This window comes from Streptomyces sp. SCSIO ZS0520 (assembly GCF_025643355.1).
Lineage (GTDB): Bacteria > Actinomycetota > Actinomycetes > Streptomycetales > Streptomycetaceae > Streptomyces > Streptomyces physcomitrii.
In genome coordinates this window covers 3,267,682-3,381,077 of the sequence record NZ_CP092644.1, presented here as the reverse complement: position 1 = coordinate 3,381,077, position 113,396 = coordinate 3,267,682, and the positions used below count along the sequence as shown (strand labels likewise).

At 72.8% G+C, this 113,396-nt stretch carries 100 protein-coding genes, 1 tRNA gene and 2 pseudogenes (2 of these 103 only partly in view); 69 read left to right on the top strand and 34 right to left on the bottom strand.

The features are described 5' to 3' along the window. Both acs and MID12_RS12890 read right to left on the bottom strand, forming a co-directional pair. Positions 1 to 719 carry the 5' portion of an acetate--CoA ligase gene (gene acs, locus MID12_RS12895; RefSeq protein ID WP_040250155.1) on the bottom strand. It extends 1,240 nt beyond the left edge of the window, so the window shows 719 of its 1,959 coding nt (coding positions 1–719); it begins with the start codon at positions 717 to 719; the stop codon falls past the left edge of the window. 282 nt (positions 720 to 1,001) lie between these two features. Further along, positions 1,002 to 3,380 (bottom strand): bifunctional SulP family inorganic anion transporter/carbonic anhydrase, encoded by a 2,379-nt coding sequence (locus MID12_RS12890; RefSeq protein WP_263167109.1) that lies wholly within the window; start codon positions 3,378 to 3,380, stop codon positions 1,002 to 1,004. Between the two features lie 387 nt (positions 3,381 to 3,767). On the opposite strand from MID12_RS12890, the gene MID12_RS12885 reads away from it, so the two are divergent. Next, entirely contained in the window at positions 3,768 to 5,012 is a 1,245-nt protein-coding gene (locus MID12_RS12885; RefSeq protein ID WP_263167105.1) for a hypothetical protein, read from the top strand. Positions 5,013 to 5,091: 79 nt separating this feature from the next. Here the strand turns inward: MID12_RS12885 and MID12_RS12880 are convergent, their stop codons facing one another. Further along, positions 5,092 to 6,084 (bottom strand): ATP-binding protein, encoded by a 993-nt coding sequence (locus tag MID12_RS12880; RefSeq protein ID WP_263167102.1) that lies wholly within the window; start codon positions 6,082 to 6,084, stop codon positions 5,092 to 5,094. 93 nt (positions 6,085 to 6,177) lie between these two features. Between MID12_RS12880 and MID12_RS12875 the strand changes: the two genes are divergently transcribed. Next, positions 6,178 to 7,002, top strand: a complete 825-nt coding sequence (locus tag MID12_RS12875) for an oxidoreductase (protein ID WP_263167100.1) — start codon at positions 6,178 to 6,180, stop codon at positions 7,000 to 7,002. 396 nt (positions 7,003 to 7,398) lie between these two features. Here MID12_RS12875 and MID12_RS12870 read toward each other — a convergent pair whose 3' ends face one another. Beyond that, positions 7,399 to 8,232: an HAD family hydrolase gene (locus MID12_RS12870; protein ID WP_263167098.1), complete on the bottom strand. Its 834-nt coding sequence runs from the start codon at positions 8,230 to 8,232 to the stop codon at positions 7,399 to 7,401. Between the two features lie 564 nt (positions 8,233 to 8,796). Between MID12_RS12870 and ssd the strand changes: the two genes are divergently transcribed. The 7 genes and pseudogenes from ssd to MID12_RS12835 form a co-directional block, all read left to right on the top strand. Next, positions 8,797 to 9,918 carry a septum site-determining protein Ssd gene (gene ssd, locus MID12_RS12865; RefSeq protein WP_263167096.1) on the top strand — a complete coding sequence of 374 codons (1,122 nt, stop codon included), beginning with the start codon at positions 8,797 to 8,799 and terminating at the stop codon, positions 9,916 to 9,918. Continuing rightward, a complete protein-coding gene (locus MID12_RS12860) occupies positions 9,915 to 11,078 on the top strand; it encodes a TadA family conjugal transfer-associated ATPase (protein ID WP_040250139.1) in 1,164 nt (387 codons plus the stop codon). Before ssd ends, MID12_RS12860 begins: the two co-directional genes overlap by 4 nt. Continuing rightward, a complete protein-coding gene (locus tag MID12_RS12855) occupies positions 11,075 to 11,938 on the top strand; it encodes a type II secretion system F family protein (RefSeq protein ID WP_263167093.1) in 864 nt (287 codons plus the stop codon). Before MID12_RS12860 ends, MID12_RS12855 begins: the two co-directional genes overlap by 4 nt. Before the next feature lie 170 nt (positions 11,939 to 12,108). Further along, complete coding sequence (locus MID12_RS12850; protein WP_397915094.1) at positions 12,109 to 12,708, top strand: type II secretion system F family protein; 600 nt, start codon at positions 12,109 to 12,111, stop codon at positions 12,706 to 12,708. 240 nt (positions 12,709 to 12,948) lie between these two features. Then, complete coding sequence (locus MID12_RS32445) at positions 12,949 to 13,083, top strand: DUF4244 domain-containing protein (protein WP_040250129.1); 135 nt, start codon at positions 12,949 to 12,951, stop codon at positions 13,081 to 13,083. After that, the gene (locus MID12_RS32440; protein WP_411576947.1) at positions 13,073 to 13,786 is read left to right on the top strand and encodes a TadE family type IV pilus minor pilin; all 714 of its coding nucleotides are present in this window, start codon (positions 13,073 to 13,075) and stop codon (positions 13,784 to 13,786) included. Before MID12_RS32445 ends, MID12_RS32440 begins: the two co-directional genes overlap by 11 nt. After that, positions 13,740 to 14,090, top strand: a pseudogene (locus MID12_RS12835) (Rv3654c family TadE-like protein); the annotation flags it as partial. The gene MID12_RS32440 and the pseudogene MID12_RS12835, both read left to right, overlap by 47 nt. Before the next feature lie 370 nt (positions 14,091 to 14,460). Here MID12_RS12835 and MID12_RS12830 read toward each other — a convergent pair. After that, positions 14,461 to 17,055, bottom strand: coding sequence for a DEAD/DEAH box helicase (locus tag MID12_RS12830; protein WP_263167088.1), 2,595 nt, complete (start codon positions 17,053 to 17,055; stop codon positions 14,461 to 14,463). A gap of 80 nt (positions 17,056 to 17,135) precedes the next feature. Between MID12_RS12830 and bldG the strand changes: the two genes are divergently transcribed. From bldG to MID12_RS12780, 10 genes are all read left to right on the top strand, one after another. Continuing rightward, complete coding sequence (gene bldG, locus MID12_RS12825; RefSeq protein WP_040250126.1) at positions 17,136 to 17,477, top strand: anti-sigma factor antagonist BldG; 342 nt, start codon at positions 17,136 to 17,138, stop codon at positions 17,475 to 17,477. Positions 17,478 to 17,581: 104 nt separating this feature from the next. After that, complete coding sequence (locus MID12_RS12820; protein ID WP_040250124.1) at positions 17,582 to 18,007, top strand: ATP-binding protein; 426 nt, start codon at positions 17,582 to 17,584, stop codon at positions 18,005 to 18,007. A 602-nt stretch (positions 18,008 to 18,609) separates the two neighbouring features. After that, the gene (locus MID12_RS12815; protein WP_263167083.1) at positions 18,610 to 21,030 is read left to right on the top strand and encodes a sodium-translocating pyrophosphatase; all 2,421 of its coding nucleotides are present in this window, start codon (positions 18,610 to 18,612) and stop codon (positions 21,028 to 21,030) included. Between the two features lie 215 nt (positions 21,031 to 21,245). Continuing rightward, positions 21,246 to 21,827, top strand: a complete 582-nt coding sequence (locus tag MID12_RS12810) for a small secreted protein (RefSeq protein WP_078844933.1) — start codon at positions 21,246 to 21,248, stop codon at positions 21,825 to 21,827. A 79-nt stretch (positions 21,828 to 21,906) separates the two neighbouring features. Then, positions 21,907 to 23,481, top strand: coding sequence for a methyltransferase (locus MID12_RS12805; RefSeq protein WP_263167078.1), 1,575 nt, complete (start codon positions 21,907 to 21,909; stop codon positions 23,479 to 23,481). Positions 23,482 to 23,914: 433 nt separating this feature from the next. Next, a complete protein-coding gene (topA, locus tag MID12_RS12800; protein WP_263167076.1) occupies positions 23,915 to 26,719 on the top strand; it encodes a type I DNA topoisomerase in 2,805 nt (934 codons plus the stop codon). Positions 26,720 to 27,111: 392 nt separating this feature from the next. After that, positions 27,112 to 30,582 carry a dTMP kinase gene (tmk, locus tag MID12_RS12795; RefSeq protein ID WP_263167075.1) on the top strand — a complete coding sequence of 1,157 codons (3,471 nt, stop codon included), beginning with the start codon at positions 27,112 to 27,114 and terminating at the stop codon, positions 30,580 to 30,582. Between the two features lie 397 nt (positions 30,583 to 30,979). Further along, positions 30,980 to 32,185 (top strand): DNA polymerase III subunit delta', encoded by a 1,206-nt coding sequence (locus MID12_RS12790; RefSeq protein WP_263167072.1) that lies wholly within the window; start codon positions 30,980 to 30,982, stop codon positions 32,183 to 32,185. A 177-nt stretch (positions 32,186 to 32,362) separates the two neighbouring features. After that, on the top strand, positions 32,363 to 33,997 hold the full coding sequence (locus tag MID12_RS12785; RefSeq protein ID WP_263167069.1) for an alpha/beta hydrolase: 1,635 nt from the start codon (positions 32,363 to 32,365) through the stop codon (positions 33,995 to 33,997). Positions 33,998 to 34,171: 174 nt separating this feature from the next. Beyond that, positions 34,172 to 34,245, top strand: a tRNA-Thr gene (locus MID12_RS12780). Positions 34,246 to 34,366: 121 nt separating this feature from the next. Here the strand turns inward: MID12_RS12780 and MID12_RS12775 are convergent. After that, the gene (locus MID12_RS12775; protein WP_263167068.1) at positions 34,367 to 35,608 is read right to left on the bottom strand and encodes a PP2C family protein-serine/threonine phosphatase; all 1,242 of its coding nucleotides are present in this window, start codon (positions 35,606 to 35,608) and stop codon (positions 34,367 to 34,369) included. Positions 35,609 to 35,891: 283 nt separating this feature from the next. On the opposite strand from MID12_RS12775, the gene MID12_RS12770 reads away from it, so the two are divergent. From MID12_RS12770 to MID12_RS12750, 5 genes are all read left to right on the top strand, one after another. Then, a complete protein-coding gene (locus tag MID12_RS12770) occupies positions 35,892 to 36,602 on the top strand; it encodes a GAF and ANTAR domain-containing protein (RefSeq protein WP_040250104.1) in 711 nt (236 codons plus the stop codon). An 80-nt stretch (positions 36,603 to 36,682) separates the two neighbouring features. Further along, on the top strand, positions 36,683 to 37,411 hold the full coding sequence (locus MID12_RS12765) for a GAF and ANTAR domain-containing protein (RefSeq protein ID WP_040250101.1): 729 nt from the start codon (positions 36,683 to 36,685) through the stop codon (positions 37,409 to 37,411). Positions 37,412 to 37,936: 525 nt separating this feature from the next. Next, positions 37,937 to 38,425 (top strand): SsgA family sporulation/cell division regulator, encoded by a 489-nt coding sequence (locus tag MID12_RS12760; protein ID WP_237282724.1) that lies wholly within the window; start codon positions 37,937 to 37,939, stop codon positions 38,423 to 38,425. 43 nt (positions 38,426 to 38,468) lie between these two features. After that, on the top strand, positions 38,469 to 39,566 hold the full coding sequence (locus MID12_RS12755) for a fatty acid desaturase family protein (RefSeq protein ID WP_052482294.1): 1,098 nt from the start codon (positions 38,469 to 38,471) through the stop codon (positions 39,564 to 39,566). A 194-nt stretch (positions 39,567 to 39,760) separates the two neighbouring features. After that, positions 39,761 to 39,994: a DUF2945 domain-containing protein gene (locus MID12_RS12750; protein ID WP_263167063.1), complete on the top strand. Its 234-nt coding sequence runs from the start codon at positions 39,761 to 39,763 to the stop codon at positions 39,992 to 39,994. Positions 39,995 to 40,061: 67 nt separating this feature from the next. Here the strand turns inward: MID12_RS12750 and MID12_RS12745 are convergent, their stop codons facing one another. After that, on the bottom strand, positions 40,062 to 40,811 hold the full coding sequence (locus MID12_RS12745) for a DUF1990 domain-containing protein (RefSeq protein WP_263167061.1): 750 nt from the start codon (positions 40,809 to 40,811) through the stop codon (positions 40,062 to 40,064). 7 nt (positions 40,812 to 40,818) lie between these two features. Beyond that, the gene (locus MID12_RS12740) at positions 40,819 to 41,061 is read right to left on the bottom strand and encodes a hypothetical protein (RefSeq protein WP_040250096.1); all 243 of its coding nucleotides are present in this window, start codon (positions 41,059 to 41,061) and stop codon (positions 40,819 to 40,821) included. A gap of 71 nt (positions 41,062 to 41,132) precedes the next feature. Between MID12_RS12740 and MID12_RS12735 the strand changes: the two genes are divergently transcribed. Then, complete coding sequence (locus MID12_RS12735; RefSeq protein ID WP_263167058.1) at positions 41,133 to 41,951, top strand: DUF1990 domain-containing protein; 819 nt, start codon at positions 41,133 to 41,135, stop codon at positions 41,949 to 41,951. 40 nt (positions 41,952 to 41,991) lie between these two features. Then, positions 41,992 to 42,723 (top strand): hypothetical protein, encoded by a 732-nt coding sequence (locus MID12_RS12730; RefSeq protein ID WP_040250093.1) that lies wholly within the window; start codon positions 41,992 to 41,994, stop codon positions 42,721 to 42,723. 511 nt (positions 42,724 to 43,234) lie between these two features. Here the strand turns inward: MID12_RS12730 and MID12_RS12725 are convergent. The 3 genes from MID12_RS12725 to MID12_RS12715 all read right to left on the bottom strand — a co-directional run bounded on the left by MID12_RS12725 (position 43,235) and on the right by MID12_RS12715 (position 47,297). Then, positions 43,235 to 44,035: a siderophore-interacting protein gene (locus MID12_RS12725; protein WP_263167054.1), complete on the bottom strand. Its 801-nt coding sequence runs from the start codon at positions 44,033 to 44,035 to the stop codon at positions 43,235 to 43,237. A gap of 235 nt (positions 44,036 to 44,270) precedes the next feature. Next, positions 44,271 to 44,753, bottom strand: a complete 483-nt coding sequence (gene rraA, locus MID12_RS12720; RefSeq protein ID WP_263167052.1) for a ribonuclease E activity regulator RraA — start codon at positions 44,751 to 44,753, stop codon at positions 44,271 to 44,273. Positions 44,754 to 45,563: 810 nt separating this feature from the next. Next, positions 45,564 to 47,297: a bifunctional 3'-5' exonuclease/DNA polymerase gene (locus MID12_RS12715; protein ID WP_263167051.1), complete on the bottom strand. Its 1,734-nt coding sequence runs from the start codon at positions 47,295 to 47,297 to the stop codon at positions 45,564 to 45,566. Positions 47,298 to 47,643: 346 nt separating this feature from the next. On the opposite strand from MID12_RS12715, the gene MID12_RS12710 reads away from it, so the two are divergent. Both MID12_RS12710 and MID12_RS12705 read left to right on the top strand, forming a co-directional pair. Next, on the top strand, positions 47,644 to 48,216 hold the full coding sequence (locus tag MID12_RS12710) for a GNAT family N-acetyltransferase (RefSeq protein ID WP_040250069.1): 573 nt from the start codon (positions 47,644 to 47,646) through the stop codon (positions 48,214 to 48,216). Positions 48,217 to 48,361: 145 nt separating this feature from the next. Beyond that, positions 48,362 to 49,075 (top strand): hypothetical protein, encoded by a 714-nt coding sequence (locus MID12_RS12705; protein ID WP_263167049.1) that lies wholly within the window; start codon positions 48,362 to 48,364, stop codon positions 49,073 to 49,075. Positions 49,076 to 49,218: 143 nt separating this feature from the next. Here the strand turns inward: MID12_RS12705 and MID12_RS12700 are convergent, their stop codons facing one another. Further along, positions 49,219 to 50,169: an IS481 family transposase gene (locus MID12_RS12700; RefSeq protein ID WP_263167048.1), complete on the bottom strand. Its 951-nt coding sequence runs from the start codon at positions 50,167 to 50,169 to the stop codon at positions 49,219 to 49,221. A gap of 500 nt (positions 50,170 to 50,669) precedes the next feature. Between MID12_RS12700 and MID12_RS12695 the strand changes: the two genes are divergently transcribed. Continuing rightward, complete coding sequence (locus tag MID12_RS12695) at positions 50,670 to 51,827, top strand: DUF2786 domain-containing protein (RefSeq protein WP_263167045.1); 1,158 nt, start codon at positions 50,670 to 50,672, stop codon at positions 51,825 to 51,827. A 79-nt stretch (positions 51,828 to 51,906) separates the two neighbouring features. Here MID12_RS12695 and MID12_RS12690 read toward each other — a convergent pair whose 3' ends face one another. Then, a complete protein-coding gene (locus tag MID12_RS12690; protein ID WP_263167042.1) occupies positions 51,907 to 52,758 on the bottom strand; it encodes a helix-turn-helix transcriptional regulator in 852 nt (283 codons plus the stop codon). Positions 52,759 to 52,844: 86 nt separating this feature from the next. On the opposite strand from MID12_RS12690, the gene MID12_RS12685 reads away from it, so the two are divergent. Then, a complete protein-coding gene (locus MID12_RS12685) occupies positions 52,845 to 53,714 on the top strand; it encodes an SDR family NAD(P)-dependent oxidoreductase (protein WP_263167040.1) in 870 nt (289 codons plus the stop codon). Positions 53,715 to 54,072: 358 nt separating this feature from the next. Here MID12_RS12685 and rpsR read toward each other — a convergent pair whose 3' ends face one another. The 4 genes from rpsR to rpmG form a co-directional block, all read right to left on the bottom strand. Beyond that, positions 54,073 to 54,312, bottom strand: coding sequence for a 30S ribosomal protein S18 (gene rpsR / locus MID12_RS12680; RefSeq protein ID WP_040250052.1), 240 nt, complete (start codon positions 54,310 to 54,312; stop codon positions 54,073 to 54,075). Positions 54,313 to 54,315: 3 nt separating this feature from the next. Then, on the bottom strand, positions 54,316 to 55,452 hold the full coding sequence (locus tag MID12_RS12675) for a CobW family GTP-binding protein (protein ID WP_263167038.1): 1,137 nt from the start codon (positions 55,450 to 55,452) through the stop codon (positions 54,316 to 54,318). Continuing rightward, positions 55,452 to 55,706, bottom strand: a complete 255-nt coding sequence (locus MID12_RS12670) for a type B 50S ribosomal protein L31 (RefSeq protein WP_040250046.1) — start codon at positions 55,704 to 55,706, stop codon at positions 55,452 to 55,454. The genes MID12_RS12675 and MID12_RS12670 overlap by 1 nt, the downstream gene beginning before the upstream one ends. 247 nt (positions 55,707 to 55,953) lie before the next feature. Then, positions 55,954 to 56,118, bottom strand: coding sequence for a 50S ribosomal protein L33 (gene rpmG / locus MID12_RS12665; protein ID WP_040250045.1), 165 nt, complete (start codon positions 56,116 to 56,118; stop codon positions 55,954 to 55,956). 119 nt (positions 56,119 to 56,237) lie between these two features. Between rpmG and rpmB the strand changes: the two genes are divergently transcribed. The 4 genes from rpmB to MID12_RS12645 all read left to right on the top strand — a co-directional run bounded on the left by rpmB (position 56,238) and on the right by MID12_RS12645 (position 58,369). Further along, complete coding sequence (rpmB, locus tag MID12_RS12660; protein WP_263167034.1) at positions 56,238 to 56,474, top strand: 50S ribosomal protein L28; 237 nt, start codon at positions 56,238 to 56,240, stop codon at positions 56,472 to 56,474. Next, positions 56,474 to 56,779, top strand: a complete 306-nt coding sequence (rpsN, locus tag MID12_RS12655; protein ID WP_040250040.1) for a 30S ribosomal protein S14 — start codon at positions 56,474 to 56,476, stop codon at positions 56,777 to 56,779. Before rpmB ends, rpsN begins: the two co-directional genes overlap by 1 nt. A 106-nt stretch (positions 56,780 to 56,885) precedes the next feature. Further along, positions 56,886 to 57,410 (top strand): hypothetical protein, encoded by a 525-nt coding sequence (locus tag MID12_RS12650; protein ID WP_263167033.1) that lies wholly within the window; start codon positions 56,886 to 56,888, stop codon positions 57,408 to 57,410. 737 nt (positions 57,411 to 58,147) lie between these two features. After that, positions 58,148 to 58,369, top strand: coding sequence for a DUF397 domain-containing protein (locus MID12_RS12645; RefSeq protein ID WP_052483127.1), 222 nt, complete (start codon positions 58,148 to 58,150; stop codon positions 58,367 to 58,369). A 143-nt stretch (positions 58,370 to 58,512) separates the two neighbouring features. Here the strand turns inward: MID12_RS12645 and MID12_RS12640 are convergent, their stop codons facing one another. Beyond that, positions 58,513 to 58,989: an ATP-binding protein gene (locus MID12_RS12640; protein WP_078844927.1), complete on the bottom strand. Its 477-nt coding sequence runs from the start codon at positions 58,987 to 58,989 to the stop codon at positions 58,513 to 58,515. Positions 58,990 to 59,257: 268 nt separating this feature from the next. Between MID12_RS12640 and MID12_RS12635 the strand changes: the two genes are divergently transcribed. From MID12_RS12635 to MID12_RS12610, 6 genes are all read left to right on the top strand, one after another. Then, positions 59,258 to 60,151 carry a helix-turn-helix domain-containing protein gene (locus MID12_RS12635; RefSeq protein ID WP_063778642.1) on the top strand — a complete coding sequence of 298 codons (894 nt, stop codon included), beginning with the start codon at positions 59,258 to 59,260 and terminating at the stop codon, positions 60,149 to 60,151. Positions 60,152 to 60,212: 61 nt separating this feature from the next. After that, positions 60,213 to 61,670: an aldehyde dehydrogenase family protein gene (locus MID12_RS12630; protein WP_040250031.1), complete on the top strand. Its 1,458-nt coding sequence runs from the start codon at positions 60,213 to 60,215 to the stop codon at positions 61,668 to 61,670. 133 nt (positions 61,671 to 61,803) lie between these two features. Then, positions 61,804 to 62,376 carry a DinB family protein gene (locus MID12_RS12625; protein WP_263167026.1) on the top strand — a complete coding sequence of 191 codons (573 nt, stop codon included), beginning with the start codon at positions 61,804 to 61,806 and terminating at the stop codon, positions 62,374 to 62,376. Between the two features lie 43 nt (positions 62,377 to 62,419). Then, positions 62,420 to 63,061, top strand: coding sequence for a PadR family transcriptional regulator (locus MID12_RS12620; protein ID WP_040250027.1), 642 nt, complete (start codon positions 62,420 to 62,422; stop codon positions 63,059 to 63,061). A gap of 151 nt (positions 63,062 to 63,212) precedes the next feature. Next, complete coding sequence (locus MID12_RS12615; protein ID WP_263167025.1) at positions 63,213 to 64,214, top strand: ATP-binding cassette domain-containing protein; 1,002 nt, start codon at positions 63,213 to 63,215, stop codon at positions 64,212 to 64,214. Then, positions 64,211 to 64,990, top strand: coding sequence for an ABC transporter permease (locus tag MID12_RS12610; RefSeq protein ID WP_263167024.1), 780 nt, complete (start codon positions 64,211 to 64,213; stop codon positions 64,988 to 64,990). Before MID12_RS12615 ends, MID12_RS12610 begins: the two co-directional genes overlap by 4 nt. 43 nt (positions 64,991 to 65,033) lie before the next feature. Here the strand turns inward: MID12_RS12610 and MID12_RS12605 are convergent, their stop codons facing one another. Then, complete coding sequence (locus tag MID12_RS12605) at positions 65,034 to 66,446, bottom strand: glutamate decarboxylase (protein WP_263167022.1); 1,413 nt, start codon at positions 66,444 to 66,446, stop codon at positions 65,034 to 65,036. Between the two features lie 153 nt (positions 66,447 to 66,599). Between MID12_RS12605 and MID12_RS12600 the strand changes: the two genes are divergently transcribed. Next, complete coding sequence (locus tag MID12_RS12600) at positions 66,600 to 67,358, top strand: MerR family transcriptional regulator (protein ID WP_263167020.1); 759 nt, start codon at positions 66,600 to 66,602, stop codon at positions 67,356 to 67,358. A gap of 164 nt (positions 67,359 to 67,522) precedes the next feature. Further along, positions 67,523 to 68,251, top strand: a complete 729-nt coding sequence (locus MID12_RS12595; RefSeq protein WP_040250016.1) for a DedA family protein — start codon at positions 67,523 to 67,525, stop codon at positions 68,249 to 68,251. A gap of 19 nt (positions 68,252 to 68,270) precedes the next feature. Here MID12_RS12595 and MID12_RS12590 read toward each other — a convergent pair whose 3' ends face one another. Together MID12_RS12590 and MID12_RS12585 are read right to left on the bottom strand one after the other, a co-directional pair. After that, the gene (locus tag MID12_RS12590) at positions 68,271 to 69,917 is read right to left on the bottom strand and encodes a threonine/serine exporter ThrE family protein (RefSeq protein WP_040250013.1); all 1,647 of its coding nucleotides are present in this window, start codon (positions 69,915 to 69,917) and stop codon (positions 68,271 to 68,273) included. A 233-nt stretch (positions 69,918 to 70,150) separates the two neighbouring features. Next, positions 70,151 to 70,642, bottom strand: a complete 492-nt coding sequence (locus tag MID12_RS12585; RefSeq protein ID WP_040250010.1) for an inorganic diphosphatase — start codon at positions 70,640 to 70,642, stop codon at positions 70,151 to 70,153. A gap of 124 nt (positions 70,643 to 70,766) precedes the next feature. Between MID12_RS12585 and dacB the strand changes: the two genes are divergently transcribed. From dacB to folE, 7 genes are all read left to right on the top strand, one after another. Then, positions 70,767 to 72,224 carry a D-alanyl-D-alanine carboxypeptidase/D-alanyl-D-alanine-endopeptidase gene (gene dacB / locus MID12_RS12580; RefSeq protein ID WP_411577058.1) on the top strand — a complete coding sequence of 486 codons (1,458 nt, stop codon included), beginning with the start codon at positions 70,767 to 70,769 and terminating at the stop codon, positions 72,222 to 72,224. A gap of 304 nt (positions 72,225 to 72,528) precedes the next feature. Beyond that, entirely contained in the window at positions 72,529 to 73,485 is a 957-nt protein-coding gene (locus MID12_RS12575; RefSeq protein ID WP_263167017.1) for an IS481 family transposase, read from the top strand. An 89-nt stretch (positions 73,486 to 73,574) separates the two neighbouring features. Then, a complete protein-coding gene (locus tag MID12_RS12570; protein ID WP_078844925.1) occupies positions 73,575 to 74,696 on the top strand; it encodes a zinc-dependent metalloprotease in 1,122 nt (373 codons plus the stop codon). A 218-nt stretch (positions 74,697 to 74,914) separates the two neighbouring features. Next, entirely contained in the window at positions 74,915 to 76,054 is a 1,140-nt protein-coding gene (gene tilS / locus MID12_RS12565; protein WP_040250001.1) for a tRNA lysidine(34) synthetase TilS, read from the top strand. Positions 76,055 to 76,107: 53 nt separating this feature from the next. Next, positions 76,108 to 76,668 carry a hypoxanthine phosphoribosyltransferase gene (gene hpt, locus MID12_RS12560; RefSeq protein WP_040249998.1) on the top strand — a complete coding sequence of 187 codons (561 nt, stop codon included), beginning with the start codon at positions 76,108 to 76,110 and terminating at the stop codon, positions 76,666 to 76,668. Positions 76,669 to 76,876: 208 nt separating this feature from the next. Continuing rightward, entirely contained in the window at positions 76,877 to 78,931 is a 2,055-nt protein-coding gene (ftsH, locus tag MID12_RS12555; protein ID WP_040249995.1) for an ATP-dependent zinc metalloprotease FtsH, read from the top strand. Between the two features lie 121 nt (positions 78,932 to 79,052). Next, positions 79,053 to 79,658, top strand: coding sequence for a GTP cyclohydrolase I FolE (gene folE / locus MID12_RS12550; protein ID WP_040249992.1), 606 nt, complete (start codon positions 79,053 to 79,055; stop codon positions 79,656 to 79,658). Between the two features lie 137 nt (positions 79,659 to 79,795). Here folE and MID12_RS12545 read toward each other — a convergent pair whose 3' ends face one another. The 7 genes from MID12_RS12545 to MID12_RS12515 form a co-directional block, all read right to left on the bottom strand. Beyond that, on the bottom strand, positions 79,796 to 80,467 hold the full coding sequence (locus MID12_RS12545) for a carbohydrate-binding module family 14 protein (RefSeq protein ID WP_263167012.1): 672 nt from the start codon (positions 80,465 to 80,467) through the stop codon (positions 79,796 to 79,798). A 62-nt stretch (positions 80,468 to 80,529) separates the two neighbouring features. Then, positions 80,530 to 81,021, bottom strand: a complete 492-nt coding sequence (locus tag MID12_RS12540; RefSeq protein ID WP_040249990.1) for a DUF3180 domain-containing protein — start codon at positions 81,019 to 81,021, stop codon at positions 80,530 to 80,532. A 57-nt stretch (positions 81,022 to 81,078) separates the two neighbouring features. Then, entirely contained in the window at positions 81,079 to 81,690 is a 612-nt protein-coding gene (folK, locus tag MID12_RS12535; protein ID WP_040249987.1) for a 2-amino-4-hydroxy-6-hydroxymethyldihydropteridine diphosphokinase, read from the bottom strand. Then, positions 81,687 to 82,046 carry a dihydroneopterin aldolase gene (gene folB / locus MID12_RS12530; protein WP_040249985.1) on the bottom strand — a complete coding sequence of 120 codons (360 nt, stop codon included), beginning with the start codon at positions 82,044 to 82,046 and terminating at the stop codon, positions 81,687 to 81,689. Before folB ends, folK begins: the two co-directional genes overlap by 4 nt. 446 nt (positions 82,047 to 82,492) lie before the next feature. Beyond that, positions 82,493 to 82,945 (bottom strand): nuclear transport factor 2 family protein, encoded by a 453-nt coding sequence (locus MID12_RS12525; RefSeq protein WP_078845424.1) that lies wholly within the window; start codon positions 82,943 to 82,945, stop codon positions 82,493 to 82,495. A 56-nt stretch (positions 82,946 to 83,001) separates the two neighbouring features. After that, positions 83,002 to 83,961, bottom strand: coding sequence for a dihydropteroate synthase (gene folP, locus MID12_RS12520; protein WP_263167006.1), 960 nt, complete (start codon positions 83,959 to 83,961; stop codon positions 83,002 to 83,004). Between the two features lie 126 nt (positions 83,962 to 84,087). After that, positions 84,088 to 85,245 (bottom strand): ABC transporter ATP-binding protein, encoded by a 1,158-nt coding sequence (locus MID12_RS12515; protein WP_263167005.1) that lies wholly within the window; start codon positions 85,243 to 85,245, stop codon positions 84,088 to 84,090. Positions 85,246 to 85,397: 152 nt separating this feature from the next. On the opposite strand from MID12_RS12515, the gene MID12_RS12510 reads away from it, so the two are divergent. From MID12_RS12510 to MID12_RS12495, 4 genes are all read left to right on the top strand, one after another. Then, positions 85,398 to 86,195: an ABC transporter permease gene (locus tag MID12_RS12510; RefSeq protein WP_078844922.1), complete on the top strand. Its 798-nt coding sequence runs from the start codon at positions 85,398 to 85,400 to the stop codon at positions 86,193 to 86,195. Beyond that, positions 86,192 to 86,872 (top strand): ABC transporter permease, encoded by a 681-nt coding sequence (locus MID12_RS12505; RefSeq protein WP_040249974.1) that lies wholly within the window; start codon positions 86,192 to 86,194, stop codon positions 86,870 to 86,872. Before MID12_RS12510 ends, MID12_RS12505 begins: the two co-directional genes overlap by 4 nt. A 150-nt stretch (positions 86,873 to 87,022) precedes the next feature. After that, the gene (locus MID12_RS12500; protein WP_040256973.1) at positions 87,023 to 88,000 is read left to right on the top strand and encodes an ABC transporter substrate-binding protein; all 978 of its coding nucleotides are present in this window, start codon (positions 87,023 to 87,025) and stop codon (positions 87,998 to 88,000) included. Positions 88,001 to 88,162: 162 nt separating this feature from the next. Then, positions 88,163 to 89,254, top strand: coding sequence for a hypothetical protein (locus MID12_RS12495; protein WP_040249970.1), 1,092 nt, complete (start codon positions 88,163 to 88,165; stop codon positions 89,252 to 89,254). A gap of 297 nt (positions 89,255 to 89,551) precedes the next feature. Here the strand turns inward: MID12_RS12495 and MID12_RS12490 are convergent, their stop codons facing one another. After that, a complete protein-coding gene (locus tag MID12_RS12490; RefSeq protein WP_263166998.1) occupies positions 89,552 to 91,051 on the bottom strand; it encodes a PH domain-containing protein in 1,500 nt (499 codons plus the stop codon). Positions 91,052 to 91,194: 143 nt separating this feature from the next. Further along, positions 91,195 to 91,656 carry a PH domain-containing protein gene (locus MID12_RS12485; RefSeq protein ID WP_237283065.1) on the bottom strand — a complete coding sequence of 154 codons (462 nt, stop codon included), beginning with the start codon at positions 91,654 to 91,656 and terminating at the stop codon, positions 91,195 to 91,197. Between the two features lie 316 nt (positions 91,657 to 91,972). Between MID12_RS12485 and MID12_RS12480 the strand changes: the two genes are divergently transcribed. Beyond that, positions 91,973 to 93,124, top strand: coding sequence for an NADH-quinone oxidoreductase subunit D (locus MID12_RS12480; protein WP_107071499.1), 1,152 nt, complete (start codon positions 91,973 to 91,975; stop codon positions 93,122 to 93,124). A 105-nt stretch (positions 93,125 to 93,229) separates the two neighbouring features. Here the strand turns inward: MID12_RS12480 and MID12_RS12475 are convergent, their stop codons facing one another. Further along, the gene (locus MID12_RS12475) at positions 93,230 to 94,225 is read right to left on the bottom strand and encodes an SAM-dependent methyltransferase (protein ID WP_263173110.1); all 996 of its coding nucleotides are present in this window, start codon (positions 94,223 to 94,225) and stop codon (positions 93,230 to 93,232) included. Between the two features lie 539 nt (positions 94,226 to 94,764). On the opposite strand from MID12_RS12475, the gene MID12_RS12470 reads away from it, so the two are divergent. The 3 genes from MID12_RS12470 (at position 94,765) to MID12_RS12460 (ending at position 97,600) form a co-directional block, all read left to right on the top strand. Next, complete coding sequence (locus tag MID12_RS12470; protein WP_040256967.1) at positions 94,765 to 95,973, top strand: sensor histidine kinase; 1,209 nt, start codon at positions 94,765 to 94,767, stop codon at positions 95,971 to 95,973. 95 nt (positions 95,974 to 96,068) lie between these two features. Further along, positions 96,069 to 96,737: a response regulator gene (locus MID12_RS12465; protein WP_040249965.1), complete on the top strand. Its 669-nt coding sequence runs from the start codon at positions 96,069 to 96,071 to the stop codon at positions 96,735 to 96,737. Positions 96,738 to 96,967: 230 nt separating this feature from the next. Further along, positions 96,968 to 97,600 (top strand): AAA family ATPase, encoded by a 633-nt coding sequence (locus MID12_RS12460; RefSeq protein WP_263166990.1) that lies wholly within the window; start codon positions 96,968 to 96,970, stop codon positions 97,598 to 97,600. Positions 97,601 to 97,729: 129 nt separating this feature from the next. Here the strand turns inward: MID12_RS12460 and MID12_RS12455 are convergent, their stop codons facing one another. Beyond that, a complete protein-coding gene (locus MID12_RS12455; RefSeq protein ID WP_263166988.1) occupies positions 97,730 to 98,833 on the bottom strand; it encodes a DUF5937 family protein in 1,104 nt (367 codons plus the stop codon). A gap of 379 nt (positions 98,834 to 99,212) precedes the next feature. Here MID12_RS12455 and MID12_RS12450 point away from each other — a divergent pair, with 379 nt between their 5' ends. Then, entirely contained in the window at positions 99,213 to 99,461 is a 249-nt protein-coding gene (locus MID12_RS12450) for a hypothetical protein (RefSeq protein ID WP_263166985.1), read from the top strand. Between the two features lie 120 nt (positions 99,462 to 99,581). On the opposite strand, the gene MID12_RS12445 is transcribed toward MID12_RS12450, so the two are convergent. Further along, complete coding sequence (locus MID12_RS12445) at positions 99,582 to 100,883, bottom strand: threonine aldolase family protein (protein WP_078844921.1); 1,302 nt, start codon at positions 100,881 to 100,883, stop codon at positions 99,582 to 99,584. A gap of 253 nt (positions 100,884 to 101,136) precedes the next feature. Between MID12_RS12445 and MID12_RS12440 the strand changes: the two genes are divergently transcribed. The 10 genes and pseudogenes from MID12_RS12440 to MID12_RS12395 all read left to right on the top strand — a co-directional run bounded on the left by MID12_RS12440 (position 101,137) and on the right by MID12_RS12395 (position 110,054). Then, positions 101,137 to 102,243 (top strand): Rossmann-like and DUF2520 domain-containing protein, encoded by a 1,107-nt coding sequence (locus MID12_RS12440; RefSeq protein WP_263166981.1) that lies wholly within the window; start codon positions 101,137 to 101,139, stop codon positions 102,241 to 102,243. Between the two features lie 151 nt (positions 102,244 to 102,394). Further along, a complete protein-coding gene (gene panC, locus MID12_RS12435; RefSeq protein ID WP_237283064.1) occupies positions 102,395 to 103,312 on the top strand; it encodes a pantoate--beta-alanine ligase in 918 nt (305 codons plus the stop codon). Next, positions 103,312 to 105,147 carry an L-aspartate oxidase gene (locus tag MID12_RS12430; protein WP_263166971.1) on the top strand — a complete coding sequence of 612 codons (1,836 nt, stop codon included), beginning with the start codon at positions 103,312 to 103,314 and terminating at the stop codon, positions 105,145 to 105,147. The genes panC and MID12_RS12430 overlap by 1 nt, the downstream gene beginning before the upstream one ends. Before the next feature lie 36 nt (positions 105,148 to 105,183). Then, positions 105,184 to 106,182 carry a carboxylating nicotinate-nucleotide diphosphorylase gene (gene nadC, locus MID12_RS12425; protein ID WP_040249953.1) on the top strand — a complete coding sequence of 333 codons (999 nt, stop codon included), beginning with the start codon at positions 105,184 to 105,186 and terminating at the stop codon, positions 106,180 to 106,182. 37 nt (positions 106,183 to 106,219) lie between these two features. Next, positions 106,220 to 107,017 (top strand): type III pantothenate kinase, encoded by a 798-nt coding sequence (locus MID12_RS12420; RefSeq protein WP_040249951.1) that lies wholly within the window; start codon positions 106,220 to 106,222, stop codon positions 107,015 to 107,017. A gap of 82 nt (positions 107,018 to 107,099) precedes the next feature. Beyond that, a complete protein-coding gene (locus MID12_RS12415) occupies positions 107,100 to 107,705 on the top strand; it encodes a hypothetical protein (RefSeq protein WP_263166968.1) in 606 nt (201 codons plus the stop codon). Between the two features lie 91 nt (positions 107,706 to 107,796). Beyond that, positions 107,797 to 107,976, top strand: coding sequence for a hypothetical protein (locus tag MID12_RS12410; protein WP_040249947.1), 180 nt, complete (start codon positions 107,797 to 107,799; stop codon positions 107,974 to 107,976). A gap of 258 nt (positions 107,977 to 108,234) precedes the next feature. After that, positions 108,235 to 108,696, top strand: a pseudogene (locus MID12_RS12405) (BlaI/MecI/CopY family transcriptional regulator); the annotation flags it as partial. Between the two features lie 249 nt (positions 108,697 to 108,945). After that, the gene (locus MID12_RS12400; protein WP_040249944.1) at positions 108,946 to 109,485 is read left to right on the top strand and encodes an amino-acid N-acetyltransferase; all 540 of its coding nucleotides are present in this window, start codon (positions 108,946 to 108,948) and stop codon (positions 109,483 to 109,485) included. Positions 109,486 to 109,712: 227 nt separating this feature from the next. Next, a complete protein-coding gene (locus MID12_RS12395; RefSeq protein WP_040249942.1) occupies positions 109,713 to 110,054 on the top strand; it encodes a histone-like nucleoid-structuring protein Lsr2 in 342 nt (113 codons plus the stop codon). On the opposite strand, the gene MID12_RS12390 is transcribed toward MID12_RS12395, so the two are convergent. Beyond that, the gene (locus MID12_RS12390) at positions 110,033 to 110,671 is read right to left on the bottom strand and encodes an SCO3374 family protein (protein WP_040249939.1); all 639 of its coding nucleotides are present in this window, start codon (positions 110,669 to 110,671) and stop codon (positions 110,033 to 110,035) included. The genes MID12_RS12395 and MID12_RS12390 overlap by 22 nt on opposite strands. Positions 110,672 to 111,123: 452 nt before the next feature. On the opposite strand from MID12_RS12390, the gene MID12_RS12385 reads away from it, so the two are divergent. After that, on the top strand, positions 111,124 to 113,396 hold the 5' portion of the coding sequence (locus MID12_RS12385; protein ID WP_040249936.1) for an ATP-dependent Clp protease ATP-binding subunit. 259 nt of this gene lie beyond the right edge of the window; only the first 2,273 of its 2,532 coding nucleotides appear in the window; it begins with the start codon at positions 111,124 to 111,126; the stop codon falls past the right edge of the window.

The following is a 113,396-nucleotide window of genomic DNA, read 5'->3' as shown; positions in this document are numbered from 1 at the left end:
TCGTGCCACCACACGTCCCGGCCTTCGGTCCACTCGACATCCTGGCCGGTGCGCCGGACCACGAGGACCTTCTCGACCCCGCTGACCCGGGACACCGCGTCGTCCACGGCGGGCTTCAGCGCCGAGGGCTTGCCCCTGCGGTAGCCGCCGTCGGCGGTGATGACCAGCTTGGCGTCCGCGTCCTCGATGCGCGCCGCGATGGCGTCGGCGGAGAAGCCGCCGAAGACCACCGAGTGCGCGGCGCCGATGCGCGCGCAGGCCAGCATCGCCACGACCGCCTCGGGGATCATGGGCAGGTACACGGCCACTCGGTCGCCCTTGGTGACGCCGAGCTCGGTGAGCGCGTTCGCCGCCCGGCTGACCTCGTCCTTGAGCTCCGCGTAGGTGACGGCGCGGCTGTCGCCCGGCTCGCCCTCGAAGTGGATGGCGACGCGGTCGCCGTTGCCCGCCTCCACGTGGCGGTCCACGCAGTTGTAGGCGACGTTCAGCTTCCCGTCGGCGAACCACTTCGCGAAGGGCGGGTTCGACCAGTCCAGCGTCTCGGTGGGCTCGGTGGCCCAGGTGAGCCGCCGCGCCTGCTCCGCCCAGAACCCGAGCCGGTCGGCCTCGGCCCGCTCGTACGCCTCGGCCTTGACGTTCGCGTTCGCGGCCAGCTCGGCGGGGGGCGCGAAACGGCGCTCCTCCTTGAGCATGTTGGCGATCGACGGACGCTCGTTCATTCGCTGGCTCCCCACGTGCTGACACTGTCCCGTGTGGTGTAGACCATTTTTGTCATCGCGCGGATTCTTCAGCTCCGGTGTGACCTGGTCAACCCCTCCGATCCTGGCACCTCCGGCGGTACGGGTACAGGGGTACCGGACCGGGAGCGCCCGTGTCCTGCCGGGGCCGTACGGGGAGTGCGCCGGGAAAGCGCTGCTGCCCAGGACGAGATGGGGGCCTCCTGCCCCGGGTGCGCCGCGGCCCTCGCCTTCTCCGTCTTCTCCGTCCTTCCGTCTCTCGGTCTAGGCATGCACCCCTTCCCGCTCCCCGGGCGCCACCACGGAGAAGACCGGCTCCTCCCCGCTCAGCAGATACGCCTGGGCCTCGCCCACATGGAAGTACATGCCGTGCAGCGCGATCCTCCCTTCGGCCAGCCGCTTCGCCACCGACTCGTGCCGCCGCAGGTGCTCCAACTGCTGGACCACATTGCTGAGGCTGAGCAGTTCGGCCGCGTCCGCCGGCTCCCGCCCGGCCAGCCGCGGCCGCGGACCCTCGGCACCCTTCGCCCGTACGAGGCTGGGGAGCCCGTGCCGGAGCCAGCGCTCGAGCGGCGAGGACCCGCCCGCCGGTGGCGCGTTCAGCAGGGCTTGCACGGCGCCGCAGTCCGAGTGCCCGCACACCGTCACCGACTGCACTTCGAGTACGTCCACCGCGTAGTCGATCGCGGCGGCCACCGAGTCGTCGCCGCCCTCCGCGCCCGGCGGCGGGACCAGATTGCCGACGTTGCGTACGACGAAGAGGTCGCCGGGGCCGCTGGAGGTGATCATCGAGGTGACCAGCCGGGAGTCCGCACAGGTGAGGAAGAGCTGGGTCGGCCGCTGCCCTTCGCGGGCCAGGCGGGCCAGCTCCTCGCGCACCCGCGGGGCGGTGTCGCGCTGGAAGGCGCTGATCCCGCTGGCGAGTTGCCGCCCCGAGCGCGCCGCCTCCGGAGTCCTCCCGGCCCCGGTGGCCTCCGTACCGCCGGCCGCGGTCGCCACCGGGGCCTCGGCCGGTGGTCTGCCCTTGTCCGTACGGTCGCAGTGGTGGTTGCGCCAGGCTGTCCAGGGGCGGCAGCAGGAGAGGACCGCCCGGGCGGGTTCGGCGATCCGTCCTCCGGAGCGGGCGCTGATCTCGGCCGTGCCGCCCTGGGAGCGGTGGGAGTTCTGCCAGTCCTGGAGGGATTCGTAGGCGGCGTGGTCCATGAAGGAGCCGTCGAGTTCGACCAGGGCGTCCGCGCCGCGCGGCACCAGGTGCAGGACGCGGCTGAGCCGGGGGACGGCCAGGAAGGTCAACTGGCCGCGGACCCGCACATGATGCCTGCCCCCGGTGTCCTCCTCGTGGGTGATGCGGGTGCGGCTGAGCCGGTGCAGCGCGACGGCGACCGCGGTGGCGATGCCGAGACCGACCCCCTCGAGGACGCCGAGCAGGATCACGCCCGCCGCGGTCACCGCGTACACGGCCACCTCGCGGTGCCTGGTGACCGTACGGATGTGGTTGATGCTCACCATCTGCACCCCCACGGCCATCACCAGGGCGGCGAGGGCGGCGAGCGGGATCAGGTCGAGCACGGGCACGAGGACCAGCGCGGCGAGGACGATCCAGACCCCGTGCAGCACCGTGGAGTTGCGGCTCACCGCGCCCGCCCGGACATTGGCCGAGCTGCGGACGGCGACTCCGGTGACGGGCAGGCCGCCGAGCGCCCCGGAGACCATGTTGGCCAGGCCCTGGCCGCGCAGCTCGCGGTCGAGGTCGGCCCGGGGGATGTGCACCCGCGGCTCGGTGCGGGCGGTGGCGAGCTTGTCCACCGCGACGGCCGAGAGCAGCGATTCCACGCTGGCGACCAGGGTGATGGTGAGCACCGCCGCGAGCAGGCCGAGCACCGGACCCTCGGGCAGGTGGGGCAGGGCGTGGCTGGACCACGAGGGCAGGTCCACCCGCGGCAGCCGCAGTCCGGCCAGCGAGGCGAAGGCGGTGGCCGCCGCGACCGCGGCCAGGGCCGCCGGGACCGGCCGGGCGATGCGGCCCAGGCCACCGGGCAGGCGGGACCAGCCGAGGAGCACCAGGAGGGTGAGCGCGCTCGTGGCCAGCGCCGCGGGATGCACCCGGGCCAACTGGCCGGGCAGGGACTCCAGATTGGCGAGCACCGAGCTCTCCGGGGTGCCGCCGAGGACGATGTGCAGTTGGGCGAGGGCGATGGTGACGCCGATGCCCGCGAGCATGCCGTGCACGATGGCCGGGCTCACGGCCAGGGCCGACCGCGCCACCCGCAGGAAGCCGAGCGCCAGTTGGGCCGCTCCGGCGAGCACGGTGATGGCGCAGGTGGTGCGCCAGCCGTAGTGCTGGATGAGCTCGGCGGTCACCACGGTGAGTCCGGCGGCGGGGCCGCTGACCTGGAGCACCGAGCCGCCGAGCCGCCCGGCCACCAGGCCGCCGACGGCCGCGGCCACCAGGCCCGCCTGCAGCGGGGCGCCGGTCGCCAGGGCGATGCCGAGGGAGAGCGGCAGGGCGATGAGGAAGACCGCGATCGAGGCCGAGACGTCGGCGCCCGCGAGGCGCGGGCCGCGCGTGCGCGGGGGGCCGTGCGGGCTCTGGCCGGAGGTGGCGGGGGAGGTGTCGGGCAAGGGGCGTGGGCTGAGGTTCATGGGCCCGTCTCTTCATGAGTGGCGCGGTCGCGTGGGTGCTCGGAGGTCCCTGCTGCCAAGAGGGACGGCGCGGCCGTGGAACACCGCGTGCAGTGAGGTAGGGCAGTGGTGGGATGTCTCAACATTCAGTAAATGGACCGTAATGCAGAGTAAAGACGGGGGTCGAACATTTTCGGCAATCAGTCCAGATCTTCACCCGCGCGTGTGAATAGGTGTGCTGATCGGCTAGTCGGCCCGAACTGCCCCGGCAGGCATGCGAGGTTGGCGGCTCCCCGCGCTCCCGGGAACCCCTGACGGCCGCGCCCCCTCGCAGAAGCGCCCGGGCCGCCGCGGGCGCAGGCCCCGGCCGCGCGAGGGGCGACTCCCGGGAAAGAAGGTGGGCGAACCATGGCCGCCCTCGGCACAGGTGTACGACGGCTCGGCCTCGCCGCGGCCTTAACGGCGGCGCTGGCGGGCTGCTCCGGGCCGCCGCCCGACCCCGCCCGCGACACCCCGGACGCCCGGGCGGGCGCCTCGGCCCACCCCGTACGCCTGCTCGGCGACGGCTCCACCTCCTACACCGGCCCGCAGCCCGCCCTGCCCGAGCCCGTCCGGCTCGCGCCCGGGCGGCGGCCCCCGCAGTTCGTGGTCTTCACCTGGAGCGGCGCGGTCGAGGACGACCGCCGCCTGTTCTCCCACTTCCGCCAGGTCGCCAAGGACAACGGCGCCCGTATGACGTACTTCCTCAGCGGCCGGGACCTGCTGCGGGGCCTTCCGCCCGGTACCGGCAGCGGTCCGCCCCGGCGGCCCGCCCGTCGCGGGGCGGCGGCGCCTGCCGGGTCCACGGTCCGTGACACCGTGCGGCAGCTGCGCGGCGCCTGGCTCGGCGGCAACGAGATCGGCACCCTCCTCACCGGCCGCCCCTGCCGAGGCCAGAACGGCCCGGGCACGGCGCAGTGGAAGGCCGAACTCGCCCGCACCCGCTCCCTCGTACGGAACTGGAAGACGCACGCCGCCCTGCCCTACGAACCCGCCCTGCCCTTCGACTTCGACCGGGAACTCACCGGCGCCCGCACCCGCTGCCCCCAGGGCAGGGCGAGCTTCCTGCCCCTCGCGCGCGGACTCGGCCTGCGCTACGACAGCAGCGGCGCCGCCGGACAGGTCTGGCCGCGCAAGGCGGACGGGCTGTGGGACCTGTCCGTGCGCCGGGTCCCGCTGCCGGGCGGCGGCCTCCAGGTCCCGGCCACCGACCGGGACTTCATGGTCCGGCAGTCCGGCGGCCCGCAGGGCGACCCCGACCGGCAGGCGTACTGGGGCGACCAGTTCCGCGACGGGCTGCTCCAGGGCTTTCGCCGCGCCTACCGCGGCAACCGCGCGCCCCTGATCGTCGGCAACCACTTCGAGGACTGGAACGGCGGCGCCTACACACGGGCCGTCGAGGAGGCGATGCGGCGCCTGTGCCCGCAGCGCGAGGTGCGCTGCGTGTCCCTGCGGCAGCTCGCCGACTGGCTCGACGCCCAGGATCCGGAGCTGCTCGCCGAGCTCCGGGCGCTGCGGTCAGGCCAGGCCCCGCCAGGCGGTTGGGCCCGCTACCTCGCCTCCCGCCCGGTGCGCACGCCGAGCGGCGCCCCGGGCGCGCCCGCGCACCCCTGACCGCGCCCGGACGGTACGCACGCGCCCGCATCAGGGGCCCGTCCGGGCCGGATCCGGACGGCCGCCCGCGGCCCGCGGCTCAGCCCGGCTGCACCACGGCCTGCTGCTCGCCCAGGACGAAATCGGGGTCGACCTGTGCGGCCAGGTCGGTGCCGGTGCGGTCGTTGGCCCAGCTCTGGGCGTTGCGCAGATGGAAGTGCACCATCTGCTGGGTGTAGCGGGCCCAGTCCCGTGCCTCGTAGGTCTCGTCCGCGGCGGCCTGAAGAGCCGCCAGGGCCTGCTTGTTGACGTCTTCCAGGAGCGAGAACCGCGGCGGACGGCCCTTCTCCATGGCGCACACCCACTCCGAGTACCCCGCGGTCACCAGCAGGTCGTCCCCCACCTCCGCCCGCAGGAAGTCGAGGTCGTCCTGCCCCCGCACCTTGTTGCCGACGACCTTCAGCGTGATGCCGAAGTCGCGGGCGTACTCCTTGTACTGGCGGTAGACGGAGACGCCCTTGCGGGTCGGCTCGGCCACCAGGAAGGTCATGTCGAACCGGGTGAACATGCCGGAGGCGAAGGAGTCGGAGCCCGCGGTCATGTCCACGACGGCGTACTCCCCGCGGCCGTCCACCAGGTGGTTCAGGAACAGCTCGACGGCGCCGGTCTTGGAGTGGTAGCAGGAGACGCCGAGGTCCGACTCGGTGAAGGGGCCCGTGACCATCAGACGCGCGGTCCCGCCGTCGAGTTCCACCCCGCGCGCGCAGGCGTCGTACACGGGGTTGTTCTCGCGGATCCGCAGCAGCCGCGAGCCGTCCCCGGGCGGGGTCGTCTTGATCATCGTGGCGGCCGAGAAGATGCGCGGATTCGAACCGCGCAGATAGTCCTTGATCATGGTGAGCCGCGCGCCCATGGCGGGCAGCGCGGCCGCCTCGTCCTCGTCGAGCCCGAGCGCGGCGCCGAGGTGCTGGTTGATGTCGGCGTCCACCGCGACGACCGGGGCGCCGGTGGCGGCGAGATGACGGATGAAGAGGGAGGACAGCGTGGTCTTGCCGCTGCCGCCCTTCCCCACGAAAGCGATCTTCATGTTCATCAACATAGGCCGCCCCGCCGCCCGGACCCGCACCGGCGTGAAGAAGACCACTCCTTCGAGGGGCGCGGGCGGCCGTTGCGTAGGGTCGTCCCCATGAGTACGACTGACCCGCTCGCCGCGCTCGGCTCGCTGCCCGGCGTCGCCGATTCCGTGGAGTCCGTGCGCAAGTCCGTGGACCGCGTGTACGGGCACCGGATCATGCGGCGCCGCAGCAACGAGATCACCTCCGAGGCGGCACTGCGCGGGGCGCGGGGTTCCGCCGCGCTCGCGGGCGCCGACTGGGCGCTCGAAGAGGTGCGGCGGCGGACCGACTTCAGCGCCGACCCCGAGGCGCGCACCGTGGGCGCGGCCCTGCGGCTGACGGCGGAGGCCGGGCAACTGCTGTCGATCTGGCGCCAGTCGCCGCTGCGGGTCCTCGCGCGGCTGCACCTCGTCGCCGCCGCGGACGACTCCGCCCAGGTGGGCCGCCCGCGCCAGCCCGGCGAACCGGTCGCCGAGGAGCTCCTCGACGGGTCCGGCGAACTGCCGCTCCCCGGCGCCGACGAGGTGGCCGGGCGACTCGAGGGCCTCTCCCAGCTGATCATCGCGGGCGGTCAGGCTCCGGCGCTGGTCACCGCCGCCGTGGTGCACGGCGAACTGCTGACCCTGCGCCCCTTCACCTCGCACAACGGACTGGTGGCGCGCACCGCCGAGCGCATCGTCCTGGTGGGCAGCGGACTCGACCCCAAGTCCATCGCCCCCTGCGAGGTGGGCCATGCCGAGCAGGGCGCGGCCGCGTACCGCGAGGCACTCGACGGCTACGCCTCCGGCACGGGCGAGGGCATGGCGGCGTGGATCGCGCACTGCGGTCGCGCCGTGGAGCTGGGCGCCCGGGAGTCCACCGCGGTCTGCGAGGCCCTCCAGCGCGGGGCCGCCTGAGAGGCAGGACGAGTCCCGGCGCCGGGAGCGGCCCGCGGGGACCGGAGCCGGGCAGAAGAATGCGGCGGTACGAGATCTCGTACCGCCGCTGGCATGTCCACCGGGTTACCAAGCGTCCTCGAAGATGTGCCCATCAGGCCGGGATCTTCGCCCGTCACCTGGTGCGGCTGGCCCGTATTCGACGGGTCGACGTCGCGTGGGTGCCCAGTCTCCATGCGCGGTCCGTGGGGCCTGAATGCGTGGTGAGGTGATCCTCTCGGATGTCCCTGGTCTCGCGGGCCGTTGACTCCTTTGTACTCCGGTCCGGGAGCAAGCGGAAGCCGGGCCGCCACTTCTTTGCCTTTCGGCGCCAACGGGCCCGGGCGGTCTCGCCGCCGGCCCCCGCGGCGGCGGGCCTCAGACGGTCCCGCGGCGCCGGCTCGCGTACCAGACGATCCCGGCTGTGGCCGCCGCCGCGCTCACCGCTGCCGCCGCCAACAGGGCGGGGCGGGGCGGCACCGGGATCCGCTGCTTGAGGCGCACCGGCCGGTGGAAGTCGAGTACCGGCCACTCGCGGGCGGCGGCCTCCCGCCGCAGCGCCTTGTCGGGGTTGACCGCGTGCGGACGGCCGACCGATTCGAGCAGCGGGAGGTCGGTCGCCGAGTCGCTGTAGGCGTAGCTGCGCGCCAGGTCGTACCCCTCCGAGTCGGCGAGCTCGCGGATGGCCTCCGCCTTGGTGGGGCCGTAGGCGTAGTAGGCGATCTCGCCGGTGTAGCAGCCGTCCTCGCCCACGACCATCCGGGTCGCGACGACCCGGTCGGCGCCGAGCAGTTCACCGATGGGCTCCACGACCTCCGCGCCGGAGGTGGAGACGATCACCACGTCCCGGCCCGCGGTGTGGTGCTCCTCGATGAGGGAGGCCGCCTCCTCGTAGATGATCGGATCGATGAGATCGTGCAGCGTCTCGGCGACGATCTCCTTCACCTGCTGCACGTTCCATCCGCGGCACAGCGCGGACAGGTACTCGCGCATCCGCTCCATCTGGTCGTGGTCGGCGCCGCCGACGAGGAAGACGAACTGCGTGTACGCGGTACGCAGCGCCGCCCTCCGATTGATGAGCCCTCCCTGGTAGAAGGACTTGCTGAAGGTGAGCGTGCTCGACTTGGCAATGACCGTCTTGTCCAGGTCGAAGAAGGCCGCTGTCCGGGGCAAGGAGTGGTTTTCCACACGCTGAGCATATGCGCCCGCCATTCGGCGTAAGGTGTGGCGCGTGTGTTTGCCTGAGAAGGCCCTCGGGTACACCATGAAGGTCACGGATCGTTCGCGACCGTGCTAACCCGGTCCGGCTCCTCCCCCCCCCCGAGTCGGCCGTGGGGACGACCCCCGCTCTCCCCCCCGGCGGGGGTCGTCGCATGTCCGGATGGGTTTTCCTCCGATGGCCTCCGCGGTGCTCCCCTCTACGCGCGTCCGCGCGCTCCTCGCGCGCCCGGCGCCGCCCTCACCATGATCCGTGACTGTGCGTGAGGGGCTCCGGGGCGCCGAATAAGGCCCCGGACTCCCCCGAACGGGTCGGGGAGTTATTCACCTCCGTCGAGTTATCCACAGGTTTTTACCAAGATCCACAACATTTCCCGGATGCCTGCACGGTGATTCCTGCGCGTCCTGCTTGCGAAGTTCACGAGCGGTTCGGTTTGCCGTGGCCCGGATGTCCCAAGGGATTCGGGGCCCGGCGAAAACCGTCCACCCGTCCTTTTGCGGGCCAGGGCCGCGGGCTCGACGGGGAGCCCGCGGGGGACGCGGCGAAGGGCGGGAGACATGGCAGGAACCAGGGCGCACGAGCACCGTCCGGCGGCCGAGGGGCGCCGGGACGGACCGCTGATCGTCACCGAGGACATGGCGCTCCTCGACGACCTGCTGCGGCTGTGCGCGGCGGCGGGAGCGGAGCGCCCGGTGGTGCACCACGGCGTGCCCCCGGCGCGCGGCACCTGGGAGTCCGCTCCGCTCGTCCTGGTCGGGGACGACGCGGCGGGCCGGGTGCGCTCGGCCCGCCGCAGAGGCGGAGTGGTCCTGGTCGGCCGGGACCAGGACGACGCGGGCGTCTGGCGGCGAGGGGTCGAGATCGGCGCCGACCATGTGCTGGTGCTGCCGGGGGACGAGCGGTGGCTGGTGGACCGCATCGCCGACGCCGCCGAGGGCACCGGCCGCCCGGCGTTCACGGTCGGCGTCCTCGGCGGCCGGGGCGGCGCCGGGGCCTCCACCCTGGCCTGCGCCCTGGCGGTGACCGCGGCACGGGACGGGCGGCGCACCCTGCTCGTCGACGCCGATCCACTCGGCGGCGGACTCGACGTACTCCTCGGCGGCGAGAGCGCCGAAGGGCTGAGATGGCCCGCCTTCACCGAGTCCCGGGGCCGGGTCGGCGGCAACGCCCTGGAGGAGTCCCTCCCCGAACTGCACTCGCTGCGCGTCCTGAGCTGGGACCGCGGGGACACCGTCAGCGTCGCTCCCGAGGCGGTACGGGCCGTGCTCGCCGCGGCCCGCAGGCGCGGCGGCGTGGTCGTCGCGGACCTGCCGAGGCGGGTCGACGAGAGCGCGGGCGAGGTGCTCGCCCAGCTCGACCTGGGCCTGCTCGTGGTCCCGGCGGAGCTGCGCGCCGTCGCCGCGGCCCAGCGCATCGCCGCCGCCGCGGGCATGCTGCTGCGCGATCTGCGGGTGGTCGTGGCGCCGCCCGGGCACGGCACCAGCGGCGTCGGCGGACTCGCCGCCGGTGAGGTCGCCCAGCTGCTCGGACTCCCGCTGGCGGGTGAACTACCCCGCGAAAAAGGCCTGTTGGCGGCACAGGAGAAGGGACGCCCACCCGGTGGCGACGCGCGCGGACCGCTGGCCCGCTTCAGCCGCCGGTTCTGGGAGCAGATGCCGGTGGCCGGAGGCGCGGCATGAGCGCGGTCGTCGGCGCGAAGATGCTGGACGGGGTGCGGCAGTGGCTGGCCGAGAGCGGCTGCGAACCGACACCGGCCCGGGTCGCGGAGGCCCTGCGCGCCCAGGGCCGCCTCCTCGGCGACGCCGAGGTCCTCGGCACCACCGACCGCCTGCGCGCGGAGCTGATCGGCGCCGGCCCGCTGGACCGCCTGCTCGCCGATCCCGAGGTGACCGACGTACTGGTCTCGGCGCCGAACCGCGTCTGGGTCGACCGCGGCACCGGACTCGAACTCACCGGCGTCACCTTCCCCGACGCCGCCACCGTGCGCCGCCTCGCCCAGCGCCTGGCCGCCGTCGCGGGACGCCGGCTCGACGACGCCCGGCCCTGGGTGGACGCCCGCCTGCCCGACGGGACCCGGCTGCACGCGGTGCTGCCACCGGTCGCGGTCGGGGCGACCTGCCTCGCCCTCAGGGTGGTCAGGCCCCGCGCCTTCACCCTGGACGAGCTCGTCGCCGCGGGCACCGTCCCACCGGGCGGCGACCGCATCCTCAGGGCGCTGCTCGACGCCCGCCTCTCGTATCTCATCAGCGGCGGTACCGGCTCGGGCAAGACGACCCTGCTCGCGGCCCTCCTCGGCCTCGTCGGACCCGCCGAACGCATCGTCCTCGCCGAGGACTCCGCCGAACTGCGCCCCGAGCACCCGCACGTGGTACGCCTCGAAGCCCGGCCCGCCAACCAGGAGGGGGCCGGACTCGTCACCCTCCAGGACCTGGTGCGCCAGGCGCTGCGGATGCGCCCCGACCGGCTGGTCGTCGGCGAGGTGCGCGGCCCCGAGGTCGTCCACCTCCTGGCCGCGCTGAACACCGGGCACGAGGGCGGTTGCGGCACCGTGCACGCCAACGCGGCAGCCGATGTCCCGGCCCGCCTCGAAGCGCTCGGCACCGCCGCGGGCCTGGACCGGGCGGCGCTGCACAGCCAGCTGGCCGCGGCCCTGTCCGTGGTGATCCACCTGGTCCGCGACCGCGGCGGCCGCAGGCGCCTCGCCGAGGTGCATGTCCTCAGACGGGACGCTTCCGGACTCGTCGAGACCGTCCCCGCGCTCCGCTGGGGCACCAAGGGCTTCTCCTACGAGGCGGGCTGGCCCCGGCTCGAAGCACTCCTCCTGAAGGGCGCCTCATGAGCCAGGGCGGGGTGTGGGGCGCGGCCTGTGCCGGAGCCTGCTGCGCCGGTGGGGCCTCCTGGCTGGCCACCGGGTCACGCACCGGGGTGCGCAGACTCCGCCGACTGTGCGGGGCGCGGACCGGTTTCGCGCCCGGCCGCCTGCTGCGCGAGCGGCTGACGCCGCGGTTGCGGGACCGGGCGGGCGGCGCGTGGTGGTGCCTGGTGGCCGCCGCCGCGCTCGCGCTGCTCGGCCGCTCGCTGCTGCCCCTGCTCCTCGGCGGCTTGTGCCTTCCGGCGGTACGGCACGGCCTGCGCGCCTCGGCCGCCCGCGCCCGGCGGGAGCGCGGGGCCGAGGCGGTGGTCGCGCTGTGCGGAGTCTTCGCGGGCGAGGTGCGTGCCGGGCGGCAGCCGCCCGGTGCCCTGCTCCTCGCCGCCCGGGAGACCGGCGGCCTGGGGGCGGCACGGGCGCCGGTGATCGCCGCGGCACGCTTCGGCGGCGACGTCCCGGCGGCCCTGCGGACGGCCGCGCGGCAGGAGGGCGCCGAGGGCCTGCTCGGACTGGCCGCCTGCTGGCGGGTGGCCGTGGACCGGGGAGCGGGCCTGGCCGCGGGCGTACAGCGGCTGGAGCGGGCCCTGCGCGAGGAGCGGGCCCAACGAGCGGAACTCCGCGCGCAGTTGGCCGGAGCCAGATCGACCGCGGTGCTGCTCGCCGGGCTTCCGGTGATGGGACTGCTCCTCGGCAGCGCCCTCGGCGCGCGCCCGCTGGACGTCCTGCTGCACCGCCCGGCGGGCCTCGCCTGCCTCGCCGTGGGGGTCTCGCTGGAGGCCGCGGGCCTCTGGTGGGCGCTGCGGATCGTGCGCGGAGCGGAAGAGCGATGAAAGTTATCCACAGCCTGGGGGTGGTCTTGTGCGTGATGACAGTGGCCTGGTGCATGGTGGCCTCGACAACGGAGCGGAGGCGTCGGCGGCACGGCAGGCGCCGCCTGACAGCGGTCCTGGGCGTACGGACGAAGCCGCGCCCGGGAGCGCGGTCGGCCCGGAGCCGCACGGTGCTGCGGCGCTGGGTGCCGGTGGCCGGAGCGGTCTGTGCCGGGTATGTGGTGCTGGGCGGCCCGCTGGGACTCCTGGCGGGTCTGGCGGGTGGCTGGCTGTGCTGGCGGCGGCAGCGCAGGCCCGGCCCGGAGCCGGACTTCGACGCGGCCCGCGCCGCACGGGAACTCCCGCTGGCCGCCGACCTGCTGGCCGCCTGCATCGCCGCCGGGGCCGCCCCGGTGGAGGCGGCGCAGGCGGTGGGGGAGTCGATGGACGGCCCCGTGGGGACGCGCCTGTCCTCCGGCGCGGCCCAACTGCGCCTCGGCGGCGGCCACACCGGCGCCTGGCAGCGGCTCGCGATGCTGCCGGGGGCGAGACCCCTGGCACGGCTCCTGGAGCGCGCGGGCGAGTCGGGTGCCCCGGCTGCCGAGGCGGCGGCCCGCCTGGCGGCTGAGACCCGTGCCGAGTGGGGACGCGCGGCCACCGCCCGCGCCCGCCGCGCCGCGGTCCTCGTCACCGCTCCCGTCGGCCTGTGCTTCCTGCCCGCCTTCGTCGCGCTCGGGGTGCTGCCCGTGGTCATCGGGCTGGCGGGTGGGTTGCTGAGCGGCGGCGGATGACCGTACGCGGTCCGGCGGGGCGGTGCCCCGACACGGGCGCCGCGGTAGAGGCGGCGACAGGGCCATGTACGTGGGTCTGCGGAGACAGCGGCCCGAGACAGAGATCAGAAATCCGAGACAGCGACTCAAGGCAGGGATTCCTTCATGGGGGTTGAGATGTATCGAGCGAGGTACGGAGCGCGGAGGACGGGCGTAAGCGCGCGGGTCGTACGGGTGCGAGCCCGGTGCCGGGACGCGGGAATGGTCACCTCGGAGTACGCGATGGGCCTGATCGCGGCGGTGGCCTTCGCGGGGCTGCTCTACAAGGTGATCACAAGTGCCGCGACCCGCAAGGCACTTCAGGACATCGTCGAGAAGGCGCTCCATGCGCTGTGAGGCCTGGCGGCGGCCTTGGCGAGAAGCGGAGGGCGCCCGCCGCCGGGCCGGACGGAGAGCCCCTGACCAGGGTTTCGTCACCGCCGAGACCGCGGTGGTCCTGCCCGTGCTGGTGGCCTTCGTCGCGGGCCTCCTGTGGCTGCTCCTGGCCGCCGGGGCCCAGCTCCAGTGCGTGGACGCCGCCCGGGCGGGGGCTCGCGCCGCGGCACGGCAGGAGCCCGAGGAGGCCACCGTCGCGGCGGTGAAGGAGGCGGCGCCGCGGGGCGCCCGCGTGGAGATCCGGCGCGAGGGCGAACTCGTGAAGGTCAGGGTCACCGCGACCTCGCCCGGACCCGACCCACTGGCGGTGGAACTCACGCACGAAGCGGTGGCCTTCGCGGAGGAGATGGTCGGCCGGCGCGGCGACACGGGCGAGCAAGGCGAGATAGGCGGGCCAGGCGACACAGGTCGGCACAGCAGCGCGGGCCAGTACGGCGACGCGGGCCAGTACGGCGACGCCGGGCAGAACGGCGGTCTCGGCCGGGACGGCGGTCTCGGACGGAAGGAGGCAGAGGGCGGGGTGGTGATGGGTGGTGACGAATCCGCCCGCGCCGAGGACCCAGCCGTTCACGAACCGGACGGGACGGCAGCGACAACAGCCAGGAGAGCGGGGGCAGATGACGAAGACGGGATACCGGCGGGCGGGCAGCCCCCGCATCGGTAGGCCAACGGGGAGGGCCGCTCCGGAAGACGGCGTCGGCGTACCCCCGCAGCGGGACCGCGGTTCGGCAACGGTCTGGGCCCTCGCGGCACTTACCTGCCTGTGCGTGGTGTGCGGAGCCTTCCTGGCGATGGGCCAGGCCATGGTCACCCGTCACCGGGCCGCCGGAGCCGCGGACCTCGCGGCCCTGGCAGCCGCCGACCACGCCGGAGCGGGGCGGCAGCCGGCCTGTGCGAGCGCCGCCGAAGTGGCCCGCGCTCAGGGCGCCCGGCTCCTGCGGTGCGAAATCCAGGGGGAGGTCTCGGACGTGACCGCGGCTTCCGGTTCGGGCTTCTTCCGCGCCGAAGCCCGGGCGAGGGCGGGTCCCGCAGGTCCCGCGGGTGCGCCAACGGACCACTGGGAAGCGCCGAGCACGGATCCCGGTCGTATCCGAAGCGACTGGGAGGCGAGTACAAGAACGCGCACGGAAGGGGAGGCGCCCACGGGCAACGAGGCATGCACGGAGAGAGGCATCCACGAGCAGGGAGGCATGCACAAGAGCACGCACGGACGCAGAGGACTTCAGCCTGCTCGGACGCAGAGCACTCCCCAGGCGGAGAGGAACCCCACAGACACGGAAGCATTCACAGACACGGCGGCCCGCGCGGAGGCGAAGCCCGCCCGCGCGCGGAGTGTCCTCAACCGGCCCCGGACTGAGGCCCTCCGCCCCCGGCCACCACATCGCTCGGCTCGGCCTCGATCTCCGGACCGCTCGGCTCGGCGTCGATCTCCGTCAGAGCCCCCATCTCTGCCGGGGCCTCGGTCTCCGTCGCGGCCCCGGGCTCCGCCCCCGCACCCCGCAGCAGCACCGTGAGGAGCCGTACCGCGCCCGCCTTGTGCAGGGGGTCGTTGCCGTTGCCGCACTTGGGGGACTGGATGCAGGACGGGCAGCCGCTCTCGCACTCGCAGGAGGTGATCGCCTCGCGCGTGGCCGTCAGCCAGTCGCGGGCCGTGTGGAAGGCCCGTTCGGCGAAGCCCGCCCCGCCGGGGTGGCCGTCGTAGACGAACACCGTGGGCAGCAGGGTGTCGGGATGCAGGGGCACCGAGACGCCGCCGATGTCCCAGCGGTCGCAGGTGGCGAAGATCGGGAGCATGCCGATCGAGGCGTGCTCGGCGGCGTGCAGGGCACCGCCCAGGATCTCCGGTGGGATCCGGGCGGCGTCCAGTTGGTCCTCGGTCACCGTCCACCAGACAGCCCGGGTCCGCAGGGTGCGGGGAGGCAGGTCGAGCTTGGTCTCGCCGAGCACCTCGCCGGTGAGCAGCCTGCGGCGGAGGAAGGAGACGACCCGGTGGGTGACTTCGACGGAGCCGTAGCACAGGCGGCCCTCGCCCCAGGGGACTTCGGTCTCGGTCTCCAGGACGGAGACCGCGGTGGTGTCCCGTGCCACCGTCGAATACGGCGGGCTGGCCTCCTCCACCAGGGCCACCGCGTCCTCCAGGTCCAGGCGCCGGACCAGGTAGGTGCGGCCCTGGTGCAGGTGGACCGCGCCCTCGTGGACGGTGCCGTGCGCGGCCGAGGCGTCCACCGTGCCGAGGAGGCGGCCGGTGCCCTCCTCGACGATCTGCACCGGGCTGCCGCTCTCCCCGCGTATGCCGGTGAGATCGGCGGCGCGTTCGCGGCGGGTCCAGTGCCAGGCGCGGGCGCGGCGGCGCAGCAGCCGTGCGGCTTCGAGCTGCGGCATCAAGCCCGGTGCCGCGGGGCCGAAGAGGGCCAGGTCCGCGTCGGTCAGGGGGAGTTCGGCCGCCGCCGCGCAGAGGTGGGGGGCGAGGACGTAGGGGTTGTCGGGGTCCAGGACGGTCGACTCGACGGGGCGCCGGAAGAGCGCCTCGGGATGGTGCACCAGATAGGTGTCCAGCGGGTCGTCCCGGGCGACGAGCACGGCCAGGGCGCCCTGGCCGGAGCGTCCCGCGCGGCCCGCCTGCTGCCACAGCGAGGCGCGGGTGCCCGGGTACCCGGCGATGACGACGGCGTCCAGTCCGCTGACGTCGACGCCGAGTTCCAGGGCGGTGGTGGCGGCGAGACCGAGCAACTCGCCCGAGTGCAGGGCCTTTTCGAGGCTCCGGCGCTCCTCGGGCAGATAGCCGCCGCGGTAGGCGGCGACGCGCCGGGACAGGGAGCGGTCGACCTCGGCCAGGCGTTCCTGGGCGATGACGGAGATGAGCTCCGCCCCGCGGCGGGACCGTACGAAGGCGACCGAGCGCACGCCCTGCACGGTCAGGTCGGTGAGCAGGTCGGCGGTCTCGGCGGTGGCGGTGCGCCGGACCGGGGCGCCCTTCTCGCCGCGCAGTTCGGTGAGCGGGGGCTCCCAGAGGGCGAAGACGAGTTCGCCGCGGGGGGAGGCGTCGTCGGCGACCTCGCGCACCTCCAGGCCGGTGAGGCGGCCCGCGGCGACGGAGGGCTCGGCGGCGGTCGCCGAGGCGAGGAGGAAGACGGGCTCGGAGCCGTAGCGGGCGCACAGGCGGCGGAGGCGGCGCAGCACCTGGGCGACGTGGGAGCCGAAGACGCCCCGGTAGGTGTGGCACTCGTCGACGACCACGAAGCGCAGGGCGCGCAGGAAGGAGGACCAGCGGGGGTGGGAGGGGAGGATGCCGCGGTGCAGCATGTCCGGGTTGGTCAGCACGTAGTTGGCGTACTGGCGCACCCACTCGCGCTCCTCGACGGGGGTGTCGCCGTCGTACACGGCGGGCCGGACGGCCCTGCCGAGCGGGTCGGCCAGTTCCTTCACGGCGCGGCACTGGTCGGCGGCGAGGGCCTTGGTGGGCGCCAGGTACAGCGCGGTCGCGCCCCGCCCGTTGGGGGCCTCGGAGCCGTCCAGGAGGGCGCTGAGCACCGGAACCAGGTAGGCGAGCGACTTGCCGGAGGCCGTACCGGTGGCGACGACGACGGAGTCCCCGTCCAGGGCGTGCTCGGCGGCCTCGGCCTGGTGCACCCAGGGGTGCTCGATTCCGGCGGACTGCACCGCGGCGATGATCTCTGGCCGGATGCGGTCGGGCCAGACTGCATGGCGGCCCGCACGAGGGGGCAAGTGCTCCGTATGGGTGATGCGCGAAGTGCGGCTCGGGCCCGGTGCCAGGCGGTCCAGGACCGCCTTCGGGTCGAGCCGTTTCGGAGTGTGGTCCTGGCCTGTACGGGCAGGATGATTCTCGGCCATCGGCACCGAGTCTGTCACTGACGTGCCGGACAATGGGCAGAAGGCGTCGTGCATGCCCGCTTGTAAGTGATTGAATGCCATCGCGGCTGGCGATCCGTCTTGGGGGGTCATGCCGAGGTGTCCCTAGGGCGACCGCTCGAGAGCAAGGTGCTGGAGGATTCGTGGACCTGTCCCTGTCGACCCGTACCGTCGGCGATCGCACGGTCGTCGAGGTCGGTGGCGAAATCGATGTGTACACCGCGCCCAAGCTGCGTGAGCAGCTGGTCGAGCTGGTCAACGACGGGAGTTTTCATCTCGTCGTCGACATGGAGGGCGTGGACTTCCTCGACTCCACCGGTCTCGGCGTGCTCGTGGGCGGACTGAAGCGTGTGCGTGCCCATGAGGGTTCGCTGCGTCTCGTCTGCAACCAGGAGCGCATTCTGAAGATCTTCCGGATCACCGGACTGACGAAGGTCTTCCCGATCCACCAGTCGGTCGAGGAAGCGGTAGCTGCCACCGACTGAGATCCTGGTGTCGCTCCGGGCCGTGTGCCCGGGGCGGATCAGCCGGGGGACCGGGCCCTGGGCCCGGCCCCCTGACAGTTCGTCCGTACATCCGAGGGGGATGCATGGCCACCGTTGAGCTCCGCTTCAGCGCGCAGCCCGAGCACGTCAGGACCGCCAGGCTCGTGGCGGCCGCGGTGGCGCGCCGTGCCGGAGTGGACGAGGCCGTACTGGACGAGGTGCGCCTCGCCGTCGGCGAGGCCTGCAGCCGTGCCGTGGGCCTCCATCAGGCGAGCAGTATCGCGGCCCCGGTGCATGTGCAGTTGATCGAGGACGAGAAGCAGTTCTCCATCGAGGTGGGCGACGAGGCACCCAGCGGCGGCGACTCCGCCTCCGGTGCCGAGGACGGCGACGCCGAGAGCGAGGACGAGATGGGTCTCGCGGTCATCAGCGGACTCGTCGACGATGTCGAGGTCTCCGCCGGTGAGAACGGCGGCCTCATCCGGATGTCCTGGCCCACCACGCCCGACCATCCCGAGCCCGTCGCCTGAGTGGTCCCGCCCCCGCGCTGAGCCCCGCTCCGCCCGTCTCGCGGCCGTTGCCGGACCACACCCCCGCGTACCTCCGAACCACCCGCGCTCCGGACTCCTCCGCACGAGTCCGTATGAGCCAAAGCCCCGGCACCCCCTTCGTACGAGCCGGGCGAGCCGGACGAGCCGCATGAGCCGGTAGGGACCTCCTCCTCCGTACGGCTCAGCCCCACGTCCGGGTTCCGCTGCCTACGCTCCGGAACGGGCGGCACGCGGGGCGGCCGTCTTCTGAGCGGTGGCGGGCCCGCGGCGGTGGGCGGTGGAGCGCGAGTGGCGGGGGCCGCCTCACGGGTTCTCCGGTGGCGAAGCGGCACCGTCCGGAACGCCAGTGCACAGCCATGAACAGCGGTTACCGCTTCCGTGCCGGTCCGTGAAATTCCGGTGGGCGGGGGCGCTCAATGCTTTAGGGGCATTAGCACGTTCGGGCTGTTCTCGGCGGAGTGATCGATTTCCGGGCCCCTCACGGGCAGTAATTCCTATTGCAGTGCTCTGTATTGATGAGTGCCCGGTCTCTAGAATCTTCGTCCACATCGTGAGCTCAGCCCCAGCGTCAAGGAGGACGAATGGCGGGGCTATCCCTCCCACAGCGGTTCGACCATTCCCACACTCTCGCAGCCGCGGAACTGACCGACGGCAACCGGCTCATCGTGATCCTCATCGGCGCCGTGGCGCTCGCGGCCCTGGTGGTCGCCGCGGTCCTGGTCCGGCAGGTCCTGGCGGCGGGCGAGGGCACCGACAGCATGAAGAAGATCGCCGCCGCGGTCCAGGAAGGCGCGAACGCCTATCTGGCCCGGCAGTTGAGAACACTCGCGGTTTTCGCGGTGGTGGTGTTCTTCCTGCTCATGCTGCTGCCCGCGGACGACTGGAATCAGCGGATCGGCCGGTCGCTGTTCTTCCTCATCGGCGCGGCATTCTCCGCGGCCACCGGCTATATCGGTATGTGGCTCGCGGTGCGCAGCAATGTGCGTGTGGCGGCTGCGGCGAGAGAGGCGACTCCCGGAGAAGGGGAAGCGCTGAAAGATCTCACCACTGTTTCGCACCGGGCGATGAAGATCGCATTTCGCACCGGCGGAGTGGTGGGCATGTTCACGGTCGGCCTCGGCCTGCTCGGTGCCTCCACCGTCGTCCTCGTCTACGCGGCGGACGCGCCCAAGGTGCTCGAGGGCTTCGGCCTCGGGGCGGCCCTGATCGCGATGTTCATGCGGGTCGGCGGCGGCATCTTCACCAAGGCCGCCGATGTCGGCGCGGACCTCGTCGGCAAGGTCGAGCAGGGCATCCCCGAGGACGATCCGCGCAACGCCGCCACCATCGCCGACAACGTCGGTGACAACGTCGGCGACTGCGCGGGCATGGCGGCGGACCTCTTCGAGTCCTATGCCGTGACCCTGGTGGCCGCGCTGATCCTCGGCAAGGTCGCCTTCGGGGACGCGGGGCTCGCCTTCCCGCTGATCGTTCCGGCGATCGGTGTGGTGACCGCGATGATCGGCATCTTCGCGGTGGCGCCCCGGCGCTCCGACCGCAGCGGGATGTCCGCCATCAACCGCGGCTTCTTCCTCTCCGCCGTGATCTCGCTGGTGCTGGTGGCCGCGGCCGTCTACGCGTACCTGCCGTCCTCGTACGCCGATCTGGACGGCGTCACCGACGGGGCGATCAGCGGGAAGGACGGCGATCCGCGGCTGCTCGCGCTGCTCGCGGTGGCGATCGGCATCGTGATGGCCGCGCTCATCCAGCAGTTGACCGGCTACTTCACCGAGACCAGCCGGCGTCCGGTGCGCGACATCGGCAAGTCCTCGCTCACCGGGCCCGCGACCGTCGTCCTCGCCGGGATCTCGCTCGGCCTGGAGTCGGCGGTCTACACGGCGGTCCTGATCGGGCTCGGGGTGTACGGGGCCTTCCTGCTCGGCGGCACCTCGATCATGCTGGCGCTGTTCGCGGTGGCGCTCGCCGGTACCGGGCTGCTGACCACCGTCGGCGTCATCGTCGCGATGGACACCTTCGGGCCGGTCTCCGACAACGCGCAGGGCATCGCCGAGATGTCGGGCGATGTCGAGGGCGCGGGCGCGCAGGTGCTCACCGACCTCGACGCGGTCGGCAACACCACCAAGGCGATCACCAAGGGCATCGCGATCGCGACGGCGGTGCTCGCCGCGGCGGCGCTCTTCGGCTCGTACCGCGACGCGATCGTGAGCGCGGCGGACGACGTCGGGGAGAGCGTCAGCGGCAAGGACGCGCCGCTGAACCTGCTGATGGACATCTCGCAGCCGAACAACCTGGTCGGCCTGATCGCGGGCGCGGCGGTCGTCTTCCTCTTCTCCGGGCTCGCCATCAACGCGGTCTCGCGCTCGGCGGGCGCCGTGGTCTACGAGGTGCGGCGGCAGTTCCGCGAGAAGCCCGGGATCATGGACTACACCGAGAAGCCGGAGTACGGGCGGGTCGTCGACATCTGCACCAAGGACGCCCTGCGGGAGCTGGCCACGCCGGGACTGCTCGCGGTCATGGCGCCCATCGCGGTCGGCTTCACCCTCGGGGTCGGCGCGCTCGGCGCCTATCTGGCCGGGGCGATCGGCACCGGCACGCTGATGGCCGTCTTCCTCGCCAACTCCGGTGGCGCCTGGGACAACGCCAAGAAGCTCGTGGAGGACGGGCACCACGGCGGCAAGGGCAGCGAGGCGCACGAGGCCACCGTCATCGGCGACACCGTCGGCGACCCCTTCAAGGACACCGCGGGCCCGGCGATCAACCCGCTGCTGAAGGTGATGAACCTGGTGGCGCTGCTCATCGCCCCCGCGGTGGTGAAGTTCAGCTACGGCGAGGACGCGAGCGCGGGCGTGCGCGCGCTGATCGCCGTGGTCTCGCTGCTCGTCATCATCGGCGCGGTGTACGTCTCCAAGCGCCGCGGCATCGCCATGGAGGACGGCGAGGAGACGGCGGGCGGCGGCCCCGACCGGCCGGCGCAGTCGGCGGGGGCGGCCCCGGTGCCGTAGTCCGCACCGGGGCGGTCCCGGCGACCCGGGTCAGCCGACTCGGCGTCAAACGGTGGGCGGAGAGCGCGAATTGACGCGCCCTCCGCCCCTCGCGGTTTCCGCGGAACCCCGTGAGGCTTCTCTCCCTTGGTGCAAATGGCTGCAATAGCAGTCATATCGCTGGCACGACGCGCGGATGTCGCCCACTTGGCGTGTAAGTTCCGGGGCCGAGAGCCATGGAAGGGACCAAACCGGTGAACAAGAAGCTTGCTGCCGCACTGTCCGGCGGTGCGGTACTCGTACTGGCGCTGTCCGGTTGCGGCGACGACAAGAACGAGGAACTGGACAAGTGGGCCAAGTCCGTCTGCGATGACGTCCAGCCGCAGGCCCGGAAGATCGAGGACGCCAACGCGGCCATCCAGAAGCAGACCTCGGACAACAGCAGCCCGAAGGACGTCCAGAAGACCGACTCCAAGGCCTTCCAGGACATGTCCGACGCGTACAAGGCGATCGGCAAGGCGGTCGACGACGCGGGCGCCCCGCCGGTGGACGGCGGCGAGGACAAGCAGAAGAACGCGGTGAAGGAGCTGAACGGCATCTCGAAGTCGTACGGCGACCTCAAGACGCGGGTGGACAAGCTCGACGCCGGTGACCAGTCGAAGTTCGCGGACGGCCTGAAGGGCATCGCCACCGAACTCGACAAGCTGAGCAAGAGCGGCAACAACGCCCTGCAGGACCTGGAGGAGGGCGACGTCGGCAAGGCGATGGCGAAGCAGGAGAGCTGCAAGAACGCCTCCGCGCCGCCCGCCAGCAGCTGACCCGGGCTCCCCCCGACGCGCATCCGGACCCGCGGGCCCGGATGCGCGTCCGCGCGAGGGCCGCCGCCGAGCGGACACAATGGGGCGCGTGAGTACTTCCCGCCGCACACCGCTGCCCTCATCCGACCGCACCGACGTGGCCGCGCGGCTGCGCGAGGCGCTGCTCGCCTGCGACTTCACCGCGGACGGCCTGCTCGAACTCCTCGGCGCGCCCGCCTACGCGGCGCTCGCCCGCAGCGAGACGGTGCCCGCGCTGCGCGCCACCCGCGGGGACTCGCCGCTCGAAACGCTCGTCCGGCTCTTCCTGCTCCAGCAGCCGGTGCCGCGGGAGGGCGCCGCCAAGGCGCTGCCGGTGGCGGACTGCCTGGCCGGCGGCTGGCTGGTGCCGACCGGCGAGGGCGAGGTGGCCGCGGTCGTCGACGTACGGCCCTACGGCGGTCCTGCGGGCGAGGACTGGTTCATCGTCTCCGACCTGGGCTGCGCGGTCGGCGGGGCGGGCGGCATCGGCAGCGCCGACGAGGGCGTCGTCCTCGGCGTGGGCGGCGCCTCCACCACGCTGGCGCAGATCACGGTGCGCACCCCGGTGGACTCCGCCCTCGACCTCGGCACCGGATCCGGCGTCCAGGCCCTGCACGCGGCGCGGCACGCGACCCGGGTGAGCGCCACCGACGTCAACCCGCGCGCGCTGGAGATCACCCGGCTGACCCTGGCGCTCTCCGGGGCGGCCGAGGCGGACCTGCTCCAGGGCTCGCTCTTCGATCCGGTGGGGGAGCGCACCTTCGACCTCGTCGTCTCCAATCCGCCCTTCGTGATCTCGCCCGCGGGGCCCTCCGGCGAGGAGACCGCCGCTTCCGGCGAGCAGGGCGCGGGGCGGCTCGTCTACCGGGACGGCGGGATGAACGGGGACGATCTGTGCCGGACGCTCGTTCAGCAGGTGGGGGAGCGGCTCAACGAGAGGGGGTACGCGCAGTTTCTGGCCAACTGGCAGCACATCGAGGGCGAGGAGTGGACCGAGCGGCTCCGCTCCTGGGTGCCGCGCGGCTGCGACGCCTGGATCGTGCAGCGCGAGGTCCAGGACATCACCCAGTACGTGGAGCTGTGGCTGCGGGACGCCGGGGCGCACCGCGGCGATCCGGCCCGGTACGCCGCGCGCTACGACGCCTGGCTCCAGGAGTTCGAGGCGAGCGGCACCAAGGCGATCGGCTTCGGCTGGATCACGCTGCGCCGCAATGCCACCGCCGAGCCCTCGATCACCGTCGAGGAGTGGCCGCACCCCGTGGAGCAGCCGCTCGGCGACACGGTGCACGCCCACTTCATGCGGCAGGACTATCTGCGGGCGCATGACGACGCCGCCCTGCTCGAAGGGCACTTCCGGCTCGCCGCCGAGGTCGTGCAGGAGCAGGTCGGCCTGCCCGGGGCGGAGGACCCGGAGCACGTCGTGCTGCGCCAGCACCGGGGCATGCGCCGGGCGACCGAGGTGGACACCGTCGGCGCGGGCTTCGCCGGGGTCTGCGACGGCAGCCTGAGCGCGGGCCGGATCCTGGACGCCATCGCCCAACTGCTCGGCGAGGACCCGGTGTTGCTCCGCGACCGCACCCCCGCGCAGATCCGCCTCCTGGTGGAGCAGGGATTTCTGGAGCCCGTCGCGGGCTGACCGGCCGGTGCCGCCCGCCGCCGGATGTGAACCCGGTCGCATCCGCCGGGCCCGCCGCGGCGGCGTCCCTCCCCGCCTCGCTGCCGGTCCCCGCAGACGGGTTTCCGGCATTTCCCGCGGACCCGGCGGCCCAGGCCACCGGACCGCGGGCCACCGCCCCGGCCGCGGTCCTGACCAGGCCCAGGGCCCTCGCCGGGCGGTCGGCGGCGAGGCGGGGAAGGGGTGCGCTCCGGCTGCTCCCCGGACGGCCGGCGGACGGCCCGTGCGGCAGAAACGCCGGTAGTCGGGTTACCGTTCGAGTGGCCGTTGCGGGCTTTTCCCGTTTGACACGGGGGCGGGCTGTACCGTCACACTCCGCAGCGTCGCACCAAGACCGCCCCCGGGCCCCAGGGCCGAGCGGGGAGCCACAGCGCCGACGGAGAGAAGAGCGAAGTTGTCCCCGACCAGCGAGGCCGCGCAGGGCGGCCGCCGACTCGTCATTGTCGAGTCGCCTGCCAAGGCGAAGACGATCAAGGGCTATCTCGGCCCCGGGTACGTCGTCGAGGCAAGCGTCGGGCACATCCGCGACCTTCCCAACGGTGCCGCCGAGGTCCCGGACAAGTACACGGGTGAGGTGCGCCGCCTCGGCGTCGACGTGGAGCACGACTTCCAGCCCATCTACGTCGTCAACGCGGACAAGAAGGCGCAGGTCAAGAAGCTCAAGGACCTGCTGCGCGACTCCGACGAACTCTTCCTCGCCACCGATGAGGACCGCGAGGGCGAGGCCATCGCCTGGCACCTGCAGGAAGTGCTCAAGCCCAAGATCCCCGTCCACCGGATGGTCTTCCACGAGATCACCAAGGACGCGATCCGCTCCGCCGTCGCCAACCCGCGCGAGCTGAACAAGAAGCTCGTCGACGCCCAGGAGACCCGCCGCATCCTCGACCGCCTCTACGGCTACGAGGTCTCGCCGGTCCTGTGGAAGAAGGTCATGCCGCGGCTCTCGGCGGGCCGCGTCCAGTCGGTGGCCACCCGCCTGGTCGTCGAGCGGGAGCGCGAGCGCATCGCCTTCCGCTCCGCCTCGTACTGGGACCTCACCGGCACCTTCGCCACCGGCCGCGCGGGCGACGCCTCCGACCCGTCCACCCTGGTCGCCCGGCTCGCCGCGGTCGACGGCAAGCGGGTGGCGCAGGGCCGCGACTTCGACTCGCTCGGCAGGCTCAAGAGCGACACCCTCCACCTGGACGAGGCGAACGCCCGCGCGCTCGCCGCCGCCCTGGAGCAGACCGCGTTCGCGGTCCGCGCGGTCGAGTCGAAGCCGTACCGCCGCTCGCCGTACGCGCCCTTCCGCACCACCACCCTCCAGCAGGAGGCCAGCCGCAAGCTCGGCTTCGGTGCGAAGTCGACGATGCAGATCGCGCAGAAGCTGTACGAGAACGGCTTCATCACCTATATGCGTACCGACTCCACGACCCTCTCCGAGACGGCCGTGGGTGCCGCCCGGGCGCAGGTCACGCAGCTGTACGGCGCCGACTACCTGCCGGAGAAGCCGCGCACCTACGCGGGCAAGGTCAAGAACGCCCAGGAGGCGCACGAGGCGATCCGCCCCTCGGGGGACCGTTTCCGCACCCCGGCCGAGACCGGCCTGACCGGCGACCAGTTCAAGCTGTACGAGCTGATCTGGAAGCGCACCGTCGCCTCCCAGATGAAGGACGCGACCGGCAACAGCGTCACCGTCCGCATCGCGGGCACCGCCGCGGACGGCCGGGACGCCGAGTTCACCGCCTCCGGCAAGACGATCACCTTCCACGGCTTCCTCAAGGCCTATGTGGAGGGCGCGGACGACCCCAACGCCGAGCTGGACGACCGCGAGCGCCGCCTGCCCCAGGTGAACGAGGGCGACGCGCTCTCCGCCGAGGAGATCACCGCCGACGGGCACGCCACCAAGCCGCCCGCCCGCTACACCGAGGCCAGCCTGGTCAAGGAGCTGGAGGAGCGGGAGATCGGCCGCCCCTCCACGTACGCCTCGATCATCGGGACGATCCTGGACCGCGGCTACGTCTTCAAGAAGGGCACCGCGCTCGTCCCCTCCTTCCTCTCCTTCGCGGTGGTCAACCTCCTGGAGAAGCACTTCGGGCGGCTGGTCGACTACGACTTCACCGCCCGCATGGAGGACGACCTCGACCGCATCGCGCGCGGTGAGGCGCAGGCCGTGCCGTGGCTGCGGCGCTTCTACTTCGGTGAGGGCGAGGGCACCGGGGTCGCGGCCGAGGCCGGCAACGGCGACGGCGACCACCTCGGCGGCCTCAAGGAACTCGTGACCGACCTCGGCGCCATCGACGCCCGGGAGGTCTCCTCCTTCCCGGTCGGCAACGAGATCGTGCTCCGGGTCGGCCGCTACGGCCCCTACATCGAGCGCGGCGAACGCGACAGCGAGAACCACCAGCGGGCCGACATCCCCGAGGACCTCGCACCCGACGAACTGACCGTCGAGATCGCCGAGGAACTGCTCGCCCGGCCCAGCGGCGACTTCGCGCTCGGCACCGACCCGGTCAGCGGCCACGAGATCGTCGCCAAGGACGGCCGCTACGGCCCGTACGTCACCGAGGTGCTCCCCGAGGGCACCCCGAAGACCGGCAAGAACGCCGTGAAGCCGCGGACCGCCTCGCTCTTCAAGTCGATGGCGCTCGACACGGTCACCCTTGAGGACGCGCTCCGGCTGATGTCGCTGCCGCGGGTGGTCGGCAAGGACGCCGAGGGCGTGGAGATCACCGCGCAGAACGGCCGCTACGGCCCGTACCTGAAGAAGGGCACGGACTCGCGTTCGCTGCAGAGCGAGGACCAGATCTTCGGCATCACCCTCGACGAGGCCCTCGCGATCTACGCCCAGCCCAAGCAGCGGGGCCGCGCCGCCGCCAAGCCGCCGCTGAAGGAGCTGGGCGAGGACCCGGTCAGCGGGAAGCCGGTGGTGGTCAAGGACGGCCGCTTCGGCCCGTACGTCACCGACGGCGAGACCAATGCGACGCTGCGGTCCGCCGACAGCGTCGAGGAGATCACCGCCGAGCGCGGCTTCGAGCTGCTCGCGGAGAAGCGCGCCAAGGGACCGGCCAAGAAGACCGCGAAGAAGGCGGCGAAGAAGGCCCCGGCCAAGAAGACGGCGGCGAAGAAGACGGCCGCGAAGAAGACCACCACGGCGAAGAAGAGCACCGCCAAGAAGGCGACGGCCGCCAAGACCGCCGCCGGCGGCTCCGAGGACTGACCTCTCGGGGCGGGTTCCCGGTCCGCGCCCGCTCGCCTGCGACTTCGGCCGCCTCCGCACTCCGGTGCGGGGGCGGCCCTGTCGTCTGCCGAGTGGTCCGGGGCGTCGGCCGCGCGGATCCGGCGGGGCGTACGCGAGCGGAGTGCGCGCGGGCGTATGGCGGTGGCGGGCGCGGGGCGTGCGCGAGAACTGGCCACTCCGGCGTGCGCGATCCGCGCGTGCGCCGGGGCCGCTTTGCGAGCGCACTCGCGCCCGGCCCGCGAGCACATCCCGTCCGGTTCGCGCGGGGCAGCCCCCTTTTGGCCCGTGCAGGCGGGCCGAAACGGAGAGAAGACGTGCACATGTTCGGACGGGCCCGACGGCGAGCGGGAGCCTGCGGATAGGCTGTCAGGATGACGCGAACCGAGCAGCGGGCGGCCTTCCAGGCGGCCCCCGACGACGATCTCGCCGCCGATTCCCGGGAGCGCGCCGTTCGCGCCCTGCTGCGCGCGCCCCAGCTGAAGCGGCTGTGGAGCGCGCAACTGGTCACCGGGGTCGGCGACGTCCTCGCGCTCTTCGTCCTGGTGCTCCTGGTGCTCCAGGCGGCCATCCAGGAGAGCGCGTTCGGCGGCGGCTACCGCGGGGTGGCGTTCGCGCTCGCCGCGGTCTTCGGGGCGCGCATTCTCGCCACCCTGCTCTTCGGCGCCGTCCTGCTCGGCCCGCTCAGCGCCCTCATCGCGCCGGGCACCCGGCGCGAGAAGCCCGCGAAGGGCACCGCCACCGGGGAGAAGCAGCCCGGCGCGGGCAAGCGCGAGGCAGGCGCCAAGCGCGAGGGCGGGCTCCTCGACCGCCGCTGGACCATGGCCGGCGCGGACGGACTGCGCGCGCTCCTGCTGATCGTCGCCCCGCTGTGGATCGACTGGTCCCCACAGAACGCCCTCGCGGTCCTGCTGGTCACCGTCTTCGTCGCCGGGGTCGCCGAGCGCTTCTGGACCGTCTGCCGCGAGAGCGCCGCCCCCGCCCTGCTGCCCGCGCCGCCGCCGGAGGGCGCCAGTGTGCGCCCGCTGCCCGACCACCAGGACGCGCTGCGCCGCCTCTCGCTGCGCACCGCCTTCGTCGCCGTGCCCCTCGCGGCGGCCGCCCTCGTCGTCACCGGCCTGCTCACCAAGGCCCTCGGCACCGGCATCGACTGGTTCGGCGCGCACCAGGCCTCGCTCACCTCGTACGTGGCCGCGGGCCTGTTCGCCGCCTCGCTGTCCGTCGTCGTCTTCCTCGAACTGCCCGCGACCGCCACCCCGCGCCCGCGCTCCCCGCTGGAGGGACTGCGCCGCCCCCGCCACCAGGACGGCCGCGACAAGGGCCGCACCGGCGCGATCCCGCTCCTCGTGCTCGCCTGCGCCGCCCTCGCCGGGGCGGTCTCGGCCGCGGTCGCGGTCGCCGTGCTGCACGGCAAGGACCTGGACGGCGGCCCGGTCACCTACGGGCTCCTGGTGCTCGCCCTGACCGGCGGCACCGTGGCGGGCATCCGCCTCGCCCCCTCTGTACTGCCGGTCCTCTCCCGGCGCCGCCTGCTCGCGCTCTCGCTCGCCGTGACCGGGATCGCCCTGCTCGCCGCCGGACTCGTACCGGACCTCGCGACCGTCGTCGTCATCCTCGCCCTCGGCGCGACCGCCGCGGGCATCGCCGCCCACACCGGCCACCTCCTGATCGACCAGGAGACCGAGGAGCCCCGCCGCGCCCGGATGACCACCCATCTGCAGGCGGTGGTACGGGTGTTCGTCGCGCTCGGCACCCTCGCCGCCCCGCTGCTGGCCGCGGCGATCGGCCCGCACCGCCTCGGCAACGGCGACTTCGTCTTCGCGCACGGCGGCGCCGCCTTCACGCTGATGCTGGTCGGCGCGCTGCTGCTGCCGGTCGCCGCGCTGGTGCTCGCCAAGTCCGACGACCGCTCCGGGGTGCCGCTCCGTCAGGACCTGCGGGAGGCGCTGCGCGGCGCGGACCCGGTCCAGGCGCCGTCGGCCACCGGCTTCTTCCTCGCCCTCGAGGGCGGCGACGGCTCCGGGAAGTCCACCCAGGCCGAGGCGCTCGCCGAGTGGATCCGCGCCAAGGGCCACGAGGTCGTGCTCACCCGCGAGCCGGGCGCCACCCCGGTCGGCAAGCGGCTGCGCTCCATCCTGCTCGACGTCTCCAGCGCGGGCCTCTCGCACCGCGCCGAGGCCCTGCTCTACGCGGCCGACCGCGCCGAGCACGTCGACACGGTGGTACGGCCCGCCCTGGAACGCGGCGCCATCGTCATCAGCGACCGCTACATCGACTCCTCCGTCGCCTACCAGGGCGCCGGCCGCGATCTCTCGCCGACCGAGGTCGCCCGCATCTCGCGCTGGGCCACGGACGGACTCGTACCCCATCTGACCGTGCTGCTCGACGTCGCGCCCGAGACGGCGCGCGAGCGCTTCACGGAGGCGCCGGACCGGCTCGAGTCGGAGCCCGCGGAGTTCCACGCCCGGGTGCGCTCCGGGTTCCTGACGCTGGCGGCCGGTGACCCCGGGCGCTACCTCGTGGTGGACGGCGGGCAGGAGCCCGAGGCCGTCACGGCGGTCGTCCGGCACCGGCTGGACACCGTACTGCCGCTCTCCGAGGCCGAGGTCGAGGCCCGCGAGGAGGCGCGCAAGGCCGCCGAGGAGGAGGCCAGGCGCCGCGCGGAGGAAGAGGCGCGGCGCAAGGCCGAGGAGGAGCGCCTGGAGCGCGAGCGGCAGGCCGAACTCGCCCGCCTCCGCGCCGAGGAGGAGGAGCGCAAGCGCCGCGAACTCGAGGAGGCCCAGGCCCGCGAGGCCGAACGCCAGGCCGAGGCCGCCCGGCTGCGCGCCGAGGAGGCCCGCCGCAAGGCCGAGGAGGAGCAGGCCCGCATGCTCGCCGAGGAGCAGGCCAGGGCCGCCGAGGAGGAGCGCCGCCGCAAGGCCGAGGAGGAGGCCCGCCGGGTCGCCGCCGAGGAGGCCAGGGTGCACGCCGAGGCCGAGGAGCGCCGCCTGGAGAAGCAGCGCAAGGCGGAGGAGGCCCTGCTGCGCGCCGAGGAGGCGCGCCGGGCCGCCGCGGCCGCGGCCGCCGAGGCGAAGGCGCGCGCCGAACGGGAGGAGGCCGCCCAGCGGGAAGCCGCCCTCGCGGAGGCCGCCCGCCAGGAGGCCGCGGAGCGCGAGGCCGCCGCGGCACAGGAGGCCGCCCGCGCCGAGGCGGCCCGGCAGGCGGCGGCCCGCGAGGAGGCCGCCCGCGCCGCCGAGGCACGAGCCGCCGAGGACCGCGAGACCACGGTGGAGACGCCCATGGTGGGCAACCCGCCGCCCGGGACCGGCCACCCGGACAACGAGATCACGGTCGAGAACCCCGTGGTGCGGGACACCGGCCGCGCGGACAGCGGCCGTCACGACAGCGGCCGTGCGGACAACGAGACCACGGTGCCGACCCCGGTCGTGGCCCCGCCCGCGGACGCGGAGGAGACCACGGTCCTGCCGCCGGTCCGCCCCGAGGACCACCACGACTCCGAGGAGACCACGGTGCTGCCCCAGCCCGGGGCGCCGGAGCCGGGGGCCCGCGGGGCCGACGAGACCGCGGTGCTGCCCCAGGTGCGCGAGGAGCGCGGCGACCCGATCGACCGGGTCCCCTCGCACTACTTCCGGGAGGACTCCGGCCAGGACCAACGGCCCCTGGAGCAGCCCGAGGCGAACGACCGCACCCGCGAACTCCCGCAGATCGACCCGGAGTCCGGCCGCCCGCGCCGCCGCTCCGACTGGGCCGAGGAGACCCCGCTGGACGACCTCCCGACCCTCGCCGACGAACTCCTCGGCCCGCACGAGGACGAGGACGAGCAGCCCCGCCGCCGCTGGCGCTGAGGCGGTCCACCGGTGGGGTGAGCATGTCTCCGCCGTGTGCTGTACGGGGCCCGGGTCCGCCGCTCACCGCGGGGGCCCGGGCCTTCGTCCGGCGGGGCGGACCGGCGTGCGGCGGGGGCGGGCTCGTGTGCGGTGGGCGTGAACTGGTGTGCGGCGGGGGCGGGTTCGGCCGCGGCGCGCGGCGGAGGTTGTCCACAGGGCGCCCGGTTGTCGTAGGTGTGGACCACAATGGCCGCAGCGAGAACGTGGCGGCCCGGCGGCGGGGCGGGCTTCGGCACCCCGGGCGCGGGTGCCGGTGACGGCCGGCAGCGGCGCGTGCCGACACCAAGGACCAGGGCAGCAGGACAGCAGAACCGAAGACAGAGAGACAGCGGGGCAGGAGGCGGGTGACTCAGCCATGACCGTGTGGGACGACGTGGTGGGCCAGGAACAGGTCGCGGTACAGCTGGGCGCCGCGGCCCGGGACGCCGACGCCCTCGTCACGGCCGTGGAGACGGGCCGACCCCCGCCCGAGGCCTCGAAGATGACGCACGCCTGGCTCTTCACCGGGCCACCCGGTTCGGGCCGGGCGACCGCGGCCCGCGCCTTCGCCGCGGCACTGCAGTGCCTCAGCCCCGACCGCGCGCTGGGCGGCGCCCCCGGCTGCGGATTCTGCGACGGCTGCCACACCGCCCTCCTCGGTACGCACGCGGACGTCGAGGTCGTCCGCACCGACCTGCTCTCCATCGGCGTGAAGGAGACCCGGGAGCTGGTCCGCAGAGCCCAGCTCTCCCCGGCCGTGGGGCGCTGGCAGGTCATCGTCCTGGAGGACGCGGACCGGCTCACCGAGGGCGCGGGCAACGTCCTGCTCAAGGCCGTGGAGGAACCGGCCCCCCGTACCGTATGGCTGCTGTGCGCGCCCTCCATCGAGGACGTGCTGCCGACCATCCGCTCCCGCTGCCGCCTGCTGACGCTGCGTACGCCGCCGGTGGAGGCCGTCGCCGACGTCCTGGTGCGCCGGGACGGCATCGAGCCCGAGGCGGCCGCGGCCGCGGCGCGCGCCACCCAGGGGCACATCGGCCGCGCCCGCCGCCTCGCCACCGACGAGCGGGCCCGCAGCCGCCGCCGCGCCGTGCTCAAGGTGCCGCTGCGCGTCGAGGACGTCGGCGGAGCCCTGCGCGCCGCGCAGGAACTCGTCGACACGGCGGCCGAGGAGGCGGCCCAACTCGCCGAGGAGACCGACGTCAAGGAGACCGAGGAGCTCAAGGCCGCCCTCGGCGGGCAGAGCGGCGGTCGCATGCCGCGCGGCACCGCGGGCGTGATGAAGGAGCTGGAGGACAAGCAGAAGCGCCGCCGCACCCGTTCCCAACGCGACAGCCTCGACCTCGCCCTCACCGACCTCACCGGCTTCTACCGCGACGTCCTCGCCCTCCAGTTGGGCTCCCGCTCCGCCCTCGCCAACACCGAGGTCCAGGACGCCCTGGAGCGGATGGCCCAGGACACCTCGCCCGAGTCCACGCTGCGCCGCATCGAGGCCATCGGCGCCTGCCGCGAGGCACTGGAGAGCAATGTGGCCCCCCTCCTCGCGGTGGAGGCGATGACCCTGGCCCTGCGCGCGGGCTGACCGGCCCGGGGCCCGCGCCCCCGGCCTCCGCCCCTCCCTCGGGGCCCCCGATCCGACGACCCTCTTCCCGCTCGCCTCCCGATCCCGCTCGCCTCCCGATCCCTGTGCGCCACTCACCCCACAGCCCAACTCCTCACCTACAGCGATGAAACGCATCCGGAGCGTTACCCTCGCCGCATGAGATCCCGTCCCCGCGCCCGTGCCAGTGTCCGCGTCGGTGTCCCTGCCAGTGCCAGTGCGAGTGCCGGTGGCAGTGCCCGTGGCACCCGCCGTCCCGGAGGCGTCCGAGTCGCCGGTGCCCTGCTCGCCGCCGCCGGACTGCTCGCCTCCGGCTGCGACTCGGGCGGCGACCGCGCGGACGCCTCCATGGCCGCGCTGCCCGAGAAGACCCCGTCCGCGCTGGCGCACTTCTACGGCCAGAAGCTCAGCTGGCGCTCCTGCGGCTCCGCCGGTTTCCAGTGCGCCACCCTCAAGGCGCCGCTCGACTACGCGCACCCCGCGCGCGGCGAGGTGAAGCTCGCGGTCTCCCGGAAGAAGGCGACCGGCGACGGCAGACGCCAGGGCTCCCTCCTGGTGAACCCGGGCGGCCCGGGCGGATCCGCGGTCGGCTACCTCCAGTCGTACGCGGCCCTCGGCTACCCGGCCAAGGTGCGCGGCGCCTACGACATGGTCGCCGTGGACCCCCGCGGCGTCGCCCGCAGCGAGCCGGTGACCTGCCTGGACGGCAAGCGGATGGACGCGTACGCGCGCACCGACGTGACCCCGGACAGCAAGGCGGAGCAGGACGCGCTGGTGGCGGAGTTCAAGAAGTTTGCCGCGGGCTGCGAGAGCCGCTCCGCCGCACTGCTGCCGCACATGTCGACCGTGGAGGCGGCCCGCGACATGGACATCCTGCGGGCCGCACTCGGCGACAAGCGCCTGAACTACGTCGGCGCCTCCTACGGCACCTTCCTCGGGGCCACCTACGCCGGTCTGTTCCCCGAACGCGTCGGCCGCCTGGTCCTCGACGGCGCGATGGACCCCTCGCTGACCGCCCGCCGGATGAACCGGGACCAGACGGCGGGCTTCGAGACGGCCTTCCAGTCCTTCGCCCGCGACTGCCTGACCCGCAGGGACTGCCCGCTCGGCACCAAGGGCACCACCACCGAGAAGGCCGGCGCGAAGCTCTCGGCCTTCTTCGCCCGGGCCGACGCCCGCCCGCTGCGCACCTCCGCCCGGAAGCGGAGCCTCACCGAGGCACTGGCCACCACCGGCGTCATCGCCGCGATGTACGACGAAGCCGCCTGGCCCCAACTGCGCGCGGCCCTGAACGCCGCCATGAAGAAGAAGGACGGCACCAGCCTGCTCGCCCTCTCGGACAGCTACTACGAGCGCGAGAGCGACGGCACGTACACGAACCTGATGTACGCCAACGCCGCCGTCAACTGCCTCGACCTCCCCGCCTCCTTCAGCAGCCCCGCCGAGGTCGAGGCCGCGCTCCCCGACTTCGAGCGGACCTCCCCGGTCTTCGGCCGCGGCATGGCCTGGTCCGCCCTGAACTGCTCGTACTGGCCGGTCAAGCCCTCCGGCGGGCCCCACCGCATCGAGGCGAAGGGCGCCGCCCCCATCGTGGTCGTCGGCACCACCCGCGACCCCGCCACCCCCTACCGCTGGGCCCGCTCTCTGGCCGCCCAACTCGACTCCGGCCGCCTCCTCACCTACACCGGCGACGGCCACACCGCCTACGGCCGAGGCAGCGGCTGCGTCGACTCAGCCGTCAACACCTACCTCCTGACCGGCCGAGCCCCCACCCCCGGCAAACGCTGCACCTGACCACCCCCACCCCACCCACCGGCACCCCACCCACCCCTCGAACCCCCAGCTCAGCGCTCACCCCCACCCGCCGATCGCACCCCGAGGGGCGCCCCGAAAGCCGGTACGGAGCACCCCTCGAACCTGTGTAGACTTGGCGAGGCCGCCATCCGCACCCCACGGATGCACAGGCACGCCGCCTTAGCTCAGATGGCCAGAGCAACGCACTCGTAATGCGTAGGTCTCGGGTTCGAATCCCGAAGGCGGCTCCGGTGGAGCCCAGGTCACCTCTTGTGTGGCCTGGGCTTTTTCGTGTTCCGGAGTGGGTCCCGTGTGTGGGACGGGGTGGGCCGTGGCGGGGTGCTCCAGGTTCGCGGTCGGCGGAAGTCGTCAGAAGTCGAGGGCGGCCAAGTGGTCGGCGCTGCCGCCGTGCCATTCGATGAGGAAGAGGGTGGCGTCGTCGCTGGTTCTTCCGCCTCGTTCCCGCTTGAGGGTGTGCGAGAGCCTGCGTGCCGTCTGCTGCGTGCCCCGGGACTCGGGCAGGACCCCTTCGATGATCTGGACCATGCGCTCTTCGCCGAACTGTTCGCCGCCTGCCCTGCGTTCCTCCACGAGGCCGTCGGTGTAGAAGAGGACGCGGTCGCCCGGACGCAGCCGCAGCTCGCTGACCCGCGGGGAGGCGCCGCCGAAGCCGACCGGCAGGGTGGTCGGGGTGTCCAGTCGCCGGATGATCCGGTGGTCCCGGATCAGGAATGCCTCGGGGTGGCCGGCGTTGACCCATTGCAGGTGCCCGCTTGTGATGTCCAGGCGCATCATCTGGGCGGTGGCGAACTGGTCAGGGCCGAACTGCGTGTCGATGGCGGTGTCCATGAACGTGTACAGCTCGGCGAGGCCGACATCGGCGCGCCGGGCGTGGCGGTAGGCGCCGATGGCGACGGTCGCCAGGACGGAGGCGTTCAGGCCGTGGCCCATGGCGTCGACGATGGCGAGGTGCAGGACGTCGTCGTTGAGCGCGTAGTCGAGGCTGTCCCCGGCGACCTCGTAGGCGGGCTCCAGGACGCCGGCGACGGAGACCTGCGGGGTGTTCATCGACAGGGGTGGCAGCAGCGACCACTGGATCTCCGAGGCCAGGCTCATCGGGTGGCGGCGCCTGGCCTGGAAGAACCGGTCGGTGTAGGCGTTCTTGGTGACGAGCATGTCCGCGACCAGACCGGCGAGGCGGCGCAGCAGCCGGCGGTCGTCCGCGCCGACCGAGTCCAGGGTGACACTCATGACGCCGACCTCGTCGCTGCCGTCCAGCAGGGGCAGGTACAGGCGTACGCCGTCTTCCACCGCCTCCTCCACCGCCGTCATGGACAGGAAGGCCTCACCGGCCGGGGAGTCGTCGATGGGCACTACCTCGCCGACGGTCAGGCCCCGGCCCGGCAGCGGTACCAGCTCCAGCTGCTCGTAGCACTGGAGGTGGATCGACACCTCCCGGCCCCCGATCCTGCGCACTTCCTCGGCCACCAGGGGGGCGATGAGCTGGGGCGGCATCTCGTGCGCCCGGTCGAGCAGTTGACCCAGCAGCCGCTCGCCGAAACCCTCCGACAGGTCCACCGGGACCCTGTTGTTCTCCCGGTCCTCGCTCACCCCCGGGTCACCACCTCTCGCTCGTCGACAACCCGCCGGTTGCTTAACGACCGTGTCGGCCGGGAGGCGCGGCACTCTTCCGCGAAACCCCAGGTCGGCCGAGCGTTCGGCCGAGCGTGATCCATGTGCGCAGTACGCTGAAGGCCCGGCTCGCCGAAGAAGGCGGTGACGTTCGGTCCCGAGAGGTATCGGGGACGTGGGTGCACGGCTGGAGCCGGGTTCCGCGCGGCGTGGGAGTCGCGCCTCCTGGGATTCGCACAGGTGTGGAGATGGGGCGAGTCGGTTGGAGGACGACCGCAGACTGCGGTTGTGGCGGCGGATCGTCGACGGCTCGCGTGGTGGGCCCGTCACGCTGACCCAGGTGTGCGCCGTGGTGCTCGACGCCACGGGCGTGGACGGTGTCGCCGTCACGGCGAAGCTGGAGGGCACTCAGCGTGAGACGGTCTGCACCACCTCCCAGCTCGCCACGGACATGGAGGAGCTGGCCGTCACCCTCGGTGAAGGGCCCGCGGTGGACGCCTTTTCCGAGGGGCCTTCGCTGGCCGCGGACCTCGCGGCGAGGGACTGCCGTACGCGCTGGCCCGTCTACGCGCCGACGGCGGTCACGGCCGGGGTCAGAGGACAGTTCGCCTTCCCCCTGCGGCTCGGCGGGGTCGGCGTGGGCGTCATGTGCCTGTACCGCTCCGAGCCCGGGCCGCTGAGCCGCGAGCAGCTCGCGGACGCCCTGGTCCTGACGGACACCGTGCTCGCGCTGCTGCTGGACAGGAGCCTGAGCGAACAGCCGGCGATGGACGGCCGGTGGAGCGAGCAGAGCGGTCCGCAGCACCCGGAGGTCCACCAGGCGACGGGGATGATCGCGGTCCAGCTCGGCGTATCGGCCGCGGTCGCTCTCGTACGATTGCGTGCCTACGCCTTCTCGCACGACCGCAGGCTGAGCGACGTGGCCAAGGACGTGGTGGCCCGCCGGCTGCGCTTCGGCAGGAGTGAGCCATGACAGGGGAAGCGCCGTACTCGTCCGGCACACAGAGGCGAGCTGGTCCGAGCGACGGCAGGGAAGGGACGCGGGTGAGTGAGATGGCGCAGGTCCGGTTGACCGAGGTGTTCGTGGAACTGGCGGACACCCTCGTGGATGATTTCGACCTCCTGGACTTCCTGCACGGGTTGACGGAGAAGTGCGTGGAGATCCTCGGTGTCTCCGCCGCGGGGCTCATGCTCACCGATGAACGCGGCCGGCTGCGGGTGGTCGCCGCGTCCACCGAGCGCACCCGGCTGCTGGAGCTGTTCCAGCTGCAGACCGAGCAGGGCCCGTGCGTGGACTGCTTCCGCACCGGCCGCCCCGTGTCCGAGGCGGACCTGCCCGCGACCGACCGGTGGCCGCACTTCGGTGAGGCCGCCGCCGAGGTCGGTTTCGCGGCCGTCCACGCGCTGCCGATGCGCCTGCGGGCGGAGGTCATCGGCGCGCTGAACCTCTTCCACTCCGAGCCCCACGAGCTGGACGAGGAGACCCGGCGGGTCGGACAGGCGCTCGCCGATGTGGCCACCATCGGGCTGCTGCAGCAACGGGCCATCCGGCATCGGGACAGCCTCACCGAACAACTCCAGACCGCGCTGGACAGCCGCGTCCTGATCGAGCAGGCCAAGGGCGTGCTCGCGGAGCGGCTGGACCTGGACGTCGCTGACGCCTTCACGAGGCTCCGCGACGAGTCCCGCAACCGGAACCTCCGTCTGTCCGACCTCGCCCGCAGCATCGTGGACGGGTCCGACCAGATCTTCCTGGCCGTGCTCGGCGACGCCGCCGACTGACCGCCCGTACCGGTCCGGACGACTGCCCCGCATCGCCCGCTCGGGCGCGGCGGCGGCACGCGAAGGGGCGCCCCGGGCGGCGAACGGCGGCCTGCCCGAGGCGAGTTCGGGCGTACGCCGGCCCGAGGTGGACACTTGTCGCCCGGAAACACAGCGGATACCGTGGGAACCAGTCGCTCCGGTCCCCGGCGGCCTTGTCCGAAGAACGGCACAGGCAGTACCGCGCTGGTTACGCGACTTCCGCCTCCATTCGGAGACTCCTGTCGGCGACGCCCGGCTCGTACCCCTTGCGGGGAGCCGGAACATGTCGCGCGAAGCCATCCGCGGGGTACCTGAGACGGTCCCAACGGTCCGCCGACGTCGCCTCACGCCCCGTGTACAGCACGCGGGAGCCCGGGTGGCGCGCGACCGGGGCCACAAGGGATGCGACAGATGGCCGACACCGGCAACAGGCCGAACAGCGGCGCGACCTCCGGGCAGGAACCCCCCGCGCTCCGAGTGACAGGCGAGTGGCAGGTGAGGCTCGTGCTGTCGGACGAGTGGTCGGCGCCCTTGCCCGCCCGCTTCACCTACCGCGCCGCAGACCCGTACGCGGTGCGCCTGGACTTCTACCTCACCATGGCGAGTCCGATCAGCTGGATCTTCGCCCGTGAGCTGCTCGTCGCGGGCGGGCTGCGCTCCTCCGGTCTGGGAGACGTCCGGGCGTGGCCCGGCTGCGACGGCAGGTTCTACCTCTGCCTGAGCTCGGGAGACGGCGAGGCGCTGCTGGAGGTGCCGACCGACCCGCTGAGCGAGTGGCTGGAGCGCACCTACCGGCTCGTCCCCCCGGGCAAGGAGTACGAGCACCAGGCCCTCGACTCCCTGCTGTGGCGTCTGGTGGACGAGTCACCGGACGCGGCTCCCGAGGGGCAGAAGCCGGCCGGACGTTCCGTCGAGGGTCCGGCGGACCCCGTCCGCCCGCGGACCGGCTCGGCGGACGGACCTGCGGGCGGCGGACCCGACGGCTCCCGCTAGGAGCCGAGGGACCACCGGCCGGTACGCAGACGAGAGGGACACCATGGAACTCAGCGCCGCACCACCGACGTCACCCCCGGGAACCGCGAGGCCGCGCCGCTCCGGATCCCCTCCGCCCAGCGCCTACACGGCGCTCTCCCGCCAGGTCAAGGAAGCGGGACTGCTGCGCCACCGGCCCGTTCGCGGCCTCGCGCTGTTGAGCGTCACGGCGGCCCTGCTGGCGGGCGGATGGTGCCTGTTCGTCCTGGTCGGGAACTCGTGGTGGCAACTCGCCGTCGCCCCGCTCCTGGCCTTCGCCTCCACCCAGTGCGGCTTCCGCGGCCACGAGGCCGGGCACCGCCAGACCTTCCGCAGCAAGCGGCTCGACGACGCGGTGGGACTCCTCTTCGGCAACCTCTTCATCGGGCTGGGCTTCGGGTGGTGGACGAACAAGCACAATCGGCACCACGCCCACCCCAACCAGGTCGGCCGCGACCCCGACATCGAGACCGGCGCCCTCGTCTTCGACAGGGACGACGCCACCGGCCGGACCGGCGTGCTGGGCTTCCTCACCCGCCACCAGGCGGCCTTCTTCTTCCCTCTGCTGCTCCTGGAGGGCTGGAGCCTGCACGTGGCCAGCGTCCGGGCACTGCGCACGTCCCACACCAGCGCCCCGGCACCGAGGGCGGTCGAGGCGCTCCTGCTGCTCCTGCACACCGCGGCGTACCTCGCGGCCGTCGCGCTGGTGCTCCCGCCGCTCAAGGCCCTGGTGTTCGTGCTGGTGCAGCAGGGCTTGTTCGGGCTCTACCTGGGCGTCTCGTTCGCCCCCAACCACAAGGGCATGGAGCTGCTGCGCCCGAAGGACCGGCTCGACTTCCTCAGCAGCCAGGTCCTCACCTCCCGCAATGTGCGCGGCGGCCCGGTCACCGACTTCCTGCTCGGGGGCCTGAATCATCAGATCGAGCACCATCTGTTCCCGAACATGCCCACCTCGGCCCTGCCGCTCGCCCAGCCCCTGGTACGAGCCCGATGTGCCGAACTCGGCCTGCCCTACACCGAGACGAGCCTGGTCGACTCCTACCGGCAGGCCCTGCGCCACCTGCGCAGGGCCGGAGCCCCCGCCCCCGCGACGACCGGGGCCCCCACCCCCGGAACGGCCTGACAGCGCGCGGAGGGCCGTACCGCGGCCGAACCGCCACGGCGGCGAAGGCAGCGTCATCCGGCAGCCGGGTCGCACGGCGGGCAGGGGGGCAGGGGCGGGCAGGCGCGGGCCGAGCTGCGGGCGGCCTGGGAGCACGTCAGTCTGGAGGAAGCCGTCCTCATCCGTCCTCATCCGTGCACAGCGAAGGAGCCGAGATGGCGAAGAGCCGCGGTGAAGGCAAGAGGCTCAACAAGGGGGACAAGGTCGCCTGGAGCAGCCACGGCGGCCGGGCCGAAGGCAGGGTGGAGAAGAAGATCACCGGCCGGACGGAGGAGAGCGGCCGTTCCGTCGACGCCTCCCCGGACGATCCGCAGTACAAGGTCCGCAGCGAGAAGTCCGGCAGGTCCGCGGTGCACAAGCCGTCCGCTCTGAAGAAGCGGAAGAAGTAGGACGCCGTGGGCGGCTGAGAATCCCGGCTGGGCCCGGGCCGCCGGCGGTACGCGGGCGAGGGGCGCCTCAGAGCCCTCGCCGGCGGTTCCCGCTCGGCGCGGCCTCGGCCTTCCCTGTCAGGGTGGGGGCGATGATCACCCCGCCGGAGCCGGGAACGGTCTCCGGCCGTACCGGTGGTGCGCCGTCGAGTTCCCCTTGCAGCAGGCGGTGCAGCCGCCGGCCGCTCGCCCGGTAGAAGCGTTGCTGCGTCCAGCGTCCGAAGAGGGCGAAGCCGAGGCGGATGACGGGGTTGGCCAGCGGCGCGCACCGGGAGTAGCCGCTGATGCGGAACTCCACGGCGCCGGTGTGCACCTGCTTGACGACTTCGTAGGTGAGTTCGCCCTGCTCCAGGTGCCCCTCCAGGGTCCCGTACGCCCACCCCCACACTCGCGTTTCCGCGTCGCCGCGCCCGCGCGTCTCGTCGATGACGGCGGTCACCCGCACGCCCATGTCGAAGCGGAGACCGGCGAAGCGCCCTTCCAGGAGCATGTCCCGGCCGAGGAGGGCGTGGTCGGCGGGGTAGATGGCGCGGATGATGGACGGCTCGGCGAACTGGTAGTCGCGGACCAGTCGGCAGGCCCGCTCCCAAGCCCCGCCGCTGACCGGTGCACCGGCCGGTTCCTGGGCGAGGGGGATGCGTCGGCGGTCGACGCGCCAGTGCGCGCGCCGGGCGGGCACGGAGCCCTGCGGCGGAGGGCTGTAGTTGAGGGGGCGCCGGGCCAGCGCATGCAGGCGCGCGAGGGACCGGCGGCTGCACAGACGTCGCCCGCGCAGCATGCGCGGCTCACCGGAACCGGAAGCGCGGACTCTGCGCGGGTTCGCCGAGGGACTGCCCCATCGCCCAGAGCGTGGGCGCCCACAGGCCGACGAAGAGGGCGCGGCGTTCGGCGTTGCCGCGCTCGTCCTGGTCGAAGCCGGCCGCACGGGTCCACAGGAGGGTGCACAGCCCCACCGAGCCCATCGACGCCCACTGCAGATGCACGCCGCGCAATCCGCCTCGGCGCAGCAGTGTGACCACATCGAGCATGCCCGACCTCCTGTGTGCGCCGTCTGCGCGGTCGCTCTCTGCCGAGAGCATCCCTCATACTGACAAATGGAATGATGTATACACAATGCGACACCTCGGGAGCGCCGCGCAGCGGGCGCCTGCCGCGCAAGCCGCCGTCGCGACGGCGGCTGGGCACGCTGCTGCGTTTCCCCCTGGGCGTGGTGCTCGTGTCCTGGCAGTACCTGTGGCGCGTGACGGCGCTGCATCGCACCGAAGCGGAGGGAGACCTCGGCGATCTGCCGCCGCCCCTCCCGCCGGAGCACGTCGACGACCTCACGAAGCCGCTGCATGAGGGGGCGGGCCCGGTCTTCCACCGCCGTTTCCGGGTACGCGTCGAAGGCGCGGCGATGAGTCCGCAGGAGCTGGTCGGGGCCGTCGCGGCCGACCTGAACGGCCCGGCGCCCTCGTCCGTGGCCGTCTTCCACAAGACGCGCGGCGAGAAGGGTGCGCCCGCGTCTCCGGGCGACGAGTACCGGGTGCAGATGCCGGGCCCCTGGGACGGGCCGGTCCGCGTGCTGCACCGCGACAGCTCCTCGATCCGGCTGGGCACCCTGCACGGACACCTGGAGGCCGGGCAGATCGCCTTCTCGGCACAGGCCCTCGACGAGGCGCTGGAATTCTCGGTCGAGACATGGTCACGCGCGGGCGATCGCGTCGCGGATCTGCTCTACAGCCGGTTGAGGGTGGCCAAGGAGATCCAGTTCAACATGTGGGTGCACTTCTGCCTGGGCGCCGCCTCCCTCTCCGGCGGGCGCCCGCGCGGTGGAGTCACCATCGGCACCCGCCGGCTCTCGCAGAGCTTCGTGGAGGCGCAGCTCCGAAGCGCCGGCGGGTCCAGCGGTGCACGGACGGTGGGCCGGCCCGAATAACCCTTCGAACACCGGCAGTTGACCCTGCTACGTTTCCGGCGTGGCGAAACTCAACCAGATCATCGCAGTGGAGAAGGGCGTCAAGTCCAAGTCGCATCAGGACCTGACGGCGGCTCACCACGGGCTGCAGAAGCCCGCCTTGCTCGCCGGTATCTCCCGTACGTACCAGCCGAAGGACGAGGAGGGCGAGCAGTTGCCGCCCGAGTCGACGCGGGTGCAGGTGAAGGCCGAGGACGTGCTGCGGGACACGGCGAGCACGTTGAGCAGGCTGTTCGACGTGACCGCCACGAAGGACTGGGCCAACTGCTCGGCGCGTGCCGATGTCACGGTCGAGGGGCGCACCCTGCTCAGCCAGGTGCCCGTCTCGTACCTGCTCTTCCTGGAGAAGCAGCTCACCGACATCAACACCTTCGTACGCAAGCTGCCGGTGCTGGACGCCTCCGAGTCCTGGGTGCAGGACCCGTCGACGGACGCCTGGAAGACCGAGCCGGTGCGCACGGTGCGGACCAAGAAGGTGCCGCGCAACCATGTGAAGGCCGAGGCCACCGAGAAGCACCCGGCGCAGGTCGAGGTGTACTACGAGGACGTGCCCGTCGGGTACTGGACCACGGTGAAGTTCTCCGGGGCGCTGCCCGCCCGCCGGGTCAACGAACTCCTGGACCGCGTCGAGAAGTTGCAGCAGGCGGTGAAGTTCGCCCGCGAGGAGGCGAACGGCGCGGAGGTCACCGACGAGCGGGTGGGTGAGGTCGTCTTCGGCTACCTGTTCGGGTAGCGTCATCAACTCCCCTGCCGTTGCTACGCGGTGGGGGTGCGCGAGGAGCGCAAGCTGAAACTGAAGCTTGTCGTGACACACGCGGTTGTCACTGGAGGTTCGAATCCTCCCCGCGGCACACCTGCCGCGGTGGCCCAAGTCCGGCAGAGGCGGACCGCGATGAATCTCAGACTCTTGCTCCAGGCTCAGCATTCGCCGCCGATCGCCGGATCGACCGGGCCGGACCTGGTCGTCGGATGCCGGTTCAAGTCCGGCCCGTGCAGCTCTCTTTCACGTCGGTCGGCGGGTGGTACCCGTCAACCGGCGTCCGGTGCACGGTAGTTCAAAGGCAGAACACGACGACATGATGACTGATCCGCGCTCTCAAGCGTGCCGGCGTGCCACGTGGGCGGCATCTCAGGGCTCGGGGACAGGCTACGTCCCCGGGCCCGCTCCCGTTCCCGGGCCCGGATCCCGCCCGGCGGTACGCGAGCCCAGCCGGATCCGAAAGACCTGATCCGAAAGAAGGGCCCTAGCCGTCCTGGCTGTGCCCGGCGGTCCAGTACGGGGTGAGCCGGGTGCGGTCCCGGGGGATGCCGTGGCCGCGGACGAAGTGCTCGCGCAGGGCGCCGGTCACGCCGCGTTCGGCGGCGCCCCAGACGCGGCCGGGGCCGGGCGGCAGGGAGAGCGCGGACACCGCCTTGTGCAGCAGGCTGCCCGCCGGGCGGCCGTTGCGGTGCAGCCAGGTGATCTCGGTGCCGGAGCCGGTGTAGAGCGGCAACTGCTCTTCTGCGTCGGCGACTTCGACGAAGACGCGGGCCCTGCTGCCGGGCGGGAGCTGTTCCAGGCTCGCCGCGAGGGCGGGCAGCGCGGTCTCGTCGCCGAACAGCAGCCACCAGGGGGTCTCGGGGTCGAGGGGGTTGGCGGGGCTCGGCCCGTACCAGATGCTCTCGTCCCCGGGTTTCGCGCGCGCGGCCCAGCCCGAGGCGAGCTGGTCGCCGCCGTGCAGGACGAAGTCCATGTCGACTTCGCCGAGTTCGGGCCGGTCGGCGCGGATGGTGTAGCGGCGCAGCCGGGGCCGGGCGACGGGCAGCAGCTCGCGTGCGGCCTCGGTGGTGAAGGGCCGGGGCAGGTCCACCCAGGGCTCGTAGAAGTAGAGCGCCACGTGCTGGTCGGTGCCGTTGCTCAGGAAGGCCGACAGATCCTCGGACCCGAAGGTGACGCGCACCATGCGCGGGGTCAGCTGCTCGGTGCGCCGCACCCTGGTCACGTACAGCCGGGCGGGCCGACGGCACTGGAAGCGGTCTTCCCGTACTGCGGTCAACGCGCCCATCTCCCGTGCTCCTCACGTCGGTTGGGATCATCGGTACGGCGGTTCCGGCCGCTTTCCGCGTCCGCACCGCCGAAGTCAACTTAGGTAAGGCTTACCATATCTCGCAAGGTGGTGGCGGAGATCGGGCTCCGTCCGGGGGCCGGTACGCGGGCCGTCCGACATGGCGGTGCCGCCCCGCGGGGAACGGAGCGGCACCTGCGCCGAGCAGCGCTTTTCCGGGCGGAGGGGGAGGGGATCAGCCAGCCGGCAGGAGCACGATCCCGTCGTCGTCCGCGCGCAGGATCCGGCCCGGGCGGAACGTCACCCCGCCGAAGGCCACCGGGGTGCCGACGCTGCCCTCGCCCGCCTTGCTGCTCTCGCGCGGGATGGTCCCGAGCGCCATGACGCCGAGGTCGAGCCCGCCCGGCGCGGCACTGTCGCGCACCGCGCCGTACACCACCACCCCGGCCCAGCCGCTCGCGACCGCCGACCCGGCGATGACGTCTCCGATGAGGGCGCTGCGCAGCGAGCCCCGCCCGTCGACGACGAGCCCCGCGCCCTCGCCCGGAGTGCGCAGCAGCTCCCGCAGCAGCCCGTTGTCCTCGTGGCAGGCGACCGTGCGCACCGGCCCGGCGAAGGACCGGCGCCCGCCCAACTGCCGGAACCGCACCTCGGGGACCTCCAGCCGGGTTCCGTACTCGTCCACCAGATCAGTCGTCGCAACGGGACGTACAGACATCGCTCTCTCGACTCCTCGGTTTGTCGGGGGGCACCGTAGAGGGCGTCCCTGCTCTGCCGCCGCTTCCTCTGCCTCTACTCACTCTCTCTGAGAAGCAGCGCCCAGGCCCCCGCCCCGGTCCCTCCTGACGTGATCGTCATGACCACGGCCCCCGAAGCGCGAGAGGCAGCGGAAGCGGCCGACGGACGCCGGGTGCCTGAGCCGGTGGGGCAGGTACAAGAGGGCCGAGAGGAGGAGTCGAGGCCGCTGTCTGGCGGGGAGACTGCGCGGTACCACGACGGGCTGTGGGTCACGGTCGACTCGGCTTGCCAACTCCCGTACGGGAGATACGAGTTCAGGCTTCAGTACGACAACCGGAGTGGGGAGAGTGTTCTGCCCCTTGGTGATTCGGGGGTGGACGGTATCCCGACTGCAAGGCCTTGGACGCGCCGCTCGTCGTGCGGGCCGGGGGCGCTTACGAGGCGGAACGTCTCGGCTAGCGCCTTGAGTTGTTCAACTCCGGGGAGATGGCACGCGAGTTGTCCGGGCCGCTGAAGGCAGGCGAGCGCCGCTTGGTGATGGTGCGGCTGACCGGCGTCGAGGAGGGCGGGCCTGCACGGTCCAGGTGGAGCCGCCCTCGGCCGGATACCGGGAGGCGGCCGTACGGGAGTTGACGCTCGGCTGAGTCACCGACGCCCAGCGGAACGGGAATTGGCGCTCCTCTGAGCCACCCGAACTTGGCGTGAGGGGAGTTGGCCCCGGCAGTTGCCCCCCGGCCGAAGCTAAGAAGGCCACTCGGCCCACTCGAACAGCCCCGCCTCCACCTCACTCTCACTTCGCGTCCGCGTAGCACTCCACCACCGCCGTCGTGAAGGTGAACCGTACGGGTGTCTCGCCGAAGGCCAGGCGGCCCGCGAGGTCGGCTGCCTCGGTGATCGCCCGCTGGACGGTCTCGGCCTCCTCGGCGGGGCAGTGGACGATGACCTCGTCGTGCTGGAAGAAGACGAGTTCGGCGCGGAGCCCGGCGCAGGTGCGGCGCAGGGCGGCGAGGAGGAGCAGGGCCCATTCGGCGGCGCTGCCCTGGACGACGAAGTTGCGGGCGAAACGGCCGCGGGCGCGCGAGTTGGTGGAGGCGTACCCGGGCACGAACTCGCCCTCGGCGGCGTCGGGTTCGGCGCCCTCGCCTGCCTCCGCCGCCGTGCCGGGGTCCTGCGGGATGCCCGCCTCCTCCTGTTCGCCGGCGCCGGCCACGGGCGGGCAGGTGCGGCCGAGCCAGGTGCGGACCAGGCGGCCCTCCTCGCCCGCCTTCGCCGCCTCGTCGACGTAGGCGACGGCTCGGGGGAAGCGGCGGCGCAGCTGGGCCAGGTTCTTCAGGCCGTCGCCGGAGGTCTGGCCGTAGACCGCGCCGAGCACGGCGAGTTTCGCCTTCTCGCGGTCGCCGGAGAACGCCCGGTCGGAGACCGCCTGGTAGAGGTCGCCGGGACGCCCCGCGACCTCCATCAGGCCCGGGTCGCGGGAGATCGCGGCGAGCACCCGGGGCTCCATCTGGTCGGCGTCGGCGACCACCAGACGCCAGCCCGGGTCGGCGACCACTGCCCGCCGGATGACCTTCGGGATCTGCAGCGCCCCGCCGCCGTGGGTCACCCAGCGCCCGGTCACGGTGCCGCCGGGCACGTACTCCGGGCGGAAGCGGCCCTCGCGTACCCAGTCCTGGAGCCAGGACCAGCCGTGCGCGACCCAGATCCGGTACAGCTTCTTGTAGGCGAGCAGCGGTTCCACCGCCGGGTGGTCGACGGAGGCGATCTCCCAGCGGCGGGTCGAGGCCACCTTGATCCCCGCCTGGGCGAAGGCCTTCAGGACGTCCGCGGGCAGGTCGGGGCGCACCCGGCGGCCGAAGGCGCGGGAGATCTCCTCGGCCAGTTCGGCGAGTTTGCGCGGTTCCACGGTGCCGCCGCCCCGGGCGCCCCAGCCCGCGTACCGCTCGCCGAGCAGTTCCCGCAGCACCGTGCGGTGCACCTCGGCACTCCACGGCAGTCCGGACCGGTTCATCTCGGCGGCGACCAGCATGCCCGCCGACTCGGCCGCGGTCAGCAGGCGCATCCGCTCGGGGTGCTCGGCCGCCTCGTGCCGCCGCTGCTGCTCGGCGTAGACCTCCAGGAGCGCACCGAGCGGTACGTGCACCGGCCCCGGCTCGAACAGCGAGGACTGCGAACCCGGTTCGGCCGACCGCTGCGGCGGATCCGGCGGTACGGGTGCCCGGCGCAGCCGGGCCAGGGCGGCGGCCGCGGACCGGGGCTCGCCGAGCCGGCCCTCGTGGCCGAGGAGCAGGGTCTCGGCGGCCTCTATGTCGTAGCACCGCTCGACCCGGACCCCGGCGTCGAGCAGCCGCGGATAGATCTCGGCCGTCGACCGCCAGACCCAGCGGGCGACCTCCGGCCGGGAGCGCACCGCCGCGGCCAGCTCCGGCTCCTCGCGCACCGGCCCGGCGGGCAGCCCGTCCGGGCCGAGGGGCGCCAGCTCGACGGCGCCGCCCTCGGCCGGTGCGAGCGCCCAGCGTTCGGTCATGGGTTCGATGGTGACAGGAGGGTCTGACAAGGGGCGTACGACACGGACTGGTTTATGCGACATGGGTTGTTTGCCTGGTGGGGCTGATGGCGGGCGCGTGCGATTCGGGGCCGGACCGGTTGCTGATTTTCCGCGTGGGGCTTCGGATGGTCGGGGTCGGATGGTCGGGGTTGGAGACGGTGGTGGCCCGGTGCCGGTCAGTGCCCGGGAGGGCGGCACCGTACCGTGCCTGCTCCGGCGGTCCGAGGGGGCGGGGTCCGGTGCCGCGCCCCTGCTCCGGCGTGCACCCGCCCCGGGCCGCCGGAGCCGAGCGGCGGCGCCGTCCGCGCCGTGCCACTGTGGTGCCATGGCCATCGAGGTTCGCCCGGCTGCGGAATTCGAGGACGTACGTGCCGTCCTCGGCCCGAAGTCGCCCGGCGCCAACGTCTGCTGGTGCCTCAGCTACCGGATCCCCTCGAAGCTCAACAACGAGCTCCGCGGACCGGCCCGCGGCGAGTACGTCGCCGAACTGTGCCGCGCGGAACCGCCGCCGGGCGTGCTCGCCTACGACGGGGACGAGCCGGTCGGCTGGGCCGCGGTGGCGCCGCGCGCGGAGACCTCCTTCGCGCGCAGCCGGAAGATCCCGCACGTGGACGAGCTGCCGGTCTGGTCGCTGTGGTGCGTGCGCGTCCGCCCCGGCCACCGCAAGCAGGGGATCACCCACGCCCTGATCGCCGGTGCGGTCGACTTCGCCCGCGCCCAAGGCGCCCCAGTGGTGGAGGCGTACCCCCTCGACAACGGCGACGCCCGGGTCGACCTCACCATGGCCTATGCCGGACTCCGGAAGAACTTCGCCCGCGCCGGGTTCACCCACGCCGCCGACACCGACTCGGTGCTCGCGGGGCACCCCCGGGTGCTGATGCGGCTCGATCTGCGGTGACAGTGAGGCCCCTCCGAGACGCCGGTGACCTCGGAGACACCGGCGGCCCCGATGGCCGCGGCATCCCCGTCGCCGTCCGAGACCTGGTCCCGGGCCGGTGATAAGTCCGTTGCGGGTCCCCTGCCCGCCGCCTCACCATCGGTCCATGTCTGAACAGCGGAGTGAACAGCACGGTGTGGAGGAGAAGGAGCCCGGGGAGACCTCCGGACAGCCCGACGCCGAGCCCGGTCCCGGGACCGGGGCCGCACCCCTCGCCGATCCTGATCCCGATCCTGATCCCGCTTCCGATCCCCTCCCCGATCCCGGGCACCGGCGCAGGTGGCTGGGCTGGCTCACCAGCGACCCTGCCGAGAGCCTGCGCGAGACCGAAGAGGGCGGCTCGATCGTCGTCTTCAAGGGCTACACACCGCTCGCCGTGCTCCGTGCCCCCACCGCTGAGGAACGCGCCTTCTACGAGCAGGTCAAGCGCCGTGAACTGGCCTTCATCGCCATGAGCAAGCAGCTCCTCGAACAGCTCGCGGACCGACTCCCGGCGCAGGATCTGGAGAACTGCCGTTCGTTGCATTTCGCCGGTGAATGGCGGCTGGCCGTCGACAGCCTCGTGGCCTGTCTCCGGAAGCGGCCGGTGGCCGTCACCGCCGAGGAGATCGCCATGGTGGCCGAACTCCTGCCCTGGCAGTGGCCCGAGAAGGACGACGCCTGGTACGCGCGGATCCTCGCCGAACTCGACCGGGCTCCCACCGCCGCGGAATCCGTATCCACGGCCCCCGTCCCTTCCGCGGGCCCCATGGGCTCCGCTCCTTCCGTGAGCCCTACCGCCGCCGCCCCTCCCGTGACCTCCACGGATCCAAGGTCCTGAGCCCGAGGACGGCGATTCCTCGCGGAGGACGGCGATCTCCCGTCGGGGGCGGCGGTCCATAGCTGAGGACGGCGACCGCCTGCCCCGCCCCGCCCCGTTGTCGCCCGCGCATAATCCGCAGCCCAAGCCTTGGAACCCGGTCGCTAGGTGTATTGACTCGCAGGGTTGTTGACGCGGCTGATCGGTGGTTGGCCGCCGAGTGCGGTGTGGCAGCGGTGGTGGTTGTAGGTGTGGAGGAAGTCTGCCAGGGCTGCTGTGCGTTCGTCGTTGGAGGTGTAGGGCCATTGGTAGGCCCATTCGTCGGCGAGGGTGCGGTTGAAGCGTTCGACTTTGCCGTTGGTCTGGGGCCGGTAGGCGCGGGTGAGTTTGCCGCTCGCGCCGAGGTCGGCCAGGGCCCGTTTCCAGGCCAGGCCCTTGCGGTAGGCCCAGGCGTTGTCCGTCAGCACGCGTTCGATGCGGGTGATGCCGTGGTCGGCGAAGAATGCGGCGGCCCGGGTCAGGAAGGCCGCGCAGGTCGCGACCTTCTCGTCACCATGGGCTTCGGTGTAGGCGAGTCGGGAGTGATCGTCGACTGCGGAGTGGAGGTAGTCGAAGCCCATGCCGCGGATCGGCCGGCCGGCTTCGCGGCCGTGCACTTTGTGGCCGCCGCCGGGGATCCGGCCCAGTTTCTTGACGTCGACGTGGACGAGCTCGCCGGGACGTTCGCGTTCGTAGCGGCGGATCACCGTGCCGGTGGGCCGGTCCATCCAGGCGAGACGGTTCAGCCGGTGGCGGGTCAGTATCCGGTGGACGGTCGAGGCGGGCAGGCCGAGGACCGGACCGATCCGTGCGGGTCCCAGCTTGCGGGACCTGCGCAGGTCACAGACGCGGCCCTCCATCGCGGCCGGAGTGCGGTGCGGTGTTGTCAAGGGCTTGCTGGAGCGGTCGGCCAGGCCCGGCTCGCCCTCGGCTCGCCACCGCCGGAGCCATTTATGAGCGGTCGCCCGCGAGATGCCCATCTCGGCAGCGACATGAGCGACCGGGCGGCCGGACGCGACACGTTCGACGAGCAGCTGCCTGCCATGAACGGTCAGCCGGGCATTACGGTGGGACACGAAGACCTCCGTGCGTTCGGTGAAGATTCGACACCTCCACCACACACGGGGGCCTTCGCCGTGATCAAGCCCCACCAGCGTTAACAACGCTCGTGATCAATACAGCTAGGCAGTACGCCCCCAGGCTTGATCTGCTGTGGGCTTCACCAGGGCCGCGTACCCCGTGACCGGCCGCCGTGAGGTCTGCGCGAGGCGTGCCGGTCGAGGCGGCGCGCCCGCACGACGACCCGGGGGCCAGCCATGTCCGTACCCCTATCCGACGCCGCGTCCGCAACCCCGTCCCCCTCCCCAGCCTCGTCTCCGTCCTCAACCTCGTCTCCCTCTCCAGCCTCGACCCCCTCCCCGTCCCCATTCCCGGTCCTGGACTGGCGGGAGAACCTGGAGTTCGACGGCAGGGGCGCGCCCCCACCCTTCGGCCCACTGACCTGAGCCCGACCGGCTGCTTCGGCCCACACACGGATCGGACCGGCCGGCCCGGCCCGCCTGAGACGATCGGTGGTGTGAACCCGTACGCCACCGTCACCCGTGCCTTCGAGGCCGCGCTGGGCAACGACTCCGAGGACGCCCTCGACACCGGTGCCTCCCTCCTCGCCGCCGACCCCTCGGCGGACCCCGAACTCGACCGGCGGGGACGGGAGTTCCTCACCCAGACCTGGCGCGGCGGCTGGCAGCCCGCCGACCTCGCCCGACTGGTGCGCCGGGACCTGGACGGGGTGCATCTGGTGCTCCTCGACCGGCTGGCGCGCGAGGAGACCTCGGGGTACGAGGGGCTGCCGCACCGCTGGCCGGAGCAGCTGGCCGAGCTGCAGGCCGAGGCCGCCTCGGCAGGGTTCTCGCCCGCCCCGGACCGCTTCTCGGCCGCCACCGCGGCACTGGAGCTGTACCGCTTCCTCGGGACCCTGCCCCGTATCGAACCCGTCGGCCCCGCCCCCGGCGAGAAGCTGCCGCCGCCGGTGGCCGGGGAGCCGAAGATGCTCGCCCGGATACGCGCCCTGCTCGCCAAGGCCGAGGCCACCCCGTACCCCGAGGAGGCCGAGGCGCTCAGCGCCAAGGCGCAGGAGCTGATGGCCCGGCAGGGCGTGGACGAGGCGGTGCTCGCCGCCCGCCGCCCCGCGAAGGACGTCCCGTCCGCCTGCCGGATCGGCGTGGACGCCCCGTACGAGACGGCGAAGGCGGTGCTGCTCGACGCGGTGGCGCGGGCCAACCGCTGCCGCGCCGTGTGGAACAGCGGCTACGGCTTCTCCACCGTCGTCGGCTTCGAGTCCGACCTGGAGGCCGTGGAACTGCTCCACACCTCGCTGCTCGTCCAGGCCACCACCGCGATGACCCGCGCCGAGGCCGCCCAGCGCAAGGGCGGCCGCAAGCGCACCAAGTCCTTCCGCCAGTCCTTCCTCGCCTCCTACGCCCACCGCATCGGCGACCGGCTCACCGCCGTCAGCGAACAAGTCGCCTCCGAGAGCGGCGAGTTCCTGCCGGTCCTCGCCGCCCGTGAGGTCGCCGTCCAGGGCCGTACGGACGAACTGTTCCCGCAGACGGTCAGTACGCGGGTACGCGGCGTGAACGACCTCGCGGGCTGGGAGGAGGGCGCGGAGGCCGCGGACCGGGCGGCACTGGGGCCAGGGCGGGAGCGGATCGAGCGGGGGCGGCCGGGCCGCTGAGCCGGGCCGCCGTGGGGGCGGGTGGCCGCCGCGGGGTGTGTGCTGCGCTTGCCGCGCGGACCGGGCCCGCCCGGCGGATTCAGTGGTGTACATCCATCTCCTGAGTGCCGATGACGGAGAGCAGGCGGAGTGCCTCCTCGGAAGGGGAACCGGGGTCGGCGGTGTAGATGACCAGTTGCTGGTCGTGGTCGGTGATGTCCAGTGCGTCGCAGTTGACCGTGACCGGGCCGACCTGCGGATGCTGGAAGGTCTTGCGCAGGGTGGGCTCGGCGGAGACCTCCTTCTCGTCCCAGAGGCGGGCGAACTCCTCGCTGCCGGAGCGGAGTTCGGTGATGAGGGCCGCCATCTGAGGGTCGTCCGGGTAGCGGGCCGCGGTGGCGCGCAGGCGCCGGGCCGCGTGGCGGGCGAACGCCGCCCGGTCGGACACCCCGTACAGCGTCCTGCCCTCGGGGTGCGGGCCGAGGAAGGCCCGGCGGGCGAGGTTGCGCTCCCGGGGCGGGACCGCGGAGAAGTCCTCCATGAGCGCCGCCGCGAGGTCGTTCCAGGCCAGCACCTCCAGGGTCGCCGAGGTGACGAAGGCAGCGGATCCCGGCAGGCGTCGCAGCAGGTCGAGGAGGCTCTGGCGGACCTCGCGCGGGGGTCCGGGCGGCGGGCCCGGCGGGGCGCCCGCGAGATGGTGCAGATGGTCGCGCTCGGCGGGGCTCAATCGCAGGGCGCGGCTGAGCCCGGTGAGCACCTCGCGTGACGGTCGCGGGGCGCGGGCCTGCTCCAGGCGCGTGTAGTACTCCGTGGAGATGAAGGCCAGCTGCGCGGCCTCCTCGCGGCGCAGCCCGGGTGTACGGCGGCGCGTCCCGGCGGGCAGGCCCACCTCGGTGGGGCTGATCCGCTCACGACGGCTGCGCAGGAAGGCCGCCAGTTCTTGTCTGTCCACGCCTTCAGTGTGTGCGGCCGTCCCAGGTCTATCCAGGGACTGACAGTCCCTGGATAGACCTCGGCGATCGACGCAAGCTGTACGCCATGAACACCGTGAAGCACGCCAATGGCGCTATTGACCACTCAAGTACGAAGAATGCGTCCAACGATGTCGATGTCTCCGGAGCCGCGCCCGTGCCGGTCACCGCCGAGGGCGGCCCTGGGCTGCTCTCCGGCAAGGTCGCCTTCGTCAGCGGGGCCGGGCGCGGCATCGGGGCGGCGGCGGCCCGCCTCTTCGCCCGGGAGGGAGCCCGGGTCCTGCTCGCGGCCCGGACCCGGGAAGAACTCGCGGCCGTGACCGGGGAGATACGAGCGGCGGGCGGTACCGCGGAGTTCACGGTGTGCGATCTGGCCGAGCCGGAGCAGGTGCGCGCCGCCGTGGACCACGCGGTGGACCGGTACGGACGGCTCGACCTCGCCTTCAACAACGCGGCGACCCTCCAGCGGCCCGGCCCCATGGACCAGCTGCCGGAGGCCGAGTTCGACCAGGTCTACGCCGTCAACCTCAAGGCCGTCTGGCTGGCGATGGCCGCCGAGGTCGCCGCGATACGGTCCACCGCCGGGACCGGCGCGATCGTCAACAACTCCTCGGTCGGCAGCCTGCACGCCAACCCCGAACTCCCCGCGTACGGCGCGATGAAGAGGGCCGTCAACAGCCTCACCGAGTCGGCCGCCGTCACCTACGGCCCGGAGGGGATACGCGTCAACGCCGTCGCGCCGGGCCATACGGCCACCGAGATGATCCGGTCCTGGGAGGCACGGTCACCCGGCCTCACCGAGCACCTGATCGCGCGCACCCCACTGCGCAGGGCCGCCGACCCCGCCGAGATCGCGGAGGCCGCCGCCTGGCTGCTCAGCGACCGTGCCTCCTTCGTGACCGGCGCCGTCCTCAGCGTCGACGGCGGAGCGAGGTGAGGGGTCGGAGGTGAGGGCGTGGAGGTGAGAGGTCGGAGGCGATGCGCCAGAGGCGAAGAGCCCGAGGAGAGGAAAGGAGGCGAAGGAGAGCGGGGGCACGGCGACGGAGGTGTCGACAAACCCGGACGCCAGAGACGCCGGCAACCCGGACCGGTCCGCAACGCCCCACGTCGCCAGAGCCAGTCCGGGCTGCCGTACCCGCGGCAGGCACGCTCGCGGAGCCCGAACCCCGCGAAACCCACGCGTACCGCCGCAGCCAGAGGAACTCCCCCCTCGGAGGAGGGAGTTGAGACAGACCACGGAAGGGAGCCGATGACCTCACACAGGGCTAGCCGGTGACGGCTTTCGGCTCACTCGCTCAGCGCGAGCTGGAGTACGGCAGCAGGGCCATCTCCCGGGCGTTCTTGATGGCGCGGGCCATCTGCCGCTGCTGCTGGGCGGAGATGCGGGTGACCCGTCGGGATCGGATCTTGCCTCGGTCGCTGAGGAACTTCCGCAGCAGGTCGGTGTCCTTGTAGTCGATGTACGTGATGCCCGCTTGGTCCAGCGGGTTGGGGCGGGGCTTGACGGCGCGGCGGTCGGCGGGCCTGCGGGGCATGGGTCAGATCTCCAGGAGGGTGTCGAAGTCGGAGCCGAGGCACTGCCAGGACTCGGGCCCGGCGGCGTACTCGGCGTCGGTCAGCAGGCAGGAGTCGAGCACCCGCAGCAGGCCGTCGCGGTCGAGTCCGGGCGAGGTGAAGACCAGGTGCTGGCAGCGGTCGCCGTGCTCGGGGTGCCAGTCGAGGGCGGCGGCGGCCCGGCGGACGGGCGGGACCATCTCCCAGGCGGCGTCCGGCAGCGAGGCCAGCCAGGGGCCCGCGCCCTCCACGCACAGGGCACCGCCCGCGGCGTCCCAGTGCAGCAGGGTGTCGGGCCGGTCGGCGAGCCAGAACCGGCCGCGGCTGCGGGCCGCCGCGCAGGTCAGGTCCTCCAGGGCCGCGTACAGCCGCTGCGGGTGGAAGGGGCGGTACTGGCGCCAGACGACGGTGCTCACGCCGCTCTCCTCGGCCTCGGCGGGGAGCAGGGCGCAGGCCGGGTGCTGGGCCGCGGCTGCCGCGTCCACATCGAAGCCGTGGAAGGCCGCGGCCGCCAAGTCACCGTCCTCGATGGCGACTTGGTGGGCGGTCGGGTGGAGCTGGGCCAGCAGGGCGCGGTCCTCGTCGTCGGCCTCGGGGGAGTCCAGGAGGGCGAGGACGGGGGCGTACTCCAGCTGCCGGGCGAAGGTGTCGGCAATGGTGCGCTGGTCGGTGGCCGCGGCGGCGAGCCCGGCCTCGGCGAGGTCGTCGCCGTTGCCGAGGCTCGGCAGGACGAGGGCCGGGTCGACGGCGGTGATCACCGAGGTGATGCGCAGTTCGTGGGCGGCGATGACCTCGGCCATCGCCTTGGGCTCGACGGAGTCCCAGAGTTCGACGATGGCGAGGCGGGTCCCGGCGCCCAGGGTGCGCAGTTCGGGGACGAGGTCCTCGCGCAGGGCGCAGCAGGCGCAGTCGTTGAGCAGCGGGGTCTCGCCCTGGGAGAGGAGACCGTTCGCGTCGCGGACGGTGCGTGCCACGGTGCCGCGTTCCGCCGCCCCGGCCAGGTCGTGGTGGAGCACGACGCTGCCCGGGACGGTCGCGAGCAGCCGCTCCACGGCCGCCCTGCGGGCCGCGTCGTGCAGTCCGCCGACCACGACGACCGGCGGATGGCCCGTGCTGTTCATCAGCCGCGCTCGACTCGGCCGTAGCGGCGCTCGAAGCGCTCGACGCGTCCGGCGGTGTCGAGGACGCGTGCCGTACCCGTGTAGAAGGGGTGGCTCACGTTCGAGATCTCGACATCGACGACGGGGTAGGTGTTGCCGTCCTCCCACTCGACGGTCTTCGCGCTGGTGGCGGTGGACCGGGTGAGGAAGGCGTGGTTCGCGGCGCGGTCGCGGAAGACGACCGGTCCGTACGCGGGGTGGATTCCGGGCTTCATCTCGTAGCCCTCCGTTTCTTGCTGCTCACTGCGTACTGCTCACTGCTTGCTGTTCACGGCTGCGGGCGCTGTGCGCACCCCGTTGTGCGCACGGCCTGTCGTCGCTGCTGCCGGGTGTTCCGGCGGCCGACCCGGCGATCTTGCTGCCTGTTGCCGACCGCCTGCTGTCGCTCCGGCCGCCTGGTGCGGCCCCACCGGACCGCCGGACCTGGTGGTCCCGGCAGTTCCGGCGGTCCTGAGGTCGCCGTCAGCGCTCCTCGCGGAAGTCCACGTGGCGGCCGGCCACGGGGTCGAACTTCCGCAGGACCAGGCGGTCGGGGTTGTTGCGGCGGTTCTTGCGGGTCACGTAGGTGAAGCCGGTGCCCGCCGTGGACCGGAGCTTGATGACCGGGCGGAGGTCGTTGCGTGCCATGGGGCTAGTATACGAAAATGAATCCCGTTTTCAACACCTCGGAACTGGGCCTTCGCGTCCGGGCGTCCCGTGCCCGGCCCGCGGGTCCGTTCCGGGGCCGTACGAGAGGAGTCCCCGCTGTGTCCGCGCACTGCATGCTGACCGGAGCCGAGCCCGGCTTCGGCAACCGCATCTCGCACTCGCACCGGCGCACCAGCCGCCGCTTCGACCCGAACATCCAGCGCAAGCGGTACTGGCTGCCCAGTGAGGGCCGCCATGTCCGGCTGCGGCTGAGCGCCAAGGCGATCAAGACCGTCGACACGATCGGCGTCGAGGCGGCCGTCGCGCGGATCCGCGCCCGGGGGGTGCGGGTCTGATGGCGAAGAAGAGCAAGATCGCGAAGAACGAGCGGCGGCGCGAGATCGTCGCCCGCCATGCCGCGCGCCGCGCGGAGTTGAAGGAGATCATCCGCAGGCCCGCCACCCCCGAGGCCGAACGGCTCGCCGCGCAGCGGGAGTTGCGGGCGCAGCCGCGCGATGCCAGCGCCACCCGGGTCCGCAACCGCGACAGCGTCGACGGGCGTCCTCGCGGGTATGTGCGCGACTTCGGCCTGTCGCGGGTGAAGCTGCGTGAGCAAGCGCACGCCGGATACCTGCCCGGAGTGCGCAAGTCCTCCTGGTAGCTTGCCGGTCTGTCCTGTCGAACGCCGTTCAACAAGAAGCGGGCGGCGTCGCACTCGAACGAGGTCGGACGAGTCCCCGTCCGATCGAGCTGTCTGGGGGAGTCCCGTGATCTCTGTCCTCAAGCGCATACGGATCGCCGCGGCCGCGGTGCCGGTGGCCGCCGCGCTCGTACTGACCGGCTGCAGCAGCGACAGTTCGGACGGGGACGACTCCAAGGACAAGGAGAAGCAGAGCCCTTCGGCGAGCGCGCCCGCGGACGAGCAGTCCGAGGCGCCCGGCGAGGAGGGCGACGAGGCGGGTGCCGGCGACGGCAAGGGCCTGACCGGCAGTTGGCTCTCCAGCAAGGGCGGCGACGCCGTGGCGCTGGTGATCACCGGCAAGCAGGCCGGGCTCTTCGCCACCGGCGGTTCCGTGTGCAGCGGCACCGCGGGGGAGGAGTCCGGGATGCAGATGATCCGGCTCAAGTGCCAGAAGCCCGGCGACGACGACCGTTCCGAGGGCCATGTGAAGTCCGTGGACGAGAAGAAGCTCGTCGTCTCCTGGGAGGGCTCCGGCACCGAGACCTTCCAGCGGACCGAGGGCGGCGGGCTGCCCACCGGGCTGCCGAGCCCGTCCGTGCCCGCCTCCTGATCCGGGGCGTACGTCCGCTGGTTCCGGCCGGCAGCTCCGGTGGCTCCGGTTCGAAAGTTCCGGTAGCTCCGGCGGCTCCGCGAGTTCGGCAGCTCGGGCCGGTTCAGCGGCATCCGGGGGCTGGCCAACTCTCCTGCGGCGGCGGGCCGTTGGGCCTCAGGGCCCGGCGGCTCGCCGCCGTTCCGCGCCCGGGCGGCGCCCACCTCCGCCGCTCTGCTGCCGCCTACCCCGCCACCCCGCGCGGTCTCCGCCGCTGTTCTGCCCCCGCCCCTGCCCGGCTCCCCGCGCCCGGACAGCTCGGACAGCCCGGACGGACCGGACAGTCCGTACCGGGCCGCATCGAATGATCCTTTCCGTGGCGTGAACCCATGCCCGCCATGTCTGCAAAGTGGACAATCGCGCGGGCACTGGAACATGCGGGGCGCCGCGTGCGTCTCTTCTCTGTGCGCATGTCTTCTCTGTGCATACGGGCTCTGTGCATACGGGCCCCGAAACGGACGATCCGGAGCGGGGAGGCGTGTGTGCTGCCGGGCGGAAGGCGCGGTTCCCTTCGCCGGGCAGGAGGTTTTCGCAGGTACCGGAGCTGTAATCGCGGGAACACCCCGCGTGCACGTGCATATGCCCATGCATTTGCACGGGAGGGCAGCTATGATCCGGACAGTTGACCGCTGCATCCAAACAGGCGACATCGGCCACTGCACCACCGGGAGCGACCAGTGCACGACGTGTTCAACGGCATGGCGGCCACGGAGCTCGACGGGGTGGTCTGGCAGAAGAGCCGGCACAGCAACTCGCAGGGCTCCTGCGTGGAGTTCGCGAGACTGGAGGGCGGAGCGGTGGCGGTGCGCAACTCACGGTTTCCGGACGGGCCCGCGCTCGTTTATACCCGCGCGGAAATAGAGGCCATGATCCTGGGCGTGAAGGACGGCGAATTCGACCACCTCACCACCCGTAACTGAAACGGTTCTCCCGGTAGTCATGTCATTGCCCCGTCAGCCCGTCGCGGGATTTGTGCGGGAACTGCCGCGAGGAATGCGCGAACAGCGCACGAAGGGCGCACAAGGGGGTGCAATCGCGGAACCCCGGGGCGGATCCGGTGGATTCACAGGGCGAAGAGGGCCCAGACGACTTTCCCCCGCTCGGGTTCCGGAGCGGGATGCCAGCCCCAGCTCTCGCTGAACGAGTCGACGAGGAACAGCCCCCGGCCGGACTCGGCGGCGAAGTCGTCCACCGCGCGGGCGACGGGGCCGTGGGCGCTCAAGTCCCCCACGGCGCACACCAGTCGGGCGCGGTGCCGCTCCAGGTGCAGCCGTACCCCGCAGTCGCTCTCGGGTGTGCCGTCCGGTACCGCGTGCCGCAGGGCGTTGGTGACGAGTTCCGAGGTGACGAGGGTGATGTCCTCCTCGTGCCGGTCGAGGTCCCAGCGGGACAGCGTGGACTTGGTGAACTGCCTCGCCTCGCGCACCGCTTCGTAGCGGGCGGGCAAGGTGCAGGACGCCGAGGCCGACGCGAGCGCCGCGTCGGTCGGCGGTGGTCCCTGCCGTAAGGGTTCGAGCATGGTCAGTGCTTTCGTCCCCATGCGTGGCACTCCCCGTTCCGTAGCGCTGCGGTGCCGTGCTGCGGTGTGCGCGGACCATGCTTCCCAAAGGACAGGGCAGATGCAAGGGCAGATGCACGTGCACGCGCCGGATATGGCGTACGTGGCCCTGTTCTCGCCGATTTATTCTGCGAACCTTCTGTGTGGCACTTAAGCAAACTCTCTGTTTCTGTAACCGCCCGAGTACGGGGGGGAGCGTTTTAATGGCAGACTGCGGGACTGCTGAACACATTGGTGAGGGGTTGACGACGTGACCGCAGGGGAGTCATGGGGCTATCCCCAGGCCGTGGGCTCCGGAGGAGGCTCTGTCGTGCGGCGCATTCTGCTGGGCTCACAACTCAGGCGTCTGCGGGAGGCGCACGGCATCACCCGGGAGGCCGCCGGATACTCGATCCGCGCCTCCGAATCCAAGATCAGCCGCATGGAGTTGGGGCGCGTGAGCTTCAAGGCCAGGGACGTCGAGGATCTGCTGACGCTGTACGGGGTGACCGACGACGCGGAGCGCGGTTCCCTGCTCTCCCTCGCCCGGGAGGCCAATGTCGCGGGCTGGTGGCACAGCTACTCCGATGTGCTGCCCGGCTGGTTCCAGACGTATGTCGGGCTTGAGGCCGCCGCCTCGCTGATCGGCGTGTACGAGGTGCAGTTCGTGCACGGACTGCTGCAGACCGAGGCCTACGCGCACGCGGTCGTCGCGCACGGCATGAAGGGCGCGAGCCCCGCCGAGATCGACCGCCGGGTCGCCCTGCGCATGGAGCGCCAGAAGCTCCTGGTCTCCGAGCGGGCCCCGCGGCTGCACGTGGTGCTCGACGAGGCGGCGCTGCGCAGACCGTACGGCAGCCGCGAGGTGATGCGGGGGCAGCTCGACCATCTGGTCGAGGTGTCCGAGCGGCCGGATGTGCGCCTTCAGGTGGTGCCCTTCAGCCAGGGCGGGCACGCGGGCGAGAGCGGCTCCTTCACCATGCTCAGCTTCCCGGAGTCGGACCTCTCCGACATCGTCTACCTGGAGCAGCTCACCAGCGCCCTCTATGTGGACAAGCCGGAGGAGGTCGGCCAGTACCGGCGGGTCATGCGGCAGCTCCAGGAGGAGGCGCCGGACCCCGCCGGGACCCGGGACCTGCTGAACGGTCTCCGTCAACTCCTGTGAAACAGACGTACGATGACGTGACATCAGGCACAGTGCTCACGCTCCTTGGGTAGGGGATCGCATGTCCTTCTTCGCCGAACTCGCGCACCAGTACATAGACGGTGAATGGAAGCCCGGCAGCGGTTCCTGGGACATCATCGACTTCAATCCCTACAGCGGGGAGAAGCTCGCCTCGATCACGGTGGCCACCGCCGAGGAGGTCGACCAGGCCTACCGGGCGGCGGAGCGCGCGCAGCGCGAGTGGGCCGCGACCAGCCCGTACGCCAGGCGGCGGGTCCTCGAACGCGCCCTGCGGATCATCGAGGAGCGCGAGCAGGAGATCACCGAGGCGATCGTCGCCGAACTCGGCGGCACCCGGCGCAAGGCCGGCTTCGAGCTGCACCTCGCCGGGGAGTTCCTGCGCGAGGCGATCCAGCTGGCGCTGCGGCCCGAGGGGCGGATCCTGCCCTCGCCCGTGGACGGCAAGGAGAACCGGGTCTACCGGGAGCCGGTCGGCGTCGTCGGCGTCATCAGCCCCTTCAACTTCCCCTTCTTCCTCACCCTGAAGTCGGTCGCCCCGGCGCTCGCCCTCGGCAACGCGGTGGTCCTCAAGCCGCACCAGAACACCCCGGTCTGCGGCGGCACCCTCATCGCCCGGCTCTTCCAGGAGGCGGGCCTGCCGGACGGACTGCTCAACGTCGTCGTCACCGACATCGCGGAGATCGGCGACGCCCTGATCGAGCACCCGGTGCCCAAGGTCATCTCCTTCAGCGGCTCCGAGCGGGTCGGCCGGCATGTGGCCACCGTCTGCTCCTCCCGCTTCAAGCGCGCCATCCTCGAACTCGGCGGCAACAGCGCCCTGATCGTCCTCGACGACGCGGACCTCGACTACGCGGTCGACGCGGCCGTCTTCAGCCGCTTCGTGCACCAGGGCCAGGTCTGTATGGCCGTCAACCGGATATTCGTGGACCGGACCCTGGAGGCGGAGTTCACCGAGAAGTTCGTCGCCAAGGTGCGCGGGCTCGTGGTCGGGGACCCCGCGGAGCCCGGCACCCACATCGGCCCGCTCATCAACTCCTCGCAGGCGGAGGCGGTGTCGGCGCTCATCGAGGCGGCGCTCGCCTCCGGGGCCAAGGCGCTGCTGCACGGCGCCGCCGAGGGCAATCTGGTCCACCCCACGGTGCTCACCGGGCTGCCCGCCGACTCGCCGGTGCGCGGGCAGGAGATCTTCGGCCCCGTGGCGCTGATCCTCCCCTTCGACGGCGAGGACGAGGCGGTCGCGCTGGCCAACGCCGCCCCGTACGGGCTCAGCGGGGCGGTGCACACCGGGGATGTGGAGCGCGGGGTGCGGCTGGCGCGGCGGGTGCACACCGGGATGATCCACATCAACGACGGCACGGTGCACGACGAGCCGATCGTCCCCTTCGGCGGGGAGAAGAGCTCGGGCCTCGGGCGGCTCGACGGCGACTCGATGCTGGAGGCCTTCACCACCCACAAGTGGATCTCGGTGCAGCACAAGCGCTCGCACTTCCCGGTCTGACGGGGCCCTTCGCCGAAGAGCCGCGCGGCGCGCTCCGGCTCGCGGACAGAAGCTGACCGCAAGGGTCCCTAGCGTCGGGGGTGTCAGGAGGCGGGGGCGCGGGCCCCCGCCGGCACCCGGAAGGCGGGACACCATGGTCACCCACGTATTCGCGGAGAGCCCCGGCGACGAGCGCGGCGCGCTGCTCAGCTTTCTCCAGTCGCAGCGCGCGGGCATCCGGCGCACGGTCCTCGGCCTGGCCGAGGAGCAGGCCACGAGCCGGCCGAGTGTGAGCGAGCTGTCCCTCGCGGGCCTGGTCAAGCATGGCGCGGAGGTCGAGCTGGACTGGCTGCGGCGGGCGCAGCAGCGCGAGAACGAGCAGCAGCGCGACGCCTCGACCTGGCCGGACACCCACCGCTTGGTGGACGGCGAGAGCCTGCCGCAGATGCTGGACCGCTGGGAGCAGGTGGCGAAGGAGACCGAGGAGTTCATCCGCGCGGTGCCCAGCCTCGACGACACCTTTCCGCTGCCCCGGGCGCCCTGGTTCCCCGAGGAGGGCCGGGTCTCGATGCGCTGGCTGCTGCTGCACCTGATCGAGGAGAGCGCCCGGCACGCGGGCCACGCGGACATCCTGCGCGAGTCGCTGGACGGGAAGACGGCGTTCGAGCTGGTCGCCCTGGAGAGCGGAGGCGGCGGCGAGGACGGCGGCGAGGCGGCCGGGGGCTGAGCGGCCCGCGGGCGCCCGGCGGGCACCGCCTAATCTTGGGCCCATGTCAGCGATCCGCCTGCTCGTGCTCGGCGCGGTCCGCCAGCACGGGCGCGCCCACGGCTACCAGGTCCGCAACGACCTGGAGTTCTGGGGCGCCCACGAGTGGTCTCACGCGAAGCCCGGCTCGATCTACCACGCGCTCAAGCAGATGGCGAAGCAGGGCCTGCTGCACGCGCACGAGACCGCGCCCTCCACGGCGGGCGGTCCGCCCCGTACCGAGTACGAGGTGACGGCGGAGGGCGAGGCGGAGTTCTTCGCGCTGCTGCGGTCCGCGCTCACCGCCCACGACCAGCGCATGGACGTGCTCTCGGCCGGGATCGGCTTCCTGGTGGACCTGGAGCGGGGGGAGGCGGTGGCCCTGCTGAAGGAGCGCATCGCCGGGATCGAGGAGTGGCGCGGGGCGGTGACCGAGCACTACGTACCGGAGGACGGGCCCGAGCAGATCGGCCATATCGGCGAGATCATGAACTACTGGATCCACTCCGCGGACGCGGGCGCCGAGTGGACCCGGGGCCTGATCGACCGGATCGAGAACGGCGCGTACACCTTCGCCGGTGAGGGCGAGCCCTTCCGCGGGATCCTCGGCGAGGGCGAGGAGAACCCGTACGCGACGGGGACCCCGCACCCGGGCGACATCCGCTGAGGACGCGGGGCGGCTGAGGGCACGGGCCCCCGGGAGCAGGTCGGCGGGGAGATCCATCAGGTTTGACCCCTGCGGAAGCGGGGAGTACCTTCGGGCACTCTTCAAGTTTGACTAGTAGTCGCGGGCGGTCGGCGGCGGCGAGGAGAAGACGGTGAGCGGGAGCGGCAGGGACACCGGCGGCGAGGCGATCCTCGTCGAGGGGGTGCACAAGCGGTACGGGGAGAAGAAGGCGCTGGACGGGCTCGATCTGCGGGTCGCCCGGGGCACCGTGCACGGCGTGCTCGGGCCCAACGGCGCGGGCAAGACCACCCTGGTGCGGGTGCTGTCGACGCTGCTGCGGCCGGACGCGGGCCGGGTCGAGGTGGCGGGCGTGGACGTGCGGCGGAGCCCGGACGAGGTGCGCCGCAGGATCGGGCTGCTCGGCCAGCACGCGGCGCTGGACGAGGAGTTGTCCGGGCGGCAGAACCTGGAGATGTTCGGGCGGCTGTACCACCTGGGCGCGCGGGGGGCGCGCAGCCGGGCGGAGGAGCTGCTCGTACGGTTCGGCCTGGCGGACACCGGGCGCAAGGCGGTGTCGCGGTACAGCGGCGGGATGCGGCGGCGCCTCGACCTCGCCGCCTCGCTGCTGACCGAGCCCCGGGTGCTCTTCCTGGACGAGCCGACCACCGGGCTCGATCCGCGCGGGCGCACCGAGGTCTGGTCGGCGGTGCGCTCCCTGGTCGGGCAGGGCACCACGGTGCTGCTGACCACGCAGTACCTGGAGGAGGCCGATCAGCTCGCCGACCGCATCTCGGTGGTCGACCGGGGCCGGGTCGTCGCCGACGGCACCGCGGACGAGCTGAAGTCCCGGCTCGGCGGCGACCGCCTCGACGTCGTCCTGCGCGCGGCGGACCGGCTCGACGAGGTGCGGGCGCTGCTGCCCGGCGCGGTGGTGGACGAGGACCGGCGGCTGGTCAGCGCGCCGGTCGCGGACCGGATGGCGGCGCTCGCCGAGACGGTGCGGGCGCTCAGGGCGGCGGGCATCGAGGCGGAGGACCTGGCGGTGCGCAGGCCCACCCTCGACGAGGTCTTCCTGCATCTGACCGGGGACGGCGACCCGGCACCGAGCGCCGACCGGACCGGGAAGGGCACGACCGAGGAGGTGGCGGCATGATCGTCTGGGCACTGAGCGATTCCTGGACCATGACCCAGCGCGAACTCGCCCACTGGGCGCGGCAGCCCGGGCAGCTCGCGGTGAACCTGGTCTTCCCGGTGATGCTGCTGCTGATGTTCGGCTACCTCATCGGCGGCGGGCGCGGCGTCGAGGGCGCCTACGTCGACTTCCTGGTGCCGGGGATGCTCGCGCTGACCATGGCCTTCGGCCTGGAGGCGACGATGCTCTCGATCACCCAGGACCTCAACAAGGGCGTCATCGACCGCTTCCGCTCGATGCCGATGGCGGGCGGCGCGGTCCTGGTGGGCCGGGCGGCCGCGGACATGCTCCAGTCCGCCGTCTCGCTGGTCGTGATGATCCTCGCCGGGCTCGCGATCGGCTGGCGCTGGGAGGGCTCCGCGGCCGGTGCCCTCGGCGCCTTCGGGCTGCTGCTCCTGCTGCGCTTCGCGATGCTGTGGATCGGCATCCACCTGGCGCTGGTCGCGGGCCGCCCGGAGATGGTGCAGGCGGTGCAGATCCTGGTCTGGCCCGTCGGCTTCCTCTCCAACGCCTTCGCGACCCCCGAGGCCATGCCCGGCTGGCTGGGCGCGGGCGTGGAGTGGAACCCGATGTCGGCGACGGCCACGGCGGTGCGCGAACTCTTCGGCAACGAGGCGGCGACCGGCACCTCCTGGGCCGCCCAGCACGCCGAACTCCTCGCCGTGGCCTGGCCGTTGGCGCTGGTCGCGGTCTTCTTCCCGCTCGCGGTACGGAAGTTCGCGGCGCTCGGCAGGTAGGGCGGAGGGCGGCGACGGTCTCCGCGCCGGGGAGCCCGGCTCCTCAGTGGTGGAACCCCGTCGCCGCCTCCCGGTCCGTGGTCGACGGCCCCTGCTGGCTGCGCAGTTCGGGCAGCAGGCGTTCCAGGTCGTCCAGGAAGAGCGCGGCGAGGTCCTCGGAGAAGCCGTTGCGGCAGACCACCCGCAGCACGGACAGGTCCTCGCGGTGGGCGGGGAAGGTGTACGCGGGGACCAGCCAGCCGCCCTCCCGCAGCCGCCGGGAAACGTCGAAGACATCGAAGGCGGTGACCTCCTCGGCGGTGGTGAAGGCGAAGACCGGCAGCTCGTCGCCGCGGGTCAGCAACCGGAAGTCGGGCAGCTCGCCGATCCGCGCGGCCAGCCCCTTGGCGATGTCCCGGCCGGCCTGCTGTACGCACCGGTAGCCCTCCCGGCCGAGCCTGAGGAAGGTGTAGTACTGCGCGACCACCTGCGCGCCCGGCCGGGAGAAGTTCAGCGCGAAGGTCGGCATCTCGCCGCCGAGGTAGTTCACCCGGAAGACCAGCTCCTCGGGGAGTTCGGCGGCCGAGCGCCACAGCGCCCAGCCCACCCCCGGGTAGACGAGTCCGTACTTGTGACCGGAGGTGTTGATGGAGGAGACCCGCGGCAGCCGGAAGTCCCAGACCAGGTCCGGGTCGAGGAAGGGCGCCACCATCGCGCCGGAGGCCCCGTCGACGTGGACCGGGATGTCGAGTCCGGTGCGCTCCTGGAAGGCGTCGAGTTCCGCGCACAGCTCGGCGACCGGTTCGTAGGAGCCGTCGAAGGTGGAGCCGAGGACGGCGACCACGCCGATGGTGTTCTCGTCGCAGAGGGCCGCGGCGGCGGCCGGGTCCAGGTGGTAGCGCTCGCCCTCCATCGGGACCTGGCGGACCTCCACCTCCCAGAAGGTGCAGAACTTGTCCCAGCAGACCTGGACGTTGATCCCCATCACCAGGTTCGGCCGGGCGTCCTTCGCGGGGTAGCGGTCCGCGTTGCGCGCCGCCCAGCGCCGCTTGAGGGCCATCCCGGCGAGCATGCAGGCCTCGCTGGAGCCGGTGGTGGAGCAGCCCACCGCGGCCTCCGGGTCGGGGGCGTGCCAGAGCTCGGCGAGCATGGCGACGCAGCGGCGCTCCAGTTCGGCGGTGCGCGGGTACTCGTCCTTGTCGATCATGTTCTTGTCGAGGCACTCGGTCATCAGCACCCCGGCCTGCGGCTCCATCCAGGTGGTGACGAAGGTGGCGAGGTTGAGCCGGGCGTTGCCGTCGAGCATCAGCTCGTCGTGGACCAGCTGGTAGGCGGTGCCCGGCGGCAGCGGCCCGTCCGGGAGCCGGTGCGTGGGCGGGGCGCCGGTCATGCCGCCCACCGGGTTGGCCTCGCCGAGGAAGGGGTTCACGGTCCGGTGGCGGCTCCCGGAACCGCGGGCGCCTCGATGCAGCGGCACGGTGGGTCTCCTCGCGGGCACAGGCGGTGACGGTGTGCCGTCACGGTAAACCGGGCTTGCACCTCACGCGACGTGAGGCAGCAGCCTGGGGCGCGTACCGAACACCGCAGAGAGGGAAGCGGGAAGAGTACGGACGAGAGGAGGGACACGGGCATGGACTACTCGGTGGGGCAGGTCGCCGGATTCGCCTCGGTCACGGTGCGCACGCTGCACCACTACGACGAGATCGGGCTGCTCGTGCCCAGCCGCCGCAGCGCGAGCGGCCACCGGCGCTATACCGACCCCGACCTCGACCGGCTCCAGCAGATCCTGTTCTACCGGGAACTCGGCTTCCCCCTCGACCAGATCGCGGCACTGCTCGACGATCCCGGCACCGACCCGCGGGCGCATCTGCGCCGCCAGCACCGGCTGCTGACCGAACGCATCGACAGGCTCCGGAAGATGGCCGCCGCGGTCGAGAACGCCATGGAGGCACGCAGCATGGGCATCAACCTCACCCCCGAGGAGAAGTTCGAGGTCTTCGGTGACTTCGACCCCGAGGAGTACGCCGAGGAGGTGGCGGAGCGCTGGGGCGACACCGAGGCCTACGAGGAGTCCCGGCGCCGCAGCGCCTCGTACACCAAGGAGGACTGGGAGCGGATCCGGCGCGAGGCGGACGAGCTGACCCGGCGGTTCCTGGCGCTGATGGACGCGGGCGAGGAGCCCGGCTCCGAGGCGGCGATGGACGCGGCCGAGGACCACCGGCAGTGGATCAGCCGCAACCACTACACCTGCTCCTACGAGATCCACACCTGCCTGGGCGAGATGTATGTGAACGACGAGCGCTTCACCCGCACCATCGACCAGGCGCGCGAGGGGCTCGCCGCCTACCAGCGGGAGGCGATCCTCGCCAACGCCGTGCGGCACGTCTAGGAACCGCGGGGCCGAGGCCGACCGGTACCGGCCGCCCGGTACCGGTCGGCTCACGATGGGTGCCCGGGGGCGGCGGGGAACCCGGGGCGGTCACCCGGCGTTGATAACTTTGGTGCGGCGGCCCGGAAGCCGACCGGCCCACTCACCCCCAGGAGCACTCACCCGTGACGACGCTCGCGCTCGGTCCCAGCTGGCTGGACCCGGACTTCCTGCTGGACAAGTTCGGTCTGATCGGCCTGCTCGTCATCGTCTTCGCGGAGTCGGGCCTGCTCATCGGCTTCTTCCTGCCCGGCGACTCGCTGCTCTTCACCACCGGCCTGCTGATCACCACCGACAAGCTGGACGTCAACCTCTGGCTGGCCTGCCTGCTGATCAGCCTCGCCGCGGTCCTCGGCGACCAGGCGGGCTACCTCTTCGGCAAGAAGGTCGGCCCCGCGCTCTTCAAGCGGCCGGACTCCCGGCTGTTCAAACAGGAGAACGTCGCCAAGGCCCACGAGTTCTTCGAGAAGCACGGCGCCAAGTCCCTGGTGCTGGCCCGCTTCGTGCCCATCGTGCGCACCTTCACGCCGATCATCGCGGGCGTCAGCGGCATGCGGTACCGCGCCTTCCTCACGTACAACATCCTCGGCGGGGTGCTCTGGGGCTCCGGGGTCACCCTGCTCGGGGCCTGGCTCGGCAAGCACGAGTTCGTCGAGAAGAACATCGAGCCGATCCTCATCCTCATCGTGCTGCTCTCGGTGATCCCGATCGTCATCGAGTACCTGCGCGGCCGCTCCAAGGCGAAGAAGGAGGGCGCCGCCGCGGGGGAGGGCACGGCCGCCGCCTCCGCCGAGACGCCGGGTGCGCCGGGTACGCCGCCGTCGGCGGGCCGCGGCCGGCACGCCAAGCGCTGAGCCGCCGCCCGCCCGGGCGTCAGAAGCCGCGGGTCCGCTTCGCCGCGCGGCGGCTCGCGGCGCCCGGGGTGCGGATGAACAGCCGGGAGATCTCCGAACCGAGGTTCACCCCGATCGCGATCGCCATGGAGAGCGCGGCCGCCTTGCTCAGCGAGAGCAGCCCTTCGTTCAGATCGTTCTGGGCGACACCGAGCAGACCGAAGTACGTCGCCGAACCGGGCAGCAGCGGCCCGATCGCCGCGGTGACGTACGGCAGCGCGGAGGCGAAGCGGTACCGCGAGAAGAGCTGTCCGAACAGGCCGACCAGGCCCGCCGCCACCGCCGTGGAGGCGACCGGCGAGATCTCGCCCGCGAAGTGCATCGCCCCGTAGACCACCCAGGCGATGCCGCCGTTCAGGGTCACCACCAGGACCGTGGAGCGCTCCTGCTGGAGCAGCACCGCGAAGGCCAGCGCGAGCGACATCGAGGCGAGGATCTGCCAGACCGGCCGCTCCACGGTCTGCAGCTGCGCGTCCGGATTGAGGTCGGCGCCCATCCGGACCCCGAAGTAGAGCGCGGTCAGCACCCCGATCACGATCGCCACGAAGAAGTACAGGACCTCCAGGAGCCGCGCGGAGGCGGTGATGTAGTAGCCGGTCAGGCCGTCCTGCACGCCCGCGACCAGCGCCCGCCCCGGCAGCAGCGCGAAGAGCCCACCGGTGATCACCGCGGAGGCGCGCACATCCGCGTCGAGCAGGGTCAGCGTGATGCCGATCGCGGCGGGCGGCATCGCGGCCACCGTGAACTGGTAGAACTCCGGCAGCCCGCGCCCCGCGCACAGCCAGGCCAGCCGGTCGCCGAGCATGGCGCCGAGGAAGGCCGCGACGAAGACCAGGACGTTACCGCCGACCAGGACCGAGGCGGAGCCCGCGAGCAGCCCGCTCGCCGCGGTCAGCGCCCAGCCCGGGTAGGGGTGCCGGTTGCGGCGGATCTCCGCGAGCCGCCGGTAGGCCTCCTCCAGGGAGACCTCGATGTCGCCGTCGCTGAGATCGCGCACCAGATGGAAGACGGCGGCCAGCCGGGTGTAGTCGGTGGCCCGGCGGCGCACCGTGCGCGAGGAGGTCACCGGGTCGTCCACCAGCGAGGGCTGGTACGAGATGGAGAGCAGCGTGAAGGTGACGTTCGGCTCGACCCGGTCGAGGCCGTAGGAGCGGCAGACCGCGAACATCGCGGCCTCCACGTCCTCGGCACCCTCACCGCCCGCGAGCAGCAACTCCCCGATACGCAGCGTCAGGTCGAGCACGCGCGGGACGGCCGGACCGGTCTCCTCGTCGTGCTTCTGCAGCACCTCCACCACGGGCCGCTCGGCGACCGGCATCCGCAGTATGGTGCGCATCCGGTCCTGCCAGGGCTCGTCCTTCGTCACCCTGATGACCGGGACACCACCCGGCGGAGTGAAGGCCGGCGGCGCGTCCCGGGCGCTGTACGAGGGCGGCGGCCGGAAGGCGGAGCCCTCCTGCTCGGCCACCGCCCGGGTGGCGAAGCCCCGCGGCAGCGCGAACTCCGAGGTGGTCTGGGAGTCCTCCTCGGGTGCCGCCTGACTGGACACCACACCGGTCGGCTGGGTGAAGGCGCTGTGCGCCTCGTCCGACTGCGGTTTGCGGTCTTCCGGCTCCGGCTCGCTCACCGACTTCCTGCTCCTGTCCTCGCTCGCGGCTGCTCGGTCCCGTACGCCGCGTGCCGCAACCGCCGCGCCGCGTACGACCAGTATGCGTACCCCGCTTCGCCCCGCGCGCAGTCGTGACGGCGCTCACGGGCTCCGAAGCGGAATCCGGGGTGTGGGCCTTCGGCCCCGGGGGAAAACGAAGGGCCGCGCTCTTCCGGAAGGAAGGCGCGGCCCGTTCGGCAAGCTGCTGGGGGTCAGTGACCCCCGCTTTCCTGGAAGCGCTTGTACGAACGGTCGATCTCCGTCTCCGCCTCGGTCCGGCCCACCCAGTCGGCGCCCTCGACGGACTTGCCGGGCTCCAGGTCCTTGTAGACCTCGAAGAAGTGCTGGATCTCCAGGCGGTCGAACTCGGAGACGTGGTGGATGTCGCGCAGATGCTCCACCCGCGGGTCCGAGGCGGGCACACACAGCAGCTTGTCGTCGCCGCCGGCCTCGTCCGTCATCCGGAACATGCCGATGGCCCGGCACTTGATGAGACAGCCCGGGAAGGTCGGCTCCTCCAGGATGACGAGCGCGTCCAGCGGGTCGCCGTCCTCGCCGAGGGTGTTCTCGACGAAGCCGTAGTCGGCCGGGTAGCTGGTCGAGGTGAAGAGGCGACGGTCCAGGCGGATCCGACCGGTCTCGTGGTCCACCTCGTACTTGTTGCGCGAACCCTTCGGGATCTCGATGACGACGTCGAACTCCACCGGTGGCTCCTCCATGATCAACACATACGTCTGGTGGTTAAGTGTCCCTCACGCAGGTGTGTGATCGCGAAAGGGGCTGGTCTTCGTGCCAGAGCTGAAGCCTCGGCTGCGGCCGTGGCCGTCGCTGAAGCAGCGGGCCGCGTCGCTGTCCGGCCGGGGACACCTTCCGTTCACGGCGGCTGCGGCCGTGGCCGGTCTCGTGCTCTCGGCCGTCCTGGTGGCGGCGGGCGGACCCTGGGACTCCACGGGTCAGCGTAAGGCCGAGAGCGCGCGTGCGGCCGCCGAGGAGGGCGCAGGTGGTGCAGATCACGGCCGCCGGCCCGCCCCCGGAGGCCCGCACTCCGCGCCCAGCGCCCCGCCCGTCCTCGACTCCCTCGGCGCCTCGGCACACGCCGCCGACGCACCCGCGGGCCGCCGGCTCGCCGAGGTCCTGAAGCCCCTGCTCTCCGATCGCGCCCTCGGCGAGCGGCGCGCGGTCTCGGTGACCGACGCGGGCAGCGGCCGCGAGCTGTACGGCAAGGACGCGGGCGCCGCCTTCACCCCCGCCTCCACCATCAAGATCGCCACCGGCACCGCGGTGCTCTCCGCGGCCGGGCCCGACCACCGCCTGCGCACCCGCACCGTCCTCGGCCCCGGCTCCCGGGTCACCCTCGTCGGCGGCGGCGACCCCACCCTGACCGCCCGCCCCCGCGCCGAGGGCAACGCCTCGCTGCGCACCCTGGCCGCCGCCACCGCGAGGGAACTCCGGCGCCGCGGCGTCGGGAAGGCCGAACTCGCCTACGACGCCTCGCTGTTCCGCGGCGAACGGCTGCACCCCATCGGGCGCAACGAGAACCTCGCCCCCGTCACCGCCCTCATGGCCGACCAGGGGCGCCTGGACGACTCCACCGGCGGCACCGCCGAGCGCGCCGAGGACCCGGCCGCCGACGCCGCCCGCGCCTTCGCCGGGTTCCTGCGCGCCGAGGGCGTCGAGACCCGGGGCAAGCCCGCCGGGAAGCGCGCCCCGAAGAAGAGCGAACCGCTCGCCTCGGTCTCCTCGCCGCCGCTGTCCGCCCTGGTCGAGCGGATGCTGACGCACAGCGACAACGACATCGCCGAGGCCCTCGCCCGCCAGGTCGCCGTCGCCGCCGATCGCCCCGCCGACTTCGCGGGCGCGGGCAGGGCCGTCCGCGCGGAGCTGGCCGCCCTGCAACTCCCGCTCGGCGGCGCCCGCTTCGCCGACGGCAGCGGACTCGACCGCGCCGACCGGCTCTCCGCGAAGCTGCTCACCGCCCTGCTCACCCGGGCGGCCGACCCGGACCGGCCGGGACTGCGCCCCGTCCTGACCGGACTGCCGGTCGCCGCCTTCACCGGCACCCTCGCCCACCGCTACGACAAGGAGGGCCAGCGGCAGGGCACCGGCCTGGTCCGCGCCAAGACCGGCACCCTCACCGGGGTGAACACCCTCGCCGGCAGCGTCGTCGACCGCGAGGGGCGGCTGCTCGTCTTCGCCTTCATGACCTCCGGCTCCACCGCCCCCGGCGAGACCCAGGCCGCCATGGACCGGATGGCCTCGGCGCTCGCCGACTGCGGCTGCCGCTAGGGCCTTTCGTTTGGGTCGGGCTGGATCAGGGAGCGGGGGCTGGTGCGTGCGGCTGCAAGGCGGAGGAGGGCGTCGACGCGGAGCGATTGGGGCCTCCCCTGCTCGAACGCAGTTGAGAGCTTGGGGACAACCGACGACAACGCCGCAGATGTGCGTGCCGGCCCCGCGAGCCCAGCCCGATCCAAACGAAAGGCCCTAGGTGTATTGATCACGAGCGTTGTTAACGCTGGTGGGGCTTGATCACGGCGAAGGCCCCCGTGTGTGGTGGAGGTGTCGAATCTTCACCGAACGCACGGAGGCCTTCGTGTCCCACCGTAATGCCCGGCTGACCGTCCACGGCAGGCGCCTGCTCATCACTCGTATCCGCGCGGGCCGCCCGGTCGCGCACGTCGCCGCGGAGATGGGCATCTCCCGGCCCACCGCCCACAAGTGGATCCGCCGCTGGCGGTCCGAAGGCGAAAGCGGGCTCCTGGACCGTTCCAGCCGCCCGCACACGACACCCCACCGCACCGCTTCCCACACCGAAGCCCGCGTCTGCCGCCTGCGGCAGGACCGCAAGCTCGGCCCCGCCCGCATCGGACCGGTCCTGGGCCTGCCACCCTCGACCGTGCACCGCATCCTTACCCGGCACGGCCTGAACCGCCTCGCCTTCCTGGACCGCCCCACCGGCCAGGTCATCCGCCGCTACGAACGCGACAGGCCCGGCGAACTGCTCCACGTCGACGTCAAGAAACTCGGCCGGATCCCCGACGGCGGCGGCCACAAAGCCCTGGGCCGCCAGGCCGGCCGGGCCACCCGCAGCAGCATGGGCTTCGACTACATCCACTCCGCCGTCGACGACCACTCCCGCCTCGCCTACAGCGAAATCCACCCCGACGAGAAGGCCACCACCTGCGCCGGCTTCCTGCACCGGGCCGCCGCCTTCTTCACCGCATCGGGAATTGACCGCATCGAGCGGGTCCTGACCGACAATGCCTGGTCCTACCGCAAGAGCCTCGTCTGGCAGCAGGCTCTGGCCGACCTGGGCGCGAGTCGCAAGCTCACCCGCGCCTACCGGCCCCAGACCAACGGCAAAGTCGAACGCTTCAACCGCACCCTGCTGGAGGAGTGGGCCTACCTGCGGCCCTACACCTCCAACGACGAGCGATCCGCAGCACTGGCAGACTTCCTCCACACCTACAACCACCACCGCTGCCACACCGCACTCGGCGGCCAACCACCCATCACCCGCGTCAACAACCCTGCGAGTCAATACACCTAGGCCGGGGCCGGGGCGCCGCCCGCCCCCGCAGGCCGGACCGGGGGTGCCAACCCCCTCCGGCCGGGCCCCCGACCACGTACGGTTGACGCATGACGAGCATCGGTGGTGCGTCCGGGATGGTCGACTGGAATCTCGCGGTGGCGACCGCGACCCGGCTGGTGCGGCCGGGGCCGGAGGTGAGCCGCGACGAGGCCAGGGCTGTCGTCGCCGAGCTGCGCCGCCACGCCAAGGCCTCCGAGGAGCACGTCCGGGAGTACACCCGGATGGGCGGCGAGGACATCCGCGACACCCCGGTCCTGGTGGTCGACAGAGCGGGCTGGGTACGGGCGAACGTCGCCGGATTCCGGCAGATCCTCTCCCCGCTCCTGGACAAGATGCAGGAACGCCGCGGCGCGGGCCCCGGCCAGGCCGTCCTCGGCACCGTCGGCGGCAAGGTCACCGGTGTCGAACTCGGCATGCTGCTGAGCTTCCTCGCCTCCCGCGTCCTCGGCCAGTACGAGACCTTCGCGCCCGCCTCCCGGCACCTGCCCGCCGGGGAGAACGGCGGGCGGCTGCTGCTCGTGGCCCCGAACATCGTGCACGTGGAGCGCGAACTCGACGTCGCCCCGCACGACTTCCGGCTCTGGGTCTGCCTGCACGAGGAGACCCACCGCACCCAGTTCTCCGCGGTGCCCTGGCTCCGGGACCACCTGGAGGGCGAGATCCAGTCGTTTCTCAGCGAGACCGAGGTCGATCCGATGACCGTCCTCGAACGCGTCCGGGAGGCCGCCCAGTCGCTGTCCGGCGGCCGCCCCGAGGGCGAGGAGGGCGAGGGCCGCTCCCTGGTGGAGCTCGTGCAGACCCCCGCCCAGCGGGAGATCCTCGCCCGGGTCACCGCGGTGATGTCCCTGCTCGAGGGCCACGCCGACTACGTGATGGACGGCGTCGGGCCCGCCGTGGTGCCCTCCGTCGCCGAGATCCGCGAGAAGTTCCAGCAGCGCCGCGCCAAGGGCGCCTCCCGCCTCGACGCCGCGCTGCGCAAACTCCTCGGCCTCGACGCCAAGCTGCGCCAGTACCGCGACGGCGAGCGCTTCGTGCGCGCGGTCGTCAAGGAGGTCGGCATGGACGGCTTCAACCGGGTGTGGACCTCCCCCAACACGCTGCCCACCAAGGCGGAGATCGCCAAACCGGCGGACTGGGTCGCGAGGGTGCACCGTAAGGCAGAGTCCTGAGCGGGGCCCGCCGACGGCAGTAGTGCGCCCGGGCAATCACCCGTCCGAGGGAGCGTGGGGGCCGCCCTGGCGTGCAATGCTCGGACAACCCCGGGGCTCTGTCACCATCTAGGCACTCTGCGTGACAAGAGCTTGCCGGCGGCGGCCGGGCGAACCGGCGCCCCGACGGCCCGGCGGCAGCCCGAGGCAAGCCCCGAACTTGACGAAGGGAACCGGACATGGGTCCCCACCCCGCGGTCGCAGCGATACGCCTGGCGGTCCGCCGCGTCCTGCACGACATCCTCACCGAACACGCCCCGCGCCAGACCGAACAGAGCCCCCGCCGGTCCGCCGCGGCAAGCCCCCAGGCGCCCGGCGCGAGCACCCCGGCCGGACTGCCGGGACCGCCCGCCCCACTGGTCCTGGTCGCCTGCTCCGGGGGCGCCGACTCCATGGCGCTCGCCTCCGCCCTCGCCTTCGAGGCCCCCAAGCTCGGCATCCGGGCCGGCGGCGTCACCATCGACCACGGCCTCCAGGACGGCTCCGCCCTGCGCGCCGCCGAGGTCGCCGTGCGGCTGCGCACCCTCGGCCTCGACCCCGTGGAATCCGTCGCCGTCGACGTCGGCGCCGCCACCCGCGCCGCCCACGGCACCGAACCCCGCGGCGGCACCCGCGCCACCGGCGGCCCCGAGGCCGCCGCCCGCGACGCCCGCTACGCCGCCCTCGACGCCGTCGGCGAACGGCACGGCGCCGCCGCCATCCTGCTCGGCCACACCCGCGACGACCAGGCCGAGACCGTCCTGCTCGGGCTCGCCCGCGGCTCCGGCATCCGCTCCCTGTCCGGCATGGCCGCGGTCTCCGGCGGCCCCGGCGCACCCGGCCGCTACCGCCGCCCCTTCCTCGGGCTCGACCGGCAGACCGCCCGCAAGGCCTGCCTCGTCCAGTCGCTGCCGGTCTGGGACGACCCGCACAACGCCGACCCGGCCTACACCCGCTCCCGGCTGCGCCACGAGGGCCTGCCCGCCCTGGAGAAGGCGCTCGGCAAGGGAGTCGTCGAAGCCCTCGCCCGCACCGCCCAGCTCTCCCGCGACGACGCCGACGCCCTCGACGAATGGGCGGGCCGCGCCGAGGAGAGCGTCCGCGACGACGCCGGACTCCTGGAGTGCGCCAAACTCTCGGCGCTGCCCTGCGCGGTGCGCCGCCGGGTGCTGCGCCGCGCGGCCATCGAGGCGGGCGCGCCGGCCGGCTCCCTCTTCGCCCGGCACATCGAGGAGATCGACCGCCTCATCACCGGCTGGCGGGGCCAGGGCGCCATCAACCTGCCGGGCAGAGTCAGCGCGCAGCGGCAGGGTGGCAGACTGGTCATCCGGCAAGGCTGACAACAGGCCATCGAGGACCGGGTGGCCCTCAGCCGCTGGACGAGGCGAAAGTGATGCGGGTGGACGCGAAAGACATGGGCACCGACCTCAAATCGGTACTCATCACCAAGGAAGAGATCGACACCAAACTGGCCGAACTGGCGGCCGCCGTCGACGAGGAGTACGCGGGCAAGGACCTCCTCCTCGTCGGTGTCCTCAAGGGCGCCGTCATGGTGATGGCGGACCTGGCACGCGCCCTGTCGACCCCGGTGACCATGGACTGGATGGCGGTCTCCTCGTACGGCGCGGGCACCCAGTCCTCCGGGGTGGTGCGGATCCTCAAGGACCTCGACACCGACATCAAGGGCAGGCACGTCCTGATCGTCGAGGACATCATCGACTCCGGACTCACGCTCTCCTGGCTCATCTCCAACCTGGGTTCGCGTGAGCCCGCCTCGCTCAAGGTGTGCACCCTGCTGCGCAAGCCGGATGCCGCCAAGGTCTCCATCGACGTCGAGTGGGTCGGCTTCGACATCCCGAACGAGTTCGTCGTCGGCTACGGCCTCGACTACGCGGAGAAGTACCGCAACCTCCCCTTCGTCGGCACCCTCGCCCCGCACGTCTACGGAGGCTGACCCCCGTCCGTACCACTCGGAGCCGCCGTGCCTCCGGGGCCGGTACGGGGGCGGGAACCCTCGCGGGGCGCCCGCCGTTGGAGCTTGCGAAGACGGCTCAGGTGTCCGTCCCCGCAGCAACGGGTGACAAAGCTGGGGTACCGTCCGAAGAACACTCTTTACCAAACTCACTATGGCAGGAGGGACGGGGCGGCACCGCTCCGTATGGATGGACGTGAAGCGATACTTCCGTGGGCCGGTCATGTGGATCGTGCTGGCCGTCCTCGCCGTGGTCGTGTTGATGACGGTCGTCGGTTCGTCCGGCGGCCACAAGACGGTGGACACCGGCCAGGTCGTCCAGGCAATCGACGACAACCAGGTGAAGTCGGCCAAGCTGACCACCGGTGACGAACACAACATCAAGGTAGAGCTCAAAAAGGGCCAGAAGGTCGAGGGCAGCTCCAAGATCCAGGCGAGCTACATCGGCGACCAGGGCGTCGAACTCGCCAAGGACCTGCAGGCCAAGTACGAGGACAAGCAGATCCCGGACGGGTACACCGTCTCGCCCTCGAAGCAGAACCCCTTCGTCGGGATCCTGCTCTCGCTGCTCCCCTTCGTCCTCATCGTCGTCGTCTTCCTGTTCCTGATGAACCAGATGCAGGGCGGCGGCTCCCGGGTCATGAACTTCGGGAAGTCCAAGGCGAAGCTCATCACCAAGGACACCCCGAAGACGACCTTCTCCGACGTGGCGGGCTCCGACGAGGCCGTCGAGGAACTCCAGGAGATCAAGGAGTTCCTCCAGGAACCGGCGAAGTTCCAGGCCGTCGGCGCCAAGATCCCCAAGGGCGTGCTCCTGTACGGCCCGCCCGGAACCGGCAAGACGCTCCTCGCGCGCGCCGTCGCGGGCGAGGCGGGCGTGCCGTTCTACTCGATCTCCGGCTCCGACTTCGTCGAGATGTTCGTCGGTGTCGGCGCCTCCCGGGTGCGCGACCTCTTCGAGCAGGCCAAGGCGAACGCCCCGGCCATCGTCTTCGTCGACGAGATCGACGCCGTCGGACGGCACCGCGGCGCGGGCCTCGGCGGCGGTCACGACGAGCGCGAGCAGACGCTCAACCAGCTCCTCGTGGAGATGGACGGCTTCGACGTGAAGGGCGGCGTCATCCTGATCGCCGCCACCAACCGGCCGGACATCCTCGACCCGGCGCTGCTGCGCCCGGGCCGCTTCGACCGGCAGATCGCGGTCGACCGCCCCGACATGCAGGGCCGCCTGGAGATCCTCAAGGTGCACCAGAAGGGCAAGCCCGTCGCCCAGGACGTCGACCTCTCGGCCGTCGCCCGCCGCACCCCCGGCTTCACCGGCGCCGACCTGAGCAACGTCCTCAACGAGGCCGCCCTGCTCACCGCGCGCAGCAACCAGAAGCTCATCGACAACCACATGCTCGACGAGGCGATCGACCGCGTGGTGGCCGGACCGCAGAAGCGGACCCGGATCATGTCGGACAAGGAGAAGAAGATCACCGCGTACCACGAGGGCGGTCACGCCCTGGTCGCGGCGGCCTCACCCAACTCCGACCCGGTGCACAAGATCACGATCCTCTCCCGAGGCCGTGCGCTCGGCTACACCATGGTCCTGCCCGACGAGGACAAGTACTCCACCACGCGCAACGAGATGCTCGACCAGCTCGCGTACATGCTGGGCGGCCGCGCCGCGGAGGAGCTCGTCTTCCACGATCCGACCACCGGCGCCGCCAACGACATCGAGAAGGCCACCGCCACGGCCCGCGCGATGGTCACGCAGTACGGCATGACCGAGCGGCTCGGCGCGATCAAGTTCGGCGGCGACAACACCGAGCCCTTCCTGGGCCGGGAGATGGCGCACCAGCGCGACTACTCGGAAGAGGTCGCCGCGCTCGTCGACGAAGAGGTCAAGAAGCTCATCGAGAACGCGCACAACGAGGCCTGGGAGATCCTGGTCGAGAACCGCGACGTCCTCGACAACCTGGTCCTCGCCCTCCTGGAGAAGGAGACGCTGGGCAAGGAGGAGATCGCCGAGGTCTTCGCCCCCATCGTCAAGCGGCCCGCCCGTCCGGCGTGGACCGGCTCCTCCCGCCGTACGCCCTCGACCCGTCCGCCGGTGCTCTCCCCCAAGGAGCTGTCCCTGACGAACGGCGCGAACGGCACCCCGGCGGTGACCGGTCCGGCAGGTGCCGCTCCGGCGGACACCCCGCCGCCGCTCACCAAGCCCGACGCCGCCCCCGCCCCGGAGGACCGTCCGGAGGCCTGACCTCCCGGATCGTCCCGGTGCCGGACAGGCCCGGAATGGATGCCGCGGCCCCCAGGTTCTAGCCTGGGGGCCGCGGCATTTCGTTTATGTCCGCCTGTCACACCCGAGGAACGAGGCACAGATGACCGATCCGGTGACCCTGGACGGCGAGGGAAACATAGGCACCTTCGACGAGAAGCGTGCGCAGAACGCCGTACGGGAACTGCTCATTGCGGTCGGCGAGGACCCGGACCGCGAGGGCCTGCGGGAGACCCCGGCACGGGTGGCCCGGGCCTACCGCGAGATCTTCGCCGGGCTGTGGCAGGAGCCCGAGGACGTCCTGACGACGACGTTCGACCTGGGGCACGACGAGATGGTCCTGGTGAAGGACATCGAGGTGATGTCCTCCTGCGAGCACCATCTGGTCCCCTTCGTCGGGGTCGCCCACGTCGGCTATATCCCGTCCTCGGACGGCAAGATCACCGGACTGTCCAAGCTGGCCCGCCTGGTGGACGTGTACGCGCGCCGCCCGCAGGTCCAGGAGCGCCTGACCACGCAGATCGCCGACTCGCTGATGCACATACTGGAGCCGCGCGGGGTGATCGTGGTGGTGGAGTGCGAGCACATGTGCATGACCATGCGCGGGGTGCGCAAGCCGGGCGCGAAGACCCTCACCTCGGCGGTCCGGGGCCAGTTGCGCCACCCGGCGACCCGGGCCGAGGCGATGAGCCTGATCATGGCGCGCTGAACCGGTTCTGCCGGGCTGTCCGCCGGGCTCGCCGAGGTTGCCCGCCTGGCTGCTCGGCCGGGTCCTGCCGAGGGCGCCCGGCCCGCCTCCGGTCCCTGTCCGCTGCCGGATCGGCTGCCGGGCCGGGGGCGTTCGGCTCAGCTCTCCGCCTTACCCCAGGCCGTCGACCCCTCCGCCGCGCCGTTGCCCGCGTACGCGGCGGTGAAGCTCCGCGACAGGGGCCTGCCGCCCGGGAGCCGGGTGCGCGGGGTGCAGGCGGCCTCGCCGTTGACGGTGGTGCGGGCGGTGCACAGGGGGGTGCCCTCGGGGGTGGTGAAGGTGATCCGCGCGTGGGCGATCGGGGTGCCCTCGGCCTCGACCGTCAGGTGGGCGCGCAGCGGCCCCGCGGCGACCGAGTGCACCGGCTCCGTCTCCAGGTCGGTGGCGTAGCGGGCCCGGGCCGGGCGGTCGCAGGTGGCGAGCAGCCCGCTCCAGTGCAGACCGGCCGGGCAGGGCTTGCGGTACGGGGTCTTCCCGGAGCAGCGGTAGAACCAGCCCGGGGCCGCGCCGTCCGGCCGGATGTCGGCCCCGGTCGCGGGACCGTCGAGGCAGGGGCCCGGCAGCGGGTCGGCACCCCCGGCGCCGGGCGCGACGGGGGCGGCCGCGGCGGCGAGGGGGGCGGCCGAGGAGGAGGCGGGGGCGGCCGCGGGTGAGGCGGGCGCGACCGCGGGGGAGTGGCGGGCGAGGGCGTCCGCGGGGGAGGCGAGGGTGGCGGTGCTCGCGGCGAGGAGTGCGGCGCCGAGTGCCGTGGCGGTGGTGCGCAGGGTCATGGGCCCTAAGTTACGCAGGGGCTACGCAAGGTGAGAGGTGGGCGGCCGGGGCGCCCGGTGGCTCAGGTCGCGCGGGTGGCGCCCGTGCCGTTCTCGTCGTTCTCGTCCTCGGGGAGCCTGCAGACGCGCTCCAGGAAGAAGGCGGCCGCTATCACCGCGATCCCGGTGAGCACCGAGGCCCCGGCGTAGAAGGCCTGGTCGCGGCGGTCGGGGAGGTCGAGGAATTCGAGGAGGTAGGCGCCGGTGCCGCCGTACATGCCGGAGACCAGGGCGGCCACCAGGGCGCTGGCGTGCCCGAAGACGACCGCGCGGGCGGCCATCATCGGGTCGACGCCCTTGGCACCGGGGCGGCGTTCGCGCTGGGCCCTGAGGCGGGTGCGCAGGGACAGGGCGGTGGCGAGCAGGACGACCGCGATCACCGCGAGCACGATGGGGGCGGCGAGCGGCACCTTCGGCAGGGTGCCCTTGGAGTCCCAGAGCCGGGCGCCCGCCCAGCTCACGAGCCCGGCCGCGAGGAAGACCCCGGCCAGTGTCCTGATGCGCAGCTGTTCCACTTCGTCCCTTCGCCGGTCGGGCCGCCGCCTCGCGGCCCGTCCTCACGACCCTAACGACTATTCCGGCAGCCTGAGTTCCAGGTCCGGCCGCGGCACCACACCGGTGCGGCCGACGGACTCGGCGAGCGCGGCCACCTCGCCGCGGCCGGGCAGCTGGGCCGCGGGTTCCACGTCCAGCCAGGGCACCAGGACGAAGGCGCGCTCGTGGGCGCGCGGGTGGGGCAGGGTCAGCGCCGGGTCCTCGGAGCGGACCTCGCCGTAGGTGACGATGTCGACGTCGATGGTGCGGGCCGCCCAGCGCTCGTGCCGTACCCGGTCGAAGGCCTCCTCGACGGCCTGGGCACGCTCCAGGAGGGAGTCCGGCGGCAGCGTGGTGCGCAGCACGACGACGGCGTTGAAGTAGGCGGGCTGGCTGTCCGGGTCGACGCCCCAGGGCTCGGTCTCGTAGACCCCGGAGACCGCCTTGACGCGTACGCCCGGGGTGTCCTCCAGGGCGTCGACGGCGCCCTGGAGGGTCTCCAGGCGGTTGCCGAGGTTGCTGCCGAGGGAGAGCACGGCGAGGTGGGGGTTGCTGAGGGTGGTGTCGGCGGCGTCGACCTGTTCCACCACGGCGGCGGGTACCGGCTGGACGGTCGGATCGCTGGGACCCTCGCTCGGGAAGGCAGTCATACTCGGCTCCGGGTGATGGTGACGGTCACGTCGTCGAAGGGGACGGTGATCGGGGCCTGCGGTTTGTGCACGCACACCTCGACCTCCTCGACGCCTTCGTGGCGCAGGCAGGACTCGGCGATCCGCGCGGCCAGGGTCTCGATCAGGTCCACCGGCTCGCCCTGCACGATGGCCGCGACCTCCTCCGCCACGATCCCGTAGTGCACGGTCCTGGTGAGGTCGTCGGTGGCGGCGGCGGGCCGGGTGTCCAGGCCGAGGACGAGGTCGACGACGAAGGTCTGGCCCTCCTCGCGTTCCTGGGGGAAGACTCCGTGGTGTCCGCGGGCCCTCAGGCCCCGCAGCGCGACACGGTCCACGCGGATCACTCCTGCAGTGCTCGGGCTCGTGACGAGCGGCTTGCTCCGGGCTCGTACGAGCGGTGTGCCTCGGGCGCTTGCGGGCGGCCTCGGCGGCTTCGGCGGGGCGCGGTCCGCGGGGACGGCCGGGTCCCGGCGGTGCGCCCTCTGGTTCGGTGGGCTGTGGGTCTGTTGTCACGGCGGCGCGGGCCGCGGGCCGGTGGTGCGGGTGCCCGGGTGGCCCCCGGGTACCGCTCCCGCGCGGTCGCGGTGGTGTGCGGCCCCGCCCGGTGGCTCGTACCCCGCCGGGCGGCTCCTGCCCCTCCGGCGGCGGCTTCGGCCTGATCGAATCTACCCGCGAGGGGTGACGGTCCCCGCGGACGGGGGCCCGCCGGGGGCCGCGGGGCCGGGCGGGGCCCCGGTCCGGGCGCCGGGGAGCCGGGTCGCCGTACCGGGGGTCCACCCGCTCACAGGGGCGACTCGTCCCCTTCGGGCTCATCGGATTCGGCCAGTACCGGGGAGGCGTGGTGCGACCACAGTTTCCATCCCTCGGCGGTGCGGCGGAAGACGTTGGTGGCGACCACGAGCTGGCCGAGCAGCGGGCCGGGGTCCTCGCCCTCGGCGGGGGCGGGCCCGCCGCTGAGGATGTTCTCGGTGCAGGTGACCAGGGCGGTGTCGGCGAGCACCGAGACCTGCACATCGGTGAGGAAGAACTGGATGTACTCGGTGTTCGCCATGATCAGCGCGTACGAGCGGAGCACCTCCCCGCGGCCGGTGAGCAGCGGCCAGCCGGGGTGCACGCAGGAGACCTCGGCGGGGCTCGCGCCGTCCGGCTTCGCGCCCTCGGCGCCGGGGGTGGCGGCGATGTCGGCGGGGTCCAGCCACAGGCCGGTGAGGGTCTCGAAGTCGCCGCGCTCCATGGCCTCGTAGAAGGCGGTGTTGGCGAGCTGGACGTCCTCGGTGTCGGTCGTCGAGGTCACAGGGTCTCTCCGGGGGTGCCGGTGGGGCCGGGTGCCGGGCGGGCGGCGGTGGGGGCCGTGCCGTCGCCGGTCGCGCCGGGGGCGGCGGTACGGGCCTGCTGTACGGCGTGGGCCACGCGGACCGCGTCGGCGGTGGCCCGCACCTCGTGGACGCGGACCGCCCAGGCGCCCCGGTCGGCGGCGAGGGCGGAGACGGCGGCGGTGGCGGCGTCGCGTTCGCGGGCCGGCGGCGGGGAGCCGCCGGGGGAGGCGAGGACGCGGCCGAGGAAGCGTTTGCGGGAGGCGGCGACGAGCAGCGGGTGGCCGAGCGCGCGCAGCCGGTCGAGGTGGGCGAGGAGGACGAGGTCGTGCTCGGCCTCCTTGGAGAAGCCGAGTCCGGGGTCGATGACGAGGCGGTCGGGGGCGATGCCGCCCGCGACGACGGCGTCCACCCGGGCCCGCAGTTCGCCGAGGACCTCGCCGACCACGTCCTGGTAGGAGCCGCGGACGGTGACGCCCTCCAGGAAGCCGCGCCAGTGCATGACGACGAAGGGGGCGCCGGCGGCGGCGACCACCGGGACCATCGCCTCGTCGGCGAGGCCGCCGCTGACATCGTTGACGAGGACGGCCCCGGCGGCGAGGGCCTTCTCGGCGACCGAGGCGCGCATGGTGTCCACCGAGACGGTCACGCCCTCGGCGGCCAGGCCCCGCACCACGGGCAGGACGCGGCGCAGCTCCTCGTCCTCGTCGACGCGGGCGGCGCCGGGGCGGGTGGACTCGCCGCCCACGTCGACCAGGTCGGCGCCCTGGGCGACCAGGTCCAGGCCGCCCTTGACCGCGGTGGACGGGTCGAAGTAGCGGCCGCCGTCGGAGAAGGAGTCGGGCGTCACGTTGACGACGCCCATCACGGCACAGCGGTCCCATCGGGGCAGTCCTGCCACCCGGCCGCGGTCCTGGGGCTCACGCAACGCACTCATGCCCTCAGCGTAGGCCCCGGCGCGCGGTGGCCGCCCGGGCGCCGGGGTGCGCGCGCACGCGCCGGGGCGGCCGGGGTGCGGGCCGGTGGGTGCCGGGTGCGGGCGCCGGCACGGTCCGGGGCCGGTTCAGGGGCTGCCCACCACCGCGTCCACGGATTCGAGCTGCACCTCGGCGCGGGCGATGGCCTGCGCGTCGGCGGCGGTGGAGCGCCGCAGGGCCTCGTGCAGCTTCGCCGGGGTGAGGACGCCGAGGAAGCGGTGCTCGTCCTTGTCCAGGACGGCGATCCAGCCCGCGTCGTGCTGGAGCATGGTGGCGAAGGCCTGCTTCAGGGAGGCGCCGAGCGGCAGCCAGGCCTCCATCCGGCGGGCGTGCTCGCGTACCGAACCGGTGCGCTCGGCGGCGTGGGCACCGGAGATCCAGCCGTGCAGCTCGTCGGCGGAGTCCAGGACGACCGCCCAGGGGGCGTCGAGGGTGCGCGGCAGGGTGTCGTCGAGGTGGACGACCGGCGGCTGTTCGAGGTCGCTCTCCTCGATGGGGGTGACCGACAGGCGCTTGAGGCCGCGGTCGGCGCCCACGAAGTCGGCGACGTAGTCGGTCGCGGGCGCCCCGAGGACGGCGGAGGGGGTGTCGAACTGCTCGATGCGGCCCTGCCCGTACACCGCGATGCGGTCGCCGAGGCGGACCGCCTCCTCGATGTCGTGGGTGACGAAGAGCACCGTCTTGCGCACCTCCTGCTGAAGCCGCAGGAACTCCGACTGCAGGCGTTCGCGGACCACCGGGTCGACCGCGCCGAAGGGCTCGTCCATGAGCAGCACCGGCGGGTCGGCGGCGAGCGCGCGGGCGACGCCGACGCGCTGGCGCTGGCCGCCGGAGAGCTGCTCCGGGTACCGCTCGCCGTAGACCTCGGGGTCGAGGCCGACCAGGTCGAGGAGTTCGGCCGCGCGGGCGCGGGCCTTGGCGCGGCCGGTGCCGAGCAGATGCGGCACGGTGGCGGTGTTGTCCAGGACGGTCTTGTGCGGGAAGAGGCCGACCTGCTGGATCACATAGCCGATACGGCGCCGCAGTTGGACGGGATCCACGGTGGATATGTCCTCGTTGTCGAGGAATATCCGGCCACTTGACGGCTCGATGAGCCGGTTGACCATCTTCATGGTGGTCGTCTTGCCGCAGCCGGAGGGCCCGACGAGCGTCACAAGCTCGCCGTCCGCGACCTCGAAGGACAGCTCGTCGACGGCCGTGGTGCCGTCCGCGTACCGCTTGGTGACGTTCTCGAACCGAATCATGGGTCCCCATTGTGGTGGGCGGATTGTGAAGGACATGTTGCGCGGGTACGACGGCCCTCGGTGATTGTCGGTGCCCGGGGTTAGGGTCGCCAGCGATCGACTGTCTCAGGTCGACGGACATATGTTCAGGGGATTCGGGGGAGGTGGGGCGAGTGAGCAAGCAGAACTGCCTGGTGGCGAACGACTGGATCTGCGGGGAGTACCTGCGCTCGCGGTCACAGGACCTCACGGACGCGACCGTGCAGCACATCGGCATCACGGCGGCCTCGGTCGCGATAGGCGTCCTGGTGGCCTTCCCGCTGGCGCTGCTCGCCCGCCGGAAGGCCTTTGCCGGACCGGTGCTCGGCCTGACCACCGTGCTCTACACGGTGCCCTCGCTGGCGATGTTCTCGCTGCTGCTGCCCCTCTTCGGGCTCTCGGCCTCGCTCGTGGTCACCGGCCTGGTGATGTACTCGCTCACCATCCTGGTGCGCAACATCCTCGCCGGGCTGCAGGCCGTCCCCGAGGAGGCCAAGGAGGCCGCCCGCGGGCTCGGCTACGGACCGGCGAGGCTCCTCTGGGAGGTCGAACTCCCGCTCGCCCTCCCGGCCCTGCTCGCCGGGGTGCGCATCGCCACCGTCTCCACGGTCGCCCTCACCACGGTGGGCGCGATCGTCGACTACGGCGGCCTCGGCAGCCTGATACTCGACGGGCTCGACACCACCTTCAAGGCGCAGGTGCTCACCGCCTCCGTGCTCTGTGTGCTGCTCGCGCTCGCCGCCGACCTGCTGCTGCTCGCAGTGCAGTGGCTGCTCACCCCTTGGACGAGGGCGACCAGGGCGGCGAGCCGGGGCCCGCGGATACGGAGGCGTTCGGGACCGGGCGGCGGGGGCCCGATCGCGAAGGCGAAGGACACGGCAGCGGCAACCGCCGGCGGCGCGAGCGTGGCGAAGGCGGCTGATCCCGCATGAACGCGATATCCGGGGCCTGGGACTGGCTCACCACCGGCGCCAACTGGCAGGGCGAGAAAGGCGTCTGGCACCGCCTCACCGAGCACCTGTACTTCAGCGGCGTCTGCCTCGCCGTGGCCTGCCTGATCGCGCTGCCGCTCGCGCTCTGGCTCGGCCACCTCGGCAAGGGCGGCGCGCTCGCGGTCAACATCTCCAACATCGGCCGCGCGGTGCCGACCCTCGCGGTCCTGGTGCTGCTCACGCTCACCCCGCTCGGCGAGCACGGGGACCTGCCGACGCTGATCGCGCTGGTGCTCTTCGCGGTGCCGCCGATGCTGACCAACGCCTACCTCGGCATGCGCGAGGTGGACCGCTCGGTGGTCGAGGCGGCGCGCGGCATGGGCATGAGCGGCGGCCAGGTCTTCCGGCGGGTCGAACTCCCGCTCGCCTACGGCCTGGTGATGACCGGCATCCGCTCCGCCGCCGTCCAGGTCGTCGCCACCGCCACCCTCGCCGCGATGGCGGGGGAGGGCGGCCTCGGCCGGATCATCACGGCCGGGTTCAACCTCCAGAACACCCCGCAGGTCGTCGCGGGCGCCTTCCTGGTCGCCCTGCTCGCCCTGCTCGTGGAGGCGGCGCTCGTCCTCGCGGGCAAGGCCTTCGACCCGATGCGCGGCCGCTCGGGAACGGCGCGGTGAGCCGTCCGCCGTACGGCCCGCGAGTCCCGTACCACCGGCGCCCGGCACCGATGTCCGCGACCGGCGCGCGACGACCCGCAGTACCGCGGCAGCAGTAGTGATCACTTCCGAGCAGTAGCGACTTCCTGGAAATTCCGAATGGGGACGGCGATGAACAGCAGGGCGATGAACAGCAGAAGGAAACGGGCCGCGGTGGCCGCCCTCGCGGCGGCGGCGCTCGCGGGCTCGCTGGCGGCCTGCGGCGGCGACAGCCTGGAGGACGACGGCAAGGGCGACTCCGGCGGCGGCAAGAAGGGCTCGCTCGTGGTGGGCGCGGCCCGCTTCACCGAGGCCAAGGTCCTCGCCGAGCTCTATGTGCAGGTGCTCAAGGAAGCCGGTTACGACGCCTCCACCAAGACCGTGCAGAACCGCGAGGTGTACGAACCGGAGCTGGAGAAGGGCACCATCGACGTCGTACCGGAATACGCGGCCACCCTCACCGAATTCTTCAACCTGAAGAAGAACGGCCCCAAGGCGAAAGCCGCCGCCTCCAGCGATCTCGACGCGACGCTGACCGCGCTCAAGGGCTTTGCCGAGCCGCAGGGCCTCAAGGTGCTGCCCGCCGGAGAGGCCGTCGACCAGAACGCCTTCGCGGTCAGCGCCGATTTCGCCAAGAAGCACAAGCTCAAGACCCTTTCGGATCTCGGCAGGTCGGGCGAGGAAGTCAAGATCGCCGCCGGTGACGAATGCGAGTCCCGGCCGTTCTGCGCACCGGGTCTGAAGAAGACGTACGGAATCAAGGTCACCGGAATCGACCCCAAGGGCGTGGGCACCACCCAGTCCAAGCAGGCGGTCAAGAACGGCACCGACCAGCTGGCGCTCACCACGACCACCGACGCCACCCTGAAGACCTTCGGCCTCGTCCTCCTCGAGGACGACAAGAAGCTCCAGAACGCGGACAACATCCTGCCGGTCGTCAACGCCGAGGACGCGGGCGGCAAGGAGGTCGCCGCGGCACTCGGCAAGCTCACCGAGACCCTCACCACCGAGGACCTCATCGAGCTGAACCGCAAGGTCGACGCCGAGCGGCAGAAGGAGGCCGACGTGGCCAAGGAGTACCTGGAGTCGAAGGGGCTCCTCAAGAAGTGAGCAAAAGGTGAGCGGGAAGTGAGGGAGTGAGCGGGGGCGGGGAGGCCGCGGGCCGCCGGGCCGCTATTCACGGCGGGCGGAAAGAAGAATCACGGCCGCCGGGTACCGGTTTTTTACCGGCCCGGCCACCACGATTCGCGTACGCGCGGTAAGTTTCTGGCCATGCCACGTGGACGCCACCGCCATTCCCCACCCCTGCACAGGCTCCTCCCCCCGTCGGCCATCGCCGGGGTCTCCGTCGCCTGCGCCGCCGGCGCCTGGCTCTTCACGGAGCCGACGCTGCTCCGTGGCCTGGTCGCGGCCGCCGCGGTGCCCACCCTCGTCGGCGCGGTCGTCATGCGCCGCTGGGACCGGGTCGCCGGCCGCCGCGTCGCCGAACTGGAACGCGCCCGCAAGGGCGACGAGTGGCGCTACGAGGAACGCACCGCCGAGCTGGAGTCGGACCTGGAGGAGTCCCGCGAGGTCCGCACCCGCATCGAGCAGAAGCTGCGCGCCAAGCGCACCGAACTCGCCGCGCTGCGCAACGAGCACGCCGCCCTGCTGCGCCGCTACGCCAACGCCGAGACCGAGCGCGCCAGCGCCCTGGAGGGCCGCCGCCGGCTCGCGATCGAGGCGAGCGTGCCCGCGAAGGCGCTGACCGCGGCGCCGGTCGTCACCCCGCCCACCGGCTCCACCCTCTTCCGGGAGGCCAACGCCGCCCTGGACCGGCTGGCCCGCGGCGGCCGCCCGCAACCGGCCCGCGGCGACCGCACCGGCGGCGCGCTGCACGGCACCGTGAACCGGCCCGGCGGCACCGGGGACGGCTTCTCCGCCTTCGGCAACGCACCGCTGACACCCGCACCCGCGCCGCGGATCCCCGGCCAGGGCGCCGGGCCGGAGGAGGGCGAGGCACGGGGGAATGCGGGGGCGGCCGGCGAGCACACCCGTACGGCCGCCGCTCCGCGTCACTTCACGGTGCCGGCCGCGGCGGCGGTGCCGCCCGCGTCCGCCCACCGCACCGTCCCCCAGGGCGGGTTCGACTTCTTCGGCACGAAGCACGCGGCGCCCTCCTCCGCGGCCCTGGAGGCCGCCCAGAACAGCGACCTCGCGGACGTCGTCGGCGAGGAGGCCCTCGCGGTCCACAAGGCCGAGTCGGAGTCCCGCTACCGCCCGGCCGGTCTGCGCGAGCAGGCGGTGGGCCAGGTCATCGACCTGACGGCGCACGACGAGACCGAGCCGATCGACATGACGGAACTGCGCAGCGCGGTGTCCTAGGGTCTTTCGTTTGGATCGGGCTGGGCTCGCGGGGGCCGGCACGCACATCTGCGGCGTTGTCGTCGGTTGCCGACGCTCCGCGTCGACGCCCTCCTCCGCCTTGCAGCCGCACGCACCAGCCCCCGCTCCCTGATCCAGCCCGATCCAAACGAAAGGCCCTAGGTCGGTAAGTTTCGCCGTTCGCCCGAAGGGCGGGCCAGGCGGCGTCTGGTGCGTGCCAGGCGTCCCGTGGCCGGCGGGACTTTCCGGACACGGCCCAGGTCCCCGCGGTCGAGCGCGGTGTTCGCAGGTCCGTGCTCAGAGGGCTTCCGCGGCGGTGACGGGCTCCCCGCCTCCGCGGCCGGTCATCCAGCGGTCCGGTCCCGCGTCGCGGCGGCCCGTCCGTGAGCGGTCGGCCTGGTCCCGCAGCAGGGCCGCGGCCTGCGAGTCCTCCCGGAGCCGGGCGGTGACCGTCTTGTTCGCGCCGGTGTCGACGGAGAGGTCCGCGAGGCCCAGGGCCCGCTTCCAGGGGCCCTGGTTCAGCCGGACGCTCTGCACCTTGGCGTGCGGGACCAGGTGGACGGTGCGCTCGAGGAGCCCCTGCCGGGTGGCGAACACCGCTTCGGTGACGGCCAGTCCGTGGCCCCGCCACCACAGCGGGGTGTTCCAGCGCGCGCGGCGCGGCGGGCGGGCGAAGCCGGTGGGCACGGTGACCCCCGGCAGGACCCGCGCCACCACGGCCTCGGCGAGCGGCCGGGGCGCCACCGGAACCAGTACCGAGTTGCTGGACCCGGCGACGTTCAGCTCGACCCGCACCCAGCCGCGCCGCCGCCACAGCAGCGGTTCGATCAGGCGCACCGTCTGCACCCGGCCCGGCGGGACAGTCTCGTGCGCGCGGTCCAGGAGGCCGTGGTCGATGCGCAGGCCGTCGGGGGAGGAGGCGAGCGTCCAGTCGTACTCGGTGGCGAAGCGCCCGGCGCTGCGCGCGCCCGCGGCACCCAGCAGCGGCACCCCGGTGGCGAGCACCGTCCAGGGGCTGTGGGTGGCGAACCACAGCGCGGTCGGCAGGAGCAGCGCACCCAACAGCGCGAGCCAGGTCCCGCCGCTCAGGACGAGCGAGAGGGCCAGCGAGCGCGGCGGTACCCGCAGCAGGTGCTCGGCCGGTGCCTCGCCGACCTCGTGCGCCGTCTCGGGCGCCAACCCCGCGGCCCGGGCGAGGAGTTCGGCCCGCAAGGCGCGGGCGTCCGGTTCCGAGAGATAGGCCAGCTCGTCCTTCTTCTCCGCGCCGACCACGTCGAGCCGGAGCTTGGCCACCCCGAAGACCCGGGCCAGCAGCGGCTGGGTCACGTCCACCGCCTGCAGCCGGTCCAGGCGGATATGGGCGGTGCGGCGGAACAGCAGTCCGGTACGGATCCGCAGCTCGGTGCCGGTCACCGCGAAGTGGGTGTACCACCAGCTCAGAAAGCCGTAGAGGGCGGCGGCCGCGATCAGCGCACCGAGCCCGAGCAGCAGGGTGAGCAGCGACAGATCCGTCAGCCGCTCGAAGGCGTGGTCCGGATCGTGCACGGCCCATCCCACGACCACCGCGAACGGCGCCCAGGCCCGCCGCAGGGGGGTGAAGGGGTGGAGGCGGCGTTCGTGGGTGGACGGGGCGGAGGTGGACGTGGAGGTGGACGAAGAGGGCGGAGTCCGGGATGCGGGGTCCTGGGATGCCGGAGTCCCGGGTGCGGGGTCGTGGGAGTGGCGGTCCTGGGCCAGGGAGCCGTGGGCCTGAGAGTCGCGGGCCTGAGAGTCGTGGGACTGGCCGTCCTGGGACACGAAGTCCTGGGGTCGGCGGTCCTGGGATCCGGAGTCCTGGGATCGGCCGTCCTGGGGTACGGCATCCTGGGACCGGCTGTCCTGGGACCCGGGATCCGGGTGTCCGTGATCCACCGACCCCGCGCCGCCCTTCCCCTCGCCGTTCACAGCCCCGCCGATCGGGCCTCGCCCAGTTCGGTCAGGCGGTCGCGCAGGCGCTCCGCCTCGGCGGGGTCGAGGCCGGGGACCCGGGCGTCGGTGGCCGCGGCGGCGGTGTGCAGCTGGACCCCCGCGAGGCCGAAGCGGCGCTCCAGCGGACCCGAGGTGACCTCGACCAGTTGCATCCGCCCGTACGGCACCACGGTCTCCTGGTGGAAGAGGACGCCCCGGCTGATGAGCAGGTCGTCGGAGCGTTCCGCGTAGCGCCAGGAGCGCCAGTTGCGGTGCAGCATGCGCCACCCCCACAGCAGCCCGGCCAGCGGCGGCAGTGCGGCGAGCGCCCAGAGCGGGCCCGCGAAGACGCCCGGCAGCACCCCCGCGGCGAGCGTCAGGGGCACCAGCCAGAGCAGGAGCAGCAGCCTGCGCATCCGCAGCAGCCCCTCGGGAAGCCCTACCCACACCGGCAGCCCGGCCGCCGACCCGGCATCCGCCGTGCTCGCGGGAACCGCCGCATCGGCCGACCCCGCGGCCGCCGCGCCACTCGCCGTACCCGCCGACTCCGCCGACCCCGCGGCCGCCGCGCCACTCGCCGTACCCGCCGACTCCGCCGACTCCGCGACCGCCGCGGCACCCGACGTACCCGCCGACCCCGCGACCGCCCCGGCCCCCGCCGCCCCGCCCCGCGTACCCGGCAGCCCGGACTCCGCCCCCGGCGTGCCGTGCTCCGCGTCCCGCGCGCTCCCCGTCTCCATGCCGCAAGGGTACGTAGGGGAGACTGTGCGCATGAGTCCCACGACGGAGACCACGATCGGCGTCGGCGGTGCGGCCGAGAGCACGGACATGGTGCTCAACATCGGGCCCCAGCATCCGTCCACGCACGGAGTGCTGCGCCTGAAGCTCGTGCTCGACGGCGAGCGGATCGAGAAGGCGGAGCCGGTCATCGGCTATATGCACCGGGGCGCGGAGAAGCTCTTCGAGGCCCGTGACTACCGCCAGATCATCATGCTGGCCAACCGCCACGACTGGCTCTCGGCCTTCTCCAACGAACTCGGCGTGGTCCTCGCCGTCGAGCGCATGCTCGGCATGGAGGTCCCCACCCGCGCGGTCTGGCTGCGCACCCTGCTCGCCGAGCTGAACCGGGTCCTCAACCACCTGATGTTCCTCGGCTCGTACCCGCTGGAGCTCGGCGGCATCACCCCCGTCTTCCACGCCTTCCACGAGCGCGAGGAGCTCCAGGCCGTGATGGAGGAGGTCTCCGGCGGCCGGATGCACTACATGTTCAACCGCGTCGGCGGACTCAAGGAGGACCTCCCCGCGGGCTGGCTCGGCCGCGCCCGCCAGGCCGTCGCCGACGTCACCTCCCGGATGGACGTCTACGACGACCTGGTGCTCGGCAACGAGATCTTCCGCGGCCGCACCCGCGACGTCGGCGTCCTGTCCGCCGAGGCGGTCCACGCCTACGGGGTCAGCGGACCCATCGGCCGCGCCTCCGGCGTCGACTTCGACCTGCGCCGCGACGAGCCCTACCTCGCCTACGGGGAACTCCAGGACACCCTGCGCGTCATCACCCGCGAGGACGGCGACTGCCTGGCCCGCTTCGAATGCCTCCTGGACCAGACCCACAACTCCCTGGAACTCGCCACCGCCTGCCTCGACCGCCTCGCCGAACTGCCGCCGGGCCCGGTCAACCAGCGCCTGCCCAAGGTGCTCAAGGCTCCCGAGGGCCACACCTACGCCTGGACCGAGAACCCGCTCGGCATCAACGGCTACTACCTGGTGTCCAAGGGCGAGAAGACCCCGTACCGGCTCAAGCTGCGCTCGGCCTCCTTCAACAACATCCAGGCGCTGACCGAGCTGCTGCCCGGCACCCTGGTCGCCGACATGGTCGCCATCCTCGGCTCGCTCTTCTTCGTCGTGGGCGACATCGACAAGTGAGCCGGGGCGGTTCCGGTTGGCGCCACCTCAGTTCCGTGAGTCAGTTCCGTGAGTCAGTTCCGTGGGTCAGTCCCGCGGGTCAGCCCCGCGGGTCAGCCCTGCGGGTCAGTCCCGTGGGCAGTTCCGTGAGGCCGCGGCATCGGGCGGCTCCACGTCCCCGAGCAGCCCGCGGCCGTCGATGCCGACCGGCTGCGCCAGCCAGCTGAAGCCGCCGAGTCCGCCCGGGGCGGTCAGTTCCGCGGCGGCTCCGGCGTGGGTCAGGGCGCGCAGGTACGCCGCGGGGTCGGAGGAGGCCAGGCTCAGCGGGGGGCGGGTGCCGCTGAGGCCGAGGGCGTGCAGGGCGGTGCGCTGGGTCAGCAGCAGGGCGCCGGGCAGGGCGCAGGCGTCCACGGCCACATGCGCCGTCAGATCGCAGGAGCCGTCCGGCACCGGGGGGCAGTCCCGCCCGGCGCGGAAACCGGTCAGGGTGCCGAAGGGCGGGCGCGCCTCACGGGTGTGCGCGTAGTCGACGGCCACCGCCAGGCCCCGCTCGACTCCGGCCACCGCCTCCGCCCAGGCCGCGTCGCGGGTCAGCCCGATCTCGGCGCGGGCCCCCGGGGTACGGAGCGGCCACCAGCGCCGCAGCCACTCGGCCTCCGGCCCGCCCACCGGCGCGCCGAGGGACTCGGTGCCGTCCGCGTCCACCAGGACCAGGTGCGGGCGGCCCTCGAAATCGGCCTCCGCGATGTCGAGTGGGACGTTGTCCAGCCACTCGTTGGCGAACAGCAGCCCCCGTACGCCCCGGGGCGGCTCCGCGACCCAGCGCACCGCCGGGTCGAGACCGGCGGGCGGGTCCGCGAGCTCCACGGCGTAGGCGAGGGTGCGGGCGGCCACCTCGGCGGGCAGCGCGGACAGCACCCCGGTGACCAGCTCCCCGCGGCCCGCCGCCATGTCCACGAAGGCCAGCTCCCCGGGGTGCCCGAGCGCCTCGTCCACCCGGCACAGCAGCCGCGCCACCGCCGAGGCGAACAGCGGCGAGGCGTGCACCGAGGTACGGAAGTGCCCCGCCGGCCCCTCCGGGCGGCGGTAGAAACCCTCCGGCCCGTACAGCGCCTGAGCCATCGCCGCCCGCCAGCCCCGGCCCGCTCCGGCGCCGTCCGCCACCGGGTTCCCGCTCGTCGTCTCCCCGCCCGGGGTCGTCTCCGTCACGTCGGCCAGGCTAGGAGACCGCGCCCGCCGCCGGGCCCGGGGCGGCGGCGAAAGGCCCGTACGGGGTGTGTTCCGGACAGAAAGGTCTTGTTCCGAGGGGGCGTTCCGGACGGAAGGGCCTCGTACGGGGACGTATTCCGGACCTCGTGGACCTCGTGGACCTCGTAGGGAAACGTCTGTCGGACCTCGTGGACCTCGTACGGAGACGTCCTCCGGACCGGCGGCGCGCGCCCGGCTGACCGCGCGCGCCCGTCCACGCCCCCGCGCGCCCCCGCACACGCCCCGCGGCCGGGAAAACCGGCCCGCGGAGCCGCCACCGTCCCCACCGCCATCTCCCCCATCACCTGCACGAGATGCCTACCGGGCCTCCACCTTGCGGAGTACGGAAGGGGCGGGCGGATCGGTCCTCCGGTTGACCCGGGCGGCCCATCGCCGTGCCTACGCTGGGTTACGTGCAGCGCCTCTATGACTTCCTCCGCAGACACCCGACGTGGGTCGACAGCTTCTGGGCCGTCGTCCTGCTCGGCATCTGCCTGGTCAGTCTGGTCGCGCAGACCGCGGTGCCCAACGGGGAACCGGACCCGGTCGTCGCCTCGTACCCCCTCGCCCTGGTGCTCTGCCTGGTCATCGCGCTGCGGCGCAGGATGCCCGAACGCATGCTGCTCCTCGCCGCCGCGATGGGAGTGGCCCAGCTGCTCCTGGACGCCGAGGTGATGCCGGCCGACTTCGCCATGCTGGTGATCATCTACACCGTCGCCGCCGACGGCGCGCAGTGGGCCTCCCGCTTCGCCCTCGTCGGCGGCCTCGCCGCGGCGCCGCTCGCCCAGATGCGCTGGCCCGAGGACGAGGTCAGCAGCCTCGGGCGGATCCTCTTCACCTGCTTCCTCATCGTGCCCTTCGCCCTGGCCTGGGTGCTCGGCGACTCGGTACGCACCCGCCGCGCCTACCTGGCCCAGCTGGAGGAGCGCGCCGCCCGCCTCGAACGCGAACGCGAGGCACAGGCCAAGGTCGCCGTCGCCGCCGAACGCGCCCGCATCGCCCGGGAGCTGCACGACGTCGTCGCGCACAACGTCTCGGTGATGGTCGTCCAGGCGGACGGCGCCAACTACGTCCTCGACGCCGCCCCCGAGCAGGCACGCAAAGCCCTGGAGACCATCTCCGGCACCGGCCGCCAGGCCCTCGCCGAGATGCGCCGCCTGCTCGGCGTGCTGCGCACCGGCGAACAGGACGAGAGCGGCGAGTACGTACCCCAGCCCGACGTCGAACAACTCGACGAACTCATCGAGCAGGTACGCAGCGCGGGCCTCCCGGTCGACTTCAAGGTGGAGGGCGCGCCCCGCCCGCTGCCCAGCGGCGTGGAGCTCACCGCCTACCGCATCGTCCAGGAAGCCCTCACCAACACCCGCAAGCACGGCGGCCCCAACACCGGCGCCAGCGTCCGGCTCGTCTACTTCGACGACGGCCTCGGCCTGCTCATCGAGGACGACGGCCGCGGCGCCGACCGCGGCCGGCACACCGGCGGCGGCGAGGACGGAAAGGGCCAGGGACTCATCGGCATGCGCGAGCGCGTCGGTATGGTCGGCGGCACCCTGGACGCGGGCCCCCGCCCCGGCGGCGGCTTCCGGATCAGCGCCCTGCTGCCCCTCAAGCCCGCCCACTGAACCACCCGCACCGGGCCGGGCCGCACCGGGCCGCCCGGGCCCCGGCCGCAGGCCGCCCGCAGGACCGACCGACCGAAAGGCCGCAGGAGATGCCGATGCCGATCCGCGTGATGCTCGTCGACGACCAGGTGCTGCTGCGCACCGGCTTCCGGATGGTGCTCGCCGCCCAGCCGGACATGGAGGTCGTCGCCGAGGCGGGCGACGGCGCCGAGGCCCTGGAGGTGCTGCGGGCCACCGCGGTCGACGTCGTCCTCATGGACGTCCGGATGCCGAGACTCGACGGCGTCGAGGCCACCCGCCGCATCTGCGCGGCCGAGGACCCGCCCAAGGTCCTCATCCTCACCACCTTCGACCTCGACGAGTACGCCTTCTCCGGCCTCAAGGCGGGCGCCTCCGGCTTCATGCTCAAGGACGTGCCGCCCGGCGAACTCCTCGCCGCCATCCGCGCCGTGCACAGCGGCGACGCCGTCGTCGCCCCCTCCACCACCCGCCGCCTCCTCGACCGCTTCGCGCCGATGCTGCCCACCGGCACCGAGGAGGCGCACAGCGAACTGAGCCGCCTCACCGACCGCGAACGCGAGGTCATGGTGCTCATCGCCCAGGGCCTCTCGAACGGCGAGATCGCCGCCCGCCTCGTCCTCTCCGAAGCCACCGTCAAGACCCACGTCGGCCGCATCCTCACCAAGCTCGGCCTCCGCGACCGCGTCCAGGTCGTGGTCCTCGCCTACGAGACCGGTCTGGTACGGGCGGGCGGGGGAGGCTGAGGGGTACGCGGGCTGCCGTACTCGGTTGAGTCCGCGGTTTTGTGAGTCCGCGGTTCTGAGTCTGCGGTTCCGACTCTGCGGTTTCGCATCTCTCGCCGTAGGAATGGGTTTCGCCATGCGGAGGGACCTCGCCGTACGGATGCGCCTCGCCGTACCAGGTGGGCTTCGCCGTACAGGGAGGCTTTGCCGTACTGACGGGCCGTTCACCGCCCGGCGCCTAGGCTCGGCGCATGCTCGTGTGGATCAACGGCCCCTTCGGCGGGGGCAAGACGCAGACCGCCCACGAACTGCGGCGCAGGCTGCCCGGCAGCGTCGTCTGCGACCCCGAACACCTCGGCTTCGGGCTGCACCGCATGCTGCCGCCCGCGCTGCGCGGGGACTTCCAGGACCTGCCCGTGTGGCGGCGGGGCGTGGCCGAGATGCTCGACCTCGCGGCACGGGAACACCCGGGCACGGTGCTCGTCCCCATGACGGTCACCGACGACCGGTACTTCGCGGAGACGGTCGGCGCACTGCGGGCCCGCGGCCACGACGTACGGCACTTCGCCCTGCTCGCCACCCGCGAGACCGTCCTGCGCCGCCTGCGCGAACGCGGCCTCGGCCACGCGCTGCGGGTGGTGGGCGGCAAGGAGGCCCCGCTGCGCCGCGAGAGCTTCGCCGTACGACGGCTCGACGACTGCCTGCGGCGGCTCACCGCCCCCGAGTTCGCCAGCCACCTGTGGACCGACCACCTCGGCATCCCGCAGGTCGCGGACCGTATCGCCGCCGAGTGCGCCCTGCCCCTCACCCCGAACACCGACGGCCCGCTGCGCGGACGACTGCGGCGGGCGGCGGTGGGGGTGCGGCACATCCGGTTCGATTGAGCCGGGGTGAGGCGGGCGGGGTGGAGCAGAGCGGGGGGGGGGGGGGGGGGTGGGGGGGGGGTGGTCGCGTGGCGGGGGGGTGGTCGGGTGGGCGGCCGTTTTCACAGCGGTACGTCCCGGCCCCGGTGGTCAGCGCAGTACGCCCTCGATGAACTCGCCTCCCAGTCGCGCCACCACCCCCAGGTCCAGCTGGTACTGCACGTACCGGCCGCGGCGCTGGGTCGTGAGCAGGCCCGCCTTCCGCAGTGACGCCAGGTGCCGGGAGACCTCCGGCGGGGTCAGGCCGTGGGCGTCGGCGAGTTCACCCGTCGTGTACGGGCCGCGGGCCAGGTAACGGCACAGCCGCATCCGCACCGGGTGCGCGAGCGCGGCCATCCGGCGGCTCAGCAGGTCCACGGAGGAGAGCGCCGCCATGCCGGAGGCGGCCAGCGGGTAGTGCAGGACCGGGCGCCAGCCGTGCCGGTGCAGGACGAGCAGATGCGGCCCGCCGAGACTCGTCGGCACCAGGGCGAGACCGGACTCCGCCGCCCTGGCATGGCCCACGGTCAGCTTGTCGACGCTGATACGGCCCGCCTCCTCGTCCAGGCTGACCGCGGTCGAGGTCGCGGCCAGGGCGGGACCGAGCCCCTTGTGCCGCAGCAACTCGGCCTTGTGCCGGGCGTCGGCCGCCAGCTGGTGGCGCAACCGGGCCCAGGTGTCCGCGAAGAACGCCTCCTCGCAGTCCTCCATCAGCCGCCGGAACCAGGCCCGTATCCGGGGCGGATCCTCGATCAGCCGCTGGGCGAAGCAGGCCCGCCTCGGGCCACGCGCCGAGACCAGTTCGAGCGCCCGGTCCCGCGCCGCCGCGTCGGCGAGGATGTGCGGCGCGAGACGTCCGTACGAGACCCCGCAGGACACCTCCAGGGCCGCGTCCACGAACTGCTGGTCGGTGAGCTTGTCGAGCAGGTCGAGATCCTCGGCGAGGGTGGCACCGGGGAGCGACTGGCCGGGCAGTGCCGCGAACGGCAGGAAGACGTCGGAGATCGTGGCCCGCCACAGGAAGTCCACCTCGCACAGCCGGTCCGCGAGCCCGGGCTCCAGCCGCGCCGACACCGCCGTGGCCCAGCCTTGCAGCGCCGGGTGGTGCGCGGGCTCGGCGAGGGCGTGCAGAGCCATTCCGAGTTCGCCCAGCGGTGAGATCGCGACGGTGATCCTGTCCGTCGGCAGTCCGGCGATGTCGATGGTCACGCTCATGTGCCCATGGTGCCGGGTGGGAGTGACAAGACCCGGTCGATTGACGGGAGGGGTCAATCGGCGTGACGGGGGTGGGGGGTCGGGCGGAGGGTTGGGGGAGGCGGGGGTGGGGCGTGTTTCGGCGCCTCTCACCTTCTGGGGGGGCTCCCCCCCGCCCCCCGCCCCTCCCACCTCCACCTCCCCTCCGTCCGCCTCCCGCTCCCACCGCAGTCGTCATCGACACCCGTCACAGGCCGCCCACCCGACCAGCGCCCCCCGCCGCTCGCCCACCCGACCAGCGCCCGGGCGCCGCTCGCCGCCCGCCGCTCGCCCACCCGTCCCCGACCCGCACCCCCTGCAGAACACCCCCGCCCGCACCACCCACCCTCAGGAGCCGGCCATGACCCTCACCCAGCAGTTCCTCCTCGACGCCTACCGCGCCGCCCAGCACGGCGAGCCCGCGCCTCCGGCTCCCGGCACCCATGACGTCCGTACCGTGCGGGAGTTGCGCACCTACCGCCGGTTCCGCCGGGTGCTGCGGGGGCTGCCCCTGCGCGGCCTGCCTCTGCGGGGTCTGCCCCTGCGCACCGCCTGGCGCCGCGCGCCCGGCCGCCGACCCTCCCGCCTCCCCGGACGGCGTGCGGCCTGACCGACCCGCACCGCACGCCCCGCCCCACCCCAGCCCGCGCCTCGCTCAGCCTCGCCCGTCAGGCCAGCCCCCGCCCGCCGCGCGCTCCCACCCCCTCCGCTCTCCTGGCTCTCCGCCCTCCTAGTGCTCCTGCCCCTGCGCCTCTCCCTTCCCCCGCTTCCCCCGCTCCCGGGCTCGCGCCACGAACTCCGCGGCTGCCGACTCGACTTGGGCCGCCGTCCACTCCAGGCCGGGTGCCCCGACCGTCACCTCGGTGGCGGCGATACCGGGCGGGTCGGTCACCGTCGTATGCCAGCCGGAGAAGAGTGCGGTGCCCGTCTCCTCCGCCATGGCGAGCGAGACCTCGTCGAGGAGCTCCGGTGGCCAGGGCAGCCACACCTTGAACTGGTGGGTGTGCGGCACCCCCGGGTGGACCCGCCACCAGCCGGGGCCCGACCGTCCGAAGCCCGCCCGTACGGCTTCGGCGACCACCCGCGCCTGGGCCACGTAGGAGGGCAGGCGCGGCAGTTCGCGGTCGAGGCCCACCAGGGCGGAGAGCGCGGTGGGGAACTGCTGGAAGATCTGGCCGCCGTACCGGTGGCGCCAGGCCGCCGCCTCGTCTATCAGGGACTGGGGACCGGCGAGGGCGGCGCCGCCGAATCCTTCCAGGGACTTGTAGAAGGAGACGTAGACGCTGTCGGCGAGCGCGGCGATCTCGCTGAGCGGGCGGCCGAAGTGGGTGGCCGACTCCCACAGCCGCGCGCCGTCGAAGTGGACGACCGCCTCGCGCTCCCGGGCCGCCTCGACGGTCGCCGTCAGCTCCTCCCAGGTCGGGAGGACGAACCCGGCTTCCCGCAGCGGGAGTTCGAGCATCAGCGTGCCGAAGGGTTCCTCCAGGGCGTGGATCTCCTCCGGGTCGGGGAGCCGGGGTCTGCGCGTCGCGTGGATCGTGCGCAGGCCGCTGACGGTGCCGAAGGCGCCGCGTTCGTGCAACTCGGGGTGGGCGAGGGGGTGCAGGGCCACCGTGGGGTTGCCGGTGCGCGCGGCCCAGCAGCGCAGGGCGATCTGCTGGGCCATGGTGCCGGTGGGGAAGAAGGCCGCCGCCTCGGTGCCGAGAAGGCCGGCGACCCGCTCCTCCAGGCGCCGTACGACACCGTCGCCGTACAGGTCCACCCGTTCGTCCAGGCCGTAGGGGTCCTGACCGTCCCGAGCGCCCTGATCGTCCTGGCCGCCGACGTCCCCTGTCCGGGCGGCCTGGGCGACCTGGGCGACCAGTTGATCCAGGCGCCCGCGCACCGTGCCGTGCGCGCCGGGCCGGGACAGGACGCGCGGGCTTGCCCGCAGCGCCCGGGACAGACGGGCCTTGGTGCTCTCCGCCGGTCCCGGCTCCAAGCCGTTCCGCTTCACCGCTTCCGCCGTCTCCGCGGTCTCTTCCTCTGCCATCCTCCGACCTCCCTCCCTGCCCGGCTCGGATGTCCGGTCCGATCCGTACGTCCCGTCCGGCCCGTCCGGCCTGTCCGTCCCCGGGCCGTGTTTCTCGTCCATGGCCCGATCATGGCCTACCGCAGTGACGCTTCACACAGCCTGTGGATAACTCTGGGCTGTGGACAGCCGGAGCCCGTCCTGGAGGATCGCGTTAACATGACGAGAAATCGTCCGGTACCCCGAGCGGACTGGAACGGGAAGGCCTCTGCGAGTGAACGCACCTCATCGCGCGGGTCCTGGCGACCCGCAGGAAAAGCCCGCCAGGCTGACGGTCGGCGTCGTCGGCGCGGGGCGTGTGGGTCCGGCGCTCGCGGCTTCGCTCCAGCTCGCCGGGCACCGCCCCGTCGCCGTCTCCGCGGTCTCCGACGCCTCCCGCCGCCGGGCCGCCGAGCTGCTGCCGGACGTCGCGGTGTGCACGCCTGCCGAGGTCCTCGCCCGCGCCGAGCTCGTCCTGCTCACCGTGCCCGACGACGCCCTGCCGCAGCTGGTGGCCGGGCTCGCGGAGACCGGCGCGGTGCGCCCCGGGCAGCTGCTCGCGCACACCTCGGGCCGGTACGGGACCCGGGTCCTCGACCCGGCGACGCGGGCCGGGGCGCTGCCGCTCGCGCTGCACCCGGCGATGACCTTCACCGGGACCTCGGTCGATGTGCAGCGGCTCGCGGGCTGCTCCTTCGGCGTGACCGCCCCGGAGGAGCTGCGGCTCGCCGCCGAGGCGCTGGTGATCGAGATGGGCGGGGAGCCCGAGTGTATCGCCGAGGAGTCCCGTCCGCTCTACCACGCGGCGCTCGCGCTCGGTGCGAACCACCTGGTCACCCTGGTCGCCCAGTCGATGGACCTGCTGCGCGCCGCGGGCGTCGGCGCCCCCGACCGGATGCTCGGCCCGCTGCTCGGCGCCGCCCTGGACAACACCCTGCGCTCCGGTGACGGGGCGCTGACCGGCCCGGTCGCGCGCGGGGACGCGGGCACCGTCGCCGCGCATGTCGCGGAGCTGCGCGCGCACGCCCCGGAGACCGTGCCCGGCTACCTCGCGATGGCCCGCGCGACCGCCGACCGCGCCCTCGCCCACGGCCTGCTCAAGGCGGAACTCGCCGAGGACCTCCTCGACGTACTGGCCGCCCCGCCCGGCAGCCCGACCGCGGCCGAAGGCGGCTCCCCGGACCCCGGCCGCCGGGGCCCCGACGGCGAGGGCTCCGACCGTAAGGACACCGGCCGCAAGGACTCCGACGGCAAGGACTCCGACGGCAAGGACTCCGACCACAAAGATCCCGACGGCAAGGATTCGGATGGCCCCGGCACCGAGGAGGCCGACGATGACTGACCCGGCACAGACCGATTCGGCGAAGGCGCACACGCCCCCCGCCTCGGCGCAGACGCACCCCACCCCTGCGCAGACGCAGACGCCCCCCGCCCCCAAGATCGTCACCACCGCCGCCGAGCTGGGCGCCCCCGCCGCCCGCCGCGTGGTCGTGATGACGATGGGCGCCCTGCACGAGGGCCACGCCACCCTGATCCGTACCGCGCGGGAACGTGCCGGGGCGGGCGGCGAGGTGGTCGTCACCGTCTTCGTCAACCCGCTGCAGTTCGGGGCGGGCGAGGACCTGGACCGCTATCCGCGGACCCTGGACGCCGATGTCGCGATCGCCGCGCGGGAGGGCGCGGACGTCGTGTTCGCGCCTTCGGTGGACGAGGTGTACCCGGGCGGCGAGCCCGAGGTGCGGATCGCGGCGGGGCCGATGGGCGAGCGGCTCGAAGGCGGCTCCCGGCCGGGGCACTTCGACGGGATGCTCACCGTCGTCGCCAAGCTGCTGCATCTGACCCGCCCGCATCTCGCGCTGTACGGGCAGAAGGACGCCCAGCAGCTCGCGCTGATCCGGCGGATGGTGCGGGACCTGAACTTCGGGGTGGAGATCGGGGCGGTGCCGACGGTGCGGGAGCCGGACGGGCTCGCCCTGTCCAGCCGCAACCGCTACCTCTCGCCCGCCGAGCGGAGCACCGCGCTGGCCCTGTCCCGGGCGCTGTTCGCGGGCCGGGACCGGCACGCCGCGCAGGAGGCGCTGCGCGCCCGCGCCGCCTCCGCCCCCCGCTCGCAGCAGCGCGCGGAGGCGCTGACGGCGCTCGGCGAGGCCCGCGCCGCCGCCGACGCGCACGCCCTTGCCGAGGCCGCCCCCGGCGGGCCCGCGGCGGTGCGCGCCGCCGCGGACGCCGTCCTGGAGGAGGCGGTCCGCTTCACCCCGCCGCTCGCCCTGGACTACCTCGCCCTGGTGGACCCCGCCGACTTCACCGAGATCGGCGAGGAGTTCCGCGGCGAGGCGGTCCTCGCCGTCGCCGCCCGCATCGGCTCCACCCGGCTGATCGACAACCTGCCGCTGACCTTCGGAGGCCCCTGATGAGCGACACCCCTGGCGCGGGCATACGCCTGCACGCCCCGATCCCCGGCTGGTCCCGGAGCGCCGATGTCGTCGTGGTCGGCTCCGGTGTCGCCGGGCTCACCGTCGCGCTGCGCTGCGCCGCCGCGGGCCTGGACACCGTCGTGGTCACCAAGGCCCGCCTCGACGACGGCTCGACGCGCTGGGCGCAGGGCGGTGTCGCCGCCGCGCTCGGCGAGGGCGACACCCCCGAGCAGCACCTCGACGACACCCTGGTGGCGGGCGCCGGACTCTGCGACGAGGAGGCGGTGCGCCTGCTCGTCACCGAGGGCCCCGGCGCCGTACGCCGCCTGATCACCGCGGGCGCCCGCTTCGACTCCGACCCCGGCACCGACGCCCTCGCGCTGACCCGGGAGGGCGGCCACCACCGCCGCCGCATCGCGCACGCGGGCGGCGACGCGACCGGCGCGGAGATATCGCGCGCCCTGGTCGAGGCGGTCCGCGAGGCGGGCGTGCCCACCGTGGAGAACGCCCTCGTCCTCGATCTGCTCACCGACGAGGAGGGCCGCACCGCGGGCGTGACCCTGCACGTCATGGGCGAGGGCCAGCACGACGGGGTGGGCGCCGTGCACGCCCCCGCGGTGGTCCTGGCGACCGGCGGCATGGGCCAGATCTTCTCCGCGACGACCAATCCGGCGGTCTCCACCGGCGACGGCGTGGCGCTCGCCCTGCGCGCCGGGGCGGAGGTCTCCGACCTGGAGTTCGTGCAGTTCCACCCGACCGTGCTCTTCCTCGGCGCGGGTGCCGAGGGCCAGCAGCCGCTGGTCTCGGAGGCGGTACGCGGCGAGGGCGCCCACCTCGTCGACGCCGACGGGGTCCGCTTCATGCAGGGGCAGCACGAGCTGGCGGAGCTGGCGCCCCGGGACATCGTCGCCAAGGCGATCACCCGGCGGATGCTGGAGCAGGACGCCACGCACATGTACCTGGACGCCCGGCACTTCGGGGCGCGGATGTGGCAGGAACGCTTCCCCACCGTCCTCGCCGCCTGCCGCGCCCACGGCATCGACCCGGTCACCGAGCCGATCCCGATCGCGCCCGCCGCGCACCACGCCTCCGGTGGCGTCCGCACCGACCTGCACGGGCGGACCACGGTGCCCGGCCTGTACGCCTGCGGCGAGGTCGCCTGCACCGGGGTGCACGGCGCCAACCGGCTCGCCTCCAACTCCCTGCTCGAAGGCCTCGTCTACGCCGAGCGCATCGCCGCCGACCTCACGGCCCGGCCGCCGCAGCCCCGTACGCCCGTGCTCAGCAAGCTGCCCGGGCGTCCGCTGCTCGCCCCCGAGGCGCGGTTCACGCTGCAGCGGATCATGACGCGGGGCGCCGGGGTGCTGCGCAGCGCCGCCTCGCTCACCGAGGCCGCGGCCGCCCTCGAAGCCCTCGACGCCGAGGCCCGCGGCGCGCTCGCCGAGCACGGCAAGACCGCCGTGCCGGGCGTGGACACCTGGGAGACCACCAACCTCCTCGCCGTCGCCCGGGTCCTGGTCGCCGCCGCCCTGCGCCGCGAGGAGACCCGCGGCTGCCACTGGCGCGAGGACCACCCCGAGCGCGCCGACGAGACCTGGCGGCGCCATCTCGTCCTGCGCCAGGAGCGGCCCGCGGCGGCCGCCGAGGAGGCGCCGCCCGCTCCCCGCGGCGGGGAAGAGCCCCCGAACGAGGCACTGCGCGTCCCCGTCCCGGCGCTTAGCGTGCACCTCACACAGGGCGCCGGTTTCCCGCCGACCGCCGGGCGGACGCAGCCGCCCGGGGACGGCGGGGACCCCGCCCACCCGACCGTCAGGCCCCAGCCGTACGCGTAGCCGCCCGGCCGCGCACACCCCAGGAGCAGTGAACCCGTGAGCACCGACGACCACCTTTCCTCCCTCCCGCTCAACGCGGAGACCGGCGGCTGCGGCGAGGGCTGCGCCTGCGGGGAGGGCGACGAGTACGCCGAGCACGCCGAGTCCGGGCTCGATCCGGCGCTCGCCGCGCTGCTCACCGCCGCGGGCCTGGACCCGGTCGAGGTCGAGGACATCGCGCACCTGGCGATGGACGAGGATCTGGCGGGCGGCGTCGACGTCACGACCGTCGCCACCATCCCCGAGGAGGCCACCGCCACCGGCGACTTCACCGCCCGGGAGGCGGGCGTGGTCGCCGGTCTGCGGATCGCCGAGGCGGTCCTGTCCATCGTGTGCACCGACGAGTTCGAGGTGGAGCGGCACGTCGACGACGGCGACCGCGTCGAGGCGGGCCAGAAGCTGCTCAGCGTCACCTCCCGCACCCGCGACCTGCTCACCGCCGAGCGCAGCGCCCTCAACCTGCTGTGCCGCCTGTCCGGCATCGCCACCGCCACCCGGGCCTGGACGGACGCCCTGCGGGGCACGAAGACGAAGGTCCGCGACACCCGCAAGACCACCGTGGGCCTGCGCTCCCTGGAGAAGTTCGCGGTGCGCTGCGGCGGCGGCGTCAACCACCGGATGTCGCTCTCGGACGCGGCGCTGGTCAAGGACAACCACGTGGTCGCGGCGGGCGGTGTCGCCCAGGCCTTCGCCGCGGTGCGGGAGTCCTTCCCCGAGGTGCCGATCGAGGTCGAGGTCGACACCCTGCACCAGCTGCGCGAGGTCCTGGACGCGGGCGCCGACCTGATCCTCCTGGACAACCTCACCCCCGCCGAGACCGCGGAGGCCGTCGCCCTGACCGGCGGCCGGGCGCTCCTGGAGTCCTCCGGCCGGCTCACCCTCGACGACGCCCGCGCCTACGCCGACACCGGCGTCGACTTCCTCGCGGTCGGCGCGCTCACCCACTCCTCGCCGATCCTCGACATCGGCCTCGACCTGCGCGAGTCGGACCGGTGACCGCCGCCTGCCACGGCCCCGGGGAGGCGGTGCCCGCATGCTGCTGACCATCGACGTGGGCAACACCCATACGGTGCTCGGCCTCTTCGACGGCCCGGACATCCTGGAGCACTGGCGCATCTCCACCGAGCCGCGCCGCACCGCCGACGAACTCGCCGTACTCCTCCAGGGCCTGATGCGGATGCACCCGCTGCTCGGCGACCGGCTCGGCGACGGCATCGACGGCATCTGCATCTGCGCCACCGTCCCCTCGGTCCTGCACGAACTGCGCGAGGTCACCCGCCGCTACTACGGCGACGTGCCCGCCGTCCTGGTCGAGCCCGGCGTGAAGACCGGTGTGCCGATCCTGGTCGACAACCCCAAGGAGGTCGGCGCGGACCGCATCGTCAACTCGGTGGCCGCCGTCGAGCTGTACGGGGGCCCGGCGATCGTCGTCGACTTCGGCACCGCGACCACCTTCGACGCGGTCTCCGCGCGCGGCGAGTACACCGGCGGGGTCATCGCGCCCGGCATCGAGATCTCGGTGGAGGCCCTCGGCGTGCGGGGCGCCCAGCTGCGCAAGATCGAGCTGGCCCGCCCGCGCAGCGTCATCGGCAAGAACACCGTGGAGGCCATGCAGGCCGGGATCGTCTTCGGCTTCGCCGGGCAGGTCGACGGCATCGCGCGCCGGATGGCCCGCGAACTCGCCGCCGACCCGGCCGAGGTCAAGGTGATCGCGACCGGCGGCCTCGCGCCGATGGTCCTCGGCGAGTCCGAGGCCATCGACGAGCACCAGCCCTGGCTGACCCTGATCGGACTGCGCCTGGTCTACGAGCGCAACTCCGCCCGGACCTGAGCGGCCCCGCCCGGACGCCCTCACGGCCACGCCGCACCGACCGTTACGCCCTGTTTGTCTGATTAGCGCGTATCGTCGGTCCATGCCCACGCCATACGGATCCCGCGGCGGCATGGCCTTCGGCGCGAACGAGCTGCGTGTGCTGCGCCGCGCCCTCGCCCTTGCCCTCGACCCCCGTCCCGCCAGTGCCCAGGACGTCCAGGACTGTCTGCGCCTCGCCGGGAGCCTCGACGAGGCCACCCGCGAGGGCGCCAGACTGCGGGACTTCCTGCTCGCCGACCTCGCGCGCTACCGCGCCGCGCTCCCGGGCGGCCTCACCGGCTACCTCGCCCTCCTGGAGGAGCTGCTGCCCGGCGGCTACCGGCCCGTCCCCGAGGACCTCGCCGCCCTGCGCGCCCTGCGCGGCAACCCGCGGGCGGCCCGGCTGCTCGCCCGCTGCCCCGCCCCCGCCGCGTGGATCCCGGCGCCCGCCGACCCGGCCCGGCTGCGCGCGCTGCCGGGCGGGCGCGGCGCCGAGGCGACCGCCGCCGAGCCGGAGCGCAAGCCCGCGCCCCGGCCCCCGGCGCCGGGGCGCCCCGTACCGACACCGGCGGAGGTCTTCCCGCCCCGGCGCAGGCCCGCCGCCCCGCCCGAGCGGGAGGACCCGCCGCCCCCGGCGAAGGAGCCGCAGGAGCGCGTCGCGGGATAGCGGCCCGGCGGGTGCACGCCTCGCGGACAGGGCCCCGACGTCCCCCGGGGCCCTGTCCGATTCGCCCGCGGGGGCTGGCTACCCTGGAGCCATGGACTACGTCTCCGCACTCCTGCCGCCCGTCGTGATGGCCGTCTTCTTCGTCAGCCTCATCGTCACGATCGTGAAGTCCCAGGGCGGCCCGAACAAGGCCAAGGAGGACGCGGCCGTGGACGCCGCCCTCGCCCGCGCCGACAGCACCCGCCAGTCCTCCGGCACCACCGAGGCCTGAGCGGGCCCGGCGGACAAGGGCCCCGCACCGGGCCCTGACTCCCCTCCGCGCGCCCGGCACCCGTCCGTCAGGACCGGCGGCCGGGCGCTTCGTGTCCCCGGCGCCGTCCGCGGCGTACGCGGACGGAGAAGGCGGACGGAGAAGACGGCCGTCGCGAGCTGCCCCCGCCGGGCGCCCTTTCCTGCCGGATTCAGAGTTTTTGTCGGATCATCCGTGTGCGGAAGTGTCGGGTGCCCCGGTCCGCACTATGGTGCTCGTGTGCCTCGCCCCTTGGGAGAACTCGAAGACTCGGTCATGACGCGGGTGTGGAAGTGGAACCGCCCGGTGACCGTGAGAGAAGTCCTGGAAGACCTTCAGCAGGAACGGTCCATCGCCTATACGACGGTGATGACCGTTCTGGACAATCTCCATCAGAAGGGCTGGGTGCGGCGCGAGGCGGAGGGGCGCGCCTATCGATATGAGGCCGTCTCCACCCGGGCCGCCTACTCGGCCGCACTGATGAACGAAGCCTGGTCCCGGAGCGACAACCCGGCCGCCGCGCTCGTGGCCTTCTTCGGGATGATGTCGCAGCAGCAGCGAGAAGCGCTGCGCGATGCCGTACGCATCGCCCAAGTTCCCGAGATCCCCGCGCCCGCGGCAAACGTTCCGGCTGAGAACCCGGCGCAGAACGAAGCCCCGGAGAACACCGCGGGCAACTCGGCGGCGCCGGTCAACTCACCGGACAAGTCACCGGAGAACGAACTCGCGCAGAAGGCGACCGACTCGGAGCAGAACGCGACGGAACCCGTACGGAAGGCGACCGTCCAGAAGAAGGCCGCGCGCAAGGCGCCCGGGCGGAAGACCGCGGCGCCCGAGAGCGCCGCGCAGAACGCGGAGGCCGAGAACGGCGGCGACCGCGAGGACGTTCCGCACAACGCGGGCGAGAACCCCGGCTCCGAGCCCGGCGGCCGCGGGCGATAGCGTCGCCGCATGCCCTCCGAGCCCGAAGTCCCGGTGAAACCGGAAAGCGCCGTCACCGTCCGCCGGGCCAGGACCGGCGACGTGCCTGAGGTGCGACGACTCCTCGACTCGTACGTCAACAAGCGCATCCTCCTCGACAAAGCGACCGTCACGCTTTACGAGGACATCCAGGAGTTCTGGGTGGCCGAACGCGACGACAACGCGGAGCTGGTGGGCTGCGGGGCCCTGCATGTCATGTGGGAGGATCTCGCGGAAGTGCGCACACTCGCCGTGAAGCCCGTGGTCAAGGGCGCGGGAGTGGGCCACCTACTTCTGGAGAAGTTGTTGCAGACCGCACGATGGCTGGGTGTTCGCCGGGTTTTCTGCCTGACGTTCGAAGTCGACTTCTTCGCCATGCACGGGTTCGTCGAGATCGGCGAGACCCCTGTGGACACGGATGTCTACAGCGAGCTGCTGCGTTCCTATGACGAGGGCGTCGCCGAGTTCCTCGGTCTCGAACGAGTGAAACCCAACACCTTGGGCAACAGCCGGATGCTTCTGCAACTGTGATCGGGGATCGACGGACCTATTCCGGATCCACCCTGCCCAGTTCCCTATGTCCGAAACGCGCATGTTTCCGGTCTTCTCGGGGTCGGCGGACTCTGCCAGGGGTTTGTGTTTTTCCCGCAAAAGCGGTTTGCTTTCCGGCGTACTGCAGTACTGGATATATCAGGGGTCGGTGAAACGGCTGACGCCGCAGGCCCCGGGCCCCGAAGTTTTCGATGAAAGGAAATACCGTGGCACAGAAGGTTCAGGTCCTTCTTGTCGATGACATCGACGGCGGCGAGGCGGACGAGACCGTGACGTTCGCTCTGGACGGCAAGACGTACGAGATCGACCTCACCACGTCGAATGCCGACAAGCTGCGCGACCTGCTGGACCCCTACGTCAAGGGCGGACGGCGCACCGGCGGCCGTGCCGCGGGCGGTCGCGGAAAGGCCCGTGCGGCCTCCTCCGGCGGCAGCGCCCAGGACACGGCGCAGATCCGCGCCTGGGCCAAGGAGAACGGCTACGAGGTCAACGACCGCGGCCGCGTCCCCGCGTCCATCCGCGAGGCCTACGAGAAGGCCAACGGCTGAACGGCCCGCCGCAGCCGGACGCGGAGGCAGCAGGAGGCCGCCGCGTCCACGAGCCGCACGAGCGAAGGGGCACCACCGCCCCGCACGGCCACCGGTCCCGGTAGCCCCGACTCGCTCCCCGCACCCTGCTCGGGGGGCCGCAGCCAGCTCGCGGCCCCCTGCGGGCCGTCCCGCCCCGGATCCTGCGAACCGGCGCCACCGGGACGGCCGCCGCTCCACGGCACCGGCGCCTCGACGCGCCCGCCCGCCCCCACCGCCGTCAGCTCCGGCACCAGTGCTCCCCAGTCGAGCCAGTCGAGCAGCCCCGGCACTTCCTCCGCGCCGCCCGCGGCCACCAGGAACCGCACCGCCCCGCCGCCCAGCGCCACCGGGCCGCCCGGCCGCAGCTCCCGCAGCAGCATCAGGCCCGCCTCCACCGGGAGCTGGAGGACGTCGAAGCGCACCCCCGTCCGCAGGGCGGCCGGGGCGCCGTCCCGCGCGTCGAGGAACACCTCGCCCCACCCCAGCTCCGCCACGTACCAGCGGCGCAGCTCCTCCCGGTGCGCCCGCCCGCCCGGCCGCGGGGGCGCGAGCGGTCCTTCGAGGGGGCGCCGGGGGCGCGGAAGCGGAAAAGTCATGCCGGGAACAACCGGCGGGAACCCCCGGGAGTTACGCAGAGTTGGACTCTGTGCGCGATACGTGTGCGAAAGGCGCGGGGTCGGGGAGCGTGAGGGAGGGGAGGGGCGCGCAAGGTTGTTCGCCCGTAGCGGAGGGAACCGGGCTGTGCCGCATGGAGTGTCAGTCCGTACGGGTAAGACATCCCTAGTGGGAGGGGCGACACGCAGCCTCGGGGCAGTCTCCCGTTCGCCATCGGCGTAGTGATGGCGGGGGTATCTCCCTGGCCTGCGGGAACATCGTCTCGCACCATCGAGTTGGAGCAGTTGTCGGCTACCGGGGACAGGAGGGACCTTCTGTTGTCGGCCCGGCGTCGGCAGTTGGAATGAGCGGTCCCCGCTTGCGGGACTAAGCTGCGGAAGGACAGCGAGGGGAGCGTCCCCCGTTGCCTGACCGCTCTGAGGAGCGATTAACGATGTTCGAGAGGTTCACCGACCGTGCGCGGCGGGTTGTCGTCCTGGCTCAGGAAGAAGCCCGGATGCTCAACCACAACTACATCGGCACCGAGCACATCCTCCTGGGCCTGATCCACGAGGGTGAGGGTGTCGCCGCTAAGGCCCTGGAGAGCCTCGGGATTTCGCTCGAGGCGGTCCGCCAGCAGGTGGAGGAGATCATCGGCCAGGGCCAGCAGGCCCCTTCCGGCCACATCCCCTTCACGCCCCGCGCCAAGAAGGTGCTGGAGCTGTCGCTGCGCGAGGCTCTCCAGCTCGGCCACAACTACATCGGCACCGAGCACATCCTGCTCGGCCTGATCCGCGAGGGCGAGGGCGTCGCCGCCCAGGTCCTGGTGAAGCTGGGCGCCGATCTCAACCGGGTGCGGCAGCAGGTCATCCAGCTGCTCTCCGGCTACCAGGGCAAGGAGACCGCCACTGCCGGCGGTCCTGCCGAGGGCACCCCCTCCACGTCCCTGGTCCTCGACCAGTTCGGCCGCAACCTCACCCAGGCGGCCCGCGAATCCAAGCTCGACCCGGTCATCGGGCGCGAGAAGGAGATCGAGCGGGTCATGCAGGTGCTGTCCCGCCGTACGAAGAACAACCCGGTGCTCATCGGTGAGCCCGGCGTCGGCAAGACCGCCGTCGTCGAGGGACTGGCCCAGGCCATCGTCAAGGGCGAGGTGCCCGAGACCCTCAAGGACAAGCACCTCTACACCCTCGACCTCGGCGCCCTGGTCGCCGGCTCCCGCTACCGCGGTGACTTCGAGGAGCGCCTGAAGAAGGTCCTCAAGGAGATCCGCACCCGCGGCGACATCATCCTGTTCATCGACGAGCTGCACACGCTGGTCGGAGCGGGCGCCGCCGAGGGCGCGATCGACGCCGCCAGCATCCTCAAGCCGATGCTGGCCCGCGGCGAGCTGCAGACCATCGGTGCGACCACCCTCGACGAGTACCGCAAGCACCTGGAGAAGGACGCCGCGCTGGAGCGCCGCTTCCAGCCCATCCAGGTCGCGGAGCCCTCGCTGCCGCACACCATCGAGATCCTCAAGGGCCTGCGCGACCGGTACGAGGCGCACCACCGCGTCTCGATCACCGACGAGGCCCTGGTGCAGGCGGCGACGCTCGCCGACCGGTACATCTCGGACCGCTTCCTGCCGGACAAGGCGATCGACCTGATCGACGAGGCCGGCTCCCGGATGCGCATCCGCCGGATGACCGCGCCGCCGGACCTGCGCGAGTTCGACGAGAAGATCGCGGGTGTGCGCCGCGACAAGGAGTCCGCGATCGACTCGCAGGACTTCGAGAAGGCCGCCTCCCTGCGCGACAAGGAGAAGCAGCTCCTCGCCGCGAAGGCCAAGCGGGAGAAGGAGTGGAAGGCCGGCGACATGGACGTCGTCGCCGAGGTCGACGGCGAGCTGATCGCCGAGGTCCTCGCGACCGCCACCGGCATCCCGGTCTTCAAGCTGACCGAGGAGGAGTCCTCGCGCCTGCTGCGCATGGAGGACGAGCTGCACAAGCGCGTCATCGGCCAGAAGGACGCGATCAAGGCCCTCTCGCAGGCGATCCGGCGTACCCGTGCGGGTCTGAAGGACCCCAAGCGCCCCGGCGGCTCGTTCATCTTCGCGGGCCCCTCCGGCGTCGGTAAGACGGAGCTGTCCAAGACGCTCGCCGAGTTCCTCTTCGGCGACGAGGACGCGCTGATCTCCCTCGACATGTCGGAGTTCAGCGAGAAGCACACCGTCTCGCGGCTCTTCGGTTCGCCTCCCGGCTACGTCGGGTACGAGGAGGGCGGCCAGCTCACCGAGAAGGTGCGCCGCAAGCCGTTCTCCGTGGTCCTCTTCGACGAGGTCGAGAAGGCCCACCCGGACATCTTCAACTCGCTCCTGCAGATCCTGGAGGACGGTCGCCTGACCGACTCCCAGGGCCGGGTCGTCGACTTCAAGAACACGGTCATCATCATGACGACCAACCTCGGCACCCGGGACATCTCCAAGGGCTTCAACCTGGGCTTCGCCGCCCAGGGCGACACCAAGTCCAGCTACGAGCGGATGAAGAACAAGGTCAACGACGAGCTGAAGCAGCACTTCCGCCCGGAGTTCCTGAACCGTGTCGACGACACGGTGGTCTTCCACCAGCTCACCGAGGAAGACATCATCCAGATCGTCGACCTCATGATCGCCAAGGTGGACGAGCGGCTGAAGGACCGTGACATGGGCATCGAGCTCAGCAGCACGGCCAAGTCGCTCCTCGCGAA

Bases quoted from the DNA above. Each gene is read 5' to 3' on its own strand.
- MID12_RS12815 (WP_263167083.1), top strand. From the start codon at position 18,610: ATGGCGGGGCTATCCCTCCCACAGCGGTTCGACCATTCCCACACTCTC.
- MID12_RS12750 (WP_263167063.1), top strand. From the start codon at position 39,761: ATGGCGAAGAGCCGCGGTGAAGGCAAGAGGCTCAACAAGGGGGACAAG.
- tilS (WP_040250001.1), top strand. From the start codon at position 74,915: ATGGGTCCCCACCCCGCGGTCGCAGCGATACGCCTGGCGGTCCGCCGC.
- MID12_RS12745 (WP_263167061.1), bottom strand. From the start codon at position 40,811: ATGCTGCGCGGGCGACGTCTGTGCAGCCGCCGGTCCCTCGCGCGCCTG.
- ssd (WP_263167096.1), top strand. From the start codon at position 8,797: ATGGCAGGAACCAGGGCGCACGAGCACCGTCCGGCGGCCGAGGGGCGC.
- MID12_RS12785 (WP_263167069.1), top strand. From the start codon at position 32,363: ATGAGATCCCGTCCCCGCGCCCGTGCCAGTGTCCGCGTCGGTGTCCCT.
- MID12_RS12500 (WP_040256973.1), top strand. From the start codon at position 87,023: ATGAACAGCAGGGCGATGAACAGCAGAAGGAAACGGGCCGCGGTGGCC.
- MID12_RS32445 (WP_040250129.1), top strand. From the start codon at position 12,949: ATGGTCACCTCGGAGTACGCGATGGGCCTGATCGCGGCGGTGGCCTTC.
- MID12_RS12400 (WP_040249944.1), top strand. From the start codon at position 108,946: ATGCCCTCCGAGCCCGAAGTCCCGGTGAAACCGGAAAGCGCCGTCACC.
- MID12_RS12390 (WP_040249939.1), bottom strand. From the start codon at position 110,671: ATGACTTTTCCGCTTCCGCGCCCCCGGCGCCCCCTCGAAGGACCGCTC.
- hpt (WP_040249998.1), top strand. From the start codon at position 76,108: ATGCGGGTGGACGCGAAAGACATGGGCACCGACCTCAAATCGGTACTC.
- MID12_RS12860 (WP_040250139.1), top strand. From the start codon at position 9,915: ATGAGCGCGGTCGTCGGCGCGAAGATGCTGGACGGGGTGCGGCAGTGG.
- MID12_RS12875 (WP_263167100.1), top strand. From the start codon at position 6,178: ATGAGTACGACTGACCCGCTCGCCGCGCTCGGCTCGCTGCCCGGCGTC.
- MID12_RS12630 (WP_040250031.1), top strand. From the start codon at position 60,213: ATGTCCTTCTTCGCCGAACTCGCGCACCAGTACATAGACGGTGAATGG.
- MID12_RS12515 (WP_263167005.1), bottom strand. From the start codon at position 85,245: ATGATTCGGTTCGAGAACGTCACCAAGCGGTACGCGGACGGCACCACG.
- rraA (WP_263167052.1), bottom strand. From the start codon at position 44,753: ATGTCTGTACGTCCCGTTGCGACGACTGATCTGGTGGACGAGTACGGA.
- MID12_RS12570 (WP_078844925.1), top strand. From the start codon at position 73,575: ATGACGAGCATCGGTGGTGCGTCCGGGATGGTCGACTGGAATCTCGCG.
- MID12_RS12505 (WP_040249974.1), top strand. From the start codon at position 86,192: ATGAACGCGATATCCGGGGCCTGGGACTGGCTCACCACCGGCGCCAAC.
- panC (WP_237283064.1), top strand. From the start codon at position 102,395: ATGACGATGGGCGCCCTGCACGAGGGCCACGCCACCCTGATCCGTACC.
- MID12_RS12755 (WP_052482294.1), top strand. From the start codon at position 38,469: ATGGAACTCAGCGCCGCACCACCGACGTCACCCCCGGGAACCGCGAGG.
- MID12_RS12715 (WP_263167051.1), bottom strand. From the start codon at position 47,297: ATGACCGAACGCTGGGCGCTCGCACCGGCCGAGGGCGGCGCCGTCGAG.
- MID12_RS12460 (WP_263166990.1), top strand. From the start codon at position 96,968: ATGCTCGTGTGGATCAACGGCCCCTTCGGCGGGGGCAAGACGCAGACC.
- MID12_RS12450 (WP_263166985.1), top strand. From the start codon at position 99,213: ATGACCCTCACCCAGCAGTTCCTCCTCGACGCCTACCGCGCCGCCCAG.
- MID12_RS12610 (WP_263167024.1), top strand. From the start codon at position 64,211: ATGATCGTCTGGGCACTGAGCGATTCCTGGACCATGACCCAGCGCGAA.
- rpmG (WP_040250045.1), bottom strand. From the start codon at position 56,118: ATGGCACGCAACGACCTCCGCCCGGTCATCAAGCTCCGGTCCACGGCG.
- MID12_RS12740 (WP_040250096.1), bottom strand. From the start codon at position 41,061: ATGCTCGATGTGGTCACACTGCTGCGCCGAGGCGGATTGCGCGGCGTG.
- MID12_RS12640 (WP_078844927.1), bottom strand. From the start codon at position 58,989: ATGGGGACGAAAGCACTGACCATGCTCGAACCCTTACGGCAGGGACCA.
- MID12_RS12495 (WP_040249970.1), top strand. From the start codon at position 88,163: ATGCCACGTGGACGCCACCGCCATTCCCCACCCCTGCACAGGCTCCTC.
- MID12_RS12525 (WP_078845424.1), bottom strand. From the start codon at position 82,945: ATGGAGCGCGGCGACTTCGAGACCCTCACCGGCCTGTGGCTGGACCCC.
- MID12_RS12675 (WP_263167038.1), bottom strand. From the start codon at position 55,452: ATGAACAGCACGGGCCATCCGCCGGTCGTCGTGGTCGGCGGACTGCAC.
- MID12_RS12705 (WP_263167049.1), top strand. From the start codon at position 48,362: ATGTCTGAACAGCGGAGTGAACAGCACGGTGTGGAGGAGAAGGAGCCC.
- MID12_RS12455 (WP_263166988.1), bottom strand. From the start codon at position 98,833: ATGAGCGTGACCATCGACATCGCCGGACTGCCGACGGACAGGATCACC.
- MID12_RS12880 (WP_263167102.1), bottom strand. From the start codon at position 6,084: ATGAACATGAAGATCGCTTTCGTGGGGAAGGGCGGCAGCGGCAAGACC.
- MID12_RS12725 (WP_263167054.1), bottom strand. From the start codon at position 44,035: ATGGGCGCGTTGACCGCAGTACGGGAAGACCGCTTCCAGTGCCGTCGG.
- MID12_RS12480 (WP_107071499.1), top strand. From the start codon at position 91,973: ATGAGTCCCACGACGGAGACCACGATCGGCGTCGGCGGTGCGGCCGAG.
- MID12_RS12420 (WP_040249951.1), top strand. From the start codon at position 106,220: ATGCTGCTGACCATCGACGTGGGCAACACCCATACGGTGCTCGGCCTC.
- MID12_RS12620 (WP_040250027.1), top strand. From the start codon at position 62,420: ATGTCAGCGATCCGCCTGCTCGTGCTCGGCGCGGTCCGCCAGCACGGG.
- MID12_RS12410 (WP_040249947.1), top strand. From the start codon at position 107,797: ATGGACTACGTCTCCGCACTCCTGCCGCCCGTCGTGATGGCCGTCTTC.
- MID12_RS12475 (WP_263173110.1), bottom strand. From the start codon at position 94,225: ATGGCTCAGGCGCTGTACGGGCCGGAGGGTTTCTACCGCCGCCCGGAG.
- folP (WP_263167006.1), bottom strand. From the start codon at position 83,961: ATGAGTGCGTTGCGTGAGCCCCAGGACCGCGGCCGGGTGGCAGGACTG.
- MID12_RS12465 (WP_040249965.1), top strand. From the start codon at position 96,069: ATGCCGATCCGCGTGATGCTCGTCGACGACCAGGTGCTGCTGCGCACC.
- ftsH (WP_040249995.1), top strand. From the start codon at position 76,877: ATGGACGTGAAGCGATACTTCCGTGGGCCGGTCATGTGGATCGTGCTG.
- MID12_RS12830 (WP_263167088.1), bottom strand. From the start codon at position 17,055: ATGGCATTCAATCACTTACAAGCGGGCATGCACGACGCCTTCTGCCCA.
- MID12_RS12415 (WP_263166968.1), top strand. From the start codon at position 107,100: ATGCCCACGCCATACGGATCCCGCGGCGGCATGGCCTTCGGCGCGAAC.
- MID12_RS12430 (WP_263166971.1), top strand. From the start codon at position 103,312: ATGAGCGACACCCCTGGCGCGGGCATACGCCTGCACGCCCCGATCCCC.
- rpsR (WP_040250052.1), bottom strand. From the start codon at position 54,312: ATGCCCCGCAGGCCCGCCGACCGCCGCGCCGTCAAGCCCCGCCCCAAC.
- MID12_RS32440 (WP_411576947.1), top strand. From the start codon at position 13,073: ATGCGCTGTGAGGCCTGGCGGCGGCCTTGGCGAGAAGCGGAGGGCGCC.
- MID12_RS12600 (WP_263167020.1), top strand. From the start codon at position 66,600: ATGGACTACTCGGTGGGGCAGGTCGCCGGATTCGCCTCGGTCACGGTG.
- MID12_RS12645 (WP_052483127.1), top strand. From the start codon at position 58,148: ATGGCGGCCACGGAGCTCGACGGGGTGGTCTGGCAGAAGAGCCGGCAC.
- folK (WP_040249987.1), bottom strand. From the start codon at position 81,690: ATGACTGCCTTCCCGAGCGAGGGTCCCAGCGATCCGACCGTCCAGCCG.
- MID12_RS12545 (WP_263167012.1), bottom strand. From the start codon at position 80,467: ATGACCCTGCGCACCACCGCCACGGCACTCGGCGCCGCACTCCTCGCC.
- MID12_RS12670 (WP_040250046.1), bottom strand. From the start codon at position 55,706: ATGAAGCCCGGAATCCACCCCGCGTACGGACCGGTCGTCTTCCGCGAC.
- MID12_RS12820 (WP_040250124.1), top strand. From the start codon at position 17,582: ATGGCCACCGTTGAGCTCCGCTTCAGCGCGCAGCCCGAGCACGTCAGG.
- folE (WP_040249992.1), top strand. From the start codon at position 79,053: ATGACCGATCCGGTGACCCTGGACGGCGAGGGAAACATAGGCACCTTC.
- MID12_RS12890 (WP_263167109.1), bottom strand. From the start codon at position 3,380: ATGAACCTCAGCCCACGCCCCTTGCCCGACACCTCCCCCGCCACCTCC.
- MID12_RS12735 (WP_263167058.1), top strand. From the start codon at position 41,133: ATGATGTATACACAATGCGACACCTCGGGAGCGCCGCGCAGCGGGCGC.
- MID12_RS12855 (WP_263167093.1), top strand. From the start codon at position 11,075: ATGAGCCAGGGCGGGGTGTGGGGCGCGGCCTGTGCCGGAGCCTGCTGC.
- MID12_RS12805 (WP_263167078.1), top strand. From the start codon at position 21,907: ATGGGGCGCGTGAGTACTTCCCGCCGCACACCGCTGCCCTCATCCGAC.
- MID12_RS12625 (WP_263167026.1), top strand. From the start codon at position 61,804: ATGGTCACCCACGTATTCGCGGAGAGCCCCGGCGACGAGCGCGGCGCG.
- MID12_RS12445 (WP_078844921.1), bottom strand. From the start codon at position 100,883: ATGGCAGAGGAAGAGACCGCGGAGACGGCGGAAGCGGTGAAGCGGAAC.
- tmk (WP_263167075.1), top strand. From the start codon at position 27,112: ATGACGCGAACCGAGCAGCGGGCGGCCTTCCAGGCGGCCCCCGACGAC.
- MID12_RS12685 (WP_263167040.1), top strand. From the start codon at position 52,845: ATGAACACCGTGAAGCACGCCAATGGCGCTATTGACCACTCAAGTACG.
- MID12_RS12765 (WP_040250101.1), top strand. From the start codon at position 36,683: ATGGCGCAGGTCCGGTTGACCGAGGTGTTCGTGGAACTGGCGGACACC.
- MID12_RS12710 (WP_040250069.1), top strand. From the start codon at position 47,644: ATGGCCATCGAGGTTCGCCCGGCTGCGGAATTCGAGGACGTACGTGCC.
- MID12_RS12885 (WP_263167105.1), top strand. From the start codon at position 3,768: ATGGCCGCCCTCGGCACAGGTGTACGACGGCTCGGCCTCGCCGCGGCC.
- rpsN (WP_040250040.1), top strand. From the start codon at position 56,474: ATGGCGAAGAAGAGCAAGATCGCGAAGAACGAGCGGCGGCGCGAGATC.
- MID12_RS12810 (WP_078844933.1), top strand. From the start codon at position 21,246: ATGGAAGGGACCAAACCGGTGAACAAGAAGCTTGCTGCCGCACTGTCC.
- MID12_RS12870 (WP_263167098.1), bottom strand. From the start codon at position 8,232: ATGGCGGGCGCATATGCTCAGCGTGTGGAAAACCACTCCTTGCCCCGG.
- MID12_RS12790 (WP_263167072.1), top strand. From the start codon at position 30,980: ATGACCGTGTGGGACGACGTGGTGGGCCAGGAACAGGTCGCGGTACAG.